This window comes from Microbacterium hibisci, from assembly GCF_015278255.1.
GTDB classification, from domain to species: domain Bacteria; phylum Actinomycetota; class Actinomycetes; order Actinomycetales; family Microbacteriaceae; genus Microbacterium; species Microbacterium hibisci.
The window spans coordinates 1-113,495 of record NZ_JADIJC010000001.1 but is presented as its reverse complement, the minus strand read 5'-3'; the positions used below and the strand labels follow the sequence as shown (position 1 = coordinate 113,495).

Here is a 113,495-nt window from a genome sequence, read left to right as displayed (position 1 = left end):
CGGTGCGGCGACCATCGACGACGACGGCGGCCTGCTGTACAGCTCGTTCGACGTGCTGCCCGCCGGCAGCGCGGCTCCGGGCGACAACGTGCGGCTGGGCCACGGCGACGCGATGCACGTCACCGACATCGATCCCGACCGTCCGGGGCTCGAGATCTTCACGGCTCACGAGGGCGGCACGTACGCGCCGTACGGGATGGCGATGCGGGATGCCGCCACCGGCGAGGTGCTGTTCGGCAAGTACTCCGGACGCGACACGGGTCGCAGCATGATCGGCGACGTGCGTCCCGACGTGCGCGGCCTCGAGGCCTGGGCGAGCCTGCCCGGCGGCTCGGATGCGCTCGGTCTGTACAGCGCCGACGGCGACCTGCTCGAGAAGCCGATCCCCGGCACGAACCAGTCCATTCGCTGGGCCGCCGACCTCACGACGCAGATTGTCAACGGCAGCGGCGACCAGAACGTGTCGATCGACAGCTGGACCGACGGACGCCTGCTGACCGCCACCGGAACGCGCACGAACAACGGCACGAAGGGCAACCCCTCGCTCGTGGCCGACGTGCTCGGCGACTGGCGCGAGGAGCTGCTCGTGCGGACCGCGGACTCGACCGCCCTGCGCATCTTCACCAGCACCGAGGTGACGACGCACAAGCTGCCGACGCTCCTGCACGACGTGCAGTACCGCGCCGAGGTGGCCCGCCAGAACACCACCTACAACCAGCCGTCGTACACGAGCTACTACTTCGCGAGCGACATGGACTTCGCGAACGTGCCCGTGCGCACGACGGCGGCGACGCCGGGCGAGCCGAAGTTCGTGAACCCGCGCGGCTCGCAGTCCGACCACGTGGTCGTCACGCCCGACCCGTCGTTCGACTACTACGTCAACGGCGTCAAGGCTGAGAAGCCGCTGGTCAAGGTGCCCGCCGGCTCCGAGGTGCGCGTGACCGCTGTGCCGAAGGCCGGCTTCGCGGTGGACGCGGGCGCGGTGTCGACCTGGACGCACGCGTTCAGCGCCGACCGCTGAGATCGGATGACGGATGCCTCGTCCCGGCGCACTGCGCAGGGGCGAGGCATCGTCGTGTCGGCGCGGGGTCGGTGTCGCCCGTCGGTCCGGGGCGTTTCGTCTCGCTCGTTCCTCACTCGCTCAACGGCCGGGGGGAGAACACCAGCCGCCGGTCGTTGAGCGGAGGGCGCTCTAGCGCCCGCAGACGAAACGCCCCGACGTCGCCGACAGCGCCGGGGCGTTTCGTCTCGCTCGTTCCTCGCTCGCTCAACGGCCGGGGGCAGAACGGCGGCCGCGGGCGCCTCGCGCACTCGACGGCGAGCGGCGCACGTAGGCTGGTGCGGTGAAGCCGTTCGTCCTTCTCGCGACCCGGGCCGAGGACGTCCCGGCCGACGAGGAGTACGCGCTGTTCCTGCGGTACACCGGCCTGTCGCCCGAGGAGCTCATCCGGGTGCGGCTCGAGGCCGAGCCGATGCCGCGGTTCGACCTCGATGAGCTGTCGGGCATCTTCGTGGGCGGCGGACCCTTCAACGCCTCCGACCCGCTCGAGAAGAAGTCGACGGTTCAGCGTCGGGTCGAGGCGGAGTTCGCGACGCTTCTCGACGAGGTCGTCGCGCGCGACTTCCCGTTCCTGGGCGCGTGCTACGGCATCGGCACGCTGGGCGCGCACCAGGGCGCCGTGATCGACCGCACCCACTCCGAGCCGATCAGCGTCGTACCGGTGACGATGACCGCGGCTGCGGCATCCGATCCCCTCCTCGATGGCATGCCGGCGACGTTCGACGCGTTCGTCGGGCACAAGGAGGCGATCTCGCACCTGCCGTCCTCGGCGACGCTGCTGGCTTCGTCACCGGGGTGCCCGGTGCAGATGTTCCGGGTCGGCGAGAACGTGTACGCGACGCAGTTCCACCCCGAACTCGACGTCGAGGGCATCACCACGCGCATCCACGCGTACGCCGGGTACGGGTACTTCGCGGCCGACGAGCTCGAGCTCACCCTCGCCGCCGTGCGGCGTGCGGCGGTGTCGCACCCGAGCCGCATGCTGCGCACCTTCGTCACGCGCTACGCACGCTGATCCGCGCCTCTTCGCACGGCCCTCGTGCGGTGGTACGCTCCGCTCACCGGTTGCCTCCCCCGCCCGAGAAGAGAGGTGCCACATGCCTTCGAAGAAGCTGCTCATCACCGGAGCCGTGATCGCGGGCGTCGCCGCCGCCGCCATTCTGGTTCCGAGCGTCGCCTCGGGCATTCCGCCGGCCCCGCTGGTACCCGCGTCGTCGGTCGTCGCACCCGACGACGACGGCCCCGGCAACAACGGGCGCGGCAACGCCTTCGGCCACGACAAGGACTCCCCCGACTTCCCGGGCAACAACGGCAAGCGAAACGGGGACGGCAACGGCAAGAACGCCGAGAAGCACGCGGACGGCCCGGGCAACAACGGCCGGGGCAACGCCTTCGGCCACGACAAGGACTCCCCCGACTTCCCCGGCAACAAGGACGACGACTCCGACGACTCCGAGGAGTAGAAGCGGGTCGCGCCTCCGGCCCGCCGGGCGCGTTACGCCTGCGGCGCCGTGACGACGCGGGAGACGGATGCCTCGCCCGCCGGCTCGACGGCACCCAGAGCCTCGCCGAGTCCGATGTCGACGAGCACGACCTCGCCCGCCAGTTCCGGTCCGCGGCCCGCGGCGAGTCCGGCCTTCACCCCGCCGAACGTGACGGTGACGGATGCCGGCAGCACCACGTCGTCGGCGTCGCCGGTGTCGGGATGCAGACCGCTGGGGAGGTCGACGGCGATGGTGCGCGGCATCCGTCCCCGCTCCTCACCGAGGGCGAGCAGTGCCGTGACGGCCTCGCGGGCGGCACCGCGGAGAGCGGGTTCGCGCGAGGCGCCGATGCCGAGGATGCCGTCGACGACCACCGCGTAGTCCGCGCCGACATCGCTGACTTCGACGAGGTCGATGCGCCGGGCGCCCGCACCGATCGCGGCGGCGAACGCGCCCTGGTGGAAGCGGTCGGCCACGAGCAGCACGTCGACGTCGGCGATGCGGGTGAGCCGCGAGGCGGCGTACAGGGCGTCGCCGCCGTTGTCTCCGCCGCCGGCGAGGATGAGCACGCGGGGACGGATCACGCCCGACAGGTCCTGCGGCATCGGCTCCAGCGGCCGGTGCGTCGACGCGGAGCCGTCAAGCCGGTCGATCTCTTCGCTCACGACGTCGGCCAGCGCCGCGGCCGCCCGCTGCATGAGCGGCACGCCCTGATCGAGCAGCGGCCGCTCGGCGGCGCGCACCTGCTCGGCGGTGAAGGTCGGGACGCGCTCGGTCACGCGCTGACCTTCGTATCGTGGGCATCGGCCTTGTTGTCTGCCTCGGCCTTCTTGTCCGCCTCGGCCTTCTCGTCGGTGGCGCGCTTCTTCTCCTGCTCGCGCCGCTCTTTGTCGGCGTCGGCGCGGGCGTGCTCGAGCTCTTCGGTGGCTACGCGCACGGCATCCTCCGCCTGACGTACGCGTCGGAGTGCGAACGTCGGCGAGCCGTGCCGCTCGCGCACGCGGTCGACGCGCTCGCGCTCCGACACGATGATCCAGGTCGACGCCAGCAGGATCACCTGCGCCGACAGGTTGAGCCACAGGAGCAGCGCGATGAGCGCCGCGAACGACGCGAGGAGCGGGTTCGATCCGGCGCCGCCGACGAAGAGTCCCGACAGCTGCTGCAGGACGGTGAGGCCGAGCGCACCGATGAACGCTCCGGACCACAGGGAGCGCGGGTGCGCCTTCACGCCGCTCAGCGAGACGAAGGCCAGTGCGACGACCGCCATGTCGAGGGCGAACACCACGACGATCGAGACACTGCGGGTGGCGAGCTCGGCGAACCAGCCCTGGCTGATGCCGAGCCAGTCCAGCACGCCGCCGACGAACGACGTGCCGACGAACGTCGCCCCGGCCGTCAGGACGAAGCCGCCGCCGATCGCGATGGCCAGGAGCAGGTTGCGCAGCAGCACCCAGACGAAGAAGACGTCGTCGTGCACCTTGTCGGCGAGCGTGCGGATGGCGACCCGGAGCGATCCGATCGCGCCGATCGCTGCGCCGAGGAGGGCGACGAGCGCGATGATGCCGGCGATGGTCAGGCCGGCGGGCGCTTCGATGTCGGACGGGTCGACGAGGCCGTTCTCTCCGACGAGGCCCGGGATCGCGGCATCCACCGCGGCGATCAGCGACTGCCACGCATCGGGGTTGCCGGCCAGCCAGATCGCCGCGAACGAGAACCCCAGCAGCACGCCGGCGAACACCGAGAACAGCGCCCGGTACGTGACGCTGTCGGACAGCATCGGTCCGCGGCGCTCGGCGTAGTGCAGCCACACCCGCACCGGCCGGAGGGAGAGTGCCCACGTGGTCACTTTCGCGATCAGGTCCGCCATGACCACACCCTAGCCAGGCGCCGACGGCATCCACCCAGGCTTGACGCGCGGCGCATAGTATGGGCCTGGGGATTGGGGAATTGCCGTGAGAGGTCTTGCACAGACGCTCGTGCTCACCGGAGCCGTACGAGCCGCCGATGTGTCCGCCGCGATGGCGGAGGTGGGCGACGGTCCCGAGCTGCAGCGCGCGCTTGTGAACGCACGGCTCGTGACGGAGGCGCAGCTCGCCGAGGCGATCGCGCTCCACACCGGTCACCGCTACATCGACCTGGCCAACACGACTCTCGATCCGAACGTGATCGCGCTCGTGCCGGGCAACCTGTGCCGCAAGTACAGCCTGATCCCGGTCGATCGTCGTGGCGATCGCCTCACGGTCGGCGTGATCGATCCGACCGACATCGTCGCGCTCGACGACGTCGCGAGCATCACCGACCTGTTCGTCGAGCCGGTCGTCGTCGCCGAAGACGCGCTGACGCAGATGTTCGAGCGCTTCCTGCGCTCCGATGAAGAGCTCAGCGAGCTGTCGATGTCGATCGAGGAGTCGAGCGAGGTCAACCAGGCCGCGTTCACCGAGAGCCTCGAGGAGCAGGACGACGCGGCGCCGATCGTGCGCTTCGTCAACCTGCTGATCGCGCAGGCGATCAACGACCGTGCGAGCGACATCCACGTCGAGCCTGGCGAGAAGCAGCTGACGGTGCGGTTCCGCATCGACGGTGTGCTGCACGAGATGCAGAAGGCCGACCGCGCCATTCAGGACGGCATCATCTCGCGCCTCAAGATCATGTCGTCGATCGACATCGCTGAGAAGCGCAAGCCGCAGGACGGCCGCCTGTCGGTGACGCACGAGAACCGCACGGTCGACCTCCGCGTGGCGACGCTGCCGACGGTGTGGGGCGAGAAGATCGTCATGCGAATCCTCGACAACACCGGCCAGACGATGTCGATGCGCGACCTGCTGTTCTCGGGCGTCAACGAGAGTCGATTCCGCGAGTCGATCATCAAGCCGCACGGCATGATCCTCGCCACCGGCCCCACCGGCTCGGGCAAGTCGACGACCCTCTACACCGCGCTTCGATCGATCGCGAACCCGAAGATCAACGTCATCACGGTCGAGGACCCGGTCGAGTACCGCATCGGCGGCATCAACCAAGTACAGGTGAACAACCGCGCCGGCCTGACGTTCGCGACCGCGCTGCGCTCGATCCTGCGCTCCGACCCTGATGTGGTGCTCGTCGGCGAGATCCGCGATCAAGAGACCGCGAACATCTCCATCGAGGCGGCGCTCACGGGCCACCTCGTGCTCTCGACGCTGCACACGAACGACGCGCCGTCGGCGCTCACGCGTCTGACCGAGATCGGCTGCGAGCCGTTCCTCGTCGCGACGGCGCTGTCGGCCGTGATCGCCCAGCGCCTTGCGCGCCGCCTCTGCATGCGCTGCCGCGAGCCGCTCGTCGAGACGAGCGAGGTGCTGTCGTCCCTGGGCTTCCCGCATGATCCGGCGGACGTCCCCCAGCTTTACAAGGCGGTCGGATGCCCCGCCTGCAGCTCGACCGGATACCGCGGGCGCGTCGCACTCCATGAGGTCATGACGCTGAGCGACGAGATCGAGTCGCTCGTCGTGACCCGTGCGACCGGCACCGAGATCCGTCAGGTGGCTCTGGCGCAGGGCATGATCTCGCTCCGCGAGGACGGCTTCTCGAAGGTGGCGCAGGGCCTCACGACGATCGAAGAGGTGCTCCGCGTCACCGTGTAGCCGCCCCGGCCGTTGAGCGAGCGAGGAACGAGCGAGACGAAACGCCCCGAACATCCCCGCAACCTCAGGCCCCGGCCGTTGATCGAGCGAGGAACGAGCGAGACGAAACGCCCCGGCGCTCCCGGAACCTCAAGCCCCGGCCGTTGAGCGAGCGAGGAACGAGCGAGACGAAACGCCCCGAACATCCCCGCAACCTCAGGCTCCGGCCGTTGAGCGAGCGAGGAACGAGCGAGACGAAACGCCCCGAACATCCCCGCAACCTCAAGCCCCGGCCGTTGAGCGAGCGAGGAACGAGCGAGACGAAACGCCCCGGACATCCCCGCAACCTCAAGCCCCGGCCGTTGAGCGAGCGAGGAACGAGCGAGACGAACGCCCCGAACATCCCCGCAACCCCGACGCGTTTCGTCTGCGGGCGCCAGAGCGCCCTCCGCTCAACGATCGCGACCCCGGGCACACCCAACGGCCGGCGCCCTGCGCACCGGCCGTTGAGCATCCCGCGCGTCACCCCTGCTGTGCGAGTTCCCCGTAGAGCGTGAAGATCGGCAGGTACAGCGAGACCACCATGCCGCCGATGACGATGCCGAGCCCCACGATGAGGATCGGCTCGATCGTCGACGACAGCTGTGACGTCGCCGTCTCGACCTCGTCCTCGTAGAAGTCCGCGATCGAGGCGAGCATGTCGACGAGCGTGCCCGACTCCTCGCCGACCGACACCATCTGCGGCACCATCGCCGGGAACACATCGGCCTTCGCGAGCGGCGCCGCGAACGAGCGGCCCTGGCGGATCGACTCCTGCACGTCGCGCACGGCCTGCTCGATCTTCCAGTTGTTCGAGGCCTGCCCCACGATCGCGAGCGCCTGGATGATCGGCACGCCGGCGTTGAGCATCATCGACAGGTTCCGCGCGAAGCGCGCGACTGCGATCTTCGTGGTGAGCTTGCCGAACACCGGCATCTTGAGCTTGATCGGGTCGACGACGCGTCGATACTGCTCGGTGTGGCGGTTGGCCCGCCACCAGATCAGCACCACCACCACGACGAGGATGATCGCCGGGATGATCCACCACATGTTCTGCGAGATCGTGACCAGGATCTGGGTCGGCAGCGGCAGCGCCGAGCCGAGCCCGCGGAACATGCCCTCGAAGATCGGCACCACGAACGTCACCATGACGAGCACGCCGATGATGGCGATGATGAGCACGATCGCCGGGTAGGTGACGGCCGCACGGATCTTGTTGTGCAGCTCGGCCTCGCGCTGGTAGTTGTCGGCGATCGAGCCGAGCGCGCTGCCGAGGAAGCCGCCCGCCTCACCCACCTTGACGATCGACAGCATCAGCGGCGGGAAGGTCTGCGGATGCCGCGCCAGCGCCGCCGAGAACGACGACCCCGACTCGACATCGGCCTGCACCTGCACGAGGGCGGGCTGCAGCCTCTTGTCGTCGGTCTGCTCGATGAGGATCGCGAGCGTCCGCATGAGCGGCAGGCCGGCGTTGATGAGGCCCGCCATCTGCCGCGAGAACACCGCGAGCGTGCGCGCCGAGACGGTCTTCGTCGCGCCCGGCAGCTTGATGTCGCGGTTGAGCCCGGTGTTCGACTTGAGGTTGACCTCGAGGGGCGTCAGCCCCTGCGCCTTGAGCTTGCCGGTGACCGCCGACTCGCTCGCGGCCTCGATGGTGCCCTTGACGACCGATCCGCCACGCGGGTCGACGGCCCGGTATACGAACTCCTGTACGACGGCCATGTCAGCCCTCCCCGTTCGCGGCGGTCCACGCCTCGAGGTCGTCGACGCCGCCCCACTCGACATCGCGCGCGGTCGGGTCGACGCGGCCGCCGACCGTGGGCGTGCCGAAGCGCGAGCCCATGCCCACACCGGTGCCCGACGCGGCGTTCGCTGCCGGGGCCGAGAGCTCACCCTGCCGCCATTCGCCGGCGTGGTGCGCCCACTCCTCCGCGTCGAGGTCGCGCGGCTTGATGTACACGCCGTCGAGGCTGCGCGGGTCGACCGCGAAGTCGGCGGCGACGTTGCGCGCGATGGTGCCCTCGCCGACGAGGCGGCGGAGGTCCTGGTCGAGCGTGTGCATGCCGATCTCCGAACCCGCCTGCATCGCCGAGTAGATCTGCGCGACCTGACCCTCGCGGATCATGTTCGCCACGGCCGGGGTGTTGATGAGCACCTCGGTCGCGATCGTGCGGCCGTTGACCTGCGCGAGCGGCAGCAGCGTCTGGCTGATGATGCCCTGCAGCGTATCGCCGAGCTGCGTGCGGATCTGGTGCTGCTGGTCGGCGGGGAACACGTCGATGATGCGGTTGATGCTCTTCGCCGCGCCCTGCGTGTGCAGGGTCGACAGCACGAGGTGTCCGGTTTCAGCGGCCGAGAGGGCCGTCGAGATCGACTCGGGGTCGCGCAGCTCGCCGATGAGGATCACGTCGGGGTCCTGACGCAGCACGCGGCGGAGGGCCTCGGCGAACGAGTTCGTGTCGCGCCCGACCTCGCGCTGGTGCACGAGCGAGCGCTTGGACTGGTGGTGGAACTCGATCGGGTCTTCGATCGTGACGATGTGCGCAGGCACCAGCTGGTTGATGATGTCGACCATCGCGGTGAGGGTCGTCGACTTGCCCGAACCGGTCGGCCCGGTGAGCAGCACGAGACCGCGCGGACGCAGCGCGAGGTCACGGGCGATCGGCGGAGCACCGAGCTCTTCGAGCGAGTACACGCGGTCGGGGATGTAGCGCAGCGCGATCGCGATCGAGCCCAGCTGCTTGTACACGTTGGTGCGGAAGCGGCCGATGCCCGGGGTCGCATGCGCGAGGTCCACCTCGCCGTGCTCGAGGAACTCCTGGCGCTGCCCGTCGCCCATGAGCTCGAACGCCGTGCGTTCGACCCACTCCTCCGACAGCGGTTCGGGGTACCCGGGAACGGGCACGAGGTCGCCGTCGACGCGCAGTAGCGGCGGCGCCCCGGCCGTGATGTGCACGTCCGATGCGCGGTGCCGGGCGCCGCGGGCGAGGAGGGTTTCGAAGTCGAGCTCTTCCATCGTCGTCACCCTTCCTCGTCGATGTAGGTGAGCGCCGAGATCTGCACGTCCACCGCGCCGTCGCCGCTCTGGGTCATCGTCACCGACATGCTGTTCAGCAGGCGCGGGCCGGCGCGGAGCGCGTCGACGAAGGCGGTCGCCTGGGCCATGTCGGTCGCCGTGGCGCTGATGACGAAGTCGGCCTGCTGACGTCCGACAGCCCCCTCCGCGTCGGGCGCCGGCGTCTCCGGGGGCGTTCCCGCCGCGGGGTCGGTCGCCGGGTCGGTTGCGGCATCCGTCGCCTCCGGCGCAGGAGCGGGCTCCGCCACGGCGGCCTCGCCCTCGGTCGCGCCGGCGCGGGTCACGTACGCGACCTGCTCCCCGGCGGTGACGGCGGCGATGGCGACGCCGGATGCCTCGGCCGCTCGTCCGACGACCTCGAAGACGTCGTCGAAGTGAGCGGATGCCGGGATCTGCGAGCGCAGCTGGGCCACGTTCGCATTGATGGCGTCGAGGTTCTCCTGCTCGGCCGTGAGGCTGTCGAGCTGCGCCTGGTAGATCGCGTTGGTGTTCGCGACCGTCGCGGTCTGCCCGTCGACCGAGACGGCCTGGAGGTAGAGCGGCAGCGCGACGAGGAACACGCCGAGCGCGATCACGCCGAGCGAGACGATCAGGCCGATGGCCGTGACGAGGTGCTTGGGCATCACTCGCTCCCTTCTTCGGCCGCGAACTGCTTCGAGTACACGGACTGGTCGAACTCGACGTTCAGCAGGTACGAGAAGCGGTCGGCCGACACCTGGCTCGAGGTCACCGACTGTCCGTCGGCATAGAGCACTCCTTCCACTCCGCGGAGCGACCGGATCAGCGCGACGATGTCGAGCGGGGTCGGGCTGTCGAACGTGACGGTGCCCACGATGCCTTGCTCGACGGTCGGGTCGTCGCCCTGCGGCACTCCCCCGACGGTGAAGTCGACGCCGGTCAGGGTCGTGTCGGCGGGAAGGATGCCGGTGATCTTGGCCATCACGGGCGTCCACGCCAAGTCGGTGGCCATGGCGTCGGTGCGGAACTCCGTCAGCTCCGACTCGGTGGCGAGCGCCTCGCTCACCTCCGAGAGCGCGGCGATCTCGGTGAGCAGCGTGTTGGTGCGCGCCTGCTCGGCGACGAGCCGCTGGTCGGCGAAGAACTTGAACGCGAAGGCGCCGGCGATGATGAGCACCGCCACGACGATCGCGGCGAGCACGATCCACACCCACGTGCGGATGAGCGAGTCGCGCTCGCGCCGCGCGACCTCGCTGCGCGGCATGAGGTTGACGCGGGGCACTCCCGAGAACGGGACGGGAACGGCGGTCACTTTCCTGCCTCCCCGAGTGCGATGCCGACGGTGCCGACGAGGTTGAACGCGACTTCGCCGGCGGGCGGCGGGGCCGACATCGAAACGACGTCGCCGACCGAGATGACGGTGACCGGGATGTCGATCGCGGTGCCGATGGTCGGCACGACGCCTTCGACCGCGGCGCCCGCTCCGGTGATGTACACCCGAGAGATGGGCAGCGCGTTGGGCCGACTGCCGAAGAAGGCGAGCGTGCTGCGCAGGCGGGCCGCGAGATCGGATGCCCCGGGCGGGGTCGCCGCCCGGATCGCGCCGCGCGTGCGGCCCGCGGCCGCCAGTCCCGTGCCGTTGCTGCCGCCGTTGCCGGCGGCGGCGAGCGCGAGCTCGGGCTCGGGCACTTCGGCGCTGTGGCGACGGCTGGCCGCGGTGGCGACGTCGATCGGCAGCAGGCGCACGAACAGCGGCACGCCGCCGCGCGCGATCACGACCTGGGTCGTGTGGTCGCCGATGCTCACGGTCGCGACGGTGTCGTCGGGCGACGCGAGCGGCGCAGTGACGCGGGCGAGGCCGAACGCCGACAGGTCGACCGCATGGGCGCGCACCTTCACCTTGGCGAGGGTCGAGATGATCTGCTCGATGTTCTCCGACACCGCCGCGACGAGCAGGCCAGAGACCTGGTCGCCGTCCTGCGAGAGCGGGAAGAAGTCGAGCACGGCCTGGCTGGCGGGCACCGGCAGCAGGTCCTGCACCTGATAGGGCAGGGCCTCGCGCAAGAGGTCGGGACGCATCGCCTGCGTCGTGTACTCGCGCACCAGGATGCGCCGGCTGGCGACGCCGAGGACGGCATCCCGGCTCTTGAACCTCGCACCGGTCCACAGCTGCCGCAGCGCGACCGCGACAGCGCCCGGGTCGAGCACTTCCGAGTCGCGGGCGGCGTCCTGCGGCAGCGGCACTTCGCCGTACGCGATGAGCTGTGGTCGGCGACCGAGTGAGATCTCCGCTGCGCGGACGCTCTCTTCGGTCACCTCCAGCCCCACGATCGTCTTGGCCATGTTGTTCCCTTCCCCAAGGTCCGTCGGGTCAAGCTCCGACGAAGAGATTCACGTACCACTTGCCGACGGCCTGGCCGGCGAACACTCCCGTCCACGCGCCGAGGATCATCCACGGTCCGAACGGAATGGCGGTCTTGCGTCCGGCGCGGCGCAGCAGCATGAGCGCGATGCCGAACACTCCCCCGTACAGAAAGGCCGCGAACGCCCCCACAGCGAGCGCGCCCCATCCCAGCCAGCCGAGGTAGATGCCGATCACCCCGGCGAGTTTCACGTCTCCGCCGCCCATGCCGCCCGGACGCACCAGGCGCAGCACGAAATAGAAGAGGTACAGCACGGCCATGCCGACCCCCGCGCCGAGCAGCAGCCCCCACTCGTTCGTCAGCCATGCGGCGATGGTGAACAGGATGCCGGCCACCAGGTAGCTCGGCAGCACGATGCTGTTCGGCAGCCGGTGTGTCTCGAGATCGATCAGCGTGAGCACGATCGAGATCGCCGCGAAGTAGAGGAAAGCGACGACGACGAGGGCGAGCGCCCACACGTCGGCCGGATAGACGATGCCGTCCCACGCCGGCGACTCCAGGTACCTCAGCAGGGACGTCCCCAGAAGGCCGTCGTACACGGCGAGGCCCCACCACGCGACGAGCGCGAAGGCGAGTCCGGTGACCGCCTCGACGATCGGATACCGCGGCGAGATCGGCGCTTTACAGTTCGCGCATTTGCCACCGAGGGCGAGCCAGCCGATCACCGGCACGTTGTGCCACGGCTTGATCGCCGCATCGCAGTGCGGGCAGCGGCTCTCGCGCAGCAGCGAGATCTTCGCCGGCACGCGGTAGGCGACGACGTTGAGGAACGACCCGATCAGGAGGCCGAGCACCCCGGCGATGACGACGAGGAAGATGATGAGGGACGTCACTGTCTACTCGGTCTGGGTCAGCAAGCTCGGCGGCAGCAGCTTCGTGATGATGTCGCCGGAGCCATCGGGGGCTTCTGCGAGGTAGCACCCGAGGTCGATTCGCGGCTCCCACTTCATGGGCTCACACGAGAAGTCCGGCTGTTCGAGCTTGGTGCTCCCGCTGTCACCGGAGTAGTACTGACCTCGGAATCCGTCCTTCTTAGGTGCCGTCTTGATGCCACAGGGCGAATAGAGCATCACCTTGACGTTGGTCGTCGCTGCCACCTGGTCCAACGCATCGCCGCCGGACCCGACCGCGGTCGGGCAAGTGACTGCGCGGTTGGCCACGTTGTCCGCGTGGATGAAGAAGAGCTGTCGATCCGGAGAGTCAGTCGTCACCGTGCCGATGTCGACCGTCATCGTCGCACCCGGCGGCACGAGGAACAGCACGTCGCTAGTGAGCGTCGGTGAACCGCTAAGCACGATTTTCACCGCCGAAGTGCAACCCGTGTAGTCCAAGCCGATGCGCGACGTACCCGCGGCGAGCACGCCCGTGGCCTTTGCTGTCGCGTCTCCGGAGCATGAGGTGGGCGTGCGCCAGTCAACATCAGTCCCCCAGGCACTCCGGGTCGAGGGAAAGTCAACCCACGTGGTCATGTCGTACACCGCCTGAAGATCGGGTACGAACGCGTCCCCGGGCAAGGGTGCCGTGGTTACCGTGCCCGATACCAGTCCCGCCGACTTGACTTCGGGGGCGAGCGGTGACTGGACGTTGCCCGTGACCAACATGTCCTTGACCGTGACCTTCGTTCCCGACATCGCATTTCCCGCGACCGTGCCGCCAGTCGACTCGAGCTTGATCTCCCCCTCCGCGACAACGTTCTTGTCGACAAAGGCATTCGCGCCCGACGTGGAGATGGTTCCCTTCGCGTACACGTTGCCCGTGACATGGCACTTCGCGCTGAGGATGATCGACCCCTTCGGCGCCCACAGGTCACCGTCGATCGTCGTGTCGGAGTTGCATGTGTAGTCGCCGGTGCGGATCACGAGGTCGCCCTGATAAGAGGACTGCGTGAGCTTGAACTGACCGGCGAAGTACGCCAGCGTCCCCCCAGGCTGGCGCTGGTACGTGACGGCGCGTTGGTAATCGGACACGATGGTCGTCTGTGAGCCGTCTGCTGCCTTGCCGGTGGCGGTGATGCGGATCACGGAAGAAGCTGACGCGCTAAGGCAGGGGTCGGTGAGGTGGTCGACGTCTGCGCCGAACACGGCGCTGACGTTCTCGTACATGGGCGACGTCGACGAGTTGGGAATGGACTTCGCGCACGGGTTGGCAATGACGGCCTGGAGCATCATGTCGCGGCCTGACTCCGCCGATACGAAAGCTTGTGTTGTCGCCTTGTTCTGGACGTTGGTCTGCATTGCGAAGATCACCGACCCCGCGATGACCGTGGCCGCGATGACCCCGACCATCATCACGACGACGACCGCGACAAGGGCGGCACCCGATTCGTCGCTGTCGACGGATTTGCGTGAGCGGGCTCGACCCGGTTGAAGGAGTTTCACCAGCATGGCGACATCGTCCCTTCTGCAGCATTTCTCATGTACGCGTCACCTGTGAAATGCACAGGGGCTGTCGGGGCAGTCTGGGAGTTCTCCGCCGTCGCGTTGAAGGTATACACCACGCCATTGGCTCCCTTCGCTGCGAAGTAGGGTGTGGTCCCGGCGTTGCTGACCTGGTCCTGCCATACCGGCCACGTCGACGGGACAGGGTCATCGCTCACGACCATCCGCAGTTCACCGGACTCGAAGCTGAAGGCCTGGCACTGCGCTGATCCGTCTAGCGACGTGTTGACCTTCAGCGTGCTTCCTGCATTCTCGATCTCGAAGGCAATCGCGTTTCGCATTGAACGTTCAATTTCACTCGCGATCAACTGGCCGCGCGTCGTCGCTTGCGTCTGATCGGTCACGTTTGCCTGCGTTCGCCACGTGTTGGCGAAGATGATCGCGACCGCAGAACCGAGAATGCCGAGAATCACGACCACGACGATGAGTTCGACGAGAGAGTAGCCTGCGTCACGTGAGGCCCTATTGGACTCCTTGGCACTCATGGCATGGCCGGAACGTAGATGATCGCGTCTACCGATGCGAGCGTCGAAGTACCCTGAGTCGCCGTCAGCGAAACCGACACCGCGGAGCCTGCCGCGCAGGAACCGTTCACGACGCCTTCCGTCGAGAACGCTCGTCCGGAACCGTCAGAGAATCCCGTTTTCGGGGCGACAGCGTTCGCGACCGACGAGCATGTAGGCGACTGCCGAGCGTCCTCGACAAGACTGTTTAGTTGGCGTGTTGCCGTCGCGACTGCAGACTGCTGCGCTGACAGCTGCGTGCCCTGCCACAGTGCTGGCAGGAGGGCCACCGCGATGATCCCTAGCAGAAACATCGCGATGATCACTTCGACAAGGCTGAACCCCGCAGTATCGATACCACGACCCCTCATCCGCCCACCTCCCCAAGTGGCAGAATCCCCGACCTAATCATGCCATGGAGGCCGGGGAGGAACATCCCCGGCCTCCATGACGCGTTGATGACCTACTTACAGCCAGCCGACGGCGTCGTGCCACTGGCGGCCAAAGCCCCGGGCCCTGCGAATGCGACGTTCGCACCCTTTTCGGCCTTGACGCAGATGTCCGTTACCGTCGAACCCTTTGACAGGGTGACGACGATGCCATTCGTGCCAGCAGACTCTGCTGCGTCCGCCACTGTCGGTGCGCCCGGCTCGTCCTTGCCTGCGGCCGCCGCAGCAGCCGCGGTCGCTCCGTTGGCAGCCGCCGCCATCACGGCGTTCTTCTCGGCGGTCGCCTGAATGTTGACGAAAATCGGAATCGCGATCGCGACAAGGATGCCGAGGATCACGACGACGATGATCAGCTCGATGAGCGAGAAGCCCTTCTCGCCCTCTTCCTCGCGGCGCTGCTTCATGGCCTCGAGGTAGTTCTTGATGGTTGCACGCATGTGCGGTCTCCCCATTCTGTTTCCGGTGATGTACCCAGAACGTGACCAGCCACACACGCACGGCGAGTATCCCCAGTCGCTTGCGTGTCCAGCCCCGTCAGGGCCGGTGGAGAACCGCGGCGCTCACCGCGATACCCCTCCCCGCCGACAATCATGCGGGAACATGCTCAGACATGCATCGCCAGGACGCTTATGATTCCGCAAGGTTTGACTCAGGAAAGCTCACCTCGCGCAGACCTGGGGGTAGCCGTCAATCACCGGCCACGGCCACGTTTCGAACGACGGATCTAGAGTCACCGCGCCGACGACGACCGCGAGCGCGACTGCAAGGCCGCACCACGCCATCACCTCACTCGCTCGTCGTCCTGACAACCGCACCACCGGCGCAACCGCCATGCCGCCTGTCACAGAGATGAGCCCGACGAGGGTCGTGTAATAGAGGTCGTACTCGAGGACGAGGTGACCGACCGCCGCTACCAACGCGACAAGCCCACCCCATCGCGCAGGATCCCGTCGCAACTCGACGTTGCCAGGCAACGGCCGCAACGACCGCACAACGAGCGCGAGCACTCCCGCGAGGAGCAGCAGCATCGGAAGGAGCCCGACGGCTCCCCCTTCCGCCCAGGTGTACGCCCACTCGTTGTGCGGGTGCCACTGCGGCATGGCCGCATGGCACACCGCCTGATGGGCGAAGGTCAGCAGTCCGCTCCCTACGGCGGAGTGATCCAGCCCGATCTCCCACGCTGCGCGCCACCAATCCAGCCGGGTCGCGCCCGAGCTGTCGAGCCCGCCCCGCTGTGTCATCGTGCCGAACGGGTCGACTCCGAACGCGAATCCGGGAAAGAACAGCGGACTTCGGAGCAACACGGGCAATATCAGCGCGCCGGCGAGCACCGCGGCCCAGCGGGCGACCGGACCTCGGCGACGCTCTCGGATCGTCACGACCAGCGCAGCAGCCAGCGCCGCAGCCACCACCGCGCACGCCAGCGCGAAGCCGTAGCGCGAACCCGAAAGCACTACGCCTGCGCCGCACACCGCGGCGCAGACCATGGCGAAGATCGACCACCCTCCACGGCCGAGCACCCCGATGAAGATGCCGGCCGATACCCCGAAGATCATCTGAATCGCGAACTGGTTGTGCCAGTCGAGGGTGCCCTTCATCAGGTTCCACGGAGCTGGCTGGACGGTCATCCAGGTCATCCACGCCAACGCGAACGCCCCGAGGCCGAGTCCCGCGATCAGCAGTCCGACGACGAGCCGCCGGCGAACCGTCCGCGCCCACGCGGCGATCGCGAGGAAGAGAATCGCCCCGTAGGCGAGCTTGGCGCCCCGCACCGTCCCGGTCGGATCCGCGTGTGCGAGGGCAATGACCGCGATGGACAGCGGAAAAGACGCTGCACCCGCGTGCAGCCACCATGGCAGCCGCCATGCACGGGCCGCGATCCACAGGGGCACCGCGGTCGCGACGGCGATGCCGACATCGAGGTGCTGCGTCGCGATCCCGCGTCCCGTGAGCCAGAACAGCCCCCACAGTGCGATGAACGCGGGCGCGGCCCGTCCGATGCGCACGAGCAGTGCACGCGAATCCACTGCGCCGTCCGGCGTGCGCGGTACGCGCAGCATCCCCGTGAGTTGGTCGGTCCCCACCGACGTCTCAGTCCCCATTCGCCGAATCTTACGATCAACCCGCGGCGGAACACCCTCTAAGACGACCGCCGACCGCACTCCTAGGCGATTCCTGAGCGCACCGGGGCTGAACACTGTCATCCGAGCTCGCGCACCCGTTACCCTGAGCGCACTGGGGAACAGCGGGCTCCGGCATCCGGTGTCCGCCTGAGGGATTGAGGATCCCGATGACACGAGCGCACGCGCGCCTGGACGAGGTTGCCGCATGAGCGGCGAAGCGCCGACGGCCGGCCAGGCGCCGCCGCCGGGGTGGGTGTACGACCCGTCGACGGCGCAGACGCGGTGGTGGGACGGCAGCGGCTGGACCCATCACGTGCTGCCGCCGACTCCGGCGTCGGCGTACGGCGCGACGTTCGGCAGCGACCCGAAGCAGGGTGCGGCTCCGTCGGCGAAGAACGGGCCGGCGAAGGCGGCGCTCATCCTCATCGTCGTGCAGCTGCTCGGATCGCTGGCCATCGCGGGGCTGGCGTTCGCGCTGGGACCGGAGATCCTGCAGTTCCTGTGGCTGTTCGGCCTGCTGTCGCTGCTCTGGCTGGGCATGATCATCGCCGCGTTCGTGCTCGCGATCGTGGGCATGGTGATCGCGGTGCGGCGTCCGACCCGCAAGCGCGAGGCGGTGTGGGCGCTGGTGCTCACGTCGATCGGGATCGTCTGGCTCGTCGCCCGCAACATCGCGTCGCTGCTGCCCTGAGCCGCGCCGGCGCTGCAGATGGCGGCCGGGGCGCGGCATCCGTCATCTGCATCGCGGTGGCGCGACCGGGGTCAGACGGGATCCAGGGCGACCAGACCGCCGCTCACCCACTCGGTGATCTCGGCGACATCGGCGGCGCTCAGCTCGATGCGTGCGCCGCGACAGAGGCCCAGCACGTTGTCGGTCCACACGGCGGCCAGCTCTTCGGCGCTGGGCTCGCCGTCGAGGCCGGCGCCCGCCAGCAGGAGCCCGTTGATGACGAAGTTGATCGCCGCGCGGCCGATCGGCACGTCGACTTTCGCACAGGCATCGCGGACGCGCTTGGACGTCTCGTTGCGGCTGAAGGGGTGCAGCGCGAGATCGAAATCGAGCTGCTCGAGCAGGCACCGATAGCCCGCCTGCGCGAGTCCGGGCGTCTCGGTGAGCGCGACCACGCGGCGCTGCAGCTCGGTGAGTCCGGGCACCCGCTGGTCGCTTCCGGCAGCCAGGGCGCCCGCGGCGGTTGCCGCGATCTGCTGCTCGTCGGCGGCGGGCTGGGGCAGATCGGACTCCTGGAAGCGCGCCGGATCCCACACGTATCCGGGTTTGCGGGTGTCGACCGCGAGGTCGGTGACGGATCGTTGCAGCCACGCTGCGAACGTGCCGGCACCGTCCCAACCCCGCTCGCGGAGCGTCGGGTCGGCGCGCAGAGCCTCCGCGGCGGCGGCCGCGAGAGCTACGGGGCGATCTGCCGAGCGCACGAGGTGGTGGACGGCGGCGACCGGGACCTCCGAGCGGACAGGCGGTGTGGCCGGGGCGACGGGCGGCGTCGCGGGCGCGGGTTCGGCGGAGGCTGTGGGGATGGCGGCAGCCGTGGCGGCCGGGCCGGATGCGTCGGGGGCGGGCGAGCCGGATGTGCCGGGCGTGTCGGATGTGGTGGGCGTCCCGGGCGTGGCCGGCGAGGGCGAGCCGGATGTGCCGGGCGCGGGCGAGTCGAGGATCGTTGCCGCGTCCGAGCCGGTCAGGAGCCCGATGAACATGTCGGCCGAGAGCACCGTGTCGGCGACGGCCCGATAGGCGGCCGCGGCCGGCCCCGGTGTGACGATCGTCACCTGCCGGTCGGCCGCGCGGCACCGGATGACCAGCGGCGTGAAGTCGGCATCGGCCGAGAGGAAGACGAACTCGTCGAACCGCGTGGTCGAGGCGAGGGCGTCCATCGCGTCGAGCACGAGGTTGATGTCGGCACTCGACTTGCCCTGCTGCGTGAGCGACGGGCAGTCGACGACCTGGAACCCGGCACGCGTGAAGTTCGGGCGGTACCGAGAGTACGGCGCCGGATTGAGATAGCACTTCTGCACCAGAAAGCGGCGGGTGAACGCTCCGTCCTGGTCGGTCCCGCTCGTGAGCTCCGTCACCCAGCGGGCTGGATCCTCGGCGAACAGCTTCGCCGCGTCCGCATCGAGGCGCTGGAGCAGCGAATACACGTTGTCGAAGTCGACGAACATGGCCGAACGCAGTCGGCGTGGGGCGAGGGCACGGGCGTCCATGGCACCATCTTGCCGGTCGGCGGGTTGCCGCGGCGGGCGGCTCGCGGGGCTGGAGGTCCGATCTTCTGTTCGAATGTCTGAGGTGGTTCGTATTCTCTTTATGTGAGCATTTCATCGAATTTCACGGATGCCGATCCGTGGCTCGAGCGCGACCCCGAGCGCTTCCTCGATCCGAGTGATGTGCTCGAGCCGGGCGAGGAACCGCCCCGCATCGACGTCGATGAGCTGCAAAGGTCCGGCGCCGTGCACGAGGTCGCGATGGACGCTCTCGAGTACGTCACGTACCGCCAGCGGCTGCTCATCGCCGAGGAGTACGCGGGTATAGCGCAGGTGTTGACGGATGCCGCATCCTGCCCGGATCCGTGGGTCGGGCCTGATCCTACCCATGACCCGGAATGGCGCGATCCGCAGGGCCGGTCTGTCTCGGCGGTGCGAGCGGAGCGGCGGAACATCGCGGAGCGTGCGGCAGCGATGGAGCTGGCGACCCGGCTGGGCATGTCGGAGGCGACCGTGCGTACGCGAGCTGCACACGCCGACGCCCTGCGGGAACGGTGCCCACGGGTGTGGGAGGCGTTCCGGGCGGGGCAGGTCTCGCAGCAGAACGCCGCGACGACCGCGCAGCAGGCGGCGACGCTTCCCCTCGACGCGACCGAAGCCTGGGCGCGGTTCGACGAGGCCGTCGCGCACGCCGCGAGGACCCTGCAGCCGGGCAAGTTCCGTCTTCGCGCACGGGTCGCGCGCGAGCGACTGCATCCGGAGCCGCTCGACGTGCGCCACAAGCGGGCTGCGGCCGACCGCAACGCGTGGTTCGAGGCCGAACACGACGGGATGGCGTCGCTCACGGTCTTCGCTTCGGCGGATCGCGTGCTGGCGGCGTATCAGCACTCCGATGCCCGTGCGCGGCACCTGCGCGCCCAGCCGGGCGAAGAGCGGACGCTCGCGCAGCTTCGCGCCGATTCGCTCCTCGATCTTCTGACGACGACCGACCTCGCGGACCCGAGCGGGCCGCGTTGGCGTCCGTCGGTCGCGATCACCGTTCCGGTGATGACGCTGCTCGGTCACGACGACGAGCCTGCGACGCTCGACGGCTACGGGCCGATCGACGCCGAGACGGCCCGGCGGCTCGCGGGCGAGGCATCCAGCTGGGTCCGCATCCTCACCCATCCCGTCACCGGGACGGTGCTCGACGTCGACCGCACCACGTACCGGGTTCCGAAGGCGCTGCGCCGCTGGCTCGGCGTCCGGGATCGGGTGTGCATCGCGCCCGGCTGCGTCCGCTCGGCTCGCGACTGCGACATCGACCACCGTCTCGACTGGCAGTACGGCGGAGCCACCGCCGATACGAACCTGGCGCCGCTCTGCAAGGCGCACCACACGGTGAAGAGCAAGAGCCTGTGGCAGCTCTACCGCGACGAAGTCACCGGAGCCACCTGGTGGATCTCGCCGACCGCGCGGACGGTGGACGCCGATCCGCCGCCGTTCTGATCGCGGCACCGCAGGGGTTTTCTGGCGGCCACCTCAGGAGGGCGTCGGTTCAGGAGAGCGTCGGTGTGGGAGCGTGGCAGAACGCGCACGGAATGGGGTGGGCGGGCAGCTTGGGCGGGGCTGGGGCATCGGCGCGCCGGACGACATCGACGCGCAGGAGACGGCGTCGACATGCTCGGACGGCTTCGGCGCGCTCGGACCGCGCAGGCGCGCACGGACGGGCGTCCGCGCGCCGTGACGGTGCGTCGGGGCGCAGACTGTGCCTTCGGACGGCGTCAGCGAGCTCGGGATGCGTCGGTGCCCGGACGGCGTCGGCGTAATCGGACGGCCTCAGCCCTCTCTGACTTCTGACTGCGTCGGTGTGTTCGGACTGCGTCGGCGCGCTCGGACCGCCTCAGTGCTCGCTCGGCCTCGGCGAGCTCGGACGGGCATCCGGCTCAGACGCCGCCGCTGATGCGGGTCCAGGCGGCCTCGCCCTCGGCGCGGCGACTGGCGCGGTACGACGAGACCTCGTCGCCGGGGTCTCCGGCGCGCACGAGGTCGTCACGTGTCGTGCGCCGCGTGCGGATCCAGTGCACCGCCGCCCACACGAGCACAGCCGCGGCCAGCGCCAGAGCGATCACCAGCACGATGACGAGGTCCATACCGCGAGCGTGGCAGATCGTGCGCCGTCCCGATAGACCGGATTCTCGGTGTGCTCAGCGTGCGGACGCGCCCGCACGGCCACACCATGCGCGACTCGCCCGCACGAGCCGTCGGGGCCTCACGCGAGGATCGCCAGCGCCTGCTCAGTCGCGACGAACACCAGCCAGACCGCGAGTCCCAGCGACACCACCAGCGCGATCGCCGACAGCACCCGACTGGTGGAACGCTGCGCCGCGACGATGAGTCCGCCGACCGCGAGGAAGAACGCGCCGGACGCGAACGCGACGCTGACCAGGCTGACCAGCCCCGCAATGGTCCGATCCCAGTCGGCCAGCCACCCGACGACGGCCACGCCGCCGATCAGCGCCAGCACGATGAGCACGATCGCCGCCCGTGCCGCCACGTTCCGCGCGCTCGCCTCGGGCAAGCGCGGACGCATCTCGCCCACGTACGAACTCGACATCGGCTGATAGACGATGGGCGTCGGCGGCCGGTCGTCGGGAGGCAACGGCCTGCGGGGCGGGATCTGGTCGGGGTAGCGCTCCCCCTCCGCACCGCGCGCCGAGGGTCGGGTCGTCGTCGATGAAGCTGCCTCGTCGGTCGCGTCCTGCGGCGACCCTTCCACCGCAGAGGGCGGGACCGATGCCGCGACCCCGACCGGTGCGGTCGGCCCGCGATCCGTGCCGCCGCCTGTCGGATCATCGGTCGATTCGGGCGCGTCGCCGAGTGACGTCGGCGCCGGCCACGCGTGCACCGACGCCGACGAGTCCGCCTCCGGCACGGCCCGGTCATGCTCGACCCCAGCGTCACCCTCGCCCGATCCCGCCGGCGTGGAACGCGCATCCGCGAGCGACGACGGCGCCGGCCACGCGTGCACCGGCGCCGACGAGTCCGCCTCGGGCACGGCCGCGTCACGGTCAACACCCGAATCACTCCCGGCCGACTCCGCTGTCGGGCAACCTGCCTCGGCGAGCGACGACGGCGCCGGCCACGCGTGCACGGGCGCGGTTATGTCCTGAGCAAGCAGGCCATCCCCGGAAGCTCCCCGAGAACGCGCGTCGGTTGCCGGACGGTCATCGGGCGCCGCGCTCGACTCCACGCCATCCGCACCGCCGGTCGCCGGCCCCCTCGAGGCTCGCCGCGCTCGTCCGCCGCGCCGGGAAGGTGCGGCCGGCGTGGGCACCTCGCCGCTGAGTCCGGCTCGCTCAGGCGGCTCGGCGTCTGCCAGCGGCACGTCCGGCGACGCATCGGGCACCACGGGGGCCGCCCGCAGGGCCACACGCCGCTCGGCACGGCTCGCCGGCGGCGCGTCCACGGACGCCTGCCCCGGCGCATCCGCTGATGCCGCCGCCGCGGCTTGCGGCGAAGGATCAGCCGGGGACGCGGCATCCGTCATCGCCGGACGGATCTCATCCGTCCACGCGTCGCCATTCCACCACCGCACGAGATCAGCACGCGTCGCATCGGCGTACCAACCCGGCGGCGGTCCCCCCTGAGACCGGTCCGACATCATGCTCCCCAGCAGAATGATTCTCGAGCGCCAACATACCGGAGCCGCTCTCCTCGTGCAGAAGAACGACGCTCTGTCTTATTTCAATTCGGTCTCCTAAACTGAAACAATGACTGCCGCTGATTCAGCCGGTACGACGGGCTGGCCCGCCCACACGCGAGAGCCGCGCGAGTGGCGCCAATCGATGCGGGGCGGCAATCGCGAAGATCGGATGCTGCGGTCCGTGATCGTGGCGATCCCCCCGCGCATCGCGAGCCTGACTTTCGCGCCCAGCCCGCGGCTCACCGCCGCGTCGGAGCGGGCGCTGGTCGAGGTGCTCACGACCGACGGCGAGGCCCGGTCGCAGTCGCGCGCCCTCGGACGCTTCATGCTGCGCACCGAGTCGGTGGCGTCCTCCAAGATCGAACGGATCTCGGCGAGCGCGTCCGACTACGCCCGCGCCCTGGCCGGCAGCCGAGCCAACAGCAGCGCGACCAGCATGGTCGCGGCATCCGCTGCTCTCCACCGCCTCGTCGACCGCGCCGGCGAGACCGGCCGCATCACGCTCGACGACCTGCTCGCCGCGCACCGGACCCTGATGGCCGACGACTCCGCGGAGGCGTCGTATGCCGGCCGACCGCGCGACATGCAGAACTGGATCGGCGGCAGCGACCACAGTCCGCGCGACGCGCTCTACGTGCCCCCGCCGCCCGAGCTCGTGGGCGCCCTCGTCGACGACCTCGTCGCATGGTCCGCGCGCGACGACATGCCGGTGTTCGTGCAGGCCGCGATCGCGCATGCGCAGTTCGAGTCGATCCACCCGTTCACCGACGGCAACGGCCGCGTCGGGCGCGCGCTCGTCAGCGCCATCCTGCGCCGGCGCGGGGTCACGAAAACGGCCGTCGTGCCGCTGGCGAGCGGCATCCTGGCCGTGCGTGAAGACTACTTCGCCGCGCTGACGTCGTACCGCGACGGTGATCCGGCGCCCGTGATCGAGATGATGGTGCGCGCGGCCACCGCCGCCGCGATCGAGTCACGCGCTTCCATCTCGGCCCTGCGCGACCTGCCGTCGGAATGGCGGTCCCTCGTCGATACGTCCGCCGGTTCGGCCACCGACCGGCTGCTCGCCGCTCTGCTCGACGACCCCGTCATGTCGGGCGAAGACGCGATCGCCGCTCTCGGCAGCACCCCGGCGACCGCGTATGCGGCGCTCGACCGCCTCACCGAGGCCGGCGTCATCGCCGAGATCACCGGCCGCAAACGCGACCGCGTGTGGGCGGCGAACGACGTGATCGGCGAGCTCGACGACCTCGACCGTCGCATCCAGCGCCGCATGCTCGACATCTTGAGCTGACGCGGGCCGGCGAGAGCCCGTCAGCCGTCGAGCACCTCGAGCCGCACCGTCACCGGACCACCGTCGACCAGCCCTTCGGCCGCGCGCACCGCCTTCTTCAGCGGGAGCACGTACGCGTCCGACGACGGGAAGATCGACGTCGTCCACTCGCTGCCGCCGATGCGCGCCCGCACACGGACCGCCCCAAAACCCCGGTAGGGGCGCGGAATCTCGCGGATCTCTTCACTCAGCTCGGGCGGAACCGACGCGAAGAACCACGCGGAGTCCTCTCGCGCATCCCAGCGGAACACCTCGCCGTCGAACTCGATGATCACGACCCGACCGTACCGCCCGCCGGCGACATCGCGCCGCCCTCCTTCACAGGTGCTCGCCCGGAGGGCCGCCGTGGCGGTCGATCAGGCGCTGCAGGCAGCTCGACCAGCCCTCGATGTGCTGATCGCGCTCCTCCTGGGTCGCGAAGCCGGAGTGCCGCACGATCACGCGGGTCGAGGCATCCGCCGCCGCCTCCAGCGTGATCTCGACGTCCGTCGAATGCTCCTCACCCGCCCAGCGCCACGCGAGCCGCAGCGTGCGGGGCGCCCCGACGGTAAGCACCTGCCCCTCGACGGCGAGATCCGCGGGAGCCGATCGCACCTCCCACCGGCCGAGCTCCCGCAGTTCGACCACAGCCGTCGTCTCGAACCTCGGGGGCCAGAACCACTCCGTCAGGCGGCCTGCGACCGTGAACTCCCGCCAGGTGACGTCGACGGATGCCGCAACCAGCGCCTCTTCGGTCAGCTCATGCATGCCCACACGGTACGCCGGGGCACCCCCATAGGATCAAGTCCATGTCGCACCCTCGCCCGCGCGCCTCCGTCTCGGCACCCGAGCGGCCGGGGCGCGACCTCTCGAAGCCGCTCCCCTCGGCGCTCAGCTGGATCGTGCTGCTCGTGTTCGCGGGCGCCTTCGCCATCGCCTACGTGGGTTTCGACCTGCCCTGGTGGCTGCTCGCCGTGTACGGCGGCGCCAGCGTGGTCGCGTTCGCCGCATACGGGCTCGACAAGGCGGCCGCTCGACGCGGGGCGGGACGTGTTCCCGAGCAGACGCTGCTCATCCTCGGCCTGGTCGGCGGATGGCCCGGCGCGCTCGTCGCGCAGCAGCTGTTCCGCCACAAGACCCGCAAGCGCACGTTCCGCCGCGCGTTCTGGGGCACCGTCGGCGTCAATCTGCTCGTGCTCGGCGCGTACCTGTACATCGTCGCGCCGCCGTTCGGCCTCTGAGCGCTCGCTCATCGACCGGGGCGCCCTCTGAGCGGGCCGGCCGCCCTCTGAGCGGGCTGGACGCTGAGCCGGTCGCTCGTCCGTGCGCCGTCGGCGCGTGGGTGTCGGCGCGTGGGTGTCGGCGCGCAGCGATACTCTGCCGCCATGAACGCGCTGCGCTTCGTCCCCGCCAACGAGGCCTCGTGGGACGATCTGCAGACCATCCTCACGGGCGTCGCCGGCCGCTGCCAGTGCCAGCGCCAGCGGCTCGGCGACCACGACTGGTGGCACCTGCCCGAGACCGAGCGCGCGGCCATCCTCCGCGCCGAGGCGCACTGCGACGACCCCCGTGCCACGGAGACGATCGGCATCGTCGGCTACGACGGGGACGAACCTGTCGCGTGGTGCGCTGTCGATCGTCGCGGCGTCTACGGCCGGGTACGAGGATCGCCCGTCCCCTGGCAGGGACGCAGCGAGGATCCCGACGACGACACCGTCTGGGCGATCCCGTGCATGGTCGTGCGCCGGGGTCACCGGGGCGAAGGCCTCACCTACCCGCTCGTCGTGGCGGCGACCGAACATGCCCGCGCCCGCGGTGCGGCGGCCGTCGAGGGCTACCCGCTGCTGACGGGCGGCAGCAAGGTGACCTGGGACGAGATGAGCGTCGGCGCCCTCGGGCCCTTCCTGGCGGCGGGCTATCGCGAGGTCTCGCACCCCACCAAGCGTCGCGTCGTCATGCGCATCGACTTCTGAATCGAGCAAGCGTTCTCCGGAATCTGGGTCTTGAGACCGCTCTCACGTTTGGTTACAGTCCGGTAAGTAACCGGCATCCCGCCGCTTCATCACCTCAACGGAGAGGACTCCCCATGCCCGCCCCCGTTCCCCACTCCCCGGCGAGCTCGGCGCCCCGCACGGCACGGTCCGCGCGGATCGCTGCGGTGGCCGCCGGCGCCGCGCTCATCGCGAGCGCGCTGCTGGTCACGCCGGCCGTCGCCGCGCCGCCGCGCGCGGTGGACCCCTATCACCCCGACTTCGGGCCGAACGTCACCATCTACTCCCCCGACACTCCCGTCGCCGAGATCCGCGCCGAGCTCGACGCGCTGCACGCCCAGCAGGTCGACGCCGAGATGGGCACGGCCCGCCACGCGGTGTACTTCCTTCCCGGCGAGTACGGCTCGGCCGCCGAGCCCCTCCGGGTGAAGGTGGGCTACTACACCGAGATCGCCGGTCTGGGCGCGTCACCCGAAGACGTCACCGTGCACGGCGCCGTGGAGGTCTACAACCGGTGCCTCGCCGACGGCGGCACGAGCAACTGCCTCGCGCTGGTGAACTTCTGGCGCACGATCTCGAACCTGTCGATCGACATCGACAAGGCAGGGCAGGACGGCTGCCGCCAGAGCGCGGAGTTCTGGGCGGTGTCGCAGGCGGTGTCGATGCGGCGCCTCGACGTGTCGGGCGGCACGCTATCGCTGATGGACTACTGCACGGCCGGTCCGCAGTACGCCAGTGGCGGCTTCATCGCCGATTCGCGCCTGCCCGCCGTCGTGAACGGCTCGCAGCAGCAGTGGCTGATCCGCAACAGCGAGGTCGGCAGCTGGTCGAACGCGGTATGGAACCAGGTGTTCTCGGGTGTCGTCGGGGCTCCCGACGACTCCGCGTTCCCGAACCCGCCCTACACGACCGTCGACGAGACGCCGCTCAGCCGCGAGAAGCCGTACCTGTACGTGGATGATGACGGGCGCTACAACGTCCGCGTGCCCGCCGCGCAGCAGGACTCGAGCGGGATCAGCTGGGCCGACGGCGAGACGGCGGGACGCAGCATCCCGATCACCGACTTCTACATCGCGACCCCCGCCGACTCGGTGAAGGACATCAACAACGCGCTCGCCCGCGGCCAGCACCTGATCTTCACGCCGGGCGTGTACGACATCGACAAGACGATCCAGGTCAAGCGCGCCGGCACGGTGGTGCTCGGACTCGGCCACGCGACCCTCACCGCGGTCGGCGGCGCCGTGCCGCTCGAGGTGAACGACGCCGACGGCATCGTCGTCGCGGGCGTCACGATCGACGCCGGCACCGAGCTCTCGCCGGTGCTGCTGCGCGTCGGCAAGGCGAACGGCGGCAAGAAGCTCGACCCGTCCAACCCGATCACGCTGAGCGACGTGTACTTCCGCGTCGGCGGCCCGCACATCGGCAAGACGACCACGGCGCTCGAGATCAACGCCGACGACGTGCTCATCGACCACACCTGGGTGTGGCGCGGCGACCACGGCGTCGAGGGCTTCGACCCGACGGACGGCGTCAACGGTGACAACGAGCGCTGGGCGACCAACACCGGCACCAACGGCGTCATCGTCAACGGTGACGACGTGACGGCGACCGGACTGTTCGTCGAGCACTTCCAGCAGTACAACACGCTGTGGAACGGTGAGAACGGCCGTGTGATCCTGTACCAGAACGAGCTGCCGTACGACCCGCCGACGCAGGCGGACTGGACCCAGCCCGACGGCACCCTCGGCTACCCGGGCTACAAGGTCGCCGACGACGTCACGACGCACCGCCTCGACGGCGCCGGCGTGTACGTGTTCAACCAGAACAACCCGTCGATCATCACCGAGAACGGGTTCGAGGTGCCCGAGGCCCCGGGCGTGCAGCTTCACCACATCATGACGGTGAACCTGTCTGCCGGAACCGTCCGGCACGTCGTCAACGGCGTGGGCGGACAGGCCGACAACACCAACACCGGCACGCCGCAGTTCGTGGTGGACTACCCGCTGCCGTAGACCAAGCGGCCGTGAGCGGAGGGCGCTCCGGCGCCCGAAGACGGAACGCGCCTGACCTTGCGCAAGGTCAGGCGCGTTTCGTCTCGCTTCGCTCGCTCAACGACCGGCGGTGGAACTCACCAGAGCGGGTGGATCGACGCGCGCAGGTCGCGGTCGTAGACCTCGCGGACCACGCGGTCGAACGCGCCGATGTCGAAGCCGTCTTCGAGGAGCTCGCCGGCCGTCGCGTTGGACTCCGCCTGGCGGACGTTGCGCGCGCCCGGGATGACGCTCGTGACTCCCGGCTGCGCGGCGATCCACGCCAGCGTTGCGGCGGGCAGCGACACCCCCTCGGGCAGCGCTGCGGCCAGCTCGGCCGCGGCAGCGAGCCCGGTCTCGAAGTCGACGCCAGAGAACGTCTCGCCACGGTCGAACGCCTCGCCGTGCCGGTTGTAGGTGCGGTGGTCGTTGGCGGCGAACGTCGTCTCGGCGGTGTACCGGCCCGACAGCAGGCCCGACGCGAGAGGCACGCGCGCGAAGATCGCGACGCCCGCCGCCTCGGCGGCGGGCAGCACCTCGTCGAGCGGCTTGAGCCGGAACGGGTTGAAGATGATCTGCACGTTCGTGACGTTCGGCCGCGAGATCGCGGCGAGCGCCTGCGCGCACGTCTCGACCGACACGCCGTAAGCGGCGATCGTGCCGTCGGCGACGAGTGCGTCGAGGGCGTCGTACGTGGCGTCGTCCTCGATGACCGCGGTCGGTGGACAGTGCAGCTGCACGAGATCCAGCGTGTCGACGCCGAGGTTCGCGCGCGAGCGATCGGTCCAGGCCCGGAAGTTCTCGGGTGTGTAGTTCTCGGGCTCCTGCGCGAGGCGGCGGCCCATCTTGGTGGCGACGGTGACGCCGTGCCCCGGGCGTGCGGCGAGGAAGCGGCCGATGAGCGACTCGCTCCGCCCGTCGCCGTAGACGTCGGCGGTGTCGAAGAGGGTGACGCCGCGATCGACGGATGCCGCGAGCACCCGCTCCGCCTCCTCCTCCGACACGGCACCCCAGTCGGCGCCGAGCTGCCAGGTGCCGAGGCCGACGGCCGAGACCGAGCGTCCGGTGCGTCCGAGTGCGCGCTGCTGCATGAGGATCCTTCAATCCGAGAGGCGGGAGGGGTTCCAGCATCCCACGCCCCCGCTGCACCCAGTCGTCCACGACAGTCGGGATCGCGCTCGGTTAACGCGGAAGGGTCGCGGGCGCAACCCCGCCGATGCGTTCGCAGACGGTGGCTATCGTGGCCTTCGGTCTACGGGAGGAGACGGGCATTTCCGAGCGCACTGAGCCCCTGAGACGGGCGGTCTCGTACACGGCGCGGCTCGCCCAGCAGCCTCGCCTGCTGCTCGCGATCAAGACGTCGCTCGCGGCGGTGCTGGCCTGGTACCTCGCACCGCTCATTCCTTTCCTCGACGACCAGTACTCGTACTACGCGCCGCTCGGCGCGCTCGTGACGATGTACCCGACGGTCGCCCGCTCGGCGAGGGTCGGCTTCCAGGTGATGATCGGCCTCGCGGTGGGCATCGGGCTCGGCCTCTCGGGAGTCGCGGCGCTGCGGCTGGGTGTGCCGGGCGGCGTGGTGCTGGGCGCGGTGATCGGCGTGGGCGTGCTGCTGGGCGGACTGCGGCTGCTCGGGGACGGCGGCGACTGGGCCCCGCTCGCCGCGCTGTTCGTGCTGCTCATCGGCGGCGCGACCGACCCCGAGGAGTTCTCCATCTCGTACCTGGGAACGGTCGCGTTCGGCGTGATCGTGGGAATCGCGGTGAACCTCATCGTGGTGCCCCCGCTCTACTTGCGCAGGGCGAGCGAGCGGCTGTCGGCACTGCGCGACACGGTCACCGATCTGCTGACGGATGCCGCGACCGCCGTGGCCGACGATCAGATCAACCCCGATCGCTTCATCGCCCGGCTCGACGCCCTCGGCGAGACGCGCGACGCGGTCACCGCCGACGTCGATGAGGCGGACGAGAGCGCCCGCGCGAACCCTCGCCGTCGCCGGCACGGGGACGAGCGCGAGGAGAACACCCGGCGCATGGAGGCGCTCGAGCGCGCCGCGTTCCTCACCCGCGACCTCATCGACCTGCTGCTGGAGATGCAGGCCTCCGGCAATGCCGACTTCACCGCCGCGGTCCGTGACGATCTCGCCCGCGCCATCCGCGCCGCCGCGGAGCTCGTGGCGACGCCGCTCGGCGATCCGGACGCATCCGGCCGGCTGCGCGCCGCGACCGACGCGCTGGCGAACTATCAGCGCGCGCTCGGCGAGCCCGTGCCAGGCACCCGAGCCGAGATCGCGGCGGGCGCGGCGGTCGAGCTGTGCCTGCGACGCATCATCGACGTGTCCCGGCCGTTCGTGTGAACCCCGCGGGCGCGCTCAGGGGTTGACGATCACCGGCGTGCCGAGGGGAAGCTCGGCGAGCCGCGTGATCGCGGCGGCGTCGACGCGGATGCAGCCGTTCGAGATCGGCCCCGAACGCGCGTCGTGATAGTGGAAGGCCGCCACCGCGACATCCGCTCCGCCGAAGCCGTCGAGAGTCGGAGACTGCACCGCCCAGTACACGATCGGGTGGCCCCGGGTGTAGCCGTACTCCGGCACGGTCCGCGTCGTCATGATGAACGTGCGGCCCATCGGGGTCGGTGTGGCGTCGGTGCCCCACGCGAAGTCGGTGGCGATGCGCTCGGCGACGCCGCCACGGACGACGTCGATGGTGCGTCCCGAGATGCTCACGACGACGCTGGCGTCGTCGGCGGCGAGGTCGACATCGGCCACGCGCAGCCAGCCCGCGACCTGCGCCGGGTTGCCCTGCGACGGCACGGCCTGCCGGCCCGTGAGCAAGACCTTGACCCAGTGCTCCTGCTGCTCGACGACCGGCACCGAGGTGCCGTCGTACGGATACTCGCGCGGCAGGTAGGCGACGGGCTCGCGCGTCGGATCAGTCCACACCGGCGCGCCGATGCCCCTCGCGACCGCCCGCACCGCGAGCGGCGGCGCAGAGGCCGCATCGTCGACCGAGAGCGCCGGGATCACCGCGAACACGTTCACCTGCGGCAGCGTCGTCACGTCGTACGCCGTGGCGTTCGCCGCGAATCCGGTCGGCGTGGGGGTCGGAGTCGGTGTCGGGGTGGGCGTCGGAGCCGGGGTTGGGCTTCGGGTGGGTGCCGCGGTGGTCGCCGCCGGGGGCGCGGACGCCTCGGTGCCGGGCGACTGCAGCAGCCACACCACGAGGATGCCGGCGACCAGCAGCAGCGCGGCGAGCACGACGAGCAGCCACGCGCGCCGGCGATCCGGCGGCGGCTCGTCGCCGTGCGGCGCGACGCCCTGCGGCCCGTCGCCGTGCGGTGCGACGTCCTGCGGCCCGTCGCCGTGCGGCTCCCCATCCGGCCGGTCGGCCGGCGGCTCGCCCGTCTCGGCATCCCCCATCTCCCCATGGTCGGTCGGGACGACGGATGCCGCAACCGCCGGTGGCTGGCTAGCCTGGGCCGGTGAGCATGGAAGGCGGCGCGGTCGGCGGCGGCGCGGTCGGCGGCGGCGCGGTCGGCGGCGGCGGCGTGGTCGGCGGCGGCGCCCCCGGGATCGGCGCGATGGGAATCGGCGCTGTGGGAATCATCGGCGCCGGACGGGTCGGGCAGGTGCTCGCCCGACTCGCGCGAATCGCGGGCCATGAGGTGCTCATCGCCGGCTCGGCGGATCCGGCGCGGATCGCGCGCACGATCGAGGCGGTCGCGCCGGGTGCGAGGGCGATCGACGCGGCGACGGTCGCACGCGGCGCCGATGTCGTCATCCTCGCGCTGCCGCTCCCCCAGCACCGCGTGCTGTCGGCTGCCGATTTCGGCGGCAAGATCGTGATCGACGCGATGAACTATTGGTGGGAGGTCGACGGCCTCCTTCCCGACTTCGCCGACCTGCGCACGTCGACCAGCGAGACCGTGCAGCGGGCGCTGCCGGAGGCGCGCGTCGTGAAGGCCTTCAACCACATGGGGTACCGCGACCTCGCCGACGAAGCGAGGCCCGCCGGCGCCCCCGGTCGCAAGGCCATCGCCGTCGCGGGCGACGATCAGGAGGCCGTGGCCGCCGTGATGCGGCTCGTCGACGAGCTGGGGTTCGATCCGGTGCCCGCCGGTCCGCTCGCCGCAGGCATCATGCTCGAGCCCGGCGCCGAGGCGTTCGGCGCCGACGTCGATGCCGCCGAGCTCAGAGAGATGCTCGACCGCTTCCCGACCTCGCAGCGCGGCATCCAGGTCGCCCGCGCCCGCAACTCCGGCCCCGACTCCCCCGGCCGTTGAGCGAGCGAGAACCGAGCGAGACGAAACGCGCCAGTCCGCCCGCAATATCGGCCCCGGTCGAACCCCCTCAATCCCGAGGCGTCCGGCATCGCCGATGCGTTTCGTCTGCGGGCGCGAGAGCGCCCTCCGCTCAACGGCCGGAAACCGACCCCTCGCCCCGGCCGTTGAGCGAGCGAGGAACGAGCGAGACGAAACGCCCCCAGCCCGGCCGCAACACCGGCCCCGATCGCAGCCCCGTCAATCCCGAGGCGTCCGGCATCGCCGAGGCGTTTCGTCTGCGGGCGCTGGGGCACCCTCCGCTCAACGACCGGAAACCAACCCCTCCCACCGGCCGTTGAGCGAGCGAGGAACGAGCGAGACGAAACGCCCCCAGCCCGGCCGCAACACCGGCCCCCGATCGCAGCCCCGTCAATCCCGAGGCGTCCGGCATCGCCAATGCGTTTCGTCTGCGGGCGCTAGAGCGCCCTCCGCTCAACGACCGCCAACCAAGCCCTCCCCCCGGCCGTTGAGCGAGCGAGGAACGAGCGAGACGAAACGCCCCCAGCCCGGCCGCAACACCGGCCCCGATCGCACCCCATCGATCCCGGGCGTCTGCCGCCGCCGAGGCGTTTCGTCTGCGGGCGCTGGGGCACCCTCCGCTCAACGACCGGAAACCGACCCATCCCACCGGCCGTTGAGCGAGCGAGGAACGAGCGAGACGAAACGCCCTCAGCCCGCCCGCAACACAGACCCCGATCGCACCCCATCGATCCCGGGCGTCCGCCGCCGCCGAGGCGTTTCGTCTGCGGGCGCTAGAGCGCCCTCCGCTCAACGGCCGGAAACCGACCCATCCCACCGGCCGTTGAGCGAGCGAGGAACGAGCGAGACGAAACGCCCTCAGCCCGGCCGCAACACCGGCCCAACCGCCGAGGCGTTTCGTTGCGGGCGCTAGAGCGCCCTCCGGCTCAACGAGCGGCGGCCGTTGAGCGAGCGAGGAACAAGCGCGACGAAACGCCCTCAGCCCGCCTTCAGCACCGACCGACGGAGAGCCGCGTCGACCGCTGCCGCGAGCGCGATCGTCACGACGTAGACGACGAGGTCGCGCGGGTCGAACACCGTGCCGAGGACGAGCATCGCCGGAGGGAAGGCCGCGCCCCACGCGAGGGGCAGGCCGGTGAGCTGGAACAATTCGACCGCCACGCACCACGCCGCGGCGATGCCACCTGCGGCAAGCGCCCCCATCCGCGGCGCGAGGATGACCACCGCGAGGTAGGCCGCGACGGCGTACAGCGCATCGCCCGCGATGTCGCTCCCCGCGGAGTCTGGAAGCACCGCATGCACGAGGAGACCCGCGCCGACCGTCGCGAGCAGCAGGAGCGAGGCCACCAGCCGCCGCCGACGGCCAGGCCCTCGCGCTGGCGCCGTCGCCGCACTCGCCCCTTCGCCGGCCTCAGCGGTCACGGGATCACTCCCGCCGCGCGCGCCGGTTCAGCGTAGGCATCGGCGAGCGTCGCCACGGTGACGTGCGCGTTCAATCCGCTCGGGTTGGGAACCACCCACAGTTCCGCGCCACCGAGCCGCTCGGGCTGGCGTCCGGCGCGGGAGCGAGGACGGCCGAACCCCTGGCGGTACGCCGTCAGGCCCAGGATCGCCACCACGCGGGCTCCCCAGCGCGCGGAATCCTGCTCCAGCCGATCCGCCCCGTCGCGCAGTTCGGCGCGGTCCAGCTCGTCCGCGCGCGCGGTCGCCCGCCGTACGATGCTCGAGATCCCCACGCCGGCGTCCGTCAGCATGCGGCGGTCGACCTCCGCCATTCCGTCGTCGTCGATGCGCGGAAGCCGCGGGATGATGCCCGCCGCGACCAGGGCCGGGTAGAAGCGATTGCCCGGATGCGCGAACGGCACGCCCGTCGCGGCGGTGTAAAGCCCCGGGTTGATGCCGACGAGCACCAGCTTCGGGTGCTCGGGCATGAGGTCGGTGATCGTGCGCCCGCGGAACGACTCCAGCTCGGCGCGCGTGAAACCCATACGTTCAGTCTCGCGCACGCCGGCACGGATGCCGCTCCGCGGGCTCCGATCAGCGCGTCGCCCCGCGGGTCTCCAGGCGGAAGTCGTTCGACCGTGACCCGTCCGCGCGGTCGGTCTCCTGGAAGACGAACTCGAGTCCGCGTTCATCGAACGCGGCGAACCACTCGTCCCAGGTGATGGTGCGCAGCTCCTCCAGGTCGTTCCCGAAGTCGAAGTCCAGGCGGAGCTCTCCGACCCGGCCGTCGTGCTCCGTGCCCTCGACGGTGGCCGGGGAGGCGTGGCGGTCCTCCGCCCAGGCCCGGATCACCTCGTGGTCGGCGGTCGCGGTGTGGGGTGCGGCATCCGTCCCCGTCGTCGTGACGTCGGGGTCCAGGGGTTCTGCGTCGCGTGCATAGTCGCTCATGGCGTCCTCCTCTGCAGTCCTTCCACACTGCGCCGCCGGCGACGAGCTGTGCAGGGGGTTGCCGCCGCGCGCAGACCGCGCTAACCGCGAGCCAGTGCGTCGACGAGCGCGTCCTCGACGAGCGCCCGCGGCACGTCGGCCGCCTCCACACCGAGAGTGCCGAACGTCGCGGGGTCCCAGTCCAGACCGAGCGCCTCGTTCACCGCGAGAAGCACGTCGGTGAAGCGCTCCACCCCCGCGAGCGGCAGCATCCCGCTCAGCAGCCTCGCTCCGCGCACGGCCCGCTGCGAGGTGCCGATGAGCTTGACGGCGCCGCGGGCGTTGACGCTGAACTCGCCCGGACAGTACTCGCCAGGCACGTCCCCGACCCGGGCGTCGACGCCGAGGCCGCGCAGCGCGCCGGTGAGGGCGTTGCCGATGTCACGGAAGAAGCGGGCTTGATCGATCGATCCCTCCGCCTCCCGCACGACGACGTCGAAGACGATGCACGTCTCGTCGTAGCCGACGGCCCGCCCGCCCGTCGGACGGATGACCGGCGTGAACCCGCGGGCGACAGTCGACCGCCGAGCGCTCGCGAACCCCGGCAGGCGGCTCTCGCGCCGGCTCATCGCGACGGTCGCGACCGGCGCGTACACACGGACCACCCGCGGCTGCGTGATCGTTCCCGCGGCAACCGCGCGCAGGAGCTCGACGGACCGCTCGAGGTCGGTGGCGGCATCCGCCCGCTCCTCCTGACGGATGACGAGCGTCGATCCGTGCGCCGAGCGCGGGGCGGGCGAGGTCATGCGCCCAGACTCTCATGACCGCGCCGCGGTGCCGGCCGATGCCGACCCACGCCGCGGAAACGGTAGCGTCGGAAGGCGCGGCGCAGCGCCGCACCGGAAGGCGGACCCATGGACCACTTCGACACGATCGTGATCGGCGCGGGCGTCGCGGGTCTCACCGCCGCGCATCTTCTCGTCGAGGAGGGCCGCGACGTGATCGTGCTCGAGGCGCGCGACCGCGTGGGCGGTCGGGTGTCGACCGACCGCCGCTTCGGGCTGACGACCGACCTCGGCGCCTCATGGATCCACGGCATCACCGACTCACCCGTCGCCGCCGCGGCGGCGGCTTTCGGCATGCCCATGGCCGAGTTCACGGTCGGCGGCTACCAGTCCGACAGCCGCCCGATCGCGTACTACGGACCCGACGGGACGCGATTGACGGATGCCGCGACCCGCGCGTACATCGCCGACATCCACGCCGTCGACGCGGCGCTGATCGACGTGGTCGCGGCATCCGCCCCCGACGCCTCGTATCGCGATGTCACCGAGGCGGCGCTCGCGGCTCAGGGCTGGGACGACGAGCGCACGCAGCGCGTGCGCGAATACCTGGAGCACCGCTCCGAGGAGCAGTACGGGGCGTGGATCGACGAGCTCGCGGCGCACGGACTCGACGACGACTCCATCGACGGGGACGAGGTGGTGTTCCCCGACGGCTACGACCGCCTTCCGCGACGGCTCGCCGAGGGGCTCGACATCCGCCTCATCCACGTCGTCTCGCGCGTGCAGTGGTCGTCGGAGGGCGTCGTCGTCACGACGGACCACGGCGTGTTCTCCGCCGACAACGCGATCGTGACCGTGCCCGTCGGTGTGCTGCAGTCGGAGGACTTCGTCATCGAGCCGGCGCTCCCCGAGCCGATCGCGGGAGCGCTGAGCCGCCTGAGGATGAACGCGTTCGAGAAGGTCTTCCTGCGGTTCCCGACGAAGTTCTGGGACGACGGCGTGTACGCGATCCGGCAGCAGGGCCCCGAGGCCAGATGGTGGCACTCGTGGTACGACCTGACGGCGCTGCACGACACCCCGACGCTGCTGACGTTCGCAGCCGGCCCCGCCGCTGTCGAGACGTGGGACTGGACCGAGGACGAGATCGTCGAGTCGATCCTCGAGCAGCTGCGTCGCCTCTACGGCGATCGGGTCGAGAAGCCGACGTCGGTGCACGTCACCGACTGGCAGGACGACCCGTGGTCTCACGGCTCGTACGCCTTCATGACGGTCGGCTCGACCACCGCCGACCACGATGACCTCGCGACGCCCGTCGGCGGCGTGCTCCACCTCGCCGGGGAGGCCACCTGGACCGACGACCCCGCGACGGTGCCGGCCGCCATGTTCTCGGGGCACCGCGCCGCCGAGAGGGTGCTGGGCCGCGAGATCCCCATCGAGGGCGTCTGGCTGAGCCGCTGAGCCGCCGGCACCGACAGCGCCGCCGCCGCTGAGCCGCTGAACCGCTGAGCCGGCTACGCGGGCTGCTCGGGCAGGCCGACCTTGAGCTTCGCCCAGGAGCGGCCGCGGGTGTCTTTGAGGATGTCGTACTCGACATCGACGTGCGGCTCGATCGCGCTGTACTTGTCGTTCGGCGCGCCGATCACCAGCTGGAAGCCGAGTCCGCGCCACGCGCCGATCGCGCGCTTGGTGAAGTGCGCGTCGGCCTTGATGAGCGCCTCGTCCATGAACACCGGCGCGTAGCGCGGACGCTCGGCACCGGCATCCCCCAGCTGGTATCTCAGCGCCGCGCCCACGATGAACGCGATGAGCTCCTGCGACTCTCCGCCCGACTTCTCGCCGATGTGGTCGTAGAGGGCCACGTGCTCCTTCGTCGTCGCATCGATGCGCTCGGCGCTGACCCGCACGTGGTTGCGGACGTCGACAAGGTCGCCGAAGTCGGGCGCGGAGCGGCGCATGCGGCCGATCAGGCGCGTCATGCGGCGATACACGTGCTCGCGATCCTCATCCGACGCGGCCGCGTCGATGAGTCCGCGCACCTCGCGCAACTCGCGCCGGAATCGCTTGCGCGGCTCGGACTGGTTCTCGCGCGTCGTGATCTGCAGACGGTGATCGTCGACGTAGAACGGCAGGTCCTGCATGATCTCGTTGATCGGCTCGATGCGGTCGCGGATCTCGCGCAGCGAACGGCTCAGCGTCGCGTCGAGGTTCGTGAGGTCGTTTCCGGACAGCTTCAGCAGGCTGTCGCGCCAATCCGCCTCGAGCTCGTGCAGCCCGCTGGTCTGCAGCGCCTCGAGGATGCCCTCGAACTCGTCCAGCGAGGAGTCGGGATCCGCCAGCAGGTTCGGATTCGGCCAGCGCTCGAGGAACCCCGTCATGATGCGGCGAACGGCCTCGCGCTGCTCGACGTGTGCGGTGACGGCCGACGACCGCTCTTCGTCGAGGCGCTGCGCGGCTGACGCGAGCGCCGCGTCGAACCGGGTGAGCACCACCGACGGGCTCGCGGCGGCCGCGGTCTCGCGCAGCGTGAACCGCGCATCGAGGAACCCGCGCTGGTCGTCGTCGAGCTCGCGGTCGTCGTCCTCTGCGGCGTCGATGATCGACTGCGTCGCGTCGACGTCGTCGGTGACCTCGCCCCAGCGCGCCTCGATCCGCTCACGCTCCGACTCGGTGCGCCCGATCTCTTCGCGCAGACTCGCCGCCTTGCCCTTCGCGGCGGCGATCTGTCCCTGCAAGCGCGCGATCTCGGGATTGGATGCCGTCACGTCGGCCTGCACCGCCATCCAGCGGTCGCGCTCCGCCATGACCGCGTCGAGGTCGAGCAGATCCCACGTCAGGTCGCCGATCTTCGAGTACACGGCGAGGCGTGCGTCGACGGCATCCAGTGCCTCTTCGGCCGTCTTCGCCGCCTCGGTCGCCCGCTCGACACGAGCGCGCGCGGTCTCGAGCCGGCCGGCGAGCACGTGCAGGCGGCGCTCGTTCGAGAAGCCGAGCACGTTGTCGTGGCCGTGGCCGCCATGCGCGCCGCGATTGCCGTCCGACATCTGGCCGGTGATCGTGAGCGCCCGGCGATGCTTCGACAGCTCGCGCGGCGCATCGACGCAGACGAAGCCGAAGCGGTCGTCGAGGCGCTCCTGCAGCCAGCCCGTGAACGGACCGGCCTGGTAGTCCAGGCGTCCCGGCAGCGTGTCGGCGTCGCGCCGGGCGTTCGCATCGAGTCCGGTGTGCACGCCCTCGTAGCGCAGGCGCGCCGGCGTGCGCACCGCGTCGATCGCGGCGCGGAACGCGGGAAGGTGGGCGACATCGATCAGCAGCGTCGTGGCGAAGCCGCCCAGCGCGAGGTTGAACGCCTCGCGCCACGGTTCGAACTCGGTGCGCACCTCGACGAGCTCGCCCACGAACGGCAGGTCTTCGGGGTCCAGGCCCGCCGCCCGGGCGAGCCGCTCGCGAGACTCGTGGAGCGCTCGCGGGATGTTGTCGCGCCGACCGGCGGCCCGGCGGAGTTCGGCCTCGAGCTCGGCGACCTCGGCCTCCGCCGCCTTGACCTCCAGCGCGGCGTCCGAGAACGCGTTGCGCGCGCTGCGCTTGGCATCGGCATCCGCCAGCCCTGTCCGCGCCCTCGCGACGAGCGCGTCGAACTGCGCTCGCGCCGACACGGTCTCATCCAGAGCGCGCAGGTCCTCGTCGAAGCGGATGCGGTTCACCTGGACGATCGACAGGCGCCGCTCCACCTCGCGCAGCTCGCGCTGCGCGGTCTCGAGGCGATCGCCGCCGGACTGCCGCAGCACGTCGGACAAGCCCTCGCGCTCGGCCTCCGCCGCATCGGCGAGCGCGCGCTTCTCGCGCAGCGCGACGTCGGCGGTGCGCTTGCTGTCGCGCAGTTCGCCCTCGACCTCACGCAGCAGCTCGAGCCGCCGGTTCGCGCGCCACAGGCTCGCGAGCGAGCGTGCGTCCGAGAAGTCGCCGATCTCGTCGATCAGCCGCACCCGCTCGGCGGCCGTGGCGATCTTCTCGCGCAGGTCGCGCAGCGGCTCGAGCGTGCTCACCTGCTGGCGTGCCGTCAGCATGCGGGTGCGCGTGCCCTCGAGCTCGTCGAAGTGCGCCACGACCGCGTCGGCGGTGGCCATCGTCTCGGGCTCTTCGAGCACGAGGCGCTTGTACAGGTCGTCGACCGTCGTGATCTGCTGGCCGGCCTGGATGCGTGCCAGCAGGCTCATCGCCTTCGAGCCGGCGCCGGCCGCGCCGATGCCGAGCACCGCGTGCAGACGCGCCGAGAACTCGCGGTCGGTACCGTGGGGGTCGAGACCCACCGACCGCAGTGCCGTGTCGGTGAAGCGCTGCGGCACGGCGCGCTCCAGTGAGCTGAGATCGAACGCGGCGTCGGCGGTCGCCCGCACGCGCACGGTGTCTTCGAGCACACGTGCACCGGCCGGGATGTACCACGCCCGCACCGCGGTGAACCGCGAACCGTCGTGGTCGAGCCAGGTCATCGCGACGGCCGTCCACGTGTCGACGCCGTCGCCCCGCAGCACCCGCATCTTCGTGCCGTCCTCGGTGCGCGACTCGTCGAGCTTGCCACGGCCGTACGAGAGGATGTTCCGCTGCTCGTCGCCGCGCGGGCGCCCGGTCACTCCCCCGTTCGAGGCGCCGTTGAAGGGCGTCGTGTGCGGCATCATGAGGGCGATGTAGGCGTCCATCAGCGTGGACTTGCCCGATCCCGACCCGCCGCACAGGAGCGTCGCCGTCGGCGAGAACCGCACGCGGTGCGCCCCGTCGTAGCCGCCCCAGTTCACGAGCTGCAGGTCTTCGGCCAGCCACTGCTGACCCCGGGATGCCGCCGGGATGAGCCCGAACAGCGTGTCGATCATCGTCACAGGACAGACTCCTCGAGTTGCGGCTCCGTGCGCTCGACGTCCGCGTCGGGCTCGGTGTCGACGTCCGCGTCGCGCTCGGTGTCGACGTCCGCGTCGCGCTCGGTGTCGACGTCCGCGTCGATGTCGGCGTCCTCCAGTTCCGGAAGCGCCTCCTGCCGCCGCAGCCAGTCGCGCAGCTCACGCAGCTTCTCGGCGCTCAGCACGATCTCAACCAGTGGGCTGATGCGGAACCGACCCACGGACTCCTCGTCGACGATGCCGTCGCGGTCGAGGCGCTCCATCGCCTTGCGGATCGCGCGCTGCCGGCGCGCGGTGTCGCCGTCGGATTCCGCGAAGTAGCTCAGCACGGTCTGCTCGACGTCCTCGATGTCGACGCGCGCCGACGACTCGCCGACCGCCGACTCACGCTGGTACACGGTCCGCAGGTGCACGAGCACCAGCGTCTCGGCGCGCGAGTACGGCGAGTCGCGCAAGAGGATCGGCACGTCGAACTCGTCCGACCGCACCTGCTGCTTGTAGGCGACGCCGCGGTCGTGGTCGACCACGAGCCGCACGAACAGGTCGTTCAGGCGCGACTCGATCAGCTGCTGGTTGTCGAGCAGCAGCTTCCAGGTCTCGCGGTGCCGGTCGGCCTGCACGAAGCGGCGCTGCAGCAGATGCACCAGCACGCGGCGCACGTCGGCGTCGAGCACGCCGCGGTCGCCGGGGAACAGTTCATCGGGGTCGTCCTCCATCGACACGGGGTCGATGAAGGGAGGGATGCCGGGGGCCTCGGCTGCGGCATCCCCCTCCGTCTCGGAGGCGGTGTCTTCGGCCCTGTCAGTCATCATCGCTCCCTCTCGAGGTGCGGGCGGTCACGGCGCCGAACGCGAAACGCCGGGTTGTGCCGTCCGGGCGGAGGGCTTCGACGACCGACACGGTGTCGCCCTCGCTCATGCCGTTGCGGTGGGCGATCTCGAGCAGGCCCAGCAGGTCCACGGGGCGGCGCGTCTCGTCGTCGGTGCCCTCGAACGCCGCGGCGAGGTCGAACTCGCCGCCGAGCCCGGCGACATAGGCCTCGAGCTCGACGTACCGTGGTCCGCCCCACGCGCGGGTGTCGGCATCCACGAACTCCGCGTCGTCGACCGTGCCGTCCAGCGCAGCGGGCATGCCGGGCGGCCGGATGTCGCTCACCGACTGCCGCAGGTGGCCGACGCCCGCCATCGGCAGGCTGCGCACCGGCTCGACCGGCGCGTCGGACGACGAGCTGGCGGTCCACGCCTGCAGGCCCGCCATGACGTCGCGCAGCAGGTCGTCGACCTGCCGGTCGCGCACCGGGTCGTGCGTGCGCACCTGGCCGGTGATCACGTGCGATGCGCGGCGCTGAGCCGTCAGCACCTCCAGCACGCCGAGCTCGACCCGGCGGCCGATGGCGTCGAGCTCGGCGCGCTGCTCGGCGTGCATCAGGCGCGTGAAAGGCTGCGCCAGCACCGTGTGCAGCTGCTCGGCGAGATCGTCGATGCGCTCGGGGTCGCCGAGCAGGCGCAGCGCACCCGCGAACGCGCGACCCTCGGGGGTCGACTGCATGACGTGCTGGCCACGCTCCAGGTACTCGCGGAGCACCTCGCCGGTGGGCCGGACGTCACGACGCAGGTCGGCGACGACGTCGCGCTGCATGGCCTTGATGGACTCGGCCACGCGCGCGAAATCGGCCGGCAGCTCGCGCGCCAGGTGGAGCACGTTCTCGGCCGCTTCGAGCAGCTGCTCGTCGTCGACGGGCGCGGTGCCGTCGGCCTGAATCCGAAGAATCTCGGCGTCCAGCGCGTCGCGCTCCGCGGTGAGCCGGGCGATACGCGCCTGCGGGTCGGTCTCGGAATCGGCCGCCAGTCGCTCGACGGCCTCGAGGAGCGTCCGCACGCGCGAATTGGACACGCGCGTGCGTCCGCCTCCGGTGCGGCCCGTGATCTCGAGTGCGCTCACGGCGTGCGCGGTGAGGCGGTACACCTCGACGTCGCCGTCGATCTGCGGCGCCAGCCAGCCCACGCGCACCCAATACCGGCAGATCTCGCGCGCGGTGCCCGAGGGCAGCACGCGGTCGTCCTCGTCGTAGCCGGCTGCGCGCAGCTCATCGAGGATCTCGGAGATCTCGGCGTGCGCGTCGGAGACGGCGACGGTGGGGCGATCGACGGTGAAGACCACCGAGAGCGCGGCGACGACGAACGGCGCGTGGCGACCGTGCAGCAGGTCGAGGGTCGGCGTCTTGAACGCGGCGAGCGCTCGCAGATATGCGGCCTCAGCGCGCGTGTTCCCCATCGGATCCAGCGTAGTCGGCGGCAAGGCCCTCGCTGTTCGCGTGGCGACCTCCGGGCGCGCCGCACTCGGGGATCGCCCGGCGAGGAGGGCGCACGAAGAAGGCCCGGAACCTCTTGCGAAGTTCCGGGCCTGTCTGTCGGGATGACAGGATTTGAACCTGCGACCCCTTGGAGAGTTCGGGCGATTTCCGACCCCATCCGGATGTCTTGGGAACCCTCGAGTTCCCTTGTGCTGACAGGGAACCGGACGGTTCGAGTTTTCCGATTGTATCCGGTTTCCTCGGGTCGTCCCTGGGTGATTGAGGTGGCAAATAGATGGCCTGCTCCCCCGCGACGCAGCTCCTTCACCCCTCTGGCAACACGGACTTCACACCCTCGCACTACCGATCTCGGACCACTCGCCTGCGAGCGCGAGGTTCAGCTCGCAGATCGCCTCGTCGCGCCACGTGCTCGAGCGAAGCGGGGCCAGCAGAGATCGCCTCAGTGTGGCTGTCCGAGACCGGTGAGCGGTCGCGCACCTTCTCTATGGAGAAATAGAGATGAGGGCTTCAAATGAACAGCATCACCACGACGGCGAAGTCCATCGCGACGGAGTCGTCGGTCGCGCCACCAGTCGAGCGGCGCTGGATGAGCATCGTCTTCTTGCAGGGCGAGGAAGCTGACACCGCGCTCGACATGATCGACCGGAATGGACCCGAGGCGGCGATCCATCATCTGTCCCAATGGGACTACGGCGATCAGACCAGGGATGCCGCGCTGGTCAACGGATACGTATACGACGAGATTCCCCAGAGTCCCACTGACCGCGTCATCCGCGGCGACGGATCAGGATACGCCCTGACCTATAACCGTCACTTCGGGTACGTGGCCCTCCTGCGTCACTTCGATCCAGTTCTTGAGGGCGCGTTGGAGTCCATGGCACCACCGGCGCGCTTCGGATTTGAGAGACAACGAACTGCACGCCGCTCGTACGGACTCCGCCTGTGAATCTCACCGACGATCCCTATTCGCGCAATGCGCGCTGAGGGGAGGTCTGCGAGCGTGCAGCCCCCGGGCCGCGACGGGGCATTTGAATCTGGACCAGTCCGACTCGGCTTGCTACCGCTGTCCATGTCAGGTGACGGGTGCCGACGAATCGCGCCGGCGCACGAGGCGCAACACGATGCTCGTGAGCAGCAGAATGACCGCGGCCGGGATGGTGCCAGCGGTCATCACGGAGATCGAGATGACCGGGGGAAGCGGTGTCGCGATCAGGATCGCACTGGTCGATCCGCTCATCATCAGCCCGGCCGCGACCGCACACCAGCCGAGCGTCGCGAGGATGGGAATGACACCGAGTGCACGTTGCCGGCCCCGGGCGAGGACGATCCCGCCCGCCGCGACGAGCGTCATCCAACCGAGCAGCGAGGCCACACCGATGACGACGCCGATGGTGCCTTCGGTGCGGTCGTAGTCGGAGACCCCGAGTGCGACCATGACGACGCCGAACATGAGCAACAACGCAGCGAGTGACGTCAGCGCACCGGCGTCGGTCCAAACCGTCGCCGCGCGCGCAGGTCGGATCGACGGCGCGGTCTCTGTCACGAGATCACCCTAGGCGCATTTGCTCCCGACCAGATCGATCCGCTTGCGAGCACTCGCGCGATGACGCTCGGCTATCGCGCATCCGGAATCCCCGCGGGTTATGGCGGCAACGACGCCGACGGCGAGTCATCGCGAAGCCACCAGCTCGTCCCGTCCGCATTCGAGAGCTTTCGTGCGTTCTAGCCGTTCTCTGCCTCGTATCGAGAATCAGCCGCGTACTCCACCGACTCGAGCACGTCGTCGATCGCCTTATGGTGCGCGGCGGAGATCGTGGTCTGCGTGTTGGCATCGGCGACAGCCCACAGGACGGAGGCGGACTTCGGCAGGGAGAAGGTGAAGTCATAGCCGGCGACGGCGCGGCGCCGGGTGGGCGCAGGGGCACCTGCGCTCGGACGATCTGGGCTCGCCTCCGATGCTGCGTACTCGGGGTAGGCCCGGCCGAGCGGAGCACCCGTTCCGGGATCGCGACCCATTCCCAAGAGCAGCTCGAGTTGTGCTTCGGATACCCGTGACCCGGCGTCGATCCCGCCGTCGGCCAGCGCCGGCAGTCCGCCACCGAGCCAGCGTCCTGGCGGCGTGCCTGCCTCGGCGTAATAGCGGGTCAGCGGCGTTGATAGCGGTCGATCACCGTCCGCGGCGGCAACGGTGCGGAGGAGGTACTTGTAGCCATCCCCCGCACTCATCACCCGCATCGACACCGACACCCGGCTCCGCCTCTCCTCATACGAGAGGTGGTGCCCGCGCGCCCGCGTCAGCGGGTGCGCGCCTCGATCTGCAAGACGTGTGGACCTCGGCATGCTCGAACGGCGGTGTCCCAACTTTTCTGATCCGTAGACAAGCGGGATACGACGCGGATTCCGTGTGATTCCGCGGATTTCATGGCCGAGTGCACACATACGTGCACGCATGCTGACATCGATCGGGGCCGGGCGCTGCGCACCCGACCCCGCGCGGATCACGCGGTGATGCCGGCGCGAAGGAGCGCCGCGGCCTCAGCCACGTTGTCGGCACTGTAAATCGCGCTGCCGGCCACGGCGATGCGCGCACCCGAGGCCTGCACCGCACCGATGCTCGAGACGTTCACACCTCCGGCGACCGAGAACGGCACTCCCCCGGCCTCACCGTCGCGCAACAGGCTGTCGAGCGAGTAACCGGGCTGAGCCTGCTCATCGAGGCCGGCGTGCATCTCGACGAACTCGGCGCCGAGGCCCACCACCTCCTTCGCGCGGGTCGGCTTGTCGGCGACGCCGATGAGATCGACCACGACCCCCTTGCCGTGCTTCTTCGCCGCCTTGACAGCGCCGGCGATGGTGCTGTCGTCGGCCGAGCCGAGAACGGTGACGAGGTCGGCACCGGCGCCGAACGCGATGTCGGCCTCGAGCTCTCCGGCATCCATCGTCTTCAGGTCGGCGAAGACGACCTTGTCGGGGTGCGCCTGCTTGATGGCGGTGATCGCGGAGAGGCCCTCGCTCTTGATGAGCGGGGTGCCGAGCTCGAGGATGTCGACGTGCGGCGCGGCCTGCGCGGCGAGCGCGAGCGCGTGCTCGGTGGTCAGGGTGTCGATGGCGAATTGCAGCTTCATAGGGTTCCTTTCGTTTGCTGCGGTCATTCGAGGTTCGCGTGGCGGGGCCACAGGTCGTCGGCGGTGGCGCCCGAGGCGAGCCACAGCGTGTGGAAGACGGCGTCACCGATCACGACGACGGACTGCTCGAAGAGACTTCCGGCGTACTGCGCCGAGGCCGCTCCGGAGCGGTCGAGCTTGCCCGCCGCCGGCACCACGACGGTGGCGGCGGATGCTGCCGCCAGCGGCGAGTCCGCGTTCGCGGTGATCGCGACCACGCGCGCGCCGGCGGAGACCGCGTTCTCTGCCGCTCGCACGATGCCGCCGGTGGTGCCGGAGCCGCTCGCGGCGAGGAGCACGTCGCCGACGCCGATGGCGGGGGTCGTGGCGTCGCCGACGATGTGGACGGTGAGACCGAGGTGCATGAGGCGCATGCCTGTCATCTCGAGCGCGAGGCCGGACCGGCCGAGCCCGAGCACGAACACGCGGCGGGCACCCTGGATTTCGGCGGCGAGCGCGGCGATTCGGTCCGCGCGCTCGGATGCGAGATGGCCGATCACGCCGCTCAGCTCGTCATCGATGAGCTGCAGGGCACGCGCGTTGGCGGTGGGTGTCATGGACGAAGGACTCCTTGCGGGGATGGTGATCACGGGTACAGGCCGCGCAGGCGGTGGGCGTCGGCGACGCGCTCGACGGCGATCACGGTCGCCGTCTGGCGGAGGGAGCGTCCGGTGCGCTGCGACTGGGTGTGCACGTGCGCCCAGCTCTCCGACATCCGTTCCCGGAGGCGCTCCTCGACCTCGCGGCTCGTCCAGCGGTAGGCCTGATTGGCCTGCGCCCACTCGAAGTAGCTGACGATGACGCCACCGGCATTCGCGAGGATGTCGGGGACGACGACGATGCCGCGCTCGCGGAACACGTCGTCGGCTTCGGGCGTCGTCGGGCCGTTGGCCCCTTCGACGACAATGCGCGCCTGGACGCGGTGGGCGTTGCCGGCGTGCAGCACTCCCTCCACGGCGCACGGTGCGAGCACGTCTACGCGCAACTCGAGCAGCTCCGCGCCGTCGATCGGCTGGCCGCCGGCGAACCCGACCACCGATCCGGTGCGGGCGACATGCGTCTCGAGGGCGTCGATGTCGAGCCCGCCGTCAGCGTGGAGCGCTCCGTACTGGTCGCTCACCGCGACGACACGGACTCCGGATGCCGCGAGCAGGCGCGCCGCGCCGGCACCGACCTTCCCGAAGCCCTGCACCGCGGCGGTCGGGCGATATGGGAGCAGCCCGTAGGAGCTCAGCGCCTCGAGGGCGACCACGGTCACGCCCACGGACGTGGCGTCGGCGCGGCCGAGGGATCCCCCGAGCGCCAGCGGCTTACCGGTGACGGTGCCCGGGAGGGTGACGCCGCGGCCGGTGGAGACGGTGTCCATGATCCAGGCCATGGTCTGCTCGTCCGTGCCGATGTCGGGTGCCGGGATGTCGCGCTCGGGGCCGATGAACTCGCCCAGCTCGCTGGCGTAGCGGCGGGTGACCCGTTCGAGCTCGGCCTGCGAGTGCGATCTCGGGTCGATCGTGACGCCACCCTTCGCCCCGCCGTAGGGGATGTCGACCAGCGCGCACTTCCACGTCATCCACATCGCCAGAGCGCGCACCTCATCGAGGTCGACGCCGGGGCTGAAGCGGATGCCGCCCTTGGCGGGGCCGCGCGACAGGTTGTGCTGCACACGGTGGCCCGTGTACAGCACGATCGACCCGTCGTCGCGCCGCAGTGGCACGCTGACGGTCATCTCGCGGCGGGGCCGGGCGAGCATCTCGTAGAGGCCGTGGTCGAGCTCGAGGTACGCGGCGGCGTCCGAGAGCTGGCGCCGCGCAGAGGCGAGCGGCGAGGTGATGATCGGGATGGGGGCGGTGAGCGTCATTGCAGTTGCCTTCTTCGTATCGATCGGATCGGTGGGTCTGACAGGCGGGCGTCGGTCAGTCGTAGCCGAGGACGACGACAGCCTCGGTGATGGGGCCCCACTGGTCCTCGATCGCCGACGCGTCATGCGGGTCCATCACGCCACCGCCTCGGGCACCGGGTGGCTCTCGCGGGCTTCCGTCTCGCGGGCGGCGGCGAAAGCGTCGAGCAGCCGCTCGGTGTCGGCCATCTGGTCGTTCCAGATCGCGCGCACGATGTCGATGCGGTGTTCGTCGTCCTGCAGGCCACCGAGGTACGCCGCGACGCCGGCGAAGCCGCCGTCGGCCGCCTCGTGCAGCGCGATCATGCGGATGGCGAGCTTCGCCTGCACCCCGTAGACCGGGATCTGCGGGCCTCGCGGGGCCGCCATGCCGATGTAGTAGAGCTTCTCGAGGCCCTTCGGGACGACGCCTCCGGCGTAGCGGAGCGGCGCGCCGTAACGGCGCTCGACGAGCTCGTCGGCCAGGAACGGCAGGCTCGAGTGGAAGCCCGTCGCCCACAGGATCGTGTCGTACTCGCGGGCAGTGCCGTCGGTGAAGTGCACGGTGGCGCCGGCGATGCGCTCGATGCCGGGGCGCACCGTGACGCGGCCGTGCTGCAGCCAGTAGAGCAGCAGGCTGTTGACGACCGTGCTGCCCTCGGCGAGGGTGCGGTGCTTCGGCACGGGAAGTCCCGGGTAGTCCTTGGCCTCGCCGATCGAGACGCGAGCCAGCAGCCGCGAGATGAGGTCCTGCTCATCGGGCGCGAATTCGGCCAGCCAGGCGACCTCCTGCCGCGGGACGCCGAAGTACGACTTCGGCTGGAAGTAGGTGCCCTCGCGGATCACGATGTCGACGTCGTAGCGGTGCTGGGCGGCGTCGACCGCGAGATCGCAGCCGGAGTTGCCGGCGCCGACGACGAGCACGCGCGTGCCGTCGATGTCGCCGGTGTTGCGGTACGACCCGGAGTGCACCTGCGTGCCGGTGAAGTCGGCCGCGACCGCGGGTGTCTTCTGGTCCCACAGGTGCCCGTTGCCGACCAGCACGCCGTCGTAGTCGATGCGCTCGCCGGTGTCGAGGGTCACGGTCCAGCCGGCCGATCCGACGGGGCCGTCGGTGGCGATGGGCGTGACCGAGACGACGGCGGTGTTGAACCGGATCACGTCGTAGAGGCCGTGGTGCCGGGCGTACGACTCGATGTACTCGCGCACCTGGTCGCGGCGCGGGAAGTGCGGGTAGCCGGCCGGCATCGGGAAGTCCTCGAAGTGCGTCATGTCGCGCGAGGTGATCAGGTGCAGGGCGTCGTAGTCGGTGTGCCAGTGGCCACCGACCCGGTCGGTCTTCTCGAAGCAGTCGGCTTCGTACCCGGCCTGGCGCAGCTGCTGCAGGGCCGAGATGCCGGCGGCGCCGGCGCCGATAACCGCGTAGCGGGTCATGTCGTTTCCTTCGTTTTGGGGTGTTCGTGCTTGTGAACGACGTTATGAGCGTGTGTGGCAGAGGGAAAGACTCAGTCTCTGATGAGAGATCAAGGTTCTTCCTATGGTTAGTTCGAGGTGGGAAACACGGATGCCGCACCCCGCCCGAGCGTTGGGGTGCAGCATCCGTGAACCGGCGTGTTCAGGCGTGCGCGCGCGACAGACGACGTTCGACGCCCACCGACAACCAGGTAGCGGGGACCGCGATCGCGGCGTCGATCAGGCCGGTGACGGCGTACACGGTCAGGTACTCGAAGGTGATGTTGCTGATCTGGTATGCCTGGCTCATCAGTTCGTTGACCGAGATCGAGTAGGCGAGCGATGTCGCCTGGAACGACATGATCGCGAGGCCCATGAGCGCCGGGATCGCCGATCTCAGCCCCTGCGGCAACACAATGCGTGTGAACGATGTGGAGCGGGGAAGCCCCAGAGCGGACGACGCCTCGGTCTGCCCGCGCGGCACCGACTGGATGCCGGCGCGGATCATCTCGGACGAGTACGCGCCCGCCGAGAAGGTAAGGCCGATCACGGCCGCCCTGAAGTTCTCGAACAGGATGCCGAGGGCCGGGAGTCCGAAGTACACGATGTACAGCACGACGAGGGCCGGGATGCCGCGGCCGATCTCGACGACGATGAGCGCGGGCCAGCGCAGCCACGGCCGCACCGAACTCACCCCCAGCGCGAAGACGAGGCCGATCGCGTAGCCGAAGACGACGGAGAGCACCGTGAGCTGCAGGCTCACGACGAGTCCTTGAAGGAGTCGCGGGAGGTATTCGACGATGTCCATCACTGCGCCTTCCTCAGTCGCGTATCGAGTCGTCGCGCCGCGATCGCGATCGGGATGCTGACGATCAGGTACACCGCCGCGGCGATGAAGAACGGCAGGATGCCGGCCGTCGCGGGGTTCTGACGGGCGAACATGTTCGCCGCGAACACCATGTCGGCCACCCCGATCGTGGAGGCGATCGACGAGTCCTTCAGCAGCGACAGCAGGAACGTGGTGATCGACGGGAGCGCGGTGCGCAGCGCCTGCGGCGCGAGGATCCTGCCGAACGTGGTGCGAGAGCCGAGGCCGAGCGCGGCCGCCGCTTCGCCCTGCCCACGCGGGAGCGTCGTGAAGCCGCCGCGGTAGATCTCGGCGAGGTAAGCGCTCGAGATGATCCCGAGGCCGATGACTGCGGCGGTGAGCGAGTCGAGCCGGATCGAGCCGATCTGGACTCCGAAATAGATGAGGAACAGCCAGACGATGGGCGGGATGCCGCGGACCAGGTCGACGACGAAGCGGACGGTCGCGCGCAGCGGCGCCCACTTCGACCGCAGGCCGAGCATGATCGGGATGCCGCCGATCGCGCCGATCACGAAGGCCAGGGCCGTCACGAGCAGCGTCATCGGCAGTCCCATGAGGACGGCGAGCAGTGCGTCCTGCATGTCAGCGATCCAGCACGGCGCTGAGGAAGCGGCGGGTGCGCTCCTCGCGGGGGTCGGCCATGATCCGGGCAGGGTCGCCCTCCTCGATGATGTGACCGTCAGCCATCACCACGAGATGGTCCCCCACGTCGCGGGCGAACGACATCTCGTGGGTCACCACGATCATCGTCATGCCCGCGTCGGCGAGCTCGCGCATCACCGCGAGCACCTCGATGCCGACCTCGGGGTCGAGCGCGCTCGTGGGCTCGTCGAAGAGCATCGCGCGGGGGTCGAGCGCGAGCGCCCGGACGATCGCGATGCGCTGCTGCTGGCCGCCGGAGCACCGGCTCGGGTGCTGGTGAGCCTTGTCCTTCAAGCCGACGCGCTCGAGCAGCGTCAGGGCGCGGGCCTCGGCCTCTTCGCGACTGCGGCCGAGGATTTTCTCCTGAGGGAAGGCGACGTTTCGCAAGACCGAGAAGTGCGGGAACAGGTTGAACGATTGGAAGACCATGCCGACCTGCCGGCGCAGCTCGAGCAGCTCTCGGTCCTTGACCTTGCGGCCGGCCTCGATGGTCTGAGTGCCGACGGTGATGGTGCCCTTGTCGGGCGTCTCCAGCAGGTTGACGCAGCGCAGCAGCGTGCTCTTGCCGGAGCCGGAGGGGCCGATCAGCGCGGTGACGCTGCCGGGTTTGACCGAGATGGAGATGTCGTCGAGCACGAGGTTGTCGCCGTAGCTCTTGGACAGGTGCGAGATCTCGACACCCGCATGGGCGATCGCGTTGCTCTGGGTGATCAGTCCGGGGTTCATGGGGACTCCTCGGGAATGGTGCCGGGCGCCGGCATCTCGCCGGCGCCCGGATCCTGTCAGCGGATGGAGGTCTCGGCGACGTCGGCCGGTACGAGCAGGCTGGCCGGGAGGTCGTAGTCGGCCAGCACCTCCTCGAGCGTTCCGTCCTCGCGGAACTGGTCGATGTACTCGCTGATCGCATCCGAGAGCGCGGTGTTCTCCTTGGCGATGGGGAACGCGATGATCGGCATCGAGGTGGTGATGCCGATCCGCTCGTCGACCTCGGCCGGCTCGACCTTGTAGTCGGTGCCCGCGTAGGCGACCGTGGCGACCGCGTAGCCGTCGAGCGCGGCCTGGATACGCCCGCTGACGAGGTCCTGCTTGGTCTCGACCGTGCCCGGGTAGGTCTTCAGGTGGTCGCCGAGCACGGCGCTCATGTCGCCCTCCCACGAGAACCCGGCGACGCTGCCGACATCGCCGGCGGACTCCAGCTCGGTGACCGTGGTGAGGCCGTCCTTGGAGATGATGCCCATGCTGTCGTAGAAGGTCGGGGCCGTGAACCCGACCTGCTCGGCGCGGGCCTCGGTGACGTACCAGCCGCCCGTGATGAGATCGGCCTTCTTCTGCTCGCTGATCATGGGGATGCCGTTGGCGTACGTGATCGGCACGAATGCGACGTTCAGGCACTCGGCCGCCGCGATCTTCTTGACGAGGTCGATCTCGAGCCCTGCCGCGTCAGACCCCTTCGTCTGGGTGTAGGGCAGGTTCTCGGGGACGCCGACGGTGAGGGTGCCGGCGGTGTAGGTGGTGAGGCCGTCGTGGGCGGGCTCGCAGCTCGCATCGACGGTGGATGCCGACGCGTTGGCGCATCCGGCGAGTGCGAGGCCGGCGAGGCTCAGGCCGGCGATGGCGGCTGACATTCGGCGCGGGAAGGTGCGGGTGTTCATCGGGTTCTCTTCTCTGTGGGGGTGGTGCTGTGGGTGCGGGTGGTGCGGGTTTCTGATCGAGGGCGGACGGGGACGGGTCAGACGGCGGTGAGGCCTCCGTCGATGGTGAAGACGGAGCCGGTGACGAACGACGCGGCAGGCGAGATCAGGTATTCGACCAGCGGCGAGATCTCGTCGGCGTGCGCGCGGCGGCCGAGCGGCGTGAGCGAAGACGTCCCTCCGGCGGGCTCGTCGTCGTTCATGGCGGTGGCGACGCCTCCGGGGCAGATGACGTTGACGCGGGCGCGTGGTGCGAGCTCGACGGCGGCGACGCGGGTGAGGGCGATCACGGCGGCTTTCGACGCCGCGTAGGCGCTGTACCCGGCACTGCCGACGAGCGCGGCGGTCGACGAGACGTTGACGATGGATCCGCCGGTGACCAGGAGCGGGGCGATGGCGCGGATGCCGAGGAACGCCCCGTGCACGTTCACCCGCTCGTGCAGCCGCCAGCTGTCGAGGCTGGTGTCGGCGATCGCGCCGTAGCGCAGGATCCCCGCGTTGTTCACGAGCGCACGCACGCGGTGCTTCGCGCCGGAGAGCTCGGCGGCGAGCTTCGCCCACGACTCCTCGTCGGTGACGTCGAGGTGGCGGTACACCGCATCGCCGCCGGAGGCCCGCAGCACGGCGGCGGTGTTCTCGCCTTCGGCGTCGAGCACGTCGGTGAGTACGACGCGGGTTCCTCCGCGGGCGAGGTGCGCGGCGTGGGCGGCGCCCTGGCCGCGCGCGGCCCCAGTGATGATGATTGTCTCGGGGGCGCTCATCGGATCACGTCCCCGCCCGAGAGCACGACGGTCTCACCAGTCATGAACGCGACCGCGTTCGGCGTGGAGAGCAGGAGCACCCAGTCCGCGATCTCTTCGGGCTGTGCGACCCTGCCGAGCGGGATGCCGGCAGCTGCGGCATCCATCCGTCCTGTGGCGGCATTTCCCGGCGTCGCGACCCAGCCCGGCGCGATGCCGTTCACCCGGATGCCCGCGGGGGCCAACTCGAGGGCCAGAGCCTTCGTGAGCATCACGACGGCAGCCTTCGAGGCGCCGTAGAGCAACTGGCCGGGCGAGACGGTGAACGCGTCCACCGATGCGAAGTTGACGACGGCCGAGCCGTCGACGAGCCGGGGGCGGGCCGCGGCGATCACGTTCAGGATGCCGAGCACATTGATGTCGAAGATCCGCCGGTAGGTCGCCTCGTCGTAGGTCTCGAGGCTCGTGGGAGGGTAGACGCCGGCGATGTTCGCGACTGCGTGGATGGACTCGCCGGCCGGCAGCAGCTCGTCGAGGACGCGCTCGAGGGCATCGCGGGAGCGCACATCGACGACGGCGGAGAGGTATGCCCCGGGCTCGGCCTCGTCAACGCCGCTCTCGACGACATCGAGGCCGACGACCCGCCATCCGGCGCGCAGGAACGTCTGGACGGTGGACAGCCCCATCCCCGATGCTGCTCCCGTGACGACGACGGTGCGCTGAGTGCCCTGCATGTAAGTTCCGACCTTTCGCTGCGTTGTTCGCTGTTGGGAACCCAGTGCACCAGGCCCGAAAAGGCAGGGCAATGCTTTGTCTCAGATGGTAGACATAGGTTGAACCTTGAGAAAGGAGCCCAGGATGGCGCTTCCCACCGTCCGCCAACTCGAGTACTTCGTCTCGGCGGCCCGTGTCGGAACGTTCGCGGGAGCGGCGGCCGAGCATCACATTGCGCAGCCCAGCCTCTCCGAGCAGATCAGTGTGCTGGAAACCTCGCTCGGCGTGACGCTCTTCACCCGGACGTCCCGACGACTGCTTCTGACCGATGCAGGCAAGCAGCTGCTCCCCCTCGCCGAGCGCACGTTGAGCGATGCGCGGGAGCTCTCAGAGTGGAGCAGGCGGCTGCGATCACTCGAAGAGGGCACCGTTTCGTTCGGCACCTTCAACAGCGCGCACCTGTATCTGCTCACCGATCTGATCCGCGAGTTCCACGAGCTGTACCCCTCGGTGCGCATCCAGGTGGTCGGACTCAACTCGTCAGAGGTGGCCGACGAAGTGCGCGAGGGGCGGCTCGAGGCCGGGTTGGTGCAGCTGCCGATCGACGACCGCGAACTCGAGCTGACGCCCTCGGTGTTCCGCGATCAGGCCGTGTACGTGTCGCGGAACCCAGAGCACACAGTCGGGCCGATCGACATCGTGACCCTCGCCTCGCGCCCCCTCATCCTGTCCGAGGCGCGGTGGTCGCACGACGACCCGCTGCGTGTGTCCCTCACCGAGCGCGCACAGCGCGAGGGCGCCGTCATTCACCCGATCGTCGAGGTCGAGTTCCAGACCCACGCACTCGAACTCGCCGCCCAGGGCGTCGGGGACTCCCTGGTCTCCTTCCACGTCGGGCGCCCGTTCATGAAGGCGCGCGGCCTCTCATGGGCGCCGCTGGACCCGCCCATCGTCGAGCACTACGCCTTCGTGACACGTCGGGGCGGCGCCATCTCACCGGCCACGGCGCAGTTCATGCGGCTCGCGCACCGCATCCTGCAGCGCATCGCACGGGAGGCGCCCTCGATCTCCTGACGAGGCAAGCCCGTACGTATCGGACGGATGACCATCGGGGGCGTGTACCGAGAACGGTCCAGCCTGCTGGCAGGCGAGGGCGTCAGACCCGCGCGCTACGCGAAGCAACTACCTCCGCGTGAAGCGTCACTCCGTCAGCATCGGCCGCCTCGAAGACGATCTCCGTGTCGCCGAAGCGCTGCGTCCAGCGGTCGGGCGAGCCGAGGTGCGTCGAGATCGCCAGTTTCGCGTCATCGTCGTGCAGCAGGTCGTCGTAGACGATCCACGCGCCCGATCCGACCCGTTCACGATCTCCCCCTGTGGGACCGGCCAGCCACCGAGGGATGACGACGACAGCGCCCGACTCGGCACGCCGTCGCAACAGGTCACGGGTCCGTGCGGGCAACCGGGTACCAGCCACGACGATCAGCTCTGGCTCCCCCAGACGGTCAGGCGTGACCGTCTCGTCGAATACGAGCGTGTTGCGGACGGGATGGAAGAGCGGGTGCGTGTGCGTGACGGTTTCCGCGCCCTGGCTCAACGGGAAGGTGGAGCGCGGGATGCCGTTGAGCGCATGGCGCGGGAACGTGTAGCGGTCGATGTGCATGCAGCTCCCGTCCGGCGGTATCGATCCGTGGCTCAGCAGGTGCCAGGCGGCGAAGACGCTCTTCGACGCTTGTGGGGCGGAGGCGCCGCGATTGCCGAACGGCAGCGTGCCGCGTCCGAAGTTGCTGTCTTCTGCGTGGATCAAGACGATGTCCGGTCGGGCATCAGCGAAGCTCCATTCGAGAGGAGTGCGCGGGATGAAGTCGCGGACGAACTCGTCCCAGACGTCTCCGAACTCGGTCCGCTCGAATCGATCGTGGCCCCGGTGATGGATGAGCACATCGATGTTCTCGGTGAAGAGGTGCGACGGGGCGAAGAGATACCCCATGCGGAGCGCGGACGCATACTCGGCCGGCGAGTGACCGGGGAAACCCGGCGCGCGTGTGAACCACGGCCCGACGTCAGGACCCCACAGATCGGCACACACCCAGAAGTCGCGCCCGTACTGCAGGGCGGCACCGAGGGCGGTCGAGAGTTGAAGGGGTTGGAACGACTCCTTCATGATCTTCGGGGTCGGCGTCATCCCTCCGCGGGCGAGCGTGTGGAAGAGGACAGGGAACACCTGCTCCGCCAGCACGGGGACACGGGCACCCGCACCTGTCGTGGCGGTGTCCACATCGTGAACGATCGCCGCGGCCGAATCCGCGACGCGGTCGGCGGCCGCTTCTGCCGCGAGCCCGTCGGTGGAGGCGAAATGCGGGTGGAAGGCATCCTTCCGGTACTGATCTGCGTTGATCTGGAGGTGCTCCGGCTCATCGTAGAGTACGCCGATGAGCCCGCCCGTCGCCGCAGCATCTTCCAGTAGCTCTGCCGGCACGTCCCAGCGGTTGGTCCCGGGCACGAACGGCCCGTTGATGTTCCCGTACTCGTTGCCGAGGACGAAGTCGAGACCGGCGCGAGCGGAGTCGTGCAACATCTGCGCCTGGCCTTGGAGGCCGGGGATGACGTGGTGGACATGGAAGTCGGCACCCAGATCTCGAAGTAGGGAGAGGTATCCCGCGACGGTCGGCGTCGGATCCTGTGAGTCGAGACGCACACCGGTGCCAGTCCGCATGATTGCATCCGATTCTTCCTTCGCCCACGGGTCTTGCCATGCGACGACGGGTCCCTGGATTCCGAGTCGAGGGCGTGAGGGGTGGTCTGTCACGATTGTCCTTTCAGATTCCGATCGGATCGGCTGCTCGAAGACCGCTCGGCGAGCATCCGTGCGGCGAGGCGGCGACCGTATTGCCATCGTCCGGACGACTCCGCGCAGTGATCTCGTCGCACCGCCTGATCGATCACGATCACGGAACCGCCCTGTGATTGGTACTCCACGACCTCTGCCTTGACGGCATCGTGGATGGTCTTGTCTCTGGGCACGATCACGAAGATCCCGCGAGGCCTCTCCCCGCGGACAGCGCGGAGCACCGCAAGGCCCTCGTCCGACGCAAGCCGGCAGACGGCGACGCGAACCGCGTATCCATTCAGCTCAGCTCGCTCATGGATTCCCATCGCGATCTCCATGGACTCCGGATCGGTGAGCGAGTCGACGACGATCGCGACCATCGTGGAGTCGCGTCGCGCGGTTGCTTGAGCGTGGAGATCTACCGAGTATCCGAGTCGCTGGGCTGCTGCGCGCACGCGTTCTTCGTTCTCCGGGAGCACCGATCGTGCTGAGCCGTTGAGGACTCGCGACGCCGTCGACTGCGAGACACCGGCGGCTCGGGCGACGTCGACCAGGGTGGCACCGACGAACTCGATCACACGCGGTCCTTCGAGCCGATCCCGTGCTCGAGCTGCCTATCTCTCCGGCGACCGATGGCAGACCGCCGAGCCGCGGCAATCATCACCTCGTCCGCATCTCCACGGCCCGCGCAGCGAGCACCAACAGCCCTGGAACAAGAACGACCAGCGGCGCGAACATCCACACGATCAGGAAGCTGAGCCCGAGCGCGAGCACCAGAAGAAGCGAACCGCGTACGTCCCTCGCCGCGGACTCGGCGGCGGTCCGAACAAGTACGCTCCACCGCGAGTCGGGTTGCCACGCTGTCGTCGCCCTGAGGAGCACGACGGCAGCCACCGCGCCGAACGCGACCGACACCCAGCGGAAGACTTCGCCGCCCGGCATATCGGCTGTCATCGGGCTGGTCAGGGTGATGGTGATCGCGGCGAACCCGGCCGCGCTGAGCACTCCCCATGCCCAGCCACCGCGGAGCGCACGCCAGAAGTCGCGGACGAGGGCGAAGAGCGAGTCCGTCTCCCCCTCGACGTGGCGACGCAGGTGCGCCGCCCCCGCTGCCATGGCAGGCAGCGCGGTCACCCCGGGCAGGGCCAGGAGCGCGACCGCCAAGCTCACCACGATCGTCTCCGCGAAGAGCCCGAGGCTCTGGCCCGAGAGGGCGCGAGTGATCCTCCGCGCCCCGCCGCGCCGGGGCTTCTTGCCTGCGTTCGCCACGGGAGTGCTGATGGTGGCCATCCGTCAGCCCTTCAATCCCTGGGTGGCGACACCGTCGACGAGGTACCGCTGGAAGATGAGGAAGAAGAGGAACACGGGGATCAGTGCCAGGACGGCCATCGCCATCTGGGCGCCGTAGTCGGCTCCCGAGGTCTGGTCGACGAAGAGGCGCAGCGCGATCGGGAGGGTGTAGAGGTCCGGGTCCTTGAGGTACAGCAGCGGCCCGAGGAAGTCGTTCCATGTCCAGATGAATGTGAAGATCGCGCTCGTCACCAGGGCGGGCTTCAGCAGCGGCAGCATGATCGCCCAGAACGTGCGGTAGTGGCCTGCTCCGTCGATGCGCGCAGCCTCGTCGAGTTCTGGCGGAAGTCCTCGCATGAACTGCACCATCAGGAACACGAAGAACGCTTCCGTCGCGAGGAACTTGCCGAGCAGCAGCGGTGTGTACGTGTTCACCATCCCGGCCGCGTTGAACATGATGTATTGCGGGATGATCACGACGTGGAACGGCAGCAGCAAGGTGCCGATCATGATGGCGAAGTACACCGCCCGGCCGGGAAAGTTGATCCGGGCGAACGCGTACGCGGCCAGCGCGGACGACAGCACGGTACCGATGACCGCGAGAACGGCCAGGATCACGGAGTTCTGGAAGAACGTCCAGAACGACACGCCCCCGATCCCGCTGAGCGCCTTCGTGTAGTTGTCCAAGGTGACTTCGCTCGGAAGGAGTTGGGCGGTGCCGCCGATCTGCTCGGAGGGCTTGAATGTCGAGAAGAGCATCCAGGCGACCGGATAGAGGATCACGGCGAGGATCGCCAGCACGATCAGATGGAAGACGACCTCGCGCACCGTCCAGCGTCGGCGGGGCTTCTTCGTCCGGGTGGTCACGAGCAGCTGCGTTGCGCTCATCGTCCTTCGTCTCCTGCGTAGTGCACCCAGAATCGGGAGCTGCGGAAGTAGATCACTGTGATCACGGCGATCACCAGCGTGAGGACCCAGGCCATAGCCGAGGCGTATCCCATCTGGAAGTCGCGGAATCCGCGGAAGTAGAGGTAGAGGGTGTAGAACAGCGTCGATCGCGCCGGGCCGCCGGTGCCTCCTGAGATGATGAAGGCCGACCCGAAGATCTGGAACGCGTTGATCGTCTCCAGCAGCAGGTTGAAGAAGATCACCGGGGACAGCATCGGGATCGTGATGGCGCCGAACTTGCGGATCGGGCCGGCGCCGTCGACGGATGCCGCCTCATACAGCTCCGCCGGGATCTGCTTGAGTCCCGCGAGGAAGATGACCATCGGGCCGCCGAACTGCCACATCGTCAAGAGGATGAGCATCGGCATGGTCATGTCGGGATCACCGACCCAGCCGCCGGCGGGGAAGCCGAAGAACTGCTGGATGCTGTCGACCGGACCGTCATCCATGAACAGCGCTTTCCACACGACCGCGATCGACACGGAAGCGCCCACCAGGGACGGCAGGTAGAACGCAGAGCGGTAGAAGCCCGTGGCCCGGAACGTCGCGTTCAGGATGAGTGCGACCCCGAGGGCGGCGGCCAGCTTCAGCGGGGTTCCGAGCACCACATAGGTTGCGGTGACCTTCCACGCCTGATGGTAGTCCGGGTCATTGAAGAGCCGGATGAAGTTGTCGAAGCCGACCCACTCAGGGGCGGTGAAGAGGTTGTAGTCGGTGAAGGCGAGGTAGAGCGAAGCGACCATCGGACCCGCAGTCAGCAGCAGGAAGCCGACGAGCCATGGCCCGAGGAAGACGTAGGCGGCGCGGATGTCCTCCCACTTGCGGCGACGTTTCCGTGGCGGCGCAGGAAGTTCGGGAGGTTCGACCACGGTTGGTGCGGTCATTTCAAGAGTCATGGTGTCTCCAGGATCAGGTGGACGGCGCGCGGTGCAGCGCGCCGTCCACATTGATCATCAGCCCAGGGCGATCTCGGCTTCAGCGAACCAGCGATCGGCAGCCTCTTCCGGGGTGGTGACCCCGTACGACACGTCTCCCGAGATGGCCACGAAGGTCTGCTCGAGCGTCCCCAAACCCTTGACGGCCGGCGGTGAGGCACCGTCGAGCTTGTCGGTGACCTCCTCCTGGTACGCGAGGATCTGCGCGTCCAGCTCCGTCGCCTCAATGCCATCTGCGGCCGTCTGCGATGCGGGAACACCACGCGACATTCCGAAGATCGCGCCGACCTCGGGGTCGTTCACGAGGAAGTCGATGAACTTGGCGGCGTGCTCCGGGTGCTCCGAATTTGCCGCAATCGAGAGCATGAGGCCCGGCTTGAGGAACATTCCGGTGTTGTCCTCATCGTCGTACGGCGGCATCACGAGGGAGAGCTCCGGCGCTGCGGGGCCTTCGCTGAAGCGCGGCAGGAAGTTCGCCCAGCTGACATCGGTGGCGACCTCACCCGATCCGAGCGCGTCGACACCGTCGAGCTGTGCCTTGCGCTCCTGCGGCATGACGGCACCGGTTTCGTTGAGAACCGTGCTGCGCGACCACCAGTCCACGAGGTCGCTCTTCTCGAACCCGAGCTCGCCATCCTCGATGAAGGAGAGGCCCTGCTGGCCGAGCCAGATCTGGAAGAGCCAGAAGTACTGGGTGTAGTCCTGCCCGCCGTACACGGCCGGGTCGTTGGCCGCACCGGCTGCGCTCACCTCAGCAAGGAACTCGTCCCACTCGTCCCACGTCACCTGACCCTCGGGCACCTCGACCCCGAGCTGCTCCAGGAGCGGGCCGTTGAACAGGGTGGCCAACGTGCTGCTGGATGACGACAGGCCGAACACCTCGTCGTCGACGGCGCCGGCATCCACCAAAGCGGGATCGATCGCGTCGACGTTGATGAGGTCGCCGAAGTAGTCGTCGAGAGGGACGACGTGGCCGAAGCCGCCGTACTCCGCGAGGTACGCGAGGTCCATCTGGAACACGTCAGGCAGGCTGCGACTGGCGGCCTCGGTGTTGCGCGCCGTCCAGTAGTCACCGAACCCGGCGAAGCTCGTCTGGATGGTGACGTTAGGGTTGGCCTCTTCGAAGATGTCGATCGCAGCTTCGTATCGTTCGGCGCGGCTCGCGTCGCCCCACCACGCGAAGTTGAGTGTCACCTCCTCGTCAGGGTCGAGGGTGGCGGCGGGCTCTTGCTCGCCCCCGCCGGCACAGCCGGTCAGAATCGCCATCGCGCCGATCGCGAGGGCACTCCCCGCCGTCAAAGCGAAACGGCGCCGTCGAGCTGCGCCGACGCTCTTGAATGCTCGGGATGTCATCGGAGCCTCCTTGCTCAGTTGCCTCATTCGCCCACTCGGACACAGTGAGGGGCGTGCGAGATGAATGTACGCACGATGGTGTGCATCTAGAACTAAGCGAACAATTTCGCTCACGCTCTCGCGCCGCAGGACTCTCGGACCGTGAGTCGCGGAAGTATCGCGAGGTTCCGTGGAGCCCGATCGGCGTCGCCTGCTTCCGACACTCGGTGCATCACCGTGCTCAGAGCCTCGCCTCCGAGGTCGCGACGTGGAGCAGTGACGGCGCTCAGCGGTACCAGTGCGAAAGCGGCCGTGTTGTCGTCGTACGCGACGAGCGCGAGATCGTCCGGAATTCGCAGCCCGCGATCCACGGCGAGTTCGACGATTCGCGCGGCTTCGACATCGGTGTGAACGAGGGCTGCGGTAGTCCCGGACTCGAGGCACTCGTCGATGAACGCGGCCAGTTCGACGTCCAAGCGCGCGTCGTGCTCCTCATCGCGCTTCGGCAGTGCCCGATACGGGGCCGACTCCATCCCGAGCCGCTCGATGGCGCGGGCGTACCCTTCTCGAATGAGGGGCGCGGTCGCGGTGCGTTCGAGAAGGGCTATTCCCACACGCTCGTGGCCCAGTCGGTGCAGATGCTCCACGGCGAGGACTGCTCCCCGAGCGTGGTCGCTGCGCACACTGTCGAACGACGCCAACGCGGTCGATTCCAGCCGACGTTCCAGGAAGACGACCGGAACGGGCTGTTGCCGAACCCAGTCAGCGAGCTCTTCTTCCGTCTGTTCCCTCAGGGTGGGTGCGAGGATGAGCCCCTTCACCCCGGCCTCGACCAGTCGCTCGGCTTGTCTGCGCTCGACATCCGGGTGATACTGCGACGTGGCCAGCACCAAGCGCGCGCGCAAGGCGTGCGAGGCGGCATCCATGCCACGGATGATCATCGGAAAGTGCCCGACGGTCCCCGGAACGACCACTCCGATGTTCGTGAGCGCGGACTGCGGCACGGGCGGCGCGGTCGCGGCGATCGCACCGCCGTGCACACGAACGAGCCTCCCCGCCTCTTCGAGTTCGTCCATGTCTCGCCGGATGGTCATGGGCGACACTCCCAGTTCCTGGGCGACACCGGTCGCGCTGACTGTTCCGTGCAGCTCGATGTGGCGCAGGATGTGCTCATGTCGAGCTCTCGGCAGCGAGTTGCTCACAGTCAATTCCACTCCTTTGCGGATTCCTATGCGTGTTCAACGTGATCGAAATTGTGCGATGCGTGAACGAGCACCAGAGCTTAGTGCACGATCGGGATTGTGACGATGACGCACCGCTCTGATTTCCCCCGGCCAGCGACCGACCTCACTGACGTCGACGCGGCGCGGGGCGGCCGCGCTCGGTGGGAGTCCTTCGCCGACGAACTCGTCGCATCCGCATGGAACTATTCCTCACCGTCGGGGGCATTGCTGGACCTTCCCGGCCCTGTGAGCGCGTCAGGCCGTTGGAGCACTGCGCACGAGGGCTATGCGCGGACGTTCCTCGCGGCCGCATTCCGCGTCCGAGGTGCCGATGGCGTCGACCCCTCGCGCTGGCTGGAGCGCTACGCGAGCGGTCTGGCCGCCGGTGTCGACCCGACCCACGCCGAAAGGTGGCCGACGATCGCTGAGCGCCGGCAGTCCGTCCCGGAGGCGGCCTCGATCGCGATAGCACTCAGCGAGACCAAACCCTGGTTGTGGGACCGCCTCGACGAGACCGTGCAGGCTCAGACGATCGACTATCTCGCCGGCGTCGTCGGCACGGCCGGATACACGAACAACTGGACGTGGTTCCAGAACGTGATCGAGGCGTTCCTGGCAGAGGTGGGCGGTCCGTGGAGTCAAGCCGACCTCGACCGCAATGACGAGATTCAGGAGCGGCTCTACGTCCGCGACGGCTGGTATTCGGACGGCGCGAACCCGGTCGGCGCGAAGCAGAACTTCGACTACTACGCCGGCTGGGCCTGGCACGTATACCCGCTGCTGCACGCCCGGATTCAGCGTCGTGAGCTGTCGGCCACCCACAAGGAGCGCCTCGCCGCGTATGTCGGGGAGGCGGTCGACCTGATCGGAACAGGCGGCGCTCCGCTGTTCCAGGGACGCTCCCTCACCTATCGGTTCGCGATGCTCGCGCCATTCTGGGCCGCGGCGATCGCCGGTGCGGGCCCGCTGCGAAGCGGCGAGACACGGGTCATCGCCGATCGCGTCCTGCAGTACTTCCGCGACGCGGGCGCCGTCGATGAGCGCGGCCTCCTCTCCATCGGGTGGCACCGCGAGTTCCTGCCGATCCGCCAGCTCTACACCGGTGCAGGCTCGACGTACTGGGCCAGCAAGGGTTTGCTCGGTCTGCTGCTGCCTGCCGATCACCCGGAATGGGTCGACTCGCCTCCTGCGGGCGCATCCGAGCCCGTGACGCAGCGCGCCCTCGAAGCACCCGGCTGGATCGTCGTGCGAACCGAAGACGGAATCGTGCGCGCCCTGAATCACGGCACCGATGGCGACCGTCACCACCCGGAGGGCGCGCGAGCCGACAAGCCGTTCTATCAGCGCCTCGCGTATTCCAACGTGACGGCGCCCGATCTCTCGCCGGTCGGCATGATTCGCCCCCGCGACAACCACACGTCGCTGCTCGATGCCGACGGCGTGCCGTCCCATCGCGGCAGGATCGAGCGGCGACAGCTCAGCGAGCGTGTCGCGGTGTCGAGATCGCGCGTGCACTGGCTCGATATGCCAGGCTCCGTCCACAAGCCGGACTCCGACGTCTGGGTGGGGATGCGTCGCGGACCCGTCGTCACGACGGCATCGGTGGTGAACGGCATCCGGGAACTGCGCCTCGCCTGGTACGAGCCGGCGCCGGCCGTCGCCCACCCGACGAAGATCGACGATGCTGACGCGACGTGGCCGGCGGCCTCCGGCCCCTGGCGACTCCGCTTCGATGGGTGGGCACTTCCCGTCGACGATCCAGACGAGGCGGAGATCTCCGCGGGCACCGCGGTGCGAGCCGATGGCGTCCACACGAGTGTCCTCGGCATTCGCGGAATCGACGTCAGCGGAGTGCGTTGGGGAGGGATCCCGACTCCGTTCTCCCGCGACTCGCTGACGCCGTGGGCCGAGACCCTCGACGTCTCCCCTGGTCAGGTCGCCGCTGCGCTCGTGGTTCTCGGCACCGGTTCGCTCGACCGCGACGCGAACGTCTCACTCGAAGTCGCGCCCGGTGCGATCACGGTGAGATGGGGCGACGGCACCGTTGACGAGGTTGCTGCTGAAGGCGTGGCCCGCTGATGGGGCTTCCTCGCGCCATGTTCGCGGCGGGTTCGGCAAGCCTCTTCGACGATTTGTTCGACAACCATGCCCTCGCGAGACTCCGTGGTTACATCGATCTGGACGACGAACTGCTCACGGCGGACCTCACCGACATCCCGGCGAGGGCGCGCGACGTCGAGATCCTCATCACGGGCTGGGGTGCACCTCGGTTCGATGCGGAGATGCTGTCGCACTGGCCCAACCTTCGGGCGATCGTGCATGCCGCCGGCTCGGTGAAGCGCCTCGTCACCCCTGACCTTTGGGCCCGAGGCATCCGCGTCTCCAGCTGTGCACAGGCGAACGCCTACCCGGTGGCCGAATACACACTCGCGATGATCCTGCTGAGCGTGAAGCGGACGATGGAGTCAGCCCGCGATTTCGCCTCGACGCAGAACCTGATGGCATCCCTTCCGAGCGGCCGGTTCGGGGCGTTCGACGTCACCGTGGGCATCATCGGGGCATCCCGGATCGGGCGGCGTGTCCTCGAGCTGCTCCGTCCGTTCGACGTCCGCTGCCTGCTCTATGACCCCTCGCTAACCGATGCAGAGGCACGCGCCCTCGGCGCTGAGCCGGCGACCCTCGGGGAGCTCTTCTCGCGATCGGATGTCGTCACGGTACATGCCCCGTCGCTGCCTGAGACGCGGCGGATGATCGGGCGCGAGCAGCTGGCTCTGATGCGGGACGACGCCGTCCTGATCAACACGGCGCGCGGAGCGCTCGTAGACACCGACGCCCTCGTGGACGAGGTCGCGTCGGGCCGACTCCGCGCCGTCCTCGACGTCACCGATCCAGAACCGCTCCCGCCGGGCCACCCGCTGTTCACGCTGCCGGGTGTGACTCTCACCCCCCACGTTGCCGGTTCGCTGGGCAATGAGCTGCGACGCATCGGGGCATCCGTCGTCGACGAAGTCGAAAGATATGTCACCAGCGACGAGCTCGCCGGTGAGGTGACCTCACCCGATCTCGCGAAGATCGCCTGAGGGGCTCCGTGAAAGCCCTTATCGCCAGCGGGAGCGGGCGCTACGGGGATCCGTGGCACCCGTTCCCTCGCACCAGCGCCCGACTCGGCGCCATCCTGCACTCCGCGGGATTCCTGGTGTCGGTCGACCACGATGTGGACCGAGCGCTCACCCGGCTGTCCGGATTCGACCTGCTCGTCGTCAACGCCGGCGACTCCTGGCGGTCCAGCAGCGAAGCCGCCGTCGCTCCGCCACCAGATGCGGGTCCGTTCGCACGCGCACTCGACGGCGGAATCGGCATCCTCGCGATGCATTCTGCAGTTTCCTCGCTGCGCGACTATCCGGAGTGGGCGGCGGCCGTCGGCGCCGTCTGGGTGCCGCGGGCTTCCCACCATCCGCCGATCGGGCCGATGTCCGTGCGCGAACTCGCGCAGGATGGCTCGGAGCGAGATCGGTTCGAGTTGTTCGACGAGCGATACTGCTCGCTGCAGAAGGTCGGGCGCTCGTGCGTGGTTGCGGATCACGACGGCGTCGAAGGCAGGGAGCCGACGGCCTGGGTGCGTCGTGCGGGCGCCTCGCGGATCGCCGTTGACGTCTTGGGGCACGATGAGCGCTCGTTCGAATCCTCCGGGCACCGCGACCTGGTGCGACGACTCGCGCTCTGGGCTGCGGGCTGCCTCGTCGACGAGAACCTCGGGCGAGTGACTCTGGCAGCCAGCCCGGCCACCTGATCCGGTCGCACGATGCGACAGTGGGGATTCCCTTCAAGCAGCAGGGACGCCACCTGGTCGCCCGGGGCGGCTTCGACGGCACACCGGCTGGCTTCATCACGGCTCCAAACCCTGGCCTCACCGGGACTCACGAATTCCCTCTACGGTCCTGATGCGCCATCCTGCGCGGTCCGGTCCACAATCGACTGCTGCCCCTCCCGTAGCCGGAAGGGGCAGCAGTCGAAACGACGTCAGATCAGTTGAGGGTGAATCTGTAGCTCTGGCTGTTGCCGGCCACATCGAACACGACGAGCACGTTGGGTCCGCTCACCGCCCCGAACACCCCCGGTCGGATGCCGTTCACATCGGACCACGCGTTGTTGCTCAGGTCCTTCGCGACACCGTTCAGCTCCACGCGGTCGATCTTGCCTGCGTCGTACAGCTTGTAGCTGATGACGTCGAAGGTGTCACCCGTCGCGCGCGTGAAGCCCGGCCCGTCCTTGACGGTGGCTGTCGGTGCCGTCGCGTCCACGACGACGTCGAAGGCGCCCGTTCGCGATACATTCCCCGCCCAGTCGTGAGCATTGAACTTGATCGTGTACGCCCCGTCCGGCAATTGCACCGTCGCCGCGTGCGTGCCCGAGGACGCGCCGTTCACGCTGGTCTGCGTGCTCTTGACGAGCTGGGACCCTCGATAGACATTCGCGACGATCTTCTCCAGGCCACCGGCGTCCGACGCGTTGACCTGGATCTGCAGCTCACGCACCAGACCAGCCGACGGTGCCACCAGCGACACCTCGGGACGCACCGTGTCCGTTGCCGGCTCGTCACCGGCGTAGCGGATGTCGGGGGTCGGCGGCTGTTCCATACCGTGCCCGAGGAAGTAGTCGACCTGGCCGGACTGGACGTACCCCTTCTGGTTCATTCCACTGCGGTACAGCGGGTTGTGAGCCAGTGTGTAGAGGCGCTGATCCGTCGGGATGTCAGTGGTGAATATCACCAGTTCGTCGAACTCGGGCGTCGTCAGCACGATCTCCTCTCGCCAGTCGCCGAAGATGTCGCCGACGTGCAGGTAGTTCACCGAACCGCCTGATGCCGTGACCGCGCCATACTCCTCAGTGCGCAGCAGCGTCGGGGTCTCGTCCCAGTTGGTCGGGTTCTCCCAGTCCCATTTCGTGACGCGCGCGTCGCGGTTGTCGGGGGTGGGGTTGGCGTGCCAGATCTCGCGGAGCTGGTCTCCGTCCCACCAGATGTTGTGGCCGGGCCACGGCTGCTTCGCCGTGTCGGCCTCTACAAGCTGGTTGGTCGCGGCATTCCACAGGCCGATCTGGCTCGCCTCCCAGTTGGGCTCGCCGTCCAGGGTGTAGGTCTCCAGCCCGGGGAAGCGCGGGTCGACGTCTGCGACGTTGCCGCGGCCGGCGTCGCCCTCACCCATCGGCTTGTTCGAGAAGTGCTTCCAGATCACTTCGCCGGACGACGCGTCGTAGTAGTAATCGAGGAGGTTCGCTTCGTGGGTCTGCTGGATGCCGTAACCCTCGAGGCCGGGCCGTGCCGGGTCGATGTCGGTGATGTAGTACCGATCGCCGTGACGGATGTCCTGCGGGGTGAGGCTGTACCTTAGGGTTCCGTCGCTGTTGAGCGCGTAGGCGATCTCGACGATCTCGTCCCGGCCGTCGCCGTCGAGGTCGACGATCCGCGAGTTGTGGCCGTCGTGCAGATCCTGGGATCCGCGGTGGAACTGCCAGAGCTCGGAGATCTGTTCGCCGTCGAAGTTCCATGCGACATGCGCGAGGTTGAACTTCGCCGGCTGCCCGCCGCCGATGCGGTTCTTCATGTAGGCGATCAGGCTGGGGGTCTCACCGTCGAGGTACCCGACGCTGAAGCGGGTGTACAGGGCGCCGTCCACGACATAGTCGTCCGGGAAGGGAGCCGTCGCGCGCAACGTGCCGGTCTCGCCGTCGAGGATCGCGACGTACTGGTCGAGGTCGTCAGAGCCGGCGGCGAAGACCTGGCCGTCTCCGAAAGTGACGCCGTTGGCGAGCTTGATCGCCACCTCGGCCTTGCCGTCGCTGTCGAAGTCGTAGACCGAGACGCCGTCATTGTGCCCGACGTCGATGGTGGCCGAACCGCCTTCCACGTTGTGCTGGTCGATGCTGTTGTAGCCGAAGTCGACAGACCACAGGAACGTGCCGTCGCTGCGGTACGCCTCGATCTGCTGCTGCTCGTTGTGACGGTCGACGAGATAGTCGTATGCCCCGTCGCCGTCGAGGTCACCGGTCCACGTGAACTTGATCGGTCCCTTACCTTCGCGCAGCGGGATGCGCACGATCGGCTCAATGGCGTGGTCGGCCGACAACGTGAACGCCTTGCTCGGGGCCTGCTTCTTGCCGTCGATCACGGGCCGAACGCGGTAGGCGTTCGACTTCGAGAGATCGGCTGTCGTATCCAAGAAGCTGGTGCCGCCTGTCAAGGGCGCCGAGGCGAGCGCCTTGTAGGGCGCGCCACCGGTCGAACGCTCGAGGACGAAGCCGAGGTCGGTGGGGTCGAGACCGAGCAGGCGCCAGCTGACATGCACATCCGTCTCGCTGGCACGAACCGCGACGACGCCACGGTCGAGGCGCTCCATCGGACGCACGAGACGCTCCGTGGTCTCGGTCGTGAGCGACGCAGACGCCTCCGACGAGCCACCCGCTCCCACGGCGACCACCTGGTACAGGTAGGGAATGGTCGTGAAGACGTCGCTGTCCGTGTACGTCGGCTCATCGACCCGCGCGATCAGCTCGAACGGGATGTCGGTCTGCGTCGTGCGGTACACCATCCACTCGAGGGCGTCCTCGGCGGTGTCCCACGCGATGGTGGCCGACTCGCGCTCCAGCGCCTCCACGCGCAACCCCGTCGGCGGGGCGGGCGCTTCGGCGTCCGGGTCGACGACCGTCACCTCGACGGGATCACTGTCCGGGGAGCTGTGCTGGCCGCGCTGCTGGCTGACCGTGTACGTGTACGCCTCGCCTCGGATGAGGCCGGTGTCGGTGAATGTCGGCTCGGTCGTCGTCCCGACCTCGACGCGGCTCTGCCCGCCACCCGTACGGTACACGGTGTACCCCGTCGCCTCAGGCATTGCGTCCCACGCCAGCGTGACGGCTCCGGCCGCCGGGTCGGTGTCGGAGGCGACGAGCCCGGTCGGTGCCGTCGGCAGCGCGTAGACGTGCAGTCCGTTCAGCCGGCCGACGTTCTCGAGCGCCTTGATCGTCAACTGTCCGTCCGCCACGGCGATGCTCGAGAACGTCTGCTCGCGCACCTCGCCGCCTGGCGTGCTGGCCCCCGGGTAGAGAGTCCCCTCGATCTCCAGGTTGGTGCGGTTTCCGGAACCGGCTTGGATGTCGCCCATCCAGGCCGTGACGTTGTACAGGCCGTTCGGGACGTCCACCACGAACTCGTACGGCGTTGAGTTCACGAAGTCCCCGCGCATCAGGTCCTCCCCGCCGCGGTCCTTCGCGTCCCTCGGGGCTGTCGTGAAGCCGTATCCGAGTTCGGGCGAGTACGCAACGGTGGGGTCGACCCCGATCCATCCCTCGGGTGACGCGCTGCCCACGGGGCCGAAGTCGAACGACACGTCCGTGACGCTCTCTGCGGCGATCGCGCTCACGCCAGGAAGCAGTGCGACCGCCAGTACGGAGATCGTGGCTGCGGCGACTCCTGCCGAGCGTCGCCTCGCAGTCCGTTGAACCATCGGATCCTCCTCGATCATGGTGGGAAATCGTTTCCCGACTCGATTCGCCACCATGATGGACCGCCGATCCCCGCGAACGCACCGAAGCGCACATCCGCGCACATCAGGTCGCGCCCCCGCGATCCGCAACCCTCCGGCTCGCAAGCTGGGCGCCTGCCCCGCCGCTACGCAGACGAGTCGACGTCGGCCATGCCGCTCGCGGCGGACTCCTCGGCATCAGCGCCGCCTTCGGTCCGCGGGGCGGCTTCCCGGTCATCCCTCGAAGCTCGCAACGGCACCTCCCGGATGAAGAGCACCGCGATGAATCCGGCGACGACCATCGGAATCAGGGTCGCGAAGACCGGAGTCAGGGCGTCGTTGTAGGCGCCGATGATCGTCTCCCGAATCTGATCCGGCAGGTCGCGGACCATCGCCGGCGTGAGCGAGTTCAGATCGCCGGCTTCGCCCCCTCGCGCAGGCATCCGCTCGGCGAGAAGGCCCGTCAGGTTGGCCGTGAACAGTGCGCCGACGATCGCGCCGCCGAGGGAGGCGCCGATCTCACGGAAGAAGTTGTTGGACGCCGTGGCGGTGCCCACCTGGGAGTCGGGGAAAGAGTTCTGCACGACGAGCACGAGGATCTGCATGCCGAGGCCCACGCCAAGCCCGAGGACGAACAGATAGCTCATCAGGACCCCGAGCGGCGTCTCGACGGCGAGGGTCGACAGCAGCCACAGACCGATGCCAAGCCCGATCATGCTGGCGATCGGCATCCATTTGTACCGTCCCGTCTTCGCCGCGAGCTGTCCGGTGGTGATCGCCCCGACCATGAGACCGGCGATCATCGGGATCAGCATCAGCCCCGACACCGTGGCGTTCACGCCGGTGACCATCTGCAGATAGGTGGGCAGGTAGGCGATCGCGCCGAACATCGCGACACCGATGAAGAGCCCGGCCACCGTGGCGAGCACGAAGTTCCGGGAACGGAAAAGACCGAGCGGGATGATCGGTTCGACCGCCTTGTGCTCCGCCAGAACGAAGAGCCCGCTGAAGAGGGTCGCGACGACGATCAGCGTGATGATGAGCGGTGAGTCCCACTCATGCTCGGTGCCGCCCCAGGACGCGACCAGGATGACCGCGGTGACCGCGATCGCCATGGTGAGCACGCCCCAGGTGTCGAACCGGATCCTGGTGTCGTGCTTCGGCAGTTTGAGGAAGAACGCGGCGAGCGCAATCGCGACGATGCCGAGAGGGATGTTGATCCAGAACGCCCACCGCCAGTGCGCCGTCTCGGTGAACCATCCGCCCAGCAGCGGTCCGACGACCGCGGACAGGCCGAAGACGGCGCCCATGACCCCCATGTACTTGGAGCGCTCGCGCACCGGGGCGACGTCCGCGATGATCGCCTGCGACAGGATCATCAGCCCGCCCCCGCCGACGCCCTGCACGGCGCGGGCGATGATGAGCCACGTCATGTCCGGCGCGAGCCCGCCGACGACCGACCCGATCAGGAAGATCGACAGCGCCCCGATGAACAGGCCCTTGCGGCCGATCAGATCGCCGAGCTTGCCGTAGATCGGCATCATGATCGTCGACGCGACAAGGTACGCCGTGGTCACCCACAGCATGTGGTTCACCCCTCCGAGCTCGCCCACGATGGTCGGCAGCGCGGTGGAGAAGATCGTCTGATCCAACGAACCCAGCAGCATCGCCACCAGCAGCCCGGCGAAGACGGGCAGGATATGGCGGGAACCGGTCCGGCTCGCGGTCGTCGTGTCGGGGCGGTATTCACTCACCCCTCAATCGTCCGAGCCGATCACCCGCGGCGCGTCCCCCCACTGCGGCATCTTCGCGTACCGCGTCCGCAGTACGCGCTCAGGTCCCCGGGGCGAGCAGGCCGGTCTCGTACGCGATGATCACCAGCTGGGCGCGATCGTGGGCGTGCAGTTTCGTCATCACCCGGTTCACGTGCGTCTTCGCCGTGTGCGGGGAGATGACGAGGTCCTCGGCGATCTCTTGGTTGGAGCGCCCTCTGGCGACCAGCAGCAGCACCTCCCGTTCCCGATCTGTCAGCTCCGCCAGTTCCGGGATGGTCTCGAGCGCCGGGCGCGCGGGGACGGTGACGTACCGTGTGATCAGGGCGCGCGTAGCCGCCGGGGACAGCAGTGCGTCGCCCGCGTGCACGGCGCGCACGGCGCGCACGATATCCTCAGGTTCGGCGCCCTTGCCGATGAATCCGCTCGCACCGGCGCGCAGCGCGGCCACGAGATACTCGTCTTCCTCGAACGTGGTGAGGATGAGTACGCGGGTATCGGCGAGGGCGGGGTCGGCGCAGATACGGGCGGTCGCCGCGATGCCGTCGAGGCCGGGCATGCGGATGTCCATCACGACGACGTCGGGGCGGAGTCGCCCGGCCTGGTCGACGGCGTCGGCTCCGTCGACGGCCCGACCGCTGACGGTGATATCGGAGTGGCCGGCGAGGATATCGGTGACGGCCTGCCTGATCAGCGCCTGGTCGTCGGCGACGAGCACTTCGATCATGGGGCTCCTTCCTTCGTCAGCGGCAGGATCGCGGACAGCCTCCACCCGCCGGGTGCGGGGCCGGCGCGCACGGACCCCCTCACGGAGCCGACGCGTTCCCTCAGTCCGATCAGCCCCACCCCGGTACCGGCGCCCCCGGGAGCAGAGTCGGCATGGACCGGATTCGTCACCACCACCCGCAGAGCAGCGGTATCCACGTCGATGAGGATGTGGGCGCGATGCTCGGCGCCGTGCTTGTGGGCATTCGTGAGCGCCTCTTGAATCACCCGATACGCCACGATCCCCACCGCCCCGGTCGCCTGATCGGTATCTCCTTCGATGCGCACCTGCACGTCTAAGCCGGTGCTGCGGAACTGATCGAGCAGATCGGGCAGCCGTTCCAGACCGACCTGCGGCGCATCGACGCCGTCGTCCGGGTCATCGGCGCGCAGCATCGCGAGCAGCCCGCCGATCTCCCCCAGCACCGTGCGTGCGGCACCGCGGATCGTGCCGAGGGCGACCGCGGCGCGCTCGGGGTGGCCGGGAAGTGCGGAAGAGGCGACGCCTGCGTTCAGACTGATCACCGCGATCTGGTGCGCGACGGCGTCGTGCAGGTCGCGCGCCAGCCGCAGCCGTTCCTCGGTGACCCTGCGGCGAGCTTCCGCCTCCCTGGTCTGTTCGGCGCGCTCGGCGCGCTCGGTGATCGCCGCGATGTACGCGCGGCGCGAACGCGCCCCGTCACCGGCGGCGGCGGCGAACGCCACCGCGAAGACGAACTGGAACACCCGTGGATCGAACACGCTGCCCACCGCCGCCGGAATGCTGAACACGAACACGATCACGACGGTGATCGCGCCGACGATGACGGTGCGGCGGCGGGTGGAACGGTTCGCGACGCCGAACATCGCGATAGCGACTCCGAGTCCGATCCCGGGTGAGAGCAACCCGATCCACGCCGCGACTCCATACAGAGCAAGGCAGACGAGCAGCACCGGGACCGGCCACCGCCGGCGGAACGGCAGGAGCGCGGCGGGCGCGACCACCAGCGCGAACTGTGCCCACCCGTCCGGCCGGAACTCGGGTCCCGGCAGCGGGGCGAATGCGACGGCGACGATCAGGACCGCAGCGATCACATCGCCCACCCATCCCGGCATCGCCGGGTGCGGCGGTGCGAGCACGTCCGGCGTCGGGGCCGGACGGGTCGGATCACTGATCACCCCACCAGTGTGCCGCGCCGAGGCTGGCAGGTCGTCACCCTGCTGCGGGATTCCACGATACTGCGACTGCGGTACACGAGTGTCCACGGCAGGGTGACGCGCGAACGGCGCGCGGAGGAGATCGTGGAGATCGACTCGACATCCGACCCCGCCACTTTTGGCATTCAGGAGCCTTCCCGTGAGTACCGCGATCATCCGCGCCGACGACGTGCACAAGTCGTACGGCCGCGGCCAGACCCGCTTCGACGCCCTCAAGGGGGTGAGCTTCAGCATCAACGAGGGCGAGTCCATCGCGATCCTCGGCAAGTCCGGGTCGGGGAAGTCCACCCTCATGCACATCCTCGCCCTCCTCGACGCCCCCACCAGCGGGCGCCTGACGCTGGAGAACCTCGACACGCGCTCGCTGAAAGGCCGAAGGCTGAATCGCACCCGCAACAAGACCTTCGGATTCGTGTTCCAGCAGTTCTTCCTCATCCCCAGCGCCTCTGTGCTCGACAACGTCACCCTGCCGTTGAAGATCGCGGGCGTCGGCGCCGCTGAGCGCAAGCGCCGCGGCATGGCGGCGCTCGAGCAGCTCGAGCTCGGCGACAAAGCCAGGAACAAGGCCGTCAATCTCTCCGGAGGCCAGAAGCAGCGCGTCGTGATCGCCCGCGCTCTGGTCAACAACCCGCGGATCATCTTCGCGGACGAGCCCACCGGCAATCTGGACTCCAAGACCGGGTCGATCGTCGAGGACATCCTGTTCAACCTGAATAGAGAGCACGGCATCACTCTCATCGTCGTCACCCACGACGAGGACCTCGCCGCGCGCTGCGATAGGCAATTGCGAATCCGCGACGGGGAACTCGTCGGCGACACGGCCGAGGGGGTGGCCGCATGAAGACCCTCGACCTGATCGGCTCCGCGGTCGCCAACACCTTCCGGTCGAAGACCCGCACGATCCTCACGATCCTGTCGATCTTCATCGGCGCGTTCACCCTCGCCATCACCAGCGGCCTCGGCACCGGGATCAACAACTACATCGATAACACCGTCTCCGGCGTCGGCGCCTCCGACGCCATGACGGTCACCAAGACCGCCGAAGGCGCGGGCGATCCCCTCGCCGGCACCGACGAACCGCAGGAATACGATCCGGATGCCGTGTCCACCGGCATCCCCGGGATGACGGTCACCGCGCTCACGCCCGAGGACATCGACACCATCGAAGGCATCGACGGGGTGGTTCGCGTCGACCCGCAGCGCAGCATCAGCCCGGACTTCGTGCAGTTCGAGGACGGCACCCGGTTCGCCGCGTCGGTCGGCAGTCTCGTCGCCGGCCAAACCACCGTCCTCGCCGACGGCGCCGAGCCCGACAACGACACCGTCGGCTTCGAGGTCGCCCTCCCCCAGTCGTATGTGGAGCCGCTGGGCTTCGACGGCGATGCCGATGCCGTCGGACAGACCGTCACCATCGGGATCACTGACGGCCTGCGCACCCAGCACACCATCGATGCGACCGTCGTAGGAGTCACGGAGGCCGCGCTCGCTTCGCCCACAGGGTCCAGCATCCTGATCAATTCCGCGCTCACGGATGCGCTGTTCGAGGCCCAGTCCACCGGGATCCCCGCCGAGGAAGCCGACCGGTACTCCTCCGCCAGCGTCTGGTTCGACCCGGATGCGACCGACGATGAGATCGAGGCGCTCAAGGAGCGACTCGCCGACGCGGGTTTCACCGGCACGACGATCTCAGATCAGCTCGGCATGATCACCACCGTGATCGACGGGATAGTCCTCGTTCTCAATGCCTTCGCGATCATCGCTCTCCTCGCCGCCGCGTTCGGGATCGTGAACACCCTCTACATGTCCGTTCAGGAACGCACCCGTGAGATCGGCCTGATGAAGGCGATGGGCATGGGAAGCGGAAAGGTGTTCGGGCTGTTCAGCCTCGAAGCCACGTTCATCGGCTTCCTCGGGTCCGCGATCGGCGCAGCGGTCGCGATCGCGGCCGGCACCGGGCTGAGCTCGGTGCTCTCCGGGACGCTGCTCGCCGACCTCCCGGGCCTGACCCTCATCGCGTTCGACCCGGCCTCGGTCGCCGCGATCATCCTGCTGGTCATGGCGATCGCCTTCCTCGCGGGGACGCTCCCGGCCGCCCGGGCGGCGAAGGCCGATCCGGTCGACTCGCTCCGCTACGAGTGATCCCCCACGACGCCTCGAACAGATCGGACATCCACATGAAGCACACCGGGACAGCAGCGTTCCTGCTCGCCTCCGTCGTCGGCGCCGTCGCCGTCTTCGGCCTCACCCTGCTCATCTACGCGACCTTCTTCCAGGACTTCCTCGCCGGCTTCAGCGAGCTCACGCCCGAAGTCCTGGAGCTGATCTCCAGGGACCAGATCAACATCATCGCGATCGTCATCGCCAACCTGGCGCACGGCCTCCTGCTCGCGACCGTCATCACCTGGGGCAGGTTCTACACACCACTGCGGGGCGCGGGCGCCGCAGCGATCGTCGCCTTCCTCACCGAGGTGTACTTCCTCTTCACCCAGTACGCGATCTTCAAGACGATGGACCTCGTGTCCGCCGTCGCCGACACCGTCATGTGGACTCTCGTCAACGCCGTCGTCGGCGCGCTCGTCGCGTGGATCCTCGGAAGATCGGTCAGGCGCCGCAGCGCGCCGGCCCCGACTCGACCGGCGGTGCACCGCTGACCGGCGAGGTCGGGCCCATCGCGATCACAGCGCCGACCGCGATTGCGAGCAGCGCGACGACGATGAGCATGGCATTCTGCAGCCCCCAGTGCTCACCGACGAATCCCAGCAGCGGAGGTCCTACCAGGAAGGCGAGGTAGCCGCTCGTGGCGACAGCACTGACTCGCTCGGCGGCCCGGTCCGCGCTGTCGCCTGCGGCGGAGATCGCGACGGGGAATCCGAGGGAGGCGCCGAGTCCCCACAGGACGACGGCGATGACGGCGACGATCATGTGGGGCGCGTAGGCGACTGCCAGCACACCGATGATGGCCATCACCGCGCTGACCAGGAGCACCGGGCGCCGCCCGACGCGCTCGACGATCGGGCCTCCGGCGAACCTTCCGATGGTCATCATCGCGGCGAAGCCCGTGTAGACCAGCGCTCCCCACGTGGCCGACACTCCATGCCCATCGACCATCAGCAGCGGCAGCCAGTCGTTCGCCGAGCCCTCCGCGAACGCCATCGCGAGGACGATGACCCCGATCAGCAGGACCGCCCGCTCCCGCCATACGCTGCTCGGCCGCACCGCTGACGCATCGGACGCACGTCGCGCTGAACCCCCGCGACGGCCGGTACCACCGGGAATGCCCGCGGCGGCCCACAGCAGGCACGCGGTGAGAACGACCACGACGGCGAGCAGATGCCAGATGACCGGCAACCCGATCGCGGTCATCGCGATGCCGACCACGGCGCCGATCACCGTGCCGAGGCTGAAGAACCCGTGGAGCATCGGCAGCAACGGGCGCCCGAGGAGCTTCTCGACCGCGGCCCCGTCGACGTTCAGTCCGATCTCGCCGAGCCCGCCCCCGAGGCCGAAGAGGAAGAGTCCGAGGAACACCCCGACCGCCGAGGGGATGGCAGTGGCCACGGCGACGGCCGAGACGCCGGCAATCACCAGCACGGTCCCGGTCAGCACGATCGGTCGCGTACCGAGGCGCCGCACCAGCGGTCCGGAGGCCACCACTCCGATCATCGACCCGATCGAGAGGCCGAACAGGATGAGTCCCATCTCGGCCGTGGATCCGTCGACCGCGTCGCGGACGGCCGGAGTGCGCGTCACCCACGATGCCATTCCGAGGCCGACCACCAGCATCAGCACCAGGAGCGACGCTCGCCGTCTTCGCAGAACGGTGTCGGTCCGCGTCTGCGCTCCCACGCTCGCGCTCATCATGCCTGCGTCCCTCCCGCGGCGATCCGCACAACCGCCCCGCGCACCACATCGCGATCGAGCGGTGACGTGTCCAAGGCGATGTGGATCGCCAGCCCCTCGATCAGCGCGTCCAGCATCCGCGTGGTGATCGCATCGAAGTGTCGCTCGAGCGCGGCGCGACTGCGCTTCATCCACGCGTTGGTCACCTCGCGGAAGCCCGGGTCCCTGGCCGCGAGGGTGTACAGCTCGTGGGTGAGCACCAGATCGCGTTGCGTGCCGAACACCTCCTCGGTGATGATGGCGATCACCGCATCGACGGCTTCATCGGGTCCCTGGGCGGCGGCCAGACGCCGTTCGAACCGCACTGCCACGGATGTCGCGAACGCATCGAACGCCGCCCTCAGCAGATCGTCCATCCCCGCGAAGTGATAAGTCATCGATCCCAGCGACACATCCGCCGCGGCCGCCACACGGCGGTGCGTCGTTCCTGCGACTCCGTGCTCGGCGAGCACATCGAGGCAGGCGCGCACGATCCGCTCCCGACGATCCGGGTCGAATCGCCGGGGACGGCGAGCAGCGCTCGACGTCGTCACGACAGGCGTGCTCACAGTTCGCGGATCACGCGCGCCGGATTTCCCACCGCGACGACGTTCGCGGGGATGTCCCGTGTCACCACCGCGCCCGCGCCGATCACACTGTTGTCGCCGATTCTCACCCCGGGGCACACGATCGCGCCCCCGCCCAGCCACACGTTGTCGCCGATCGTGATTGGCCGAGCCGCTTCCAGCTTGTCGCGGCGCGGACCGGGCTCCACCGGATGGGTCGGGGTGAGCAGCTGCACGTTCGGTCCGATCTGGCAGTCCGAGCCGATCCGGATCTCTGCGACGTCCAATGCCGTCAGATTGAAGTTCACGAAGGTTCCCGGCCCGATGATGATGTTCTCGCCGTAGTCGACGAACAACGGCGGCCTGACGGTGACGCCGTCCCCGACATGGCCGAGCAGCTCGCGCAGCGTCGCCGCCGCCGCGGGATCGCCCGCGACGCTCTGCCGCTGGTACTCGGCAGCCAGCTCCACCGCACGCTGCATGGCCGTCTCGAGTTCCGGATCGTCTGCGATGTACAGGTCGCCGGCGAGCATCCGTTCACGCTGCGTGCGGGAGTCCCCCGCGAAGTAGTCGACGTTCGTCATAAGTACAAGTGTACATATAGCGCATCCCCGCCAGGCTAGGCCGCTTCGGGCTTCCCGCGAGTCCCTACGTCGGGCTGACCCCGGATGAGGCCCCGGCTATCGGTTGGCGGCGTTGTACGCGTTGCTCTCTCGCACCCAGTCACCGACGTACTTCAATGAGACCGGGACATCGACGACCATCACGCCGCGCGCACCCGCTTCGATCCAGTCCTCCACCCTCCCGAGGTCGTCCATGCTCTGCACCCGGACACCGTCGACACCGAAAGCACGGCCGAGAGCCGCGAAGTCGACCGGCGGGAACATCATGGCCGTGTCGTCCAGCCCCCTGACCGCGTACTGATGCACCTCCATGGAGTACGAAGAGTCATTCAGCACGATGATGAGAGCGGACTGGGCCGTGCGGATGAGCGTGTCGAACTCGGGCAGCGCCATCATCGCTCCGCCGTCGCCGCTGACGAGAACGACGGGCCGCTCTGGGCGAGCACGGTGGGCTCCAACCGCGGAGGGAAGGCCGAGACCGATGCTGTGAATGGCGAGTCCGGGCGAGAGCAACGACCCCGGATCGGGGTAGGACCACATCGACGGCGCCCACCCCATACAGTGGCCGGTGTCCTGGACGACGGTCTTGTCGTGCGGAAGTATCCGCTCGAGCCGCTGCATCACCGCCCTCGGGTCCAGTCCGTCTGTCTGGGGGACCTGATCGTACGCATCGTCCCGAGTGAAGACGGCACCCGCGGGCACCTCGACGTCTGCGCGCCAGGTCGATGCTCCGCGACCGCCCTCCTGCACGATTCGGCTGAACGCGCTGGAGAACTTCGCAGCGTCCGCCCGCAGGTATCGGGTCACATCCGGATGGGTGGCCTCATCCAGCACATCGACCTGGATGAGATGCTCAGCTCCCGCGAAGATGGTGCCGTAGCGCATCTGGTAGAGGTTCAGACTCGCCCCCACCGCGAGCACCACATCAGCCGACCGCAGCAGGTTCGCGGCCGGCAGCGAAGAGAATCCCCCGGCGATTCCGACGCTCCACGGCGACTCGAAGACGTTGCGCGACATGAGGGTCTCGGCAAAGAGCGCTCCGAGCGCGTCGCCGGCGGTGCGGAGATCGGCGGCCGCCGCGGCGAGCACGACGCCTCGACCACCCAGGATCAACGGGCACTTCGCGCCGCGCAGCAGCTCGACGACGCGCTGCACGTCGTCGTCGGTCGGTTCGCCGTGCTCCTCGCGCTCGCGGACCATCAGCACCGGCTCGCTCACCACCGGGCGCTCGGCGTTAGCGGCGACAGTCGCGTCCACGAGGTCATAGGGGATCGCGACGATGACGGGGACTCGGTGCCTCTCGGCGGCGTCGTAGGCCCATTCTGCTGCGGCCTCCGCGGTCGACGTATTCACCGAGACGAAGGGAACGTCGAGGCTGCCGGCGACTGCTCGTTGGTCGATGTCGATGCCACGACGCCCGGTCTGCGGCGCGTCGCCGACGACCAGGACCATCGGTGACCTCGCCTTCCTCGCCTCGCCGAGGGCGGTGATCGCATTCGCGAATCCTGAGCTGTATGTGACGCTGACGGTGGCGATTCCACCGCCGGCGCGGGAATAGGCATCCGCCATCGCCACTGCCCCGTTCTCATGACGGGAGCTGATGAAGTCACCCCCTGAGGAGGTGATGGCGCTGAGGAAGTGGACGTTCCCATTGCCCATCAATCCGAAGAAGGCACGGCTGCGCCGAAGCGCGACGGCGGCGAGCGCGTCGGAGACGGTGTGCGGGGCAGTCGATGTCATGCTGCAGCCCTCTCGTTCGGGTCGATCGTCAGCAATCGCGCCGGGTTGTCGACGGTGAGCGCGACGATGTCCTGGTCGGAGAGCCCACGCCGCTGCATCTGCGGCAAGACGTGCTCCAAGAGGTGCGTATACCCCTCTCCCCCGTACTTGCGCTGATTGGTCCGATGACACACGTCCTGTGAGATCAGGATCTGCTCGCGGTGCCCCGCAGCGATCAGTTCACGGATGAACCGGATGCGGCCGGCATCGTTCGGCATGTCGATGTCCCCGAGCGAGTAATACGACATCTCCTGTCCGAACAAGTCGAACGAGAGAGTGCATCCGAGTTCAGCCAGCGCGCGCATATCGTCGAGACGGAACAGCGTCCGCTCTATGTGGCTCACGACGATCTTGCCCGGTGTGGCACCCGCGGCGATCGCAGCCTCGACGGCCATTCGCGGCGACGCGATGTGCCGGGCGGGATGAATCACGAGTGCCGCGCCGGTCTCGCACTGAGCGTTCGCTGCGGCGCGAAGCACGCGCTCCTCCGCCGGCGTGTGCGGCCAACTCATCCCGATTTCACCGATCACACCGGCGCGGATGCCGGAACCGCTCACGCCCTCGACGATGTCCGCGACGATCTCGTCAGCGATCTCACGCTCGCCCAGCCTCTCGAGATGCGCGGGGTGGTAATCCGCGTAGTAGTAGCCGGATCCCATCACTATCGCGACACCGGTCGCCTCAGCGACTCGCCTCAGCCCCAGATGGTCACGCCCCATCCCCCTCGACGTGACATCGACGATCGTCGTGCCGCCTGCAGCTCGATACTCGCGCAGTGCTTCGATCGCGTCGTCGACCGACGTCATCTCCAGATCGAATGCCGTGTGCTCGCGCCGAATGCGGTAGTAGTCGCCAAGGGTGATCGGCGCACGCTGACGCGTGACTTCACTCGGGGTAGCGTGAGCCTCGGGCGGAAGACTGAGGTTGGAGAGCACGTGCTCATGCGGTTGCACGTGCCCGACGGCGCCAGGGTCCATATCGCCGGTGACTGTGCGGACGATGCTCATCGCGCGTCGTCCGTGACGGCGTTCATCAGGTCCCGTCCGCGGGTTTCCGGAACGAACAGCGCCGTGATGCCGGCGACCACGCCGATTGCGATCAGGTAGAACGCCGGGCTGATGGCGGACCCGCTCGCCGCTACCAGTGCGGTGGCGATGAGGGGTCCGGTGCCGCCGAACAGTCCGTATGAGAGGTTGTAGCTGACCGCCGCCCCGGTCAATCGGGTGGCTGTGGGAAACAATTCCACGTAGAACGTGAAACTTCCGCCGCCGAAGACGCAGATGGGCACGGACAGCAGCAACTGGCCCACGATCGCGAGCCCGAACTCACCGGACCCCACGAGGAGGAACGCAGGCCACGCCAGAAGGACCATGCCGATCGCTCCGGCGATCATCATCTTCTTGCGACCGACCCGATCCGACAGACGGCCTCCCAGGTACATCATGACGGCGTAGCCGAGCAGGGCCACGGAGTTCGAGATGAGCGCCTGGCCGCGGTCGATGTGGATGACGCTCTGCATGTAGGTCACGAAGTACCCGACCAGCACGTAGTAGCCGAGTGCCGGCAGCGACATGATCAGGAAGACCTGCAGCATGCGACGCTTCTGCGAAGCGAACGCCGCCTTCACCGGGGCGGGCCGGTCTGCGGCCATCGCCTCCAGCTCCTTGAACGCCGGGGTCTCCTCCGTCTTGCTCCGGATGTACAGGCCGATGATGGACATCGGCGCAGCGAGGAAGAACGGGATGCGCCAGCCCCACTCCTGGAACGCGGCGTCGGACATCGCTCCTGACACGGCCGCGACCACCAGCGCGGCAGCCACCGACGAGAGCGCCGTCGTGGCGATCGTCACGTTGATCCACGACGCGCGGCGCTCCCGCGGGGCGTGCTCCAGCACGAACGACGGAGCCCCAACGGCTTCACCGCCGGCCGAGAACCCCTGCACGAGGCGGAGTGCGACGAGCAGTATCGGAGCCAGCACCCCGACCTGCTCGTACGTCGGCAGGAAGCCGATCAGCGTCGTGGCCACACCGATCGTGAGCAGGCTGATCGTCAGGATGGTCTTGCGCCCGATGCGGTCGCCGAGGCTGCCGAAGAAGAGACCGCCGAGCGGACGGACGACGAACGCGACGCCGTAGACCGCGAAAGCCGAGAGCACACCGATGACGGGGTCGCCCGAGGGGAAGTAGAACGCGGCGATGATCACGATGGAGAACCCGTAGACCGCGAAATCGTAGAACTCGACGAACTGGCCGATGCTCGCAGCGAGGAGGATCTTGCGTTGAGCCGGCCTGCTGGTCGTGGTGGAGATGACATCCGGGCGTACAGACATGAGGATCCTGTCGTCGGGCCTCGTCCGCGAGGCGGGGAGTGGATGGACGGTCATCCGAGGTTAGGAATCCCGCGAGGCATACGACAACAGCCAGATGACTTGTCGATCACATAGTTTTTCCTTATGCCAAAGGGCGCACCCTCCGCTGCCCGGACTGTTAGGTGGCCGCTCGCTTCAGTGCAGGAAACGCTGCAAGCGGTCAGAGGATCCGGTGAGTTGCAGCGTGCCATCGGTGCCCGCCTGATGCTCTACGAGGGCGTCCCACGCCATCCGGGCGATCTCGCGGGTGGCCGGTGACAGCACCATCCCTTGCCGCTTCACGAACGCGAGAGTGTCGAAGATCGGCTCGACGAAGGGAGCCGTGTGCAGCCCAGCCGGCATGACCGCCGAGCGCGTCGCCGCAGCGCAGAGGAGCGAATCCCCCACTCCCGCGCGGACCAGGTCGAGCGCGCTGGACAGGTACTCCACCTCGATCACCGGTGAGATGCTGACGCCCGAGAGCTGCGCACGGTCGGTCAGCTGACGACGCACCGGGTCCGTCTCGGCATAGTGCGCGTCGTAGAGGACGAGCGACCGGTCGGCGAATTCGGCCATGCCGATCGGGCCGTCGGGCCTGTGTGCACTGACGAACAAGACTTCGTCCCGCCCGACCGGGACGATCTCCAGACCGTCGTCATCGATCGGCAGGGTCACCAGACCCGCCTCGAGGTTGCCCCGCGCGACGTCCAGCGCGGTCTCGGCGCTGTTCTGCCCCACGAGGCGCACCCGCACGCTCGGGTAGCGCTGATGGAACTTGAGGGCGAGATCCACACCCAGGTAGAAGTTCGCGTTGCGCAGCAGACCGAAGGTCGCCGTTCCTCCTCCCAGCTCGAGCTGCGAGCGCACGGCCCGCATGCCGGCGTCTGCCGAAGCCACTGCTTGTTGCGCATGCGGAAGCAACTCCTCCCCGGCACTCGTCAGGAAGAGCTCCCGGCTGCCGCGGCGGAACAGCCGGACGCCGAGCTCCTCCTCGAGTCGCCGAATGAGATCGGAGATCGCGGGTTGACTCATCTTCAGCCTCTTCGCCGCGGCGGTGAAGCTGCGCAGCTCCGCCGAGGTGAGGAACGCCTGCAACTGGGTAAGGGTCATCTTTCCTCCGAAACGGATGCTTGCTGGAGCCTGCCCCATAAGTAAACCCGATTGTTGAAGCAAGTCATTTGGCGGTTGCCTTATATCACCGGGCATTCCTAACCTGAGACCCATGCCGCACCACGGGCATCCAAGGCATGGGCAAGGAGCTGGAATGAGCGAATACCTGAAGCGCGCAGAGCGACACGATGTCGTCGACGACCGCGCCGACACCGTCCGACAGACCGTCACCGACGTCATCGCCGACGTTCGCATCGGCGGAGATGCGGCTGTCCGTCGGTACTCGGAGATGTTCGACCAGTGGGCGCCCGAGACGTCCAGGCTCACGCCCGAGCAGATCGAGTCCGCGATCGCACGGGTGCCGGCACAGACGATCGCGGACATACGCACAGCGCAGCACAACGTGCGCCGATTCGCCGAGCTGCAGCGGGACTCGCTGACCGGCTTCGAGGCCGAGGTGATGCCCGGGGTCTTCCTCGGGCAGAAGAACATCCCGGTCGACGCGGTAGGCGCCTACGTGCCCGGCGGAAGGTACCCCCTGCTCGCGTCAGCGCACATGACCATCGTCACGGCCAAGGTGGCGGGGGTACAGCGGATCGTCGCCGCGACCCCGGCCCCGCACGGCGTGATCCCTGACGCGTCGATCGCCGCCATCCACCTCGCCGGAGCCGACGAGATCCACCTCCTGGGAGGCGTTCAGGCGATCGCCGCCATGGCGCTGGGGACCGAGTCCATCGACCCCGTCGACGTCATCGTCGGCCCAGGGAACGCATACGTCGCCGAGGCGAAGAGACAGCTGTACGGCGAGGTCGGTATCGATCTGTTCGCGGGGCCGACGGAGGTCCTCGTCATCGCCGATGCGAACGCGGACTCCTTTCTCACAGCCGTCGATCTGCTCAGCCAGGCCGAGCACGGGCCGGACTCGCCCGCTGTTCTGGTCACCACCTCGGCGGCTTTCGGCCGAGAGGTCATAGCCGAGATCGAACGACAGCTCGCCAACCTCCCCACCGCCGCGGTGGCAGGGCCCGCGTGGCATGAGCACGGCGAGGTCATCGTCGTGAGCAGTCTCGACGAGGCGTACGAAGTCTCCGACGAGTACGCGAGCGAGCACGTCCAAGTCTTCACGGAGCAGCCCCGTGAGGCTCTGGATCGGCTCACGAACTATGGAGCGCTCTTCCTCGGGCAGCACACCTGCGTGTCTTTCGGCGACAAGATCATCGGCACCAACCATGTCCTCCCCACGCGCCGAGCCGCGCGATACACGGGCGGACTCTGGGTCGGCAAGTTCCTGAAGACAGTCACCTATCAGGAGGTCACCGACGCCTCCGCCGCGCGTGAACTCGGGCTGCTCCTCGGTCGAGCGGCGCGCGCCGAGAACTTCGAAGGGCACGCGCGATCAGGAGATGCGCGCGTCTCAGCGGCTGACGGCGAGCGCCCGGCATGGGCGGTCTCGCCTCAACCCGCATGACGGAGTCCGCCCCGCCCACCCGCCGCGAGCACGACGTCCTCGGCGGGTGCGATGTGCCCGCAGAAGCGTACTGGGGCGTGCACACCGCGCGGGCCATGCGCAACTTCCGTCTGGGTGGCGATCGAGTCGGGGACAGCCGTGCCCTCGTTCGCGCGCTCGGTCAGGTGAAGAAGGCCGCCGCGCGCGCCAACCGCGACCTCGGCCTGCTCGACCCCGACAAGGCATTCGCCATCGACCAGGCGTGCGATCGCGTGATCGTCGGCGATTTCGACGAGCAGTTCCCCGTGAGCCTCGTCCAAGGGGGAGCCGGAACGTCGACCAACATGAACGCGAATGAAGTGATCGCGAACATCGCCCTGGAGCATCTCGGCTACCCGCGGGGAGCCTACGAGGTGCTCCATCCGAACGAGCACCTGAACCTCGGCCAGTCCACCAACGACGTCTATCCGACCGCTGTGAAGCTCGCGCTTCTCGAGTCGTCCCAGCAGCTTCTGGTCTCGATGCAGACCCTGAAGCAGGCCTTCGGACGGAAGGCGGCGGAGTTCCGCGGGATCGTGAAGGTCGGCAGAACGCAGCTTCAGGATGCCGTCCCCATGACGCTCGGCCAGGAGTTCCGCACCTATGAGATCATGATCGGAGAGGACCAGGCCCGCCTCCGAGAGGCCATGGCGCATCTTCACGAGATCAATCTCGGTGCGACCGCGATCGGCACGGGCGTGAACACCCATCCCCAGTATGCGGAACTCGTGCGCGGACACCTCGAAGGAATCACGGAACTGCCGCTGGTCACCGCCGCCGATCTCGTCGAAGCGACCCAGGACTGCGGCGCGTTCGTGCTTCTCTCGGCGACGGTCAAGCGAGCCGCGGTGAAGATGTCGAAGGTCTGCAATGACCTCAGACTGCTGTCGTCCGGGCCCCGCGCCGGTCTCGCCGAGATCTCACTGCCCGCGCGGCAAGCGGGATCGAGCATTATGCCGGGGAAGGTCAACCCGGTCATTCCAGAGCTCGTGAATCAGGTGGCCTTCGAGATCATCGGCCTGGACCTCACCGTGACCGTCGCCGCGGAGGCCGGCCAGCTGCAGCTCAACGCCTTCGAACCGGTCATCGCGAGCAGCCTTCTGCGCGGAATCCGGCATCTCGCGATCGCCTTCGAGTCGTTGGCGCTCGACTGCGTGGACGATATTCACGCCCAGGAGGACAATCTCCGTGAATTCGCCGCATCGGGCATCGGGCTCGCGACGGCGCTGAGCCCCGTCATCGGCTACGCCGCAGCCTCCGAAGTGGCGACGGAGGCCATGCGTTCGCGTCGATCGGTGCTCGACGTCGTCCTCGAGCGCGGCTATCTCTCCTCTGATGAGGCATCCGCACTCATCGCCGGCGGCCTGACGCTGAACTGACACTTCACTCCGGTGGCAGGTACAGGAGCCGTCTCCCTTTGCGGCAGAGCTTCAGGACGCGAGTCCGTAGCCCTGGGTCAGCGGGATGCGATGGCGCGTTCGAAGCGACCCGCTCCAGAAACACGAAAACCCGCGGAAATCCGCGGGTTTTCGATCAGTACTGTCTCAACACAGTGCGCGCCCGAAGGACTCGAACCCCTAACCTTCTGATCCGTAAACAGACGCACGGGCTCGCCAGCTAAACTACGGTCGCTCCGGGATGAGGTTGATCCCCGTGCCAGGCGCAAGCGCCGACCCAAGTGCCGAACTGAAGGTATCGGGGCTGCCGTTGGCCTCCCAACCGTGGGGCGCTTCAGCCGTCTCGACAAGAGTGACGTTCGCATGCGCACTCACGAAGTCGCGTGTGAGGTCGAAGGGAATCTCATCGTCGCCTCTCGAATGGATCACAAGCGTTGGGACGCCCAAAGCCGGGCCATGGTAAGCCAACGAAAGACCGTCAACGACGACGTAGGGGAAGCGACGCTCGCCCGCAGGTAGCCACGGCTCGCGAACTCCAGCGCATGACGGCGCGGCTCCGTGTACACGTCAAGGGGCAGCATCCCGCCTCGGAAACGCGCCCGAGAGACCTCGGCGACCCGCGCCCGCAGCTCGACCTCATGATCGGCGAAGTACTCCTCGGCGATCGCCAGGATCTCCCGCACCACACGGCGGTTCTCCGATCTCTCCTGCAGGGCGTGGACCAGGTCCGGCGGAGTCGGCTCATCCTGAGCGCGGATCAGCACGATGTCCTCGCCGGTGCGCTCCTGCGCGAAGAACGCGTCCGCCGCGGCATCGTTGTGGCGTCGCTCCGGCGCGTGCACACGGTGCAGCTGGCGTTCCGGCAGCCCGGCACGGGCACGACGACGCGCCATACGCCTCGCTTCGTTCTCACGCTGGCGATACGTCGCCCGCTGATCTGGAGTAGGTAACCAGGTCGATTCGCGGCCGGCTGCCCTGGCGCGGTCGACTGCGCGGCGGCGCGCCTCATTTGCCTTGTCCGGGTCCGCGGCCTCCCGAGCGCGGCGGCGCTCGGCGATCGCCTCACGATTCCGGTAGTAGTAGTCGCGCTGAGCCTGCTTGTACGCATCGGGATGCTTCTGCTTGTACCGCTCGCGTGCTTGCTGGCGCTCCTCGGGGTGCTCCTTCGCCCACGCCTTCGCGCGATCGATCCCCTTCTGGCGCCGCTCCTTCTCATCGCGTTCGCGTTTGGCCTGCTCTCTCATGTATTGGCGGTTCTTGCGCCGGATCTGCTCACGATTCCGGTCACGGTACTCGGCGTAGTAGTTCGGGTGCGCGTCGTTCCATGCCTTCCGCTGCGCTGCCCGCCGCGCCGCGGACTCGTCATTGTCCGGCTGCGCGTCACTCATGGTGATCCGCGATGAGCACGCCGTCGAGTTCGGCGAGCGCTGTGAACAGCTCTTCGCGGGTCGCGGTGGGGTCCGTGATCGCTCGCTCGAAGAGGGCCCGCATGCGTTCCCGCTCCGCGTCGGACACGTCACCGAGCCGCGCGAGGCACCAGTCAATATCCTCCCCAAGGCTGTAGCTCGGATCATCCACCTCGATGCCGGGGTAATACAGGAACGCGAGCACAGCCAGGTGCTCCAGGACAGCGTCAGCGCGCTCACGATCGCTCATAGCAGGAAGGTGCGCGTGCCGCGCCCAACAGTCGGCCGGCGATGTCTGCGACCCGTTCTACGCTCATCTGTATCCGGCCGGAGGGAGGAAGCCCAATGGCCGGGCGGCGATGGCACCCGCTTCTCGCAGCGCAGGAAGGTCCGACGGGTACGTGGAGCTTGGCCGACACGTTCGACCGCGTATATGGCACCGTCGAGCTGCGTCGCGTGAGTGCGACCGACCTCCGTTACCGCGTCAGCTTTCGGGGCGAGGTCATCGGTTGGTCAACAACCCTCCAGCTCGCCTGCGAGCGGGTGCACGGCGCGTTTCTGCGCAGTCACGGCCCGAACGGCGGACCGATCGCGAGCTGGGGCGCACCGACGCCACGACAGTGACCCCGACCATCGTTCTCACGTGGGCTGATCTTTAGCGAACGCGCGGTCGAGCATCTCGGCGGTGGACGGATTCACCATCTCGTTTCGTCGGATGTAGTGCTGCACGGTGATCTTCGGATCGGTATGGCCCAGCAATTCCGCCGCGAGCTCGACGCCGGCCTGCTCATTGATCGCGGTCGCGACCGTGCGGCGGAATGCGTGCGGCGTGACGCCGGTGATGCCGGCGATATCCATCACTCGTCGCAGCTGGCGCCGCACATTGTTCGTCGTCAACGGAGTACCCTCCCGGCTGCAGAAGAGCAGAGCGTCGAGCGACGGATCACTGAGACTGGCCAACCGCCGACGGACAGCCTCGGCCGTGAACGTGGGAATCGCTACAGTGCGCCGCGACTTGGCGGTTTTCGGATGGTCCTGCCGTCGTGTGGGCTCGCCCTTGTTGCTGACGATCGTGCCGGCGATGCGAATCGAGGGAACCGCACTCGTGATGTCGATATCCCGGCGTCGAATCGCGAGCACCTCGCCGATGCGCGCAGACGTTCCCAGCATGACCTCCACGATTCCGCCCAGCTGCCCGTCCGGCTTCGGCCCTGAGATCGCGCGGCCTCCCTCCCACACCGCGATCGCCGTGCGGATCGCCGTCACCTCAACCATGGTCAGCGCATCTGGCGTACTCGATCTCCGGTGCAGCCGCGCGACATGGTCCATCGGATTTCGCGGCAAGACTTCGTGGCGAACGGCGAGGCCGAATGCCAGGCGCAGCACGACGCGTGCATGCTTCGCTCGGCTGTAACTTCGCTTGTTCAGCTGCTTGAGGAGCTGATCGCAACGTGCGACGCCGATCTCGCGGAGCGTCAGATTGCCGAGCGCCGGCATGACGAGAGTCCGCATGTTGCGCTCGTACAACTGGCGTGTAGTTGTCGACAGCCGCCCCTCCTGATCCACGTCGTCCAGCCAGTAATCGACGAGATGCGAGAACAAGCTGTCGGGCGTAAGAACGGAGGTCGAGGGCTGGAACAGGCTCCTCGTCGACAGTTTCATCTTCAGTGCACGCTCGGCGAGCGCGCGGGTTTCTGCGGTGACCTGGACAAGCCTGGTCCGGCCATCCCAATCGCGATACCGCGCCCTGGCGATCACACGACCGTGCTCGGCAGCGAGGAATCCGATCTCGCCGAACGTGCCCATGGCGAGACGCGCGCGGCTCATCGTGTCACCGCGGATCGGCAGGCGATCGTGCGCCCGACTCGCGGTGCGCATCCACCCACGCGCGCACATCCGACGCCGCGAAGGTCAGGTGCTTGCCATAGCGATGGGCCTCCGGCGCATCGCCTTTCATCCGCCATTCGTAGATGGTCGAAACCGAGACGCGAAGGTATGCCGCGACCTCGTTGATACTGAGGAGTCTCTCCAGCCCCCAGAGTTCGAGGGTCGCGGTGTCGATGGCGTCCATACCCGGTAGGTGCGTAGGACATCGCCCCACCGTTCGGAAGCAACCGGAAGGAAGTCGAGCCACTCGAGCGGCTGCGTCGAGATACGGCGCTGAAGCGGTCAAAAAGATGGCATTGCGATGACGTGGTCAAGTTTCACCAACTAAGAAGTCCCGGGAACCCTTAGGTTCCCGGGACTTTCCGGTCGGGATGACAGGATTTGAACCTGCGACCCCTTGACCCCCAGTCAAGTGCGCTACCAAGCTGCGCCACATCCCGTTGCGCCGCACCTGCGCGCGGACAACTCCCCCATCCTACCCGCTCCGCGGGGGCGTCGCGAACCGAGGAGCGCCCGGGCGTGGCATCCGTCGTCCTTGCCGGTGTCGGTGGGGCGGGATAGCGTCGCGCCATGGCGAACATCACGATCGAACCGGCCACCGCCGACCGCTTCGACGACGCCCAGCACGCGCTGACGGGCGGAGGCGACGGGCCCGGCTGCCAATGCCAGTGGTGGATGATCCCGAACTCCGAGTGGCAGAAGACGTCCAAGCCGGAGCGGGAGAGGATGCTGCGCGACGAGATCGACGCGGGGCCGCCGCCCGCCCTCATCGCCTACGTCGACGGCGAGGCCGCCGGCTGGGTGCGCGTCGGCCCGCGGACTCGGCAGGTGCGCCTCGGGCGCACGAAGAACTTCTCGGCGAACTCAGCCGAGCCGTGGGACGACGACTCCGTGTGGGCGGTGAGCTGCTTCGTCGTGCGTAAGGAGCACCGCCAGCAGGGGCTCAACGCCCAGCTGCTCGACGCGGCGATCGACTACGCGCGCCGCAGCGGAGCCCGGGTGATCGAGGCCTACCCGCTCGACCCCGACGCCGGCCGCAAGATTCCCTCCAACGAGCTGTTCCACGGCGTGCTGTCGACGTTCCAGGAGGCGGGGTTCCGCGAGGTCGCCCGGCCGAAGCCGCACCTCGCGATCGTCTCCCTCGATCTCGCGAGCTGACCGCCACCGCACGACACTCGCCCGCCAACCCGCCGCGCGAACCCGCGTCTCACGCGTGCGACGATGGTGGAGCCCTGCACGTCGAGGAGGATCATGCACCGGCTCTGGATCGGATTCGTGCCGTACATCGCGGCGTCGCTGGTGCACGTGGGCGCGCTCGCGGTCGGCTCCGACGCGGTCGCTGCCCCGACCAAGCTGACGCTGATGCCGCTGCTGGCCCTCGCGGTCGTCTGGGGCGTGCGGGGCGCGGGCTGGACCCGCGCGCACACGCTGCTCGTGGTCGCGGTCGGGCTGTCGTGGCTGGGCGACGGCGCCGGCACGTTCGTGCCCTGGCTGCCCACCGTGCCGATGATGCTGCTCTTCTTCGGCCTGGCGCACCTCTGCTACATCTGGCTGTTCTGGCAGCTGCTCGCCGTCCGCCGCGTCCCGCTGTGGGCCGCGGTCTACGGGCTGTGGTGGGTCGTGCTGCTCGCCGTGCTCTGGCCGCACCTCGGGGTTCTCGCCGTCGCCGTCGCCGCGTACGGCCTGGTGCTCGGCGGCACGGCGGTCGCGGCATCCCGCTGCCATCCGCTCATCGTGTGGGGCGGCGTCTTCTTCCTCGCGTCGGACTCGATCCTCGCGTTCCGGCTGTTCCTCCCCGAGGCCATGCCCGGCTGGACAAGCCCGCTCGTCATGCTCACCTACTGCCTCGGCCAGGGTCTCATCGCCGCCGGCGTGCTCGTCGCCGTGCGAGCACGACGGGCCGCGACGGCGACCACGGCGGTGCCGGTATGACGGATGCCTCCGCCCGAGGCGGGTCCGTGCGCGTCGACGCCTGGCTCTGGGCCGTGCGGATCTACAAGACACGCTCGGCCGCGACGACGGCATGCCGGGCGGGCCATGTGCGCGTCAACGGCGAGCGGGCCAAGGCCGCGCAGCCGATCCGGGCCGGCGACGAGGTGCGCGTTCGCATCGACGGGTTCGACCGCATGCTGACGGTCCGCGACACGATCTCGAAGCGCGTAGGCGCCCCGCTGGTCGCCGCCGCGATGGAGGACCGCACTCCCCCGCGCGACCCCACGCCCGTCATCGCGCAGCGCGACCGGGGCGCAGGCCGACCCACCAAGCGGGAGCGCCGCGAGATCGATCGGCTCCGCGGCCGCGACGGCCTCGACGACTGACGCCGGCACCCGGCGGCTCGCCGTGCGCGTCGGCGAGCGCGGCGCCCCGGAGCCGGACGCGCCGCTGCGCGAGGCACAGCACCAGCATGATGGCGCACGAGACGAGATAGAACGTGTGAAGCGCCCAGACCGGACCAGGAGGCAGGCTGAACACGTAGACCGAATACACCACGTTGGCGGCGTTGATCATCCCGATGCTCGAGAGGCTGTACGACGAGACATCCCGCGTCCGCATCGCCTTGCGCAGCATGGGCAGGTTGCTGATCGCGAACACCACGGTCGAGACCGTGCCGGCGATCAGTGGGATGTCCATGGCGCCACGCTAGGCGTGGCCGCCCGGTCGCCGCGTCGGGTGAAGCGCGTATCTTCGCGGGCCGCACCGCGTGGGTGATTCTGTGTAGACGGGGGTCGATGGCCGGGCGCCGAACCTCAGACGAGGCCGTTCTCGTAGGCGTAGGCCGTCGCGGCCGCCCGGCTCGTGAGGCCGAGCTTGCCGAAGATGTTGGCGACGTGCCGTGCGACCGTCTTCTCGCTGAGCGAGAGCTTCGCACCGATCCCACGGTTGGTGAGCCCGGTCGAGACGAGCCGCAGCACCTCGAGCTCGCGTGGGGTGAGCGCTCCGGTCCGCCGCCCTCCCACGACCTCCCCGAGCTCGGCGAGAGCCGGTTCCGCTCCCAGCGCGAGGAACACCGCTCGGGCGGCAGCGAACTCGGCGTCCGCGGACCCCGTCTCTCCGACCGCGCGCAGAGCCCGCCCGGCGAGCACCCGGCAGCGGGCGGCCTCGTACGGCGCCCCGAGCGCATCCCAGCCCTCGGCACCCGCAGCCGCCATCTGCACCGCCTCGCGCGCCTTTCCCTCCGCGAGCAGCAGCCGCGCCTGCGCCGCGGCGACCAGGGCGTCGAGCATCGGCATCGGAGTCCGCCGGGATGCGTCCTCGAGCTCCTCGAGGGCGCGGCGGGCAGCGCCGTGATCGCCCGCGGCGACCTCGATCTCCACGACGGCCGGAAGGAGGAACCGTCGGGTGGCCGGGTCGGCGCCCGCGACGCTCCGGCGGAGCTCGTCCCGCGCGCGCTCGGTGCGACCGAGCGCGCGGTGCAGCAGCGAGAGACCCGGCTGCGGTTCCCACCCGGACTCGCCGGCGCGTCGATACGAGTCCTCCGCGGAGTGGAACGCACCGCGCAGTCGCGCCAGCTCGGCGTGCTGGTACGGCGCGCCCCACACCGCGCGGTAGTCGCCCGCCCGAAACCGGGCGAGGGCGAGCTCGGCCGCGGTCGATGCCTCGGCCCACGCCCCGTGGATGATGAGCAGTGCGGACCGGAGCGCGCGGCTCTGCCCGCTGAACGCGACCAGCTGAGGCTGCTGAGCGCACCACCCTTCGAGCACGTCCATCCAGGCGGCCATGCGCTCGAGATCGAAGGCGAGGAACGCGTCGGAGACCGCGGCGCAGGCGATGACGCCGGCCGGCAGAGGCGCGAGGTCTCCCGCCGCGACCGCGGCCATCGCGCGGTCCAGGCAGGCCAAGCCCTCGAGGACCGCGCCGGACTCGATCAGCGACTTGCCGAGGCCGAATCTGGTCATCGCCGCGAGCTCGCCGTCGCCCTCGCGCTCGGCGATCGCGAGGATCCCCTCGAAGGCGCGCACGGCGTCGGCGGCATTGCCGCTGCCCAGCTGCCCGACGGCGGGCGCCAGCCGGACGAAACCCGCGAGCGCGCCCGGCTCGTCCATCGCGCCGACGATGCGCATCGCCCGCGCGGCCCACAGCAGGCTGTTGGTGAAGTCGCCCTGTTCGATGAGATCCAGCGCGAGCCACCCAGCCGTCCGCGCGGCGCCGGCCGGGTCGTCCTCGGCCAGGTGCGCGGAGTAGGCACGCGTCAATGCCTCGATGCACGCTCGCGGCTCGCCCCGGAGGAGCGCGGCGGTCCCCAGCAGGTCCAGATCCGCGGCGCCGAGACCATTCCGACCGTCCACCCGGGAGAGCAGCTCCCACGCGTCGGACCAGCGCCTGTCCCTCACCGCCGTTCGGCCGGCGTCGAGGTCGGTGGAGGAGATCATGCGACTCCCGCCCCGGACGCTCTCACTTCGGGAAGTCAGAGGCGCCCGTCGAATGCTGCGGGCAAAGTACCGCCGATCCTCGCGGTCCCGCAAGGCGGTGCGACGGGACCGCCTTGCTCTCAGTCTTCGAGCAGGTCGAGCAGCCAGCGCGCACCGCGGACGGCGGCTCCGGCATCCGTCACCCTCTCGGCGAGCCCGCGGTCGCTCGTGACCACCGTCACCGTGCGCCCGCCGGCCACCGCACGCTGAGCCACCGCGACGATGGCGTCGTCGCCGGATGCCTCGGCCCGCACGACCTCAACCCCCGGGGCCTCGGCGGCGACGCGTGCCTGACCCTCGACCACCGCGATCCACTCCGGGTACCAGGTGTGCTCGGGCAGCTCCAGCGCGCCCGCCGGTACGCCGGCGCCGCCCAGGTCGGCGACCCGGGCGATCAGGCGCGAGGCGGCGCCCGCCCGGTCGCGCCACCAGCCGTCGGGCACGGCGCCCATCACGTTGGCGACATCCACGACGACCGCCGGCCGCACGGTGAGGAGCGCGCGCAGCCCCTCCCACGAGTCGGCGAAGCCGGGGTGCAGCGGATAGTCCGCCACCTCCTCGGCCGGCACCCACGCGAGCTCGCGGCTCTCGGGGTCGCTGATGGTCGGCTCGAAAGGCACGACCACATCGCCGACGACGGTCGTGTAGCTCCAGTACCCGAGGTCGAGCACGCTGAGCACGCGGGGCCGCAGCGACGCCTCCGGCACGCCCGCCTCCTCGGCCGCCTCGCGCAGTGCGCCGTCGCACGCGGACTCGCCTTCGTGTCGCGCGCCGCCGGGCAGCGCCCAGGTGTCGCCGAAGTGGCTCCACGAGACGCGGTGCTGCAGCAGCACCCTGCGCTCCGGATCCACGGCCAGCAGCCCGGCTGCGCCGAACCGGCCCCAGTACCTCTCCCCCGTCGGCGCCACCACCCACGCGTCGCCCGGGTCACGCGGTCCGTGCGGACGCCGCGGCTCACCGGGGGCGGGAGGCTCGATCGTCACGGGATCGCCTTTCACTCGGCGCCGGGCTTCGCTCAGACCGGTCTTTGGCTCAGGGCCCAGCCTCGCACACCGGGGTGCCAGGGGCGGCCGACCGGACCGGTCGCCGTCACCGGAGGACTCGCCACAATGGACGCATGGACTACGAGCTCGACGACGACCCCGCCCGCCTCCAGCGCGACGTCGTGTGGGGCTGGCTGTCGACCGAGGCGTACTGGGGGCGGTGGCGCAGCCGCGAAGACGTCGAGACCCAGCTCGACCGCGCGTGGCGCGTCGTCGGTGCCTACCGGAGCGACACGGGCGAGCAGGTCGGGTTCGCGCGGGCGGTGTCGGACGGCATCGGCATCGCCTACCTCGCCGACGTCTTCGTGCTCGACGCGCATCGCGGGCACGGACTCGGCACCCGCCTCATCCGCCGCATGATCGACGAAGGCCCCGGCGCCGACCTGCGCTGGGTGCTCTTCACCGGCGACGCGCACGGACTGTACCGTCGTTTCGGATTCGCCGAACCCGACGCGAGCGCGATGGTGCGACCGGCGCTCTACCGCCGCAGCGCGGAGGGATGACGGATGCCTCGGCCCGAGGCATCCGTCATCCTCGAGCGCGTCAGCGCTGGCGACGCTCCCGCACGCGCATGTTGATCACGATCGGCGTGCCCTCGAAGCCGTACAGCTCGCGCAGGCGGCGCTGGATGAAGCGACGGTAGCCCGGGTCGAGGAAGCCGGTCGTGAACAGCACGAAGGTCGGCGGGCGCGTGGACGCCTGCGTGCCGAACAGGATGCGCGGCTGCTTGCCGCCCCGCAGCGGGTGCGGATGCTCGGCGATGAGCTCGGTGAGGAACGCGTTGAACTTGCCCGTCGGAATCCGCTGATCCCACGACTCGAGCGCCGTCTCGAGCGCCGGCACCAGCTTGTCGAGGTGGCGGCCGGTGCGCGCCGAGATGTTCACGCGGGGCGCCCACGCCACATGGGCGAGGTCCTGCTCGATCTCGCGCTCGAGGTAGCGACGACGGTCCTGACCGTCCATGTCGTCGTCGTTGAGGCGATCCCACTTGTTGAACGCGAGCACGAGCGCGCGGCCGGACTCGAGCACGAGGTCGATGATGCGCACGTCCTGCTCGCTCAGAGGCTGGGTGACGTCGAGCACGACGACGGCCACCTCCGCCTTCTCGAGCGCGGCCGACGTGCGCAGCGACGCGTAGAAGTCGGCGCCCTGCTGCAGGTGCACGCGGCGGCGGATGCCGGCGGTGTCGACGAAGCGCCACATCTTGCCGCCGACCTCGACGATCTCGTCGACCGGGTCGCGGGTGGTGCCGGCGAGCTCGTTCACGACGACGCGCTCCTCGCCCGCGGCCTTGTTGAGCAGCGACGACTTGCCGACGTTCGGCCGGCCGAGGATCGCGACGCGGCGAGGGCCGCCGATCTCGTGCTTGGCGACCGCCGAGATGTCGGGCAGCACTTTCATGATCTCGTCGAGGAGGTCGGCGACCCCGCGGCCGTGGATCGCCGAGACGGGGTAGGGCTCGCCGAGGCCGAGGTTCCACAGCGCGGCGGCCTCGGGCTCCTGGCGGGCGTCGTCCACCTTGTTGGCGACGAGGAAGACGGGCTTCTTCGCCTTGCGCAGCAGGCGCACGACGTGCTCGTCGGTCGAGGTCGCACCGACCATCGCGTCGACGACGAACAGCACGACGTCCGAGAGGTCGATCGCGACCTCGGCCTGCGCCGCGACGGAGCGGTCGATGCCGCGGGCGTCCGGCTCCCACCCGCCGGTGTCGACCAGCGTGAACCGCCGGTCCATCCACTCGGCCTTGTACGTGACGCGGTCGCGCGTGACGCCGGGGGTGTCTTCCACGACCGCCTCGCGACGGCCGAGGATGCGGTTGACCAGCGCCGACTTGCCGACGTTCGGCCGGCCGACGATCGCGACGACGGGCAGCGCGGGCAGGAACTCGATCCCGTCCTCGCCGCGCACGATGCCCTCGAGGAGGGCCGCGTCCTCGTCGTCGAGGTCGTAGTCCTCGAGTCCGACGCGCAGCGCGGCGGCCCGCTGCTCGGCGAGGTCGTCGTCGACGGCGGCGAGGTTCTCGGCCAGGTGGTCGTCGCCGGTGTCTTCGAACTCGTCGAAATCAGGGGCGGTGTCAGGGGTGGTGTCGGCGGCCATCTCAGGCTCCTGTCTGCAGAGAGTCGACCGCCGGCGCACCGAGCGCCGTCTGGATCACGCCGAGCACGGCGTCCACGGTCTGGTCGAAATCGAGGTGGGTCGAGTCGACGACCTCGACGCCGGGGGCGGCGGTGAGGAAGTCGACGACGGCCGAGTCGGAGGCGTCGCGCTGGTGGAGGGCGGCGGCGACGGCCGCGGCATCCTGCGTCGTCACCTCCGCGCTGCGGCGGGCCGCGCGGATCTCCGGCGCGGCGGTGAGCAGGATGCGCACCGGGGCGTCCGGCGCGACGACGGTCGTGATGTCGCGGCCCTCGACCACGACGCCGCGCCGGCCCGAGCCTGCCACGAGCGCGCGGAACAGCACGTTGACCGACTCGCGGACGGCGGGCACGCGGGCGACGCCGCTCACGGCCTCCGACACGCGCGGCTCGCGGATGGCGTCGGTCACGTCGGTCTGCGCCACACGCACCCAGTACGCGTCGGGATCGAGCGAGATCGCGTAGTCGAAATCGCCCGAGACGTCGAGAACGGATGCCGCGTCCGACGTGTCGATGCCGCGCTCCAGCGCGTGCCACGCGAGCGCGCGGTACGCCGCGCCGGTGTCAAGATAGCCGTAGCCGAGCCGGCGGGCGACCTGCTTCGAGACGCTGGACTTGCCGCTGCCGGCAGGACCGTCGATCGCGACGACGACGGGGTCGGATCCCGGCTTGGTGATCGCGGGGTCAGTCATTGGTGGTGCTCGCAATCTTCCAGCCGCGCGATTCGAGGCCGTCGATGGCCCGGCGGACGGCGCTCGGGACGACGCTGATCTCGGCGAGGCCGAACTGGGCGCCGGGCGAGTGCTCCAGGCGCAGGTCTTCCACGTTCACGTCGAGGTCGCCGAGCTCGCCGAACAGACGCCCGAGCTGGCCGGGCGTGTCGTCGACCATCACGACGACCTGCTCGAAGCGACGGTTCTGGCCGTGCTTGCCCGGCAGTCGCTCGACCCCGTCGTTGCCGCGGCGGATGGTGTCGGCCACCGCGCGGCGCGCGCCCGGGGCGTCGGGGTCGCGGAGGGCATCAGCGACAGCGGTGAGGTCGGCCGCGATCCGATCGAGGACGTCCACGACCGGGGCGGCGTTGGCGCCCAGGATCTGGACCCACAGCTCGGGGGCGGACGCTGCGATCCGCGTCGTGTCGCGCACCCCCTGGCCGGCGAGCCGCAGCGAGCCGTCGGGTGCGTCGACGAAGCGACCGGCCAGCAGGCTGGCGACGAGCTGCGGCACGTGCGAGACGAGCGCGACGCCGCGGTCATGGTCTTCGGGGGTCATCTCGATCGGCGTCGCGCCCACGTCGAGGGCGAGCGCCTCCACGATCGCGAGGTCGGCCGAGGGCGTCTCCTCGTCGCGGCAGACCACCCAGGGGCGGCCCACGAAGATGTCCGCGCGCGCAGAGATGGCTCCCCCGCGCTCGCGGCCGGCGAGCGGGTGCGAGCCGATGTAGTGGGTGAGGTCCACGCCTCGCTCGCGGAGCACGCGGAGCGGCTCGAGCTTGACGCTCGCGACATCGGTCACCACGGCGCCCGGGTGGGCGGCGAGCTCGCGCTGGATCACGTCGGCGGTGACGTCCGGCGGCACGGCGACGACGACGAGCGAGGGTTCGTCCTCGGGCGTGGCGCGGCGCCCCGCCCCGTAGTCGACCGCGAGCCGCAGCTGCGACGGCGAGGTGTCGTCGAGGGCGACATCGATGCCGCGAGCGGTGAGCGCATGTCCGATGCTCGCGCCGAGCAGCCCGGCGCCGACGATGCGCACCGTGCCGCGCACGCGGGGCGCGAGCGCAGGCTCGGCGGCGCGGTCGCGCGCGGAAGGCGGCCTCGTGTCGGTCACTTGCGTCTCCTGTTCGCCTGCACGGCGGAAATCTCAGTCCGCGGGCGGATCGCCGTCGCGGGTGTCGGGTGCGCCCTCCTCCGGCGTGGAGGAGGTCGCCTGGCGCGAGAGAGTCAGCAGAGCGCCCCGCTCCACTTTAGTCAACTCGCGGGCGCGTCCCGCTGGCAGCGTTCCCAGGTGGAGCGGTCCGAACTGCCGGCGGACGAGTTCGACGACGGGATGCCCCACCTCGGCCATCATCCGGCGCACGATGCGGTTGCGCCCGGAGTGGAGGGTCAGCTCCACGAGCGAGCCGCCGCCTTCGGCCGACGACGAGAGCAGCCGCGCCTTGTCGGCGGCGATGGGACCGTCCTCCAGCTCGACGCCGCGCGTCAGCCGCTGGATGGTCTGGGGTGTCACGCGGCCCTCGACCTTGGCGATGTACACCTTGGTCACGCCGAACGAGGGGTGCGCGAGCACATGCGCGAGTTCGCCGTCGTTGGTGAGCACGAGCAGACCGCTGGTCTCGGCATCCAGCCGTCCGACGTTGTACAGCCGCTCCGGCCACTCCTTCGTGAAGCGGCGGAGGTCGGGGCGACCCCGGTCGTCCTTCATCGAGCTCACCACACCCGTCGGCTTGTTCAGCATGACGTAGCGCTTGGACTGATCCAGCTGCACCGCGGTGCCGTCGACGTCGACGAGGTCCTTCTCCGGGTCGATGCGCGAGCCGAGCTCGGTCACGACCTTGCCGTTCACCCGCACCCGACCCTCGACGATGAGGTTCTCGGCGACGCGCCGCGAAGCCACTCCGGCATTCGCCAGCACCTTCTGCAGGCGCACACCCTCGGCCTCTGGGCCTGACGCGGTCGTATCGTGCGACGTCATCGTGTCCCACTTTCGGTCGTTCTGGCGGCCGGGTACGACCGGAATCGGGACATGGAGGGGAGAGATCGGGACATGGATGCCGGGAATCGAGCGGAGATGGATCTCATCGGGCGACCTCCTCGAAGCCGTCCGCGCCCGACACCTCATCCACCCCGTCGAGCAGCGGCGAGATGTGCGGCAGCTCGTCCAGCGAGTTGATCCCCAGGTGCACGAGCAGCGCGTCGGTGGTGCCGTAGTTGATCGCGCCGGTCTCGGCATCCGCGAACAGCTCCGTGATGAGTCCGCGCGCGAGGAGGGTGCGCACCACCGAGTCGACGTTCACGGCGCGGATCGACGCGACCTGGCTGCGGGTGACGGGCTGCTTGTACGCGATGACCGCGAGCGTCTCGAGCGCGGCCTGCGACAGCCGCGACGGCGCCTGCCCGCCCACGAACTCGCTCACGAGATCGTCGAGCTCCTCGCGCACGTAGAGGCGCCAGCCGCCGCCGACCTCCCGCAGCTCGAAGCCGCGCACCGGCCCGCCCGCGCGGCCGTCGTAGTCGTCGACGAGCGCCTCGACGGCCTGACGCACCGCGGGCACCGGCGCACCGACCGCCGCCGCGAGGCTCACCAGACTCTGCGGCTCCTCGACGATCAGCAGGATCGCCTCGAGCCGCCGCGCGACGTCGGCGGTGGAGACGGCGGGCACATCCGGGTCATCGGTCATAGTCGGCTCCCAAAGTGGCGAGGTTCTCGTCGCTCCAGCGCTGGGCGCTCCAGCGGAGGGTCAGCTCGCCCAGCGGCTCGAGCTGTTCGAAAGACAGGGCGGCGTGGCGGTACAGCTCCAGCACCGAGAGGAAGCGCGCCACGACGACGCCCGGCTGCGACACGCCCGCGATCAGCTCGCGGAAGCTCAGCGACCCGGCGTCCCGCAGCAGCGTCACCACGATCGCCGCCTGCTCGCGGATGCTGACGAGCGGCGCGTGCAGGTGGTCCAGACCCACCCGCGGAATCTCCTTCGGCGTCATCGCCAGCAGCGCCAGGGCGGCGAAGTCGTCGGCGCTCAGCGACCAGACGAGCTCCGGCACCGCGTTGCGGTATCTCTCGTCGAGGCGCACCGAACGGGTGTGCCGCACGCCCTCGCGGCGCAGGCAGCGCTCGAACCACGCCGAGACCTCCTTGAACGCGCGGTACTGCAGCAGGCGCGCGAAGAGCAGGTCGCGCGCCTCGAGCAGGGCGACCGCCTCCGCGTCGACGAGCTCGCCCTGCGGGAGGAGTCCGGCGACCTTCATGTCGAGCAGGGTCGCGGCGACGACGAGGAACTCGGATGCCTCGTCGAGCTCCTCGTCCGGACCGAGCTCGCGGAGGTACGCGATGAACTCGTTGGTGACGAGCGACAGCGACACCTCGGTGATGTCGAGCTCATGCTTCGAGATGAGGGTGAGCAGCAGATCGAAGGGTCCGTCGAAGTTCGACAGGGCCACCCGGAAGCCGGGTGCGGGAGCCTCCGCAGAGGTCGCTTCCGACCCTGCGGTCGCCGAGCCATCCCCCGCGGTGGCCGGGTCCTCCCCCGCGGTCGCTGAGCCTGCCGAAGCGTCAGGCCACGGCGCCACGGGCGACCAGCTCCCGCGCCAGTCGCAGGTACGCCTGCGCGGCGGCGTGCTCGGGCGCGAACTCGGTGATCGGCATGCCCGACACCGAGGCATCCGGGAACTTGACGGTGCGGCCGATCACGGTCTCGAGCACGTCGTCGCCGAAGGCGTCGACCACGCGCTCCAGCACCTCGCGCGAGTGCAGCGTGCGCGCGTCGTACATCGTGGCCAGCACGCCGTCGAGCGCGATGGTGGGGTTCAGGCGATCGCGCACCTTGTCGATCGTCTCGATCAGCATCGCGACACCGCGGAGGGCGAAGAACTCGCACTCCAGCGGGATGACCACGCCGTGGCTCGCCGTCAGCGCGTTGACCGTCAGCAGGCCGAGCGAGGGCTGGCAGTCGATGAGGATCACGTCGTAGTCGCCGGTGACCTTGCGCAGCACGCGCGACAGGGTCTGCTCGCGGGCGACCTCGTTGACGAGGTGCACCTCGGCGGCCGACAGGTCGATGTTCGCCGGGATCACATCGAGGTTCGGCACCCGCGTCGCGACGATGACCTCGCGGGGGTCGCGCTTGCCGTCCAGGAGCAGGTCGTAGATCGTGGGGATCTCGTGCGTCTGGATGCCGAGACCGGCCGACAGCGCGCCCTGCGGGTCGAAGTCGACCGCGAGCACCTTGCGGCCGTAGCCGGCGAGCGCTGCGGCGAGGTTGATCGTGGTCGTCGTCTTGCCGACGCCGCCCTTCTGATTGCAGAGGGCGATGATGCGGGCGGGGCCGTGGCCGTCGAGCTTCGGCGGAGTCGGAAAGCCCTGGTAAGGACGCCCGGTGGGCCCGATGGGGACCTCGGACTCCGAGGCCTTCCCCGATCTGGTCTTCGCCGTGCTGTCAGCCACCGTGCTCCCGCTTCCTCGTGCTCGCTCGATCCTAGTGGGCGGGAGGCGATTCCTTCAGCGAAGCGCCGGGCGGTCCGCGGTTCAGCGCGCGCGAGGATGAGAAGTGGCGTAGACGTCGCGCAGCGCGTCGACCGAGACGTAGGTGTAGATCTGCGTCGTGGCGACCGACGCGTGCCCGAGCAGCTCCTGCACCACGCGCACGTCGGCGCCGCCTTGCAGAAGGTGGGTGGCGAACGAGTGGCGCAGCGTGTGGGGCGACACGTGGGCCGTGAGGTGGGCGCGTTCGGCCGCCGACTGGATGATGAGCCACGCGCTCTGCCGCGACAGCGGCGCCCCGCGCGCCCCGAGGAACAGCTTCGGGGTGGAGCGACCGCGGTGCGACAGCTCGGGCCGTGCCCGCGTGAGGTAGACGTCGACCGCGGCGCGCGCGTACGAGCCGACGGGCACGATGCGCTCCTTCGATCCCTTGCCCCGCACGCGCAGCACGTCGCCGTGCGAGGCGTCGTCGACGTCGAGCTGCACGATCTCCGACACGCGCGCGCCTGTCGCGTACAGCAGCTCGAGCAGCGCGCGATCGCGCATCCCGAGAAGGTCGCCGGGTGCCGCCCCGGGCGCGCTCGACGTCTCGGTGCCGACCGACGGCGCCGGGCCCGAGGCATCCAGCAGCTGCTCCACCTGGTCGATCGTGAGCGCCTTCGGCAGCCGGCGCGGCTGCTTCGGCGGGCGCAGGTGCGACGACGGATCGGCCGGCTCGATCCCCTCCCGCGCGAGGAAGCGGTGAAGACCTCGCACCGACGACTGCAGGCGGGCCAGCGACGACGCCGCCATGGGCGGCTGCGCGGCGGCGCGGTCGGCGACGAAGCTGGCGAGGGTCACCGACGTGACCATCGCCGTGTCGTCGATCTGCTGCTCACGCAGCCACTCGGCGTACCCCGCGAGGTCACGGCGGTAGGCCGCCACGGTGTTCTCCGACAGACCGCGCTCGATCGCCACGTGACGCAGGTAGGCGTCCACCGCGCGATCGACTCTCACCCCAGGAGCGTCTCACGTCCGGACCGGCACGCGGGCGAATCCGGCCGCGCGCGCCTCACACCGACGCGGGAGTACGGGCGGCTCGCAGTCGCTCCGCCGCCGCCAGGACGCCGGTCGTCAGGATGCCGTTACGCAGCCGGCCCGCGAAGATGCCGGCGACGGCGTCGGCCAGCGGCAGCCACTCCACGCGGATGTCGGCCTCCTCGTCCTCGCGGGCATGGACCTCGCCGGCCGGGCTGAGCCCGCGGGCGAGGAACAGGTGGACGATCTCGTCGTTGCCGCCCGGAGTGGTGAAGATGCTGACCAGCGGCTCCCACGACGAAGCGACGAGATCGACCTCTTCGGCCAGCTCGCGGCGGGCCGTCTCGATCGGCGCCTCGCCGGCGACGTCGAGCAGCCCGGCCGGGATCTCCCAGTCGCGATGGCGGATCGGATGCCGGTACTGCTGGATCAGCAGCACCCGCTCGTCGTCGTCCACGGCGACCACCGCGGCCGCGCCCGGGTGATCGACGTACTGGCGCACGATGCGCCCGCTCCCGTAGGCGACGGTGTCGCTGCGGACGTCCCACACGCGGCCCTCGTACACGAGCTCGCTCTCGAGGACCTCCGCCTCGACGCGCTCGTCCTGGAGGAGCTCGACCGAGGGCGCTTCGGGCGCGCCGGACTGCGGCATCCGTCCCTCCGTCACGTCAGGCGACCGTCAGCTCGTCGGACTCGACTTCGAACAGCTCGCTCGAGCGGTGACGCTCGAGCGCGGCGCCCACGAGGCCGCGGAACAGCGGATTCGCGTTGGTCGGGCGCGAGCGCAGCTCGGGGTGCGCCTGCGTCGCGATGTAGTAGGGGTGCACGTCGCGCGGCAGCTCCACGTACTCGACGAGGTCGAGGTCGGGGTTGATGCCCGAGAACAGCAGGCCGGCCTCGGCGATCCGGTCGCGGTAGCGGTTGTTGACCTCGTAACGGTGGCGGTGACGCTCGGACGCGCGGGCCGCGCCGTACACCTCGGCCGCGATCGATCCTTCGGCGAGGTCGGCCGGGTAGAGGCCGAGGCGCATCGTGCCGCCCAGGTCGCCGTGGTCGAGGATGTCGACCTGCTCCTCCATCGTCGCGATGACGGGGTGCTCGGTGTCGGGGTCGAACTCGCTCGACGACGCATCGGCGATCCCGGCGACGTGACGCGCGTACTCGATGACGATGCACTGCAGGCCGAGGCAGATGCCGAGCGTCGGGATGCCCTGCTCGCGCGCGAACTTGAGCGCACCGATCTTGCCCTCGATGCCGCGGATGCCGAAGCCGCCGGGGATCACGATGCCGTCGAGCGGACCGAGCGCCTTGGCCGCCCCCTCGGGCGTCTCGCACTCGTCGGAGGGGATCCAGCGGATGTTGACGTGGGTCTCCTGTGCGAACCCGCCCGCCTTGAGCGCCTCGGTCACCGACAGGTAGGCGTCGGGGAGGTCGATGTACTTGCCGACGAGGCCGATCGTGACCTCGTGCTTCGGGTTGTGCACCGCGTTGAGCACGCGCTGCCAGCGCGACCAGTCGACGTCGGCGGCCTTCGACAGCCCCAGCGCGCGGACGATGTACTCGTCGAGGCCCTGCTCGTTGAGCATCGAGGGGATGTCGTAGATGCTCGGCACGTCGACCGCGTTCACGACGGCGCCCTCGTCGACGTCGCACATCAGCGCGATCTTGCGCTTGTTCGACTCGGTGACCGGGCGGTCGCTGCGCAGCACGAGCGCATCGGGCTGGATGCCGATCTGGCGCAGCGCCTGCACGGAATGCTGCGTGGGCTTGGTCTTCTGCTCCCCCGACGCGCCCATGAACGGCACGAGCGAGACGTGCACGAAGAAGACGTTGTTACGGCCGAGCTCGTGGCGGATCTGGCGTGCCGACTCGATGAAGGGCTGCGACTCGATGTCGCCCACCGTGCCGCCGATCTCGGTGATGATGACGTCGGGACGCGGCTCCTCGGTCGCCTGCAGACGCATGCGGCGCTTGATCTCGTCGGTGATGTGCGGAATCACCTGGACGGTGTCGCCGAGGTACTCGCCGCGGCGCTCCTTGGCGATCACCTGCGAGTAGATCTGCCCCGTCGTGACGTTCGCGGCCTGGCTCAGCTCGATGTCGAGGAAGCGCTCGTAGTGGCCGATGTCGAGGTCGGTCTCGGCGCCGTCGTCGGTGACGAAGACCTCACCGTGCTGGAAGGGGTTCATCGTGCCCGGATCGACGTTGAGATACGGGTCGAGCTTCTGCATCACGACGCGCAGACCACGTGCGGTGAGCAGGTTTCCGAGGCTGGCCGCCGTGAGTCCCTTGCCCAACGAGGAAACGACACCACCGGTCACGAAGATGTGCTTGGTGGTGTCGTTCGAAGTGTCGCCGCGGGAAGAATCAGAAGTCTGCATCACGGGCTTTTATCCTATCAGGCGGTCTCGGTGCGAAGGCTGAGCAACTCACGTGCGTGCGTGAGCGCCGCGTCGGAATCGGGCATTCCCGAGAGCAGACGCGCCATCTCCGCTTCGCGGTCGGTGCCCTCGAGGCGGCGGACGTCGGATGCCGTCACCGAGCCGTCGTTCGCCTTCACGACCGTGAGGTGGTTGGCCGCGAACGCCGCCACCTGCGCGAGGTGGGTGACCGCGATCACCTGCGACGACTCCGACAGCCGGGCGAGCCGCCGCCCGACCTCGATCGCCGCGGCGCCGCCGATCCCGGCGTCGACCTCGTCGAAGACGAAGGTCGGCACGGGGTCGACCCCGGCGATCACGACCTCGATGGCGAGCATGACGCGGCTGAGCTCTCCCCCGCTCGCACCGCGAGACACGGCGCGCGGTTCGGCTCCCGGGTGGGGCGCGAGCAGGATCGCGACGTCGTCGCGGCCCGACGCGGATTCGCTGCCCGGCGTGACCGCGACCTCCAGACGGGCATCGGGCATCGCGAGCGCGCGCAGCTCGGCCGTCACCGCGGCGCCCAGCCGCTCGGCGGCCTCGGATCGCGCGGCGGTCAGCACGGCCGCGGTGTCGTCGAGAACGGATGCCGCGGCATCCCGCTCCTCTGTCAGCCGGTCGATGCGATCCGAGTCGTCGTCGAGTTCGGCCAGGCGCGACGAGCCGGTGTCGAGCAGCTCGATCGCCGCGTCGAGCGTGCCGTGCGCCCGGACGAGGCCCGCGAGCACCGCCCGGCGCTCCTCGACGGCGGCGAGCTCGTGCGGGCCGGACTCGTCGAGGTCGGCGAGATAGCCCGCGAGGGCAGCGGCGACGTCGGCCACGCGATAGCCGATGTCGGCCAGCTGGCCCGACAGCTCTTCGAGCACCGGGTCGTGCACGCGTTCGAGAGCGCGTCGGGCCTCGGCGAGCAGCGAGCCGGCATCGGGCGCATCGCCGTCGCCCGACAGGCTGTCGTGGGCGGTGGCGGCGGCCAGCCGCAGTTCCTCGGCGTTGGCGAGTCTCTCGGCGCGCGCAGTGAGCTCGGCATCCTCGCCGGACTGCGGCGCGGCCTGCTCGATGTCGGCGAGCTGAGTGCGCAGATCCTCGGCCTCGCGGGCACGCGCCTCGCGATCCGACGTGAGCTGCGAGAGCTCGCGGTCCACCGCACGCCAGTGCTCGTACGCCCGGCGATACGCGTCGCGAGCGGTGTGGACCGCTTCGCCGCCGAAGCGATCGAGCGCGTCGCGCTGCGCGGCCGCCGACCTCAGGCGCAGCTGATCCGATTGCCCGTGCACGACCACGAGCTCGTCGGCGAGGTCGGCGAGCACGCCGGCCGGAGCGGAACGGCCGCCCACCGATGCCCGGCCACGCCCTTCGCTCGAGATCGAGCGTCCGATGTACAGCTCTGCCCGGCCGCCGCCGATCGGCTCGACGTCAGCGCCCGCCTCGCGCACGCGGGACGCGACGCGTCCGTCCTCGGGGACGATCCACACACCGTCCACGGTCGCCTGCGAGGCGCCGGCGCGGACGGCGCCGGAATCGGCGCGCTGCCCGAGGAGGAGTCCGAGCCCGGTCACCACCATCGTCTTTCCGGCGCCGGTCTCGCCCGTGATCGCGGTGAATCCGGGCCCGATCGGCAGCGTCGCCTCGGCGATGACGCCGAGGTCGCGCAGTCGCATCTCCTCGATCACGGCGCCACCTCGGTCTCGACGGCCGGGGTGTCGGCCGACGCGGCGGACGCGGCATCCGTCCCCTCCGGACGCACGGGGAGCACGCCCGTGATCGCCGCGGGACCACGCCACCCCTCGACGGGAAGGCGGAACTTGCGCACGAGCCGATCGGTGAACGGCGCCGGGTGCAGCCGGGCCAGGCGCACCGGGCGGTCGGATCGCCGCACGACGACGCGCGCCCCCGGGGGCAGGTCGTGCGAGCGCCGACCGTCGCACCACAGGATGCCGGTGCCGTTGGTGCGCTCGAGCACCTCGATGGCCACGGAGTGCTCGGGGCCGACGACGAGCGGCTTGGCGAACAGCGCGTGAGCCGACAGCGGGACGACGGCGATCGCCTCCACGGTCGGCCAGATCACCGGACCGCCGGCCGAGAAGTTGTAGGCGGTCGACCCGGTCGGCGTCGAGACGACCATGCCGTCGCAGCCGAACGTCGACAGCGGGCGGCCGTCGATCTCGATGACGACCTCGAGCATGCGCTCGCGACTGGCCTTCTCGACCGTCGCCTCGTTGAGGGCCCACGTCTCGTAGATCACCGAGTCGCCGGTGTCTTTCACGCGCACGTGGAGCGCCATGCGCTCCTCGACCTCGTACTCGCGGGCGATCACGCGGCGAACGGCCTCGTCCATGTCGTCGCGCTCCGTCTCGGCGAGGAAGCCGACGTGCCCCATGTTGATGCCGAGGATGGGGGCGCTGCCGTCGCGGACCAGTTCGGCGGCGCGCAGGATCGTGCCGTCGCCCCCGAGGACCACCGCGAGCTCGACCTGGGCCACCGGGACGTCGATGCCGAGAAGCGCCACGCCGCCGAGGGACGAGCCCGCCTCGACCAGCTCCTCGCGGTCGTCGGGGGCGAGCACCGGACGCGCGCCGGCGCTGCGCAGCGCCTCGACGACGCGCTCGGCCGCGGCGACGGTGTCGGCCCGGTGCGCATGGGCGACCACGAGGATGCTGCGGTCTGCCGGCGCGGCGGCGTGCGGATGGTGCGCTGCGTCGGCCTGCGTGTCGGCGTCGTTCATCGGCTCCCCGCCAGTCGGTTCACGGTGCTCAACCATTCTGTCGGATTGCTCCCCCGCCCCGGCGCGAGGTGTGCGATGTACTCGGAATTGCCGTGGGTGCCGGCGATCGGGGAGGAGACGATGCCGCACGTGCCGAGCCCCGCGTCCCACGCCGACCAGAGCACTCCGGCCACGGCGTCCGCGCGCAGCACGGGATTGGTGACCAGCCCGCCCTTGACGGCCGTGCGGCCCACTTCGAACTGGGGCTTGATGAGCAGGACGAGGTCTGCGTCGGCCGCGGCGACCGCCCGCGCGGCGTGCAGCACGTGCGCGAGCGAGATGAACGACAGATCCCCGGTGACGACCGACGGCGGCTCCGCGACTCCGCTGGCCTCCGCCAGCGATGCGGGCGTCATGTAGCGGACGTTGAAGCCTTCGATCGAGATCACCGCCGGGTCGCGGGCGACGGATGCCGCGAGCTGCCCGTGACCGACATCCACGGCGATCACCGGCTCGGCGCCGCGTTCGCGCAGCACCTGGGTGAAGCCGCCGGTGGAGGCCCCCATGTCGAGCGCGACCCGCCCGCTGACCTCGATGCCGAACGCGTCCAGGCCGGCGATCAGCTTGTGCGCCGCGCGGCTGACGTAGTGATCGGTCGTGGCGACCTCGATGACGGCGTCGTCGCCCACCGGGGTCGACGCCTTGACGACCGGCCGGCCGTCGACGCTCACCAGCCCGTCGGCGATCAGCGTCGCAGCGTGCGTGCGGGAGCGTGCCAGACCCCGCGCAGCGAGAGCGGCGTCGAGGCGGCTCGTCATGACGGGGCGCCGGGGGTCGCCTCGAGGCGACGGGCGAGCGTGTCGTGGAGCGTGTCGTACGCCTCGGCGCGCGTGGCCAGCGGCTGCGCCTCGATCACCTCGAGGGTCGACAGCAGATCGCCGGTGTCGTCCTCGTGCTCGCTGGCGTCATCCATGCTCCCCAGGATACGGGGGCGCTGCGACAGACCCGCGGTGCGCCGCGGCGGTCAGGGACGGTGGAAGGGATCGGCGTAGAGCCGCTCGGGCACCCGGAAGCCGAAGATCGCACGCCCGGTCGACCAGATCGCGGCCGCGCCGGCGCGCACCAGGTCGATCGGCCGGTCCCCCTCGCTGAGGATCCGGATGTCGGCGCCGTCGATCGCGACCTTCGCGCCGCGGACGGTCGCAACCTCGCCCTTCACGTGCACCTCGGGGTACGGCTCGTGCAGCTCCCGCAGGTCGCCGAGGATGTACGTCGGCCGCGAGCCCTCCGGCGCCGCCAGCACGTGCTTCGGGCGATCGATGCCGGTGAGGACGAGCGCGGAGGCGATGCCGGCACGGTTCGCGCCGAGGATGTCGGTGTCGAGGCGATCACCGAGGAACAGCGGATGCCGTGCACCGAACCGCGCGACCGCCTCCTCGAAGATCGGCGTCTCGGGCTTGCCGGCGACCGTGGCCAGCCGCCCGATCGCGGTGTGCACGGCGGAGACGAGCGTGCCGTTGCCGGGCGCGATGCCGCGCGACTGCGGAATCGTCCAGTCGGTGTTGGTCGCGATCCAGGGGATGCCGCCCTCCTCCTCAGGTGTCGCCAGCGCGAAGGCGGCCTCGGCCAGCTGCGTCCAGCCCACCTCCGGCGCGAAGCCCTGCACGACGGCGGCGGGAGAGTCGTCGGCGCTGCGGGTCACCACGAACCCGGCCTTCTCGACTTCCACGACGAGGCCGTCGCCGCCGACCACCAGGACCGTCGATCCGGGCGCGATCCTATCCGCGAGCAGACGCATCGCCGCCTGAGGACTCGTGACCACGTCACGTGCGGTGGTGTGCAGACCGAGCTCGGCGAGGTGTGCCGCGACCGAGGCATCCGTCCGCGAGGCGTTGTTGGTGATGTACGCGAGCGCGCGCCCGTCGCGGGCACGATTCAGGCTCTCCACCGCGTGCGGAAGGGCGCCCGCTCCGGCGTACACCACGCCGTCGAGGTCGGCGAGCACCACATCGACGCCGTCGAGCGGGGCGGGCGTCGCCGCCCGCCGGCTGAAGAGGGCCATCAGCGCTGGGCCTCGTCGGCGTGCTCGTCGGTGGCGGGCTGGTCGGTGGCCGGCTGGTCGGTGGCGGGCCGGTCGGTGGCGGGCTCGTCGACGCCGGCCTCGATCAGGATGTCGGCGACCTCGTCTTCGACGGAGTAGGGCTCGGCGTCAGTGGGCTGCGCGTCGGGCTCGGCAGCGCTGTCACCGACCTCTGCGGAAGGCCCGGTCGGGTCGGCGCTGTCGAGCTCGTCGTCCTCGAGCGCCTCGCCGATCTCGTCCTCGTCGTCGCTCTCCTCGAGGATCTCCTCGACGAAGACCGTCTCGAGATCGCCGATTCCGGATGCCGCGTCGATGGCTTCGCCGGCGACCACCGCGCGGTGGCGCCACTGCGCCGCCTCGTCGCCGCGGCCGAGCTCTTCGAGCACGGCAGCACGCGCAGCGAACAGCGCGGGGCTCCATTCGAAGGCGCGATCGGGGTCGAGCTCGGGGATGTCGAGTTCCTGCAGGGCGCGCTCGGTCTCGCCGAGATCGAGCCGGGCGCCCGACATCGCGATCGCGAGTTCGACCCTCACCGGGGTGTCCAGCGTGGAGCGGTCGATCGAACGACCGAGTTCCAGCGCGCGGTCGGCGCGGCCGACACCACGCTCGCTGTCGACCATGAGGGCGATCTGGTCGTCACGACCTGAGATGCGGCGGTAGGTGCGCAGTTCGCGCAGGGCGAGCGCGAAGTCGCCCGTCGCGTAGGCCGTGATCGCGAGGGTCTCGCGCACGACCGCGATCCGACCGGCCCGGCGTGACGCCGACAGCGCGTGCTGATGCGCCAGTTCCGGGTCCTCGTCGATCAGCTGCGATGCCATCGCGAGGTGGCGCGCAACCTGGTCGGCGTTCTCCTTGCTGAGAGTCTTGAGCTCGTTCCGTGCCGCGGGCGGCAGATCGCGGGCGGTGACATCCTCGGGGATGACCGGGTCGTCGTGGCGCGCCCGGACCGGACGGATCTCGCCCTCGCGGACGGCGCGGTCGGGCCGGTCGGCGCCGCCTCGAGTCGGACGCGGCGCGCGGTCGTCACGCTTCGCGTACGGCTTGCGGTCGTTGTCGCGCTGGCCGTACGGCTTCCGATCGTTGTCACGCTGCCCGTAGGGACGGTCGCCGTCGCGCTTCGCGTACGGCTTGCGGTCGTCGTCGCGCCTCGCGTACGGCTTGCGGTCGCCGTCGCGCCTCGCGTACGGCTTGCGGTCGCCGTCGCGCGGCGGATACGGCTTGCGGTCGCCGTCGCGCGGCGGATACGGGCGGTCACCGTCGCGCTTCGCATAGGGCTTGCGATCGTTGTCACGCTGCGCATAAGGAAGGTCGCCATCCCGCTTGGCGTAGGGACGGTCACCGTCGCGCTTCGCGTACGGCTTACGGTCACCGTCGCGCGGCGGATACGGGCGGTCGCCGTCGCGCTTCGCGTAGGGCTTGCGGTCGCTGTCACGCTGGCCGTACGGCTTGCGATCGTCGTCACGCTTGGCGTACGGACGGTCGCCGTCACGCTTGGCGTACGGCTTGCGATCGTCGTCGCGCTTGGCGTACGGCTTGCGATCGTCGTCGCGCTTGGCGTACGGCTTGCGATCGTCGTCACGCTTGCCGTACGGACGGTCCCCGTCACGCTTGCCGTACGGCTTCCGATCGTTGTCACGCTGACCGTACGGCTTGCGGTCGTCGTCGCGCTTCGCGTACGGCTTGCGGTCGTTGTCGCGCTGACCATACGGCTTGCGGGTGTCGTCACGCTTCTCGTGCGGCTTGCGCGTGTCGTCGCGCTTCGCGTAGGGCTTACGGTCGGCGCCGGCCGACGAGGGCTTCCGGTCGCTGGATCGTTCGCGCGGCGCGCGTCGATCGTCGCGCGGCTGCTGCTCTGCCATTCTTCGATCCTCCTGGATGCGGTCTACGTCGGCAATCCACCCTGTTAACGCGGAATGGCCACCCAGGGTGTGGGTGGCCATTCCGTGAATGGGTGTCCGGCGGTGTCCTACTCTCCCACAGGGTCCCCCCTGCAGTACCATCGGCGCTGAGAGGCTTAGCTTCCGGGTTC

General features: G+C 69.4%; 106 protein-coding genes, 1 tRNA gene, 1 rRNA gene and 1 pseudogene (1 of these 109 running past the window's edge). 27 read left to right on the top strand and 82 right to left on the bottom strand.

The features are described from left to right. The 3 genes from IM770_RS00545 to IM770_RS00535 all read left to right on the top strand — a co-directional run. Window positions 1–1,021, top strand: the final stretch of a protein-coding gene (locus IM770_RS00545) for a rhamnogalacturonan lyase (RefSeq protein ID WP_203579201.1). Its footprint begins 1,523 nt before the window's first position; only the last 1,021 of its 2,544 coding nucleotides appear in the window; its start codon lies off the left edge, out of view; it ends in the stop codon at window positions 1,019–1,021. A gap of 322 nt (window positions 1,022–1,343) precedes the next feature. After that, window positions 1,344–2,075: a glutamine amidotransferase gene (locus tag IM770_RS00540; RefSeq protein WP_203579200.1), complete on the top strand. Its 732-nt coding sequence runs from the start codon at window positions 1,344–1,346 to the stop codon at window positions 2,073–2,075. A gap of 82 nt (window positions 2,076–2,157) precedes the next feature. Further along, entirely contained in the window at window positions 2,158–2,523 is a 366-nt protein-coding gene (locus IM770_RS00535; protein ID WP_203579199.1) for a hypothetical protein, read from the top strand. Between the two features lie 32 nt (window positions 2,524–2,555). Here the strand turns inward: IM770_RS00535 and IM770_RS00530 are convergent, their stop codons facing one another. Together IM770_RS00530 and IM770_RS00525 are read right to left on the bottom strand one after the other, a co-directional pair. Then, window positions 2,556–3,323, bottom strand: coding sequence for an NAD(P)H-hydrate epimerase (locus tag IM770_RS00530; protein ID WP_307785325.1), 768 nt, complete (start codon window positions 3,321–3,323; stop codon window positions 2,556–2,558). Beyond that, entirely contained in the window at window positions 3,320–4,411 is a 1,092-nt protein-coding gene (locus IM770_RS00525) for a YihY/virulence factor BrkB family protein (RefSeq protein WP_203579198.1), read from the bottom strand. The genes IM770_RS00530 and IM770_RS00525 overlap by 4 nt, the downstream gene beginning before the upstream one ends. 85 nt (window positions 4,412–4,496) lie before the next feature. On the opposite strand from IM770_RS00525, the gene IM770_RS00520 reads away from it, so the two are divergent. Continuing rightward, entirely contained in the window at window positions 4,497–6,164 is a 1,668-nt protein-coding gene (locus IM770_RS00520; protein ID WP_203579197.1) for a GspE/PulE family protein, read from the top strand. A gap of 501 nt (window positions 6,165–6,665) precedes the next feature. Here IM770_RS00520 and IM770_RS00515 read toward each other — a convergent pair. From IM770_RS00515 to IM770_RS00465, 11 genes are all read right to left on the bottom strand, one after another. Further along, on the bottom strand, window positions 6,666–7,904 hold the full coding sequence (locus IM770_RS00515) for a type II secretion system F family protein (protein ID WP_203579196.1): 1,239 nt from the start codon (window positions 7,902–7,904) through the stop codon (window positions 6,666–6,668). A 1-nt stretch (window position 7,905) separates the two neighbouring features. Continuing rightward, window positions 7,906–9,198, bottom strand: a complete 1,293-nt coding sequence (locus IM770_RS00510; protein ID WP_203579195.1) for a type IV pilus twitching motility protein PilT — start codon at window positions 9,196–9,198, stop codon at window positions 7,906–7,908. Window positions 9,199–9,203: 5 nt separating this feature from the next. Continuing rightward, window positions 9,204–9,881 (bottom strand): hypothetical protein, encoded by a 678-nt coding sequence (locus IM770_RS00505; RefSeq protein WP_203579194.1) that lies wholly within the window; start codon window positions 9,879–9,881, stop codon window positions 9,204–9,206. Then, window positions 9,881–10,528: a PilN family protein gene (locus IM770_RS00500; protein ID WP_203579193.1), complete on the bottom strand. Its 648-nt coding sequence runs from the start codon at window positions 10,526–10,528 to the stop codon at window positions 9,881–9,883. Before IM770_RS00500 ends, IM770_RS00505 begins: the two co-directional genes overlap by 1 nt. Beyond that, complete coding sequence (pilM, locus tag IM770_RS00495) at window positions 10,525–11,559, bottom strand: type IV pilus biogenesis protein PilM (protein ID WP_203579192.1); 1,035 nt, start codon at window positions 11,557–11,559, stop codon at window positions 10,525–10,527. The genes IM770_RS00500 and pilM overlap by 4 nt, the downstream gene beginning before the upstream one ends. A 28-nt stretch (window positions 11,560–11,587) precedes the next feature. Beyond that, window positions 11,588–12,472, bottom strand: a complete 885-nt coding sequence (locus IM770_RS00490; RefSeq protein WP_203579191.1) for a prepilin peptidase — start codon at window positions 12,470–12,472, stop codon at window positions 11,588–11,590. A gap of 3 nt (window positions 12,473–12,475) precedes the next feature. Beyond that, window positions 12,476–14,023, bottom strand: coding sequence for a bactofilin family protein (locus IM770_RS00485; RefSeq protein WP_203579190.1), 1,548 nt, complete (start codon window positions 14,021–14,023; stop codon window positions 12,476–12,478). After that, entirely contained in the window at window positions 14,014–14,562 is a 549-nt protein-coding gene (locus IM770_RS00480) for a prepilin-type N-terminal cleavage/methylation domain-containing protein (RefSeq protein WP_203579189.1), read from the bottom strand. Before IM770_RS00480 ends, IM770_RS00485 begins: the two co-directional genes overlap by 10 nt. Beyond that, window positions 14,559–14,951 (bottom strand): type II secretion system protein, encoded by a 393-nt coding sequence (locus IM770_RS00475; protein ID WP_239065595.1) that lies wholly within the window; start codon window positions 14,949–14,951, stop codon window positions 14,559–14,561. The genes IM770_RS00480 and IM770_RS00475 overlap by 4 nt, the downstream gene beginning before the upstream one ends. 92 nt (window positions 14,952–15,043) lie before the next feature. Beyond that, a complete protein-coding gene (locus IM770_RS00470) occupies window positions 15,044–15,466 on the bottom strand; it encodes a type II secretion system protein (RefSeq protein WP_203579187.1) in 423 nt (140 codons plus the stop codon). A gap of 222 nt (window positions 15,467–15,688) precedes the next feature. After that, entirely contained in the window at window positions 15,689–17,233 is a 1,545-nt protein-coding gene (locus IM770_RS00465; RefSeq protein WP_203579186.1) for an O-antigen ligase family protein, read from the bottom strand. 124 nt (window positions 17,234–17,357) lie between these two features. Between IM770_RS00465 and IM770_RS00460 the strand changes: the two genes are divergently transcribed. Then, complete coding sequence (locus IM770_RS00460; protein ID WP_203579185.1) at window positions 17,358–17,843, top strand: DUF2510 domain-containing protein; 486 nt, start codon at window positions 17,358–17,360, stop codon at window positions 17,841–17,843. 71 nt (window positions 17,844–17,914) lie between these two features. Here the strand turns inward: IM770_RS00460 and IM770_RS00455 are convergent, their stop codons facing one another. Beyond that, window positions 17,915–19,369 carry an NYN domain-containing protein gene (locus IM770_RS00455; RefSeq protein WP_203579184.1) on the bottom strand — a complete coding sequence of 485 codons (1,455 nt, stop codon included), beginning with the start codon at window positions 19,367–19,369 and terminating at the stop codon, window positions 17,915–17,917. Window positions 19,370–19,471: 102 nt separating this feature from the next. Here IM770_RS00455 and IM770_RS00450 point away from each other — a divergent pair, with 102 nt between their 5' ends. Next, complete coding sequence (locus tag IM770_RS00450) at window positions 19,472–20,854, top strand: HNH endonuclease signature motif containing protein (protein WP_203579183.1); 1,383 nt, start codon at window positions 19,472–19,474, stop codon at window positions 20,852–20,854. 437 nt (window positions 20,855–21,291) lie between these two features. Here the strand turns inward: IM770_RS00450 and IM770_RS00445 are convergent, their stop codons facing one another. Together IM770_RS00445 and IM770_RS18270 are read right to left on the bottom strand one after the other, a co-directional pair. Further along, window positions 21,292–21,498: a hypothetical protein gene (locus IM770_RS00445; RefSeq protein ID WP_203579182.1), complete on the bottom strand. Its 207-nt coding sequence runs from the start codon at window positions 21,496–21,498 to the stop codon at window positions 21,292–21,294. Window positions 21,499–21,617: 119 nt separating this feature from the next. Next, entirely contained in the window at window positions 21,618–23,009 is a 1,392-nt protein-coding gene (locus tag IM770_RS18270; protein ID WP_504739208.1) for a DUF2510 domain-containing protein, read from the bottom strand. 109 nt (window positions 23,010–23,118) lie between these two features. Between IM770_RS18270 and IM770_RS00435 the strand changes: the two genes are divergently transcribed. Further along, window positions 23,119–24,342, top strand: coding sequence for a Fic family protein (locus IM770_RS00435; RefSeq protein ID WP_239065593.1), 1,224 nt, complete (start codon window positions 23,119–23,121; stop codon window positions 24,340–24,342). A 20-nt stretch (window positions 24,343–24,362) separates the two neighbouring features. Here the strand turns inward: IM770_RS00435 and IM770_RS00430 are convergent, their stop codons facing one another. Both IM770_RS00430 and IM770_RS00425 read right to left on the bottom strand, forming a co-directional pair. After that, window positions 24,363–24,656, bottom strand: coding sequence for a DUF1905 domain-containing protein (locus tag IM770_RS00430; RefSeq protein WP_203579180.1), 294 nt, complete (start codon window positions 24,654–24,656; stop codon window positions 24,363–24,365). A 43-nt stretch (window positions 24,657–24,699) separates the two neighbouring features. Beyond that, complete coding sequence (locus tag IM770_RS00425) at window positions 24,700–25,128, bottom strand: SRPBCC family protein (protein ID WP_203579179.1); 429 nt, start codon at window positions 25,126–25,128, stop codon at window positions 24,700–24,702. Window positions 25,129–25,169: 41 nt separating this feature from the next. Here IM770_RS00425 and IM770_RS00420 point away from each other — a divergent pair, with 41 nt between their 5' ends. The 3 genes from IM770_RS00420 to IM770_RS00410 all read left to right on the top strand — a co-directional run bounded on the left by IM770_RS00420 (window position 25,170) and on the right by IM770_RS00410 (window position 28,363). After that, complete coding sequence (locus IM770_RS00420) at window positions 25,170–25,601, top strand: DUF1294 domain-containing protein (RefSeq protein WP_203579178.1); 432 nt, start codon at window positions 25,170–25,172, stop codon at window positions 25,599–25,601. 144 nt (window positions 25,602–25,745) lie between these two features. Further along, window positions 25,746–26,333, top strand: coding sequence for a GNAT family N-acetyltransferase (locus IM770_RS00415; protein WP_203579177.1), 588 nt, complete (start codon window positions 25,746–25,748; stop codon window positions 26,331–26,333). 113 nt (window positions 26,334–26,446) lie between these two features. Next, window positions 26,447–28,363 (top strand): pectate lyase-like domain-containing protein, encoded by a 1,917-nt coding sequence (locus tag IM770_RS00410; RefSeq protein WP_239065592.1) that lies wholly within the window; start codon window positions 26,447–26,449, stop codon window positions 28,361–28,363. A gap of 116 nt (window positions 28,364–28,479) precedes the next feature. Here the strand turns inward: IM770_RS00410 and IM770_RS00405 are convergent, their stop codons facing one another. After that, a complete protein-coding gene (locus IM770_RS00405) occupies window positions 28,480–29,472 on the bottom strand; it encodes an aldo/keto reductase (RefSeq protein ID WP_203579176.1) in 993 nt (330 codons plus the stop codon). Window positions 29,473–29,621: 149 nt separating this feature from the next. Here IM770_RS00405 and IM770_RS00400 point away from each other — a divergent pair, with 149 nt between their 5' ends. After that, window positions 29,622–30,737: an FUSC family protein gene (locus tag IM770_RS00400; RefSeq protein ID WP_307785324.1), complete on the top strand. Its 1,116-nt coding sequence runs from the start codon at window positions 29,622–29,624 to the stop codon at window positions 30,735–30,737. A gap of 15 nt (window positions 30,738–30,752) precedes the next feature. On the opposite strand, the gene IM770_RS00395 is transcribed toward IM770_RS00400, so the two are convergent. After that, window positions 30,753–31,799: a L,D-transpeptidase gene (locus tag IM770_RS00395; protein ID WP_203579175.1), complete on the bottom strand. Its 1,047-nt coding sequence runs from the start codon at window positions 31,797–31,799 to the stop codon at window positions 30,753–30,755. A 68-nt stretch (window positions 31,800–31,867) separates the two neighbouring features. Between IM770_RS00395 and IM770_RS00390 the strand changes: the two genes are divergently transcribed. Next, window positions 31,868–32,662, top strand: a complete 795-nt coding sequence (locus IM770_RS00390; RefSeq protein WP_239065640.1) for an NADPH-dependent F420 reductase — start codon at window positions 31,868–31,870, stop codon at window positions 32,660–32,662. Between the two features lie 996 nt (window positions 32,663–33,658). Here the strand turns inward: IM770_RS00390 and IM770_RS00385 are convergent. The 4 genes from IM770_RS00385 to IM770_RS00370 form a co-directional block, all read right to left on the bottom strand. Continuing rightward, window positions 33,659–34,102, bottom strand: a complete 444-nt coding sequence (locus tag IM770_RS00385) for a DUF2809 domain-containing protein (RefSeq protein WP_307785323.1) — start codon at window positions 34,100–34,102, stop codon at window positions 33,659–33,661. Then, window positions 34,099–34,668 carry a mismatch-specific DNA-glycosylase gene (locus IM770_RS00380; RefSeq protein WP_203579174.1) on the bottom strand — a complete coding sequence of 190 codons (570 nt, stop codon included), beginning with the start codon at window positions 34,666–34,668 and terminating at the stop codon, window positions 34,099–34,101. The genes IM770_RS00385 and IM770_RS00380 overlap by 4 nt, the downstream gene beginning before the upstream one ends. 49 nt (window positions 34,669–34,717) lie before the next feature. Further along, window positions 34,718–35,071, bottom strand: a complete 354-nt coding sequence (locus tag IM770_RS00375) for a hypothetical protein (RefSeq protein WP_203579173.1) — start codon at window positions 35,069–35,071, stop codon at window positions 34,718–34,720. Between the two features lie 80 nt (window positions 35,072–35,151). Then, window positions 35,152–35,856, bottom strand: a complete 705-nt coding sequence (locus IM770_RS00370; RefSeq protein ID WP_203579172.1) for a lipoyl protein ligase domain-containing protein — start codon at window positions 35,854–35,856, stop codon at window positions 35,152–35,154. A gap of 108 nt (window positions 35,857–35,964) precedes the next feature. Here IM770_RS00370 and IM770_RS00365 point away from each other — a divergent pair, with 108 nt between their 5' ends. Further along, window positions 35,965–37,293, top strand: a complete 1,329-nt coding sequence (locus tag IM770_RS00365) for a flavin monoamine oxidase family protein (RefSeq protein WP_203579171.1) — start codon at window positions 35,965–35,967, stop codon at window positions 37,291–37,293. A gap of 53 nt (window positions 37,294–37,346) precedes the next feature. Here the strand turns inward: IM770_RS00365 and IM770_RS00360 are convergent, their stop codons facing one another. From IM770_RS00360 to IM770_RS00350, 3 genes are read right to left on the bottom strand one after another with little or no spacing between them, the layout of a single operon-like run. Further along, window positions 37,347–40,706, bottom strand: a complete 3,360-nt coding sequence (locus tag IM770_RS00360) for an ATP-binding protein (protein ID WP_203579170.1) — start codon at window positions 40,704–40,706, stop codon at window positions 37,347–37,349. Then, the gene (locus IM770_RS00355; protein ID WP_372430621.1) at window positions 40,703–41,533 is read right to left on the bottom strand and encodes a DUF4194 domain-containing protein; all 831 of its coding nucleotides are present in this window, start codon (window positions 41,531–41,533) and stop codon (window positions 40,703–40,705) included. Before IM770_RS00355 ends, IM770_RS00360 begins: the two co-directional genes overlap by 4 nt. Next, a complete protein-coding gene (locus tag IM770_RS00350; protein ID WP_203579169.1) occupies window positions 41,526–42,998 on the bottom strand; it encodes a DUF3375 domain-containing protein in 1,473 nt (490 codons plus the stop codon). Before IM770_RS00350 ends, IM770_RS00355 begins: the two co-directional genes overlap by 8 nt. A gap of 551 nt (window positions 42,999–43,549) precedes the next feature. Here IM770_RS00350 and IM770_RS00345 point away from each other — a divergent pair. Then, window positions 43,550–43,984: a hypothetical protein gene (locus tag IM770_RS00345; protein WP_203579168.1), complete on the top strand. Its 435-nt coding sequence runs from the start codon at window positions 43,550–43,552 to the stop codon at window positions 43,982–43,984. 126 nt (window positions 43,985–44,110) lie between these two features. Here the strand turns inward: IM770_RS00345 and IM770_RS00340 are convergent, their stop codons facing one another. The 12 genes and pseudogenes from IM770_RS00340 to IM770_RS00285 form a co-directional block, all read right to left on the bottom strand. Continuing rightward, complete coding sequence (locus IM770_RS00340; protein WP_203579167.1) at window positions 44,111–44,581, bottom strand: hypothetical protein; 471 nt, start codon at window positions 44,579–44,581, stop codon at window positions 44,111–44,113. Window positions 44,582–44,799: 218 nt separating this feature from the next. Continuing rightward, a pseudogene (locus IM770_RS00335) lies at window positions 44,800–45,285 on the bottom strand (relaxase domain-containing protein); the annotation flags it as partial. 251 nt (window positions 45,286–45,536) lie between these two features. Next, window positions 45,537–46,163 (bottom strand): 3-hexulose-6-phosphate synthase, encoded by a 627-nt coding sequence (gene hxlA, locus IM770_RS00330; RefSeq protein WP_203579166.1) that lies wholly within the window; start codon window positions 46,161–46,163, stop codon window positions 45,537–45,539. 23 nt (window positions 46,164–46,186) lie between these two features. Then, a complete protein-coding gene (gene hxlB, locus IM770_RS00325; protein WP_203579165.1) occupies window positions 46,187–46,759 on the bottom strand; it encodes a 6-phospho-3-hexuloisomerase in 573 nt (190 codons plus the stop codon). Window positions 46,760–46,788: 29 nt separating this feature from the next. Beyond that, window positions 46,789–48,057: a Glu/Leu/Phe/Val family dehydrogenase gene (locus IM770_RS00320; protein ID WP_203579164.1), complete on the bottom strand. Its 1,269-nt coding sequence runs from the start codon at window positions 48,055–48,057 to the stop codon at window positions 46,789–46,791. A 135-nt stretch (window positions 48,058–48,192) separates the two neighbouring features. Next, window positions 48,193–49,509, bottom strand: a complete 1,317-nt coding sequence (locus IM770_RS00315; protein ID WP_203579163.1) for a flavin-containing monooxygenase — start codon at window positions 49,507–49,509, stop codon at window positions 48,193–48,195. Window positions 49,510–49,690: 181 nt separating this feature from the next. Beyond that, window positions 49,691–50,335, bottom strand: coding sequence for an amino acid ABC transporter permease (locus tag IM770_RS00310; RefSeq protein ID WP_203579162.1), 645 nt, complete (start codon window positions 50,333–50,335; stop codon window positions 49,691–49,693). Next, the gene (locus IM770_RS00305) at window positions 50,335–50,976 is read right to left on the bottom strand and encodes an amino acid ABC transporter permease (protein ID WP_203579161.1); all 642 of its coding nucleotides are present in this window, start codon (window positions 50,974–50,976) and stop codon (window positions 50,335–50,337) included. The genes IM770_RS00310 and IM770_RS00305 overlap by 1 nt, the downstream gene beginning before the upstream one ends. 1 nt (window position 50,977) lies before the next feature. Then, window positions 50,978–51,763 (bottom strand): amino acid ABC transporter ATP-binding protein, encoded by a 786-nt coding sequence (locus tag IM770_RS00300; RefSeq protein ID WP_203579160.1) that lies wholly within the window; start codon window positions 51,761–51,763, stop codon window positions 50,978–50,980. A 56-nt stretch (window positions 51,764–51,819) separates the two neighbouring features. Next, window positions 51,820–52,689, bottom strand: a complete 870-nt coding sequence (locus tag IM770_RS00295) for a substrate-binding periplasmic protein (protein ID WP_203579159.1) — start codon at window positions 52,687–52,689, stop codon at window positions 51,820–51,822. A gap of 77 nt (window positions 52,690–52,766) precedes the next feature. Continuing rightward, entirely contained in the window at window positions 52,767–53,489 is a 723-nt protein-coding gene (locus IM770_RS00290) for an SDR family NAD(P)-dependent oxidoreductase (protein ID WP_203579158.1), read from the bottom strand. Next, window positions 53,486–54,202 carry an SDR family NAD(P)-dependent oxidoreductase gene (locus IM770_RS00285; RefSeq protein WP_203579157.1) on the bottom strand — a complete coding sequence of 239 codons (717 nt, stop codon included), beginning with the start codon at window positions 54,200–54,202 and terminating at the stop codon, window positions 53,486–53,488. Before IM770_RS00285 ends, IM770_RS00290 begins: the two co-directional genes overlap by 4 nt. A 124-nt stretch (window positions 54,203–54,326) precedes the next feature. On the opposite strand from IM770_RS00285, the gene IM770_RS00280 reads away from it, so the two are divergent. Beyond that, a complete protein-coding gene (locus tag IM770_RS00280; RefSeq protein ID WP_203579156.1) occupies window positions 54,327–55,256 on the top strand; it encodes a LysR family transcriptional regulator in 930 nt (309 codons plus the stop codon). Window positions 55,257–55,338: 82 nt separating this feature from the next. Here the strand turns inward: IM770_RS00280 and IM770_RS00275 are convergent, their stop codons facing one another. The 7 genes from IM770_RS00275 to IM770_RS00245 form a co-directional block, all read right to left on the bottom strand. Beyond that, window positions 55,339–56,895, bottom strand: coding sequence for a hypothetical protein (locus IM770_RS00275; protein WP_203579155.1), 1,557 nt, complete (start codon window positions 56,893–56,895; stop codon window positions 55,339–55,341). An 89-nt stretch (window positions 56,896–56,984) separates the two neighbouring features. Further along, complete coding sequence (locus tag IM770_RS00270) at window positions 56,985–57,587, bottom strand: LacI family DNA-binding transcriptional regulator (RefSeq protein WP_203579154.1); 603 nt, start codon at window positions 57,585–57,587, stop codon at window positions 56,985–56,987. 82 nt (window positions 57,588–57,669) lie between these two features. After that, window positions 57,670–58,299 carry a hypothetical protein gene (locus IM770_RS00265; RefSeq protein WP_239065591.1) on the bottom strand — a complete coding sequence of 210 codons (630 nt, stop codon included), beginning with the start codon at window positions 58,297–58,299 and terminating at the stop codon, window positions 57,670–57,672. Window positions 58,300–58,302: 3 nt separating this feature from the next. Next, window positions 58,303–59,187 carry a carbohydrate ABC transporter permease gene (locus IM770_RS00260; RefSeq protein ID WP_203579153.1) on the bottom strand — a complete coding sequence of 295 codons (885 nt, stop codon included), beginning with the start codon at window positions 59,185–59,187 and terminating at the stop codon, window positions 58,303–58,305. Next, window positions 59,184–60,131 carry a carbohydrate ABC transporter permease gene (locus IM770_RS00255; RefSeq protein ID WP_045300493.1) on the bottom strand — a complete coding sequence of 316 codons (948 nt, stop codon included), beginning with the start codon at window positions 60,129–60,131 and terminating at the stop codon, window positions 59,184–59,186. Before IM770_RS00255 ends, IM770_RS00260 begins: the two co-directional genes overlap by 4 nt. A gap of 69 nt (window positions 60,132–60,200) precedes the next feature. Further along, window positions 60,201–61,535 carry an ABC transporter substrate-binding protein gene (locus IM770_RS00250; RefSeq protein WP_239065590.1) on the bottom strand — a complete coding sequence of 445 codons (1,335 nt, stop codon included), beginning with the start codon at window positions 61,533–61,535 and terminating at the stop codon, window positions 60,201–60,203. 110 nt (window positions 61,536–61,645) lie between these two features. Continuing rightward, window positions 61,646–62,716 (bottom strand): substrate-binding domain-containing protein, encoded by a 1,071-nt coding sequence (locus IM770_RS00245; RefSeq protein WP_372430630.1) that lies wholly within the window; start codon window positions 62,714–62,716, stop codon window positions 61,646–61,648. 105 nt (window positions 62,717–62,821) lie between these two features. On the opposite strand from IM770_RS00245, the gene IM770_RS00240 reads away from it, so the two are divergent. The 3 genes from IM770_RS00240 to IM770_RS00230 are packed head-to-tail and all read left to right on the top strand — an operon-like array spanning window position 62,822 to window position 66,527. After that, a complete protein-coding gene (locus IM770_RS00240; protein WP_203579830.1) occupies window positions 62,822–64,816 on the top strand; it encodes a DUF2264 domain-containing protein in 1,995 nt (664 codons plus the stop codon). Next, window positions 64,816–65,817 carry a hydroxyacid dehydrogenase gene (locus IM770_RS00235; protein ID WP_203579152.1) on the top strand — a complete coding sequence of 334 codons (1,002 nt, stop codon included), beginning with the start codon at window positions 64,816–64,818 and terminating at the stop codon, window positions 65,815–65,817. Before IM770_RS00240 ends, IM770_RS00235 begins: the two co-directional genes overlap by 1 nt. A gap of 8 nt (window positions 65,818–65,825) precedes the next feature. Further along, a complete protein-coding gene (locus IM770_RS00230) occupies window positions 65,826–66,527 on the top strand; it encodes a ThuA domain-containing protein (RefSeq protein ID WP_203579151.1) in 702 nt (233 codons plus the stop codon). 235 nt (window positions 66,528–66,762) lie between these two features. Here IM770_RS00230 and IM770_RS00225 read toward each other — a convergent pair whose 3' ends face one another. From IM770_RS00225 to IM770_RS00210, 4 genes are all read right to left on the bottom strand, one after another. Then, window positions 66,763–70,152: a rhamnogalacturonan lyase family protein gene (locus IM770_RS00225; RefSeq protein ID WP_203579150.1), complete on the bottom strand. Its 3,390-nt coding sequence runs from the start codon at window positions 70,150–70,152 to the stop codon at window positions 66,763–66,765. 248 nt (window positions 70,153–70,400) lie between these two features. Continuing rightward, on the bottom strand, window positions 70,401–72,008 hold the full coding sequence (locus tag IM770_RS00220; protein WP_307785322.1) for an MDR family MFS transporter: 1,608 nt from the start codon (window positions 72,006–72,008) through the stop codon (window positions 70,401–70,403). 79 nt (window positions 72,009–72,087) lie between these two features. Next, window positions 72,088–72,753 carry a response regulator transcription factor gene (locus tag IM770_RS00215; protein WP_203579149.1) on the bottom strand — a complete coding sequence of 222 codons (666 nt, stop codon included), beginning with the start codon at window positions 72,751–72,753 and terminating at the stop codon, window positions 72,088–72,090. After that, window positions 72,750–74,144 (bottom strand): sensor histidine kinase, encoded by a 1,395-nt coding sequence (locus IM770_RS00210; protein WP_239065589.1) that lies wholly within the window; start codon window positions 74,142–74,144, stop codon window positions 72,750–72,752. The genes IM770_RS00215 and IM770_RS00210 overlap by 4 nt, the downstream gene beginning before the upstream one ends. Between IM770_RS00210 and IM770_RS00205 the strand changes: the two genes are divergently transcribed. The 3 genes from IM770_RS00205 to IM770_RS00195 are packed head-to-tail and all read left to right on the top strand — an operon-like array spanning window position 74,128 to window position 76,639. Continuing rightward, window positions 74,128–74,829: an ABC transporter ATP-binding protein gene (locus IM770_RS00205; protein WP_307785321.1), complete on the top strand. Its 702-nt coding sequence runs from the start codon at window positions 74,128–74,130 to the stop codon at window positions 74,827–74,829. The two genes, IM770_RS00210 and IM770_RS00205, sit on opposite strands and share 17 nt — an antisense overlap. Beyond that, a complete protein-coding gene (locus IM770_RS00200; RefSeq protein WP_203579148.1) occupies window positions 74,826–76,127 on the top strand; it encodes an ABC transporter permease in 1,302 nt (433 codons plus the stop codon). Before IM770_RS00205 ends, IM770_RS00200 begins: the two co-directional genes overlap by 4 nt. A 35-nt stretch (window positions 76,128–76,162) precedes the next feature. After that, window positions 76,163–76,639 (top strand): hypothetical protein, encoded by a 477-nt coding sequence (locus IM770_RS00195; RefSeq protein ID WP_203579147.1) that lies wholly within the window; start codon window positions 76,163–76,165, stop codon window positions 76,637–76,639. Here the strand turns inward: IM770_RS00195 and IM770_RS00190 are convergent. The 7 genes from IM770_RS00190 to IM770_RS00160 form a co-directional block, all read right to left on the bottom strand. Further along, a complete protein-coding gene (locus tag IM770_RS00190) occupies window positions 76,590–77,849 on the bottom strand; it encodes an MFS transporter (protein ID WP_239065588.1) in 1,260 nt (419 codons plus the stop codon). The genes IM770_RS00195 and IM770_RS00190 overlap by 50 nt on opposite strands. After that, window positions 77,846–78,421 (bottom strand): TetR/AcrR family transcriptional regulator, encoded by a 576-nt coding sequence (locus IM770_RS00185; RefSeq protein WP_203579146.1) that lies wholly within the window; start codon window positions 78,419–78,421, stop codon window positions 77,846–77,848. Before IM770_RS00185 ends, IM770_RS00190 begins: the two co-directional genes overlap by 4 nt. Window positions 78,422–78,432: 11 nt before the next feature. Continuing rightward, window positions 78,433–78,966, bottom strand: a complete 534-nt coding sequence (locus IM770_RS00180) for a sugar O-acetyltransferase (protein ID WP_372430620.1) — start codon at window positions 78,964–78,966, stop codon at window positions 78,433–78,435. 147 nt (window positions 78,967–79,113) lie between these two features. After that, complete coding sequence (locus tag IM770_RS00175) at window positions 79,114–80,796, bottom strand: thiamine pyrophosphate-binding protein (protein ID WP_203579144.1); 1,683 nt, start codon at window positions 80,794–80,796, stop codon at window positions 79,114–79,116. Beyond that, entirely contained in the window at window positions 80,793–81,842 is a 1,050-nt protein-coding gene (locus IM770_RS00170) for a phosphotriesterase family protein (RefSeq protein ID WP_203579143.1), read from the bottom strand. The genes IM770_RS00175 and IM770_RS00170 overlap by 4 nt, the downstream gene beginning before the upstream one ends. Continuing rightward, window positions 81,839–83,164 carry an MFS transporter gene (locus tag IM770_RS00165; protein ID WP_203579142.1) on the bottom strand — a complete coding sequence of 442 codons (1,326 nt, stop codon included), beginning with the start codon at window positions 83,162–83,164 and terminating at the stop codon, window positions 81,839–81,841. The genes IM770_RS00170 and IM770_RS00165 overlap by 4 nt, the downstream gene beginning before the upstream one ends. A 174-nt stretch (window positions 83,165–83,338) precedes the next feature. After that, window positions 83,339–84,292 (bottom strand): LysR family transcriptional regulator, encoded by a 954-nt coding sequence (locus IM770_RS00160; RefSeq protein ID WP_239065587.1) that lies wholly within the window; start codon window positions 84,290–84,292, stop codon window positions 83,339–83,341. Between the two features lie 154 nt (window positions 84,293–84,446). On the opposite strand from IM770_RS00160, the gene hisD reads away from it, so the two are divergent. Both hisD and IM770_RS00150 read left to right on the top strand, forming a co-directional pair. Further along, on the top strand, window positions 84,447–85,760 hold the full coding sequence (gene hisD, locus IM770_RS00155) for a histidinol dehydrogenase (protein ID WP_203579140.1): 1,314 nt from the start codon (window positions 84,447–84,449) through the stop codon (window positions 85,758–85,760). Beyond that, window positions 85,757–87,157, top strand: coding sequence for an aspartate ammonia-lyase (locus tag IM770_RS00150; protein WP_203579139.1), 1,401 nt, complete (start codon window positions 85,757–85,759; stop codon window positions 87,155–87,157). The genes hisD and IM770_RS00150 overlap by 4 nt, the downstream gene beginning before the upstream one ends. Before the next feature lie 443 nt (window positions 87,158–87,600). Here the strand turns inward: IM770_RS00150 and IM770_RS00145 are convergent, their stop codons facing one another. From IM770_RS00145 to IM770_RS00125, 5 genes are all read right to left on the bottom strand, one after another. Then, window positions 87,601–88,563, bottom strand: coding sequence for a hypothetical protein (locus IM770_RS00145; RefSeq protein ID WP_203579138.1), 963 nt, complete (start codon window positions 88,561–88,563; stop codon window positions 87,601–87,603). Next, on the bottom strand, window positions 88,556–88,831 hold the full coding sequence (locus IM770_RS00140; protein WP_203579137.1) for a hypothetical protein: 276 nt from the start codon (window positions 88,829–88,831) through the stop codon (window positions 88,556–88,558). Before IM770_RS00140 ends, IM770_RS00145 begins: the two co-directional genes overlap by 8 nt. 389 nt (window positions 88,832–89,220) lie before the next feature. Continuing rightward, window positions 89,221–90,408 carry a tyrosine-type recombinase/integrase gene (locus IM770_RS00135; protein WP_203579136.1) on the bottom strand — a complete coding sequence of 396 codons (1,188 nt, stop codon included), beginning with the start codon at window positions 90,406–90,408 and terminating at the stop codon, window positions 89,221–89,223. A 4-nt stretch (window positions 90,409–90,412) separates the two neighbouring features. Then, a complete protein-coding gene (locus IM770_RS00130) occupies window positions 90,413–90,652 on the bottom strand; it encodes a helix-turn-helix transcriptional regulator (protein WP_203579135.1) in 240 nt (79 codons plus the stop codon). A gap of 182 nt (window positions 90,653–90,834) precedes the next feature. Next, window positions 90,835–90,908 (bottom strand) — tRNA-Pro (locus IM770_RS00125). Between the two features lie 130 nt (window positions 90,909–91,038). On the opposite strand from IM770_RS00125, the gene IM770_RS00120 reads away from it, so the two are divergent. The 3 genes from IM770_RS00120 to IM770_RS00110 all read left to right on the top strand — a co-directional run bounded on the left by IM770_RS00120 (window position 91,039) and on the right by IM770_RS00110 (window position 92,786). Beyond that, window positions 91,039–91,626 (top strand): GNAT family N-acetyltransferase, encoded by a 588-nt coding sequence (locus tag IM770_RS00120; RefSeq protein WP_203579134.1) that lies wholly within the window; start codon window positions 91,039–91,041, stop codon window positions 91,624–91,626. Between the two features lie 93 nt (window positions 91,627–91,719). After that, window positions 91,720–92,400, top strand: a complete 681-nt coding sequence (locus tag IM770_RS00115) for a lysoplasmalogenase family protein (RefSeq protein WP_203579133.1) — start codon at window positions 91,720–91,722, stop codon at window positions 92,398–92,400. After that, the gene (locus IM770_RS00110; RefSeq protein ID WP_203579132.1) at window positions 92,397–92,786 is read left to right on the top strand and encodes an RNA-binding S4 domain-containing protein; all 390 of its coding nucleotides are present in this window, start codon (window positions 92,397–92,399) and stop codon (window positions 92,784–92,786) included. Before IM770_RS00115 ends, IM770_RS00110 begins: the two co-directional genes overlap by 4 nt. On the opposite strand, the gene IM770_RS17780 is transcribed toward IM770_RS00110, so the two are convergent. From IM770_RS17780 to IM770_RS00095, 3 genes are all read right to left on the bottom strand, one after another. Further along, entirely contained in the window at window positions 92,692–93,099 is a 408-nt protein-coding gene (locus IM770_RS17780) for a hypothetical protein (protein ID WP_239065586.1), read from the bottom strand. The genes IM770_RS00110 and IM770_RS17780 overlap by 95 nt on opposite strands. A 116-nt stretch (window positions 93,100–93,215) precedes the next feature. Beyond that, entirely contained in the window at window positions 93,216–94,838 is a 1,623-nt protein-coding gene (locus tag IM770_RS00100) for a LuxR C-terminal-related transcriptional regulator (protein WP_203579131.1), read from the bottom strand. A gap of 119 nt (window positions 94,839–94,957) precedes the next feature. Continuing rightward, window positions 94,958–95,860, bottom strand: coding sequence for an NUDIX domain-containing protein (locus tag IM770_RS00095; RefSeq protein ID WP_203579130.1), 903 nt, complete (start codon window positions 95,858–95,860; stop codon window positions 94,958–94,960). Between the two features lie 134 nt (window positions 95,861–95,994). Here IM770_RS00095 and IM770_RS00090 point away from each other — a divergent pair, with 134 nt between their 5' ends. Further along, the gene (locus IM770_RS00090; RefSeq protein WP_203579129.1) at window positions 95,995–96,423 is read left to right on the top strand and encodes a GNAT family N-acetyltransferase; all 429 of its coding nucleotides are present in this window, start codon (window positions 95,995–95,997) and stop codon (window positions 96,421–96,423) included. Between the two features lie 40 nt (window positions 96,424–96,463). On the opposite strand, the gene der is transcribed toward IM770_RS00090, so the two are convergent. From der to rrf, 17 genes are all read right to left on the bottom strand, one after another. Continuing rightward, on the bottom strand, window positions 96,464–98,017 hold the full coding sequence (gene der / locus IM770_RS00085; protein ID WP_203579128.1) for a ribosome biogenesis GTPase Der: 1,554 nt from the start codon (window positions 98,015–98,017) through the stop codon (window positions 96,464–96,466). Window position 98,018: 1 nt separating this feature from the next. Then, window positions 98,019–98,747 carry a (d)CMP kinase gene (gene cmk, locus IM770_RS00080; protein ID WP_203579127.1) on the bottom strand — a complete coding sequence of 243 codons (729 nt, stop codon included), beginning with the start codon at window positions 98,745–98,747 and terminating at the stop codon, window positions 98,019–98,021. Beyond that, window positions 98,740–99,882 carry a prephenate dehydrogenase gene (locus IM770_RS00075; RefSeq protein WP_372430619.1) on the bottom strand — a complete coding sequence of 381 codons (1,143 nt, stop codon included), beginning with the start codon at window positions 99,880–99,882 and terminating at the stop codon, window positions 98,740–98,742. Before IM770_RS00075 ends, cmk begins: the two co-directional genes overlap by 8 nt. A gap of 33 nt (window positions 99,883–99,915) precedes the next feature. Beyond that, complete coding sequence (locus IM770_RS00070; protein ID WP_203579126.1) at window positions 99,916–100,746, bottom strand: pseudouridine synthase; 831 nt, start codon at window positions 100,744–100,746, stop codon at window positions 99,916–99,918. A 103-nt stretch (window positions 100,747–100,849) separates the two neighbouring features. Further along, complete coding sequence (gene scpB, locus IM770_RS00065) at window positions 100,850–101,452, bottom strand: SMC-Scp complex subunit ScpB (protein ID WP_203579125.1); 603 nt, start codon at window positions 101,450–101,452, stop codon at window positions 100,850–100,852. Then, window positions 101,442–102,338: a segregation and condensation protein A gene (locus IM770_RS00060; protein WP_372430618.1), complete on the bottom strand. Its 897-nt coding sequence runs from the start codon at window positions 102,336–102,338 to the stop codon at window positions 101,442–101,444. Before IM770_RS00060 ends, scpB begins: the two co-directional genes overlap by 11 nt. Beyond that, on the bottom strand, window positions 102,322–103,212 hold the full coding sequence (locus tag IM770_RS00055) for a ParA family protein (RefSeq protein WP_203579124.1): 891 nt from the start codon (window positions 103,210–103,212) through the stop codon (window positions 102,322–102,324). The genes IM770_RS00060 and IM770_RS00055 overlap by 17 nt, the downstream gene beginning before the upstream one ends. Window positions 103,213–103,293: 81 nt before the next feature. Continuing rightward, window positions 103,294–104,244, bottom strand: coding sequence for a site-specific tyrosine recombinase XerD (gene xerD, locus IM770_RS00050; protein ID WP_203579123.1), 951 nt, complete (start codon window positions 104,242–104,244; stop codon window positions 103,294–103,296). 55 nt (window positions 104,245–104,299) lie between these two features. Next, window positions 104,300–104,917 carry an NUDIX domain-containing protein gene (locus IM770_RS00045; protein WP_203579122.1) on the bottom strand — a complete coding sequence of 206 codons (618 nt, stop codon included), beginning with the start codon at window positions 104,915–104,917 and terminating at the stop codon, window positions 104,300–104,302. Window positions 104,918–104,933: 16 nt separating this feature from the next. After that, window positions 104,934–106,646, bottom strand: coding sequence for a CTP synthase (gene pyrG, locus IM770_RS00040; RefSeq protein ID WP_203579823.1), 1,713 nt, complete (start codon window positions 106,644–106,646; stop codon window positions 104,934–104,936). Window positions 106,647–106,663: 17 nt separating this feature from the next. Beyond that, window positions 106,664–108,355 carry a DNA repair protein RecN gene (recN, locus tag IM770_RS00035; protein WP_203579121.1) on the bottom strand — a complete coding sequence of 564 codons (1,692 nt, stop codon included), beginning with the start codon at window positions 108,353–108,355 and terminating at the stop codon, window positions 106,664–106,666. Next, window positions 108,352–109,407, bottom strand: a complete 1,056-nt coding sequence (locus IM770_RS00030) for an NAD kinase (protein ID WP_203579120.1) — start codon at window positions 109,405–109,407, stop codon at window positions 108,352–108,354. Before IM770_RS00030 ends, recN begins: the two co-directional genes overlap by 4 nt. Beyond that, on the bottom strand, window positions 109,404–110,204 hold the full coding sequence (locus IM770_RS00025) for a TlyA family RNA methyltransferase (protein ID WP_203579119.1): 801 nt from the start codon (window positions 110,202–110,204) through the stop codon (window positions 109,404–109,406). The genes IM770_RS00030 and IM770_RS00025 overlap by 4 nt, the downstream gene beginning before the upstream one ends. Further along, window positions 110,201–110,359 (bottom strand): hypothetical protein, encoded by a 159-nt coding sequence (locus IM770_RS00020; RefSeq protein WP_203579118.1) that lies wholly within the window; start codon window positions 110,357–110,359, stop codon window positions 110,201–110,203. Before IM770_RS00020 ends, IM770_RS00025 begins: the two co-directional genes overlap by 4 nt. Window positions 110,360–110,410: 51 nt before the next feature. Then, window positions 110,411–111,448 carry an HAD-IIA family hydrolase gene (locus IM770_RS00015; protein ID WP_203579117.1) on the bottom strand — a complete coding sequence of 346 codons (1,038 nt, stop codon included), beginning with the start codon at window positions 111,446–111,448 and terminating at the stop codon, window positions 110,411–110,413. Then, complete coding sequence (locus IM770_RS17775) at window positions 111,448–113,325, bottom strand: primosomal protein (protein WP_239065585.1); 1,878 nt, start codon at window positions 113,323–113,325, stop codon at window positions 111,448–111,450. Before IM770_RS17775 ends, IM770_RS00015 begins: the two co-directional genes overlap by 1 nt. 94 nt (window positions 113,326–113,419) lie before the next feature. Beyond that, window positions 113,420–113,495 (bottom strand): 5S ribosomal RNA (gene rrf, locus IM770_RS00005); the annotation flags it as partial.

Bases quoted from the DNA above. Each gene is read 5' to 3' on its own strand.
- IM770_RS00135 (WP_203579136.1), bottom strand. From the start codon at position 90,408: ATGAGCCGCGCGCGTCTCGCCATGGGCACGTTCGGCGAGATCGGATTC.
- IM770_RS00480 (WP_203579189.1), bottom strand. From the start codon at position 14,562: ATGAGTGCCAAGGAGTCCAATAGGGCCTCACGTGACGCAGGCTACTCT.
- IM770_RS00370 (WP_203579172.1), bottom strand. From the start codon at position 35,856: ATGACCTCGCCCGCCCCGCGCTCGGCGCACGGATCGACGCTCGTCATC.
- scpB (WP_203579125.1), bottom strand. From the start codon at position 101,452: ATGACCGATGACCCGGATGTGCCCGCCGTCTCCACCGCCGACGTCGCG.
- IM770_RS00535 (WP_203579199.1), top strand. From the start codon at position 2,158: ATGCCTTCGAAGAAGCTGCTCATCACCGGAGCCGTGATCGCGGGCGTC.
- IM770_RS00525 (WP_203579198.1), bottom strand. From the start codon at position 4,411: ATGGCGGACCTGATCGCGAAAGTGACCACGTGGGCACTCTCCCTCCGG.
- IM770_RS00130 (WP_203579135.1), bottom strand. From the start codon at position 90,652: ATGGACGCCATCGACACCGCGACCCTCGAACTCTGGGGGCTGGAGAGA.
- der (WP_203579128.1), bottom strand. From the start codon at position 98,017: ATGGCCGCCGACACCACCCCTGACACCGCCCCTGATTTCGACGAGTTC.
- IM770_RS00425 (WP_203579179.1), bottom strand. From the start codon at position 25,128: ATGCATGAGCTGACCGAAGAGGCGCTGGTTGCGGCATCCGTCGACGTC.
- IM770_RS00305 (WP_203579161.1), bottom strand. From the start codon at position 50,976: ATGCAGGACGCACTGCTCGCCGTCCTCATGGGACTGCCGATGACGCTG.
- IM770_RS00350 (WP_203579169.1), bottom strand. From the start codon at position 42,998: ATGGGGAACACGCGCGCTGAGGCCGCATATCTGCGAGCGCTCGCCGCG.
- IM770_RS00100 (WP_203579131.1), bottom strand. From the start codon at position 94,838: ATGATCTCCTCCACCGACCTCGACGCCGGCCGAACGGCGGTGAGGGAC.
- IM770_RS00295 (WP_203579159.1), bottom strand. From the start codon at position 52,689: ATGAACACCCGCACCTTCCCGCGCCGAATGTCAGCCGCCATCGCCGGC.
- IM770_RS00240 (WP_203579830.1), top strand. From the start codon at position 62,822: ATGACGCACCGCTCTGATTTCCCCCGGCCAGCGACCGACCTCACTGAC.
- IM770_RS00455 (WP_203579184.1), bottom strand. From the start codon at position 19,369: ATGGACGCCCGTGCCCTCGCCCCACGCCGACTGCGTTCGGCCATGTTC.
- IM770_RS00070 (WP_203579126.1), bottom strand. From the start codon at position 100,746: ATGACGTCGCACGATACGACCGCGTCAGGCCCAGAGGCCGAGGGTGTG.
- IM770_RS00365 (WP_203579171.1), top strand. From the start codon at position 35,965: ATGGACCACTTCGACACGATCGTGATCGGCGCGGGCGTCGCGGGTCTC.
- IM770_RS00345 (WP_203579168.1), top strand. From the start codon at position 43,550: ATGAACAGCATCACCACGACGGCGAAGTCCATCGCGACGGAGTCGTCG.
- IM770_RS00145 (WP_203579138.1), bottom strand. From the start codon at position 88,563: ATGAGTGACGCGCAGCCGGACAATGACGAGTCCGCGGCGCGGCGGGCA.
- IM770_RS00290 (WP_203579158.1), bottom strand. From the start codon at position 53,489: ATGAGCGCCCCCGAGACAATCATCATCACTGGGGCCGCGCGCGGCCAG.
- IM770_RS00140 (WP_203579137.1), bottom strand. From the start codon at position 88,831: ATGAGCGATCGTGAGCGCGCTGACGCTGTCCTGGAGCACCTGGCTGTG.
- IM770_RS00120 (WP_203579134.1), top strand. From the start codon at position 91,039: ATGGCGAACATCACGATCGAACCGGCCACCGCCGACCGCTTCGACGAC.
- IM770_RS00090 (WP_203579129.1), top strand. From the start codon at position 95,995: ATGGACTACGAGCTCGACGACGACCCCGCCCGCCTCCAGCGCGACGTC.
- IM770_RS00255 (WP_045300493.1), bottom strand. From the start codon at position 60,131: ATGACCGCACCAACCGTGGTCGAACCTCCCGAACTTCCTGCGCCGCCA.
- IM770_RS00025 (WP_203579119.1), bottom strand. From the start codon at position 110,204: ATGACGAGCCGCCTCGACGCCGCTCTCGCTGCGCGGGGTCTGGCACGC.
- IM770_RS00435 (WP_239065593.1), top strand. From the start codon at position 23,119: ATGACTGCCGCTGATTCAGCCGGTACGACGGGCTGGCCCGCCCACACG.
- IM770_RS00180 (WP_372430620.1), bottom strand. From the start codon at position 78,966: ATGCTCGCCGGCGACCTGTACATCGCAGACGATCCGGAACTCGAGACG.
- IM770_RS00315 (WP_203579163.1), bottom strand. From the start codon at position 49,509: ATGACCCGCTACGCGGTTATCGGCGCCGGCGCCGCCGGCATCTCGGCC.
- IM770_RS00175 (WP_203579144.1), bottom strand. From the start codon at position 80,796: ATGACATCGACTGCCCCGCACACCGTCTCCGACGCGCTCGCCGCCGTC.
- IM770_RS00195 (WP_203579147.1), top strand. From the start codon at position 76,163: ATGAAGCACACCGGGACAGCAGCGTTCCTGCTCGCCTCCGTCGTCGGC.
- IM770_RS00265 (WP_239065591.1), bottom strand. From the start codon at position 58,299: ATGGCCACCATCAGCACTCCCGTGGCGAACGCAGGCAAGAAGCCCCGG.
- IM770_RS00165 (WP_203579142.1), bottom strand. From the start codon at position 83,164: ATGTCTGTACGCCCGGATGTCATCTCCACCACGACCAGCAGGCCGGCT.
- IM770_RS00485 (WP_203579190.1), bottom strand. From the start codon at position 14,023: ATGCTGGTGAAACTCCTTCAACCGGGTCGAGCCCGCTCACGCAAATCC.
- IM770_RS00375 (WP_203579173.1), bottom strand. From the start codon at position 35,071: ATGAGCGACTATGCACGCGACGCAGAACCCCTGGACCCCGACGTCACG.
- IM770_RS00275 (WP_203579155.1), bottom strand. From the start codon at position 56,895: ATGCGGACTGGCACCGGTGTGCGTCTCGACTCACAGGATCCGACGCCG.
- IM770_RS00320 (WP_203579164.1), bottom strand. From the start codon at position 48,057: ATGACGCTCACCGCCCCCATCCCGATCATCACCTCGCCGCTCGCCTCT.
- IM770_RS00390 (WP_239065640.1), top strand. From the start codon at position 31,868: ATGGAAGGCGGCGCGGTCGGCGGCGGCGCGGTCGGCGGCGGCGCGGTC.
- IM770_RS00015 (WP_203579117.1), bottom strand. From the start codon at position 111,448: ATGGCCCTCTTCAGCCGGCGGGCGGCGACGCCCGCCCCGCTCGACGGC.
- IM770_RS00160 (WP_239065587.1), bottom strand. From the start codon at position 84,292: ATGACCCTTACCCAGTTGCAGGCGTTCCTCACCTCGGCGGAGCTGCGC.
- IM770_RS00215 (WP_203579149.1), bottom strand. From the start codon at position 72,753: ATGATCGAAGTGCTCGTCGCCGACGACCAGGCGCTGATCAGGCAGGCC.
- IM770_RS18270 (WP_504739208.1), bottom strand. From the start codon at position 23,009: ATGTCGGACCGGTCTCAGGGGGGACCGCCGCCGGGTTGGTACGCCGAT.
- hxlB (WP_203579165.1), bottom strand. From the start codon at position 46,759: ATGACACCCACCGCCAACGCGCGTGCCCTGCAGCTCATCGATGACGAG.
- IM770_RS00150 (WP_203579139.1), top strand. From the start codon at position 85,757: ATGACGGAGTCCGCCCCGCCCACCCGCCGCGAGCACGACGTCCTCGGC.
- IM770_RS00285 (WP_203579157.1), bottom strand. From the start codon at position 54,202: ATGCAGGGCACTCAGCGCACCGTCGTCGTCACGGGAGCAGCATCGGGG.
- IM770_RS00170 (WP_203579143.1), bottom strand. From the start codon at position 81,842: ATGAGCATCGTCCGCACAGTCACCGGCGATATGGACCCTGGCGCCGTC.
- IM770_RS00475 (WP_239065595.1), bottom strand. From the start codon at position 14,951: ATGAGGGGTCGTGGTATCGATACTGCGGGGTTCAGCCTTGTCGAAGTG.
- hisD (WP_203579140.1), top strand. From the start codon at position 84,447: ATGAGCGAATACCTGAAGCGCGCAGAGCGACACGATGTCGTCGACGAC.
- IM770_RS00405 (WP_203579176.1), bottom strand. From the start codon at position 29,472: ATGCAGCAGCGCGCACTCGGACGCACCGGACGCTCGGTCTCGGCCGTC.
- pyrG (WP_203579823.1), bottom strand. From the start codon at position 106,646: ATGCAGACTTCTGATTCTTCCCGCGGCGACACTTCGAACGACACCACC.
- IM770_RS17775 (WP_239065585.1), bottom strand. From the start codon at position 113,325: ATGGCAGAGCAGCAGCCGCGCGACGATCGACGCGCGCCGCGCGAACGA.
- IM770_RS00030 (WP_203579120.1), bottom strand. From the start codon at position 109,407: ATGAACGACGCCGACACGCAGGCCGACGCAGCGCACCATCCGCACGCC.
- IM770_RS00110 (WP_203579132.1), top strand. From the start codon at position 92,397: ATGACGGATGCCTCCGCCCGAGGCGGGTCCGTGCGCGTCGACGCCTGG.
- IM770_RS00260 (WP_203579153.1), bottom strand. From the start codon at position 59,187: ATGAGCGCAACGCAGCTGCTCGTGACCACCCGGACGAAGAAGCCCCGC.
- IM770_RS00020 (WP_203579118.1), bottom strand. From the start codon at position 110,359: ATGGATGACGCCAGCGAGCACGAGGACGACACCGGCGATCTGCTGTCG.
- IM770_RS00470 (WP_203579187.1), bottom strand. From the start codon at position 15,466: ATGCGTGCAACCATCAAGAACTACCTCGAGGCCATGAAGCAGCGCCGC.
- IM770_RS00465 (WP_203579186.1), bottom strand. From the start codon at position 17,233: ATGACAGTGTTCAGCCCCGGTGCGCTCAGGAATCGCCTAGGAGTGCGG.
- cmk (WP_203579127.1), bottom strand. From the start codon at position 98,747: ATGACTGACCCCGCGATCACCAAGCCGGGATCCGACCCCGTCGTCGTC.
- IM770_RS00505 (WP_203579194.1), bottom strand. From the start codon at position 9,881: ATGCCCAAGCACCTCGTCACGGCCATCGGCCTGATCGTCTCGCTCGGC.
- IM770_RS00420 (WP_203579178.1), top strand. From the start codon at position 25,170: ATGTCGCACCCTCGCCCGCGCGCCTCCGTCTCGGCACCCGAGCGGCCG.
- IM770_RS00210 (WP_239065589.1), bottom strand. From the start codon at position 74,144: ATGATCGCGGTACTCACGGGAAGGCTCCTGAATGCCAAAAGTGGCGGG.
- IM770_RS00300 (WP_203579160.1), bottom strand. From the start codon at position 51,763: ATGAACCCCGGACTGATCACCCAGAGCAACGCGATCGCCCATGCGGGT.
- IM770_RS00395 (WP_203579175.1), bottom strand. From the start codon at position 31,799: ATGGGGGATGCCGAGACGGGCGAGCCGCCGGCCGACCGGCCGGATGGG.
- IM770_RS00310 (WP_203579162.1), bottom strand. From the start codon at position 50,335: ATGGACATCGTCGAATACCTCCCGCGACTCCTTCAAGGACTCGTCGTG.
- IM770_RS00510 (WP_203579195.1), bottom strand. From the start codon at position 9,198: ATGGAAGAGCTCGACTTCGAAACCCTCCTCGCCCGCGGCGCCCGGCAC.
- IM770_RS00045 (WP_203579122.1), bottom strand. From the start codon at position 104,917: ATGCCGCAGTCCGGCGCGCCCGAAGCGCCCTCGGTCGAGCTCCTCCAG.
- IM770_RS00250 (WP_239065590.1), bottom strand. From the start codon at position 61,535: ATGACATCCCGAGCATTCAAGAGCGTCGGCGCAGCTCGACGGCGCCGT.
- IM770_RS00355 (WP_372430621.1), bottom strand. From the start codon at position 41,533: ATGACTGACAGGGCCGAAGACACCGCCTCCGAGACGGAGGGGGATGCC.
- IM770_RS00190 (WP_239065588.1), bottom strand. From the start codon at position 77,849: ATGATGAGCGCGAGCGTGGGAGCGCAGACGCGGACCGACACCGTTCTG.
- IM770_RS00115 (WP_203579133.1), top strand. From the start codon at position 91,720: ATGCACCGGCTCTGGATCGGATTCGTGCCGTACATCGCGGCGTCGCTG.
- IM770_RS00235 (WP_203579152.1), top strand. From the start codon at position 64,816: ATGGGGCTTCCTCGCGCCATGTTCGCGGCGGGTTCGGCAAGCCTCTTC.
- pilM (WP_203579192.1), bottom strand. From the start codon at position 11,559: ATGGCCAAGACGATCGTGGGGCTGGAGGTGACCGAAGAGAGCGTCCGC.
- IM770_RS00515 (WP_203579196.1), bottom strand. From the start codon at position 7,904: ATGGCCGTCGTACAGGAGTTCGTATACCGGGCCGTCGACCCGCGTGGC.
- IM770_RS00280 (WP_203579156.1), top strand. From the start codon at position 54,327: ATGGCGCTTCCCACCGTCCGCCAACTCGAGTACTTCGTCTCGGCGGCC.
- IM770_RS17780 (WP_239065586.1), bottom strand. From the start codon at position 93,099: ATGGACATCCCACTGATCGCCGGCACGGTCTCGACCGTGGTGTTCGCG.
- IM770_RS00410 (WP_239065592.1), top strand. From the start codon at position 26,447: ATGCCCGCCCCCGTTCCCCACTCCCCGGCGAGCTCGGCGCCCCGCACG.
- IM770_RS00380 (WP_203579174.1), bottom strand. From the start codon at position 34,668: ATGGGTTTCACGCGCGCCGAGCTGGAGTCGTTCCGCGGGCGCACGATC.
- IM770_RS00200 (WP_203579148.1), top strand. From the start codon at position 74,826: ATGAAGACCCTCGACCTGATCGGCTCCGCGGTCGCCAACACCTTCCGG.
- IM770_RS00445 (WP_203579182.1), bottom strand. From the start codon at position 21,498: ATGGACCTCGTCATCGTGCTGGTGATCGCTCTGGCGCTGGCCGCGGCT.
- hxlA (WP_203579166.1), bottom strand. From the start codon at position 46,163: ATGAAGCTGCAATTCGCCATCGACACCCTGACCACCGAGCACGCGCTC.
- IM770_RS00415 (WP_203579177.1), top strand. From the start codon at position 25,746: ATGAACGCGCTGCGCTTCGTCCCCGCCAACGAGGCCTCGTGGGACGAT.
- IM770_RS00460 (WP_203579185.1), top strand. From the start codon at position 17,358: ATGAGCGGCGAAGCGCCGACGGCCGGCCAGGCGCCGCCGCCGGGGTGG.